Here is a 115,343-nt window from a genome sequence, read left to right on the forward strand (position 1 = left end):
AAAGCAATGTCCGTTGCTATAAAGGCGGGCATTGCATGAAAAGGGGATAGTGTGGTGGCACCACTTGACTGGGATAAGCTACGCATTTTTCATGCCGCTGCTGAGGCCGGCTCGTTTACCCACGCGGCGCAGACATTGCATTTGTCGCAATCTGCGATCTCGCGTCAGGTCAGCGCGCTTGAGCAGGATGTCGGTGTGGCGCTGTTCTATCGTCATGCGCGTGGCCTTATTCTGACTGAACAGGGCGAAGTTTTGTATCGCACAGCACATGATGTGCTGATGAAGCTGGAAAATGTCCGCTCCAAACTCAATGAAAACCGTGAAAAGCCTTCCGGTCGCCTGCGTGTGACGACAACGGTCGGGCTTGGTTCCGGCTGGCTGATCGAGCGGATGGAAGAATTTGCCGATCTCTATCCTGATGTGCAGGTGCAGCTCATTCTCGATGATGAAGAGCTTGATCTGACCATGCGTCATGCGGATTGTGCTTTGCGTTTGCGCCAGCCGCAGCAGCCTGATCTGATCCAGCGCCGCATGTTTACCGTGCATATGCATGTTTATGCATCTGAAGGCTATATTGCCAAATATGGCAAGCTCAATGCTATTGAAGAGCTGGATGAGCATCGCATTGTAACCTTTGGTGAATCTGCGCCGTCCTATCTGATGGGGCTGAACTGGCTGGAAACAGCAGGCCGCACTGATGGTGGTGCGCGCATTCCGACCTTGCAGGTCAATAATCTGCTTTCCATTCGCCGCGCGGTTCTCAGCGGTGTCGGGATCGGGGTTCTGCCGGATTACATGGTCGATAAAACATCAGGGCTGGTGCGTCTGCTGCCGGCTTTGGGAGAGATTCCTTCCTTCGATACATTCTTCTGTTATCCGGAAGCGTTGAAAAATGCGGCCAAGCTGCATGTTTTCCGTGATTTCATTTTCTCCAAAGCGAGAAACTGGTCCTTCTGAAACAGACCAATTGACGTTAAAAAGAGCCGGTTTTACCGGCTTTTTTGTTGTTTAACGCCCATCTGTGCAGAAAAACCGGTTTCAAGATGCTGAGCTATCTGAAAATGCATGGCTGCTTTGCAATATCGGGCGTTGTGAAATCAGGCTTAAAGGAGCATATACAACTCATCTTAGTGATGCGTCTCCTCCTCCCATTGCGCATCCTAAGTGTTCCCCTCTGAAGGCTTGTCCATATGACGCCTTCAAAATTCCAAGCCGGGCTTATGTCCGGCTTTTTTTTGTCCAAATTTCAGGGCGACAAAAACCATCCCTTTTTTCATATTCCATGTGACCCTGCTTATGCAGGCAGAGTTTTGTGCGCAATAAAAAAGCCCCGAACGATATGTTCGGGGCTTCAGACACTTTATGCGTTTCGTATTAGCGCAGGGAAGCGCAGAAACGCTGAATGCGGATGCAGGCTTCTTCCAGCAACTCTTCGGAAGTCGCATAGGAAATACGGAAGTTTGGTCCGAGACCAAAGGCTGAACCGTGAACAACGGCTACGCCTTCAGCTTCCAGCAATTCAGATACGAAATCTTCGTCGGTTTCGATAACCTTGCCCGAAGGTGCGGTTTTGCCGATCAGACCTGCACAGGACGGATAGACGTAGAATGCGCCTTCCGGTGTCGGGCAGGTGATGCCGCTGGCCTGATTGAGCATGGAAACAACGAGATCGCGGCGGCCCTGAAAGATTGCCTTGTTCTTTTCGATGAAATCCTGCGGGCCGTTGAGAGCTTCAACCGCTGCCCATTGTGCGATGGAGGAGGCACCGGAGGTCTGCTGCCCCTGAACCATATCCATAGCTTTAATCAGCTGCAGCGGGCCTGCTGCATAACCAATGCGCCAGCCGGTCATGGCATAGGCTTTGGAAACGCCGTTCATGGTCAGTGTGCGGTCATAGAGCTTTGGCTCAACCTGCGCAGGGGTCATGAATTTGAATTCGCCGTAAACGAGATGCTCATACATATCGTCGGTCAGGATCCAGACCTGCGGATGACGCAGCAGCACATCGGTCAGCGCTTTGATTTCGCTTTCAGAATAAGCAGCACCTGTCGGGTTGGAAGGCATGTTGAGGATCAGCCATTTGGTTTTTGGCGTGATCGCAGCTTCCAGATCGGCAGCCTGCAGCTTGAACTGGTTGTCCATTGTGGTTTCAACAGTCACCGGTGTTGCACCGCACAGGGCAACGATTTCCGGATAGCTTACCCAGTAAGGCGCAGGGATGATAACTTCATCACCCGGATTGAGGGTTGCCATCAATGCATTGAACAGGATCTGCTTGCCGCCGGTACCGACAATGGTCTGTTCCCAGGTGTAATCCAGGCCGTTTTCACGCTTGAACTTCGCAGCAATTGCCTTGCGCAGTTCAGGAATACCGGAAACAGGGGTGTATTTGGTTTCGCCGCGGGTGATTGCGTCGATGGCTGCCTGCTTAATATTATCAGGGGTATCAAAATCCGGCTCACCTGCACCAAGGCTGATAACATCTTTGCCCTTAGCTTTCAGCTCACGTGCTTTCTGGCTGACAGCGATTGTGGCAGATGGTTTTACGCGGGACAGTGCGTCGGCGAGGAATGCCATGATCATTACTCCTGAATGGAACTGGCGATCCGGCTGAATAGCCGGAGGATAAAAGAAAACCTAAAACACAGCGCAATCTCCTCAACCGCGTGTGTTTAAGCGTTGCTGCCGGTGCGTGAGCAGCCGCTATAGCGACGTTGTTGAGCCCTTCGCGAGCGCAGATTGATCTGGTCGCATATGATATCCGGAGAGTTTACAGTTTTGAGGCTGTTTATGCCGGTGGGGAGCAACGCTGATATAGAGCCGGACTGTTCAGTCAGAGGCTACAGCTTTATGTCGCAATCACAGGCAAAGTGCAAGGAAAGCTTTTGCATCGCAGCGTAATTGCGGCGTTTTATATTTGGGATGTGCAGAAAAAAGAAAAGGCGGGAAAACCCGCCTTTTATTCGATCCCAGATTGTCAGTCAGTGTGACCTCAACGCCCTGTATCTCAACCCTGAGCCGCATGAAATGCAGCTCTTAACCTTATCGCAAATTACATTGCAACGAGGTTGTCGGCAGATGAACGACCAGAGCGGCGGTCCTGCACGATTTCATAGGTGACTTTCTGGCCTTCATCGAGCTGAGCCAGGCCAGCGCGCTGTACAGCGGAGATATGAACGAACACGTCTGTGCCGCCCTGATCAGGCTGAATAAAACCGAAACCCTTGGTCGTGTTGAACCACTTAACTGTTCCCGTAGCCATGGGAAATTCCTTCAAGTTCATAGTAAATTCAGGTTCGCCTTGCGACGTTCCCGGTGGATCGAAGTTGTTGATGGAAGATCATGAGAAGCAAGGCGTTGCCGTGCGGGCCGCAAAATCACTCGACCGAAAATTCGATGAACTCAACATATGCGACATTTTTGACCAATACAAGGCGGCTTCTCAGGAAATCGCACATGGACGGAGAATAAATCTCCGGGAAACCTTTACAACGCGTGAGAATATTTCTGCAAATTGCCACTCTCCGAAAAGTATCTCTGTAGAGTTCAATGCAGGGGAGCGATGTATCCGGAGCAGGAATTACAGTGCTGAAAACACAAAAGGCAGCCTTATAAGGCTGCCTTTTGCTTGATCGTTTATGTGCTTATCAGGCTTTCTTGAAGTAATCCTGCAATGGACGAACTTCCAGTGATCCGGCCTTGAGCGCGGCAATCGCTTCAGAAACCGCCTCTGCACCAGCCAGTGTGGTGTAATATGGCAGTTTGTGCATCAGGGTCGCACGGCGGATCGACTTGCTGTCGGAAACCGCGCTGACGCTGTCTGTGGTGTTGAAGACAATATGCACCTGACGGTTGCGGATGGCGTCTTCAATATGCGGACGGCCTTCCAGAACCTTGTTGACCTTGGTGGCTTCGATGCCCTGTTCAGCCAGATAGCGCTGTGTGCCACCGGTTGCCAGAACTTTAAAGCCGAGGTCTGCCAGACGCTTAACAGGCGCTACGATGCGTGCTTTGTCTTCATCGCGGACGGAGACAAATACTGTACCGTCGCGTGGCAGATCAACGCCTGCGCCGAGCTGTGATTTTGCAAAGGCCAGTGCATAGTCATAGTCGAGACCCATGACTTCACCGGTCGAACGCATTTCAGGTCCGAGCAGGGTGTCTACACCCGGGAAGCGGGCGAACGGGAACACGGCTTCCTTCACGGCGATGTGGCGCTGTGCTTTCACATCAGGCTTGCCGCCATAGGCAGCCAGTGCCTGTTCGAGGCTTTCACCGGCCATAATGCGTGCTGCAACCTTGGCAATCGGTGTGCCGTTGGTTTTAGCCACGAAAGGCACGGTACGCGATGCACGCGGATTGACCTCAAGCACATAGACCACATTGTCTTTGATCGCATATTGCACGTTCATCAGACCGCCGACATTGAGCGCCTTGGCCATGGCAATGGTCTGGCGTTCAAGTTCAGCAACGATTTCATCGCTCAAAGTGTGAACCGGCAGGGAGCAGGCTGAGTCACCGGAGTGAATACCGGCTTCTTCGATATGTTCCATGATACCGGCAACATAAGCGTCTTTGCCGTCGCAGAGACAGTCCACATCCACTTCGATAGCATCGGTCAGATAGGTATCAAACAGCAGCGGGTTTTTGCCCAGCAGTGTGTTGATCTGGCCGGTTTTATCATTCGGATATTTGGCTTTAATATCTTCGGTCACCAGTTCAGGCACGGTTTCCAGCAGATATTTTTGCAGCATACGCTCATCATGAATGATCTGCATGGCGCGGCCACCCAGAACATAAGACGGGCGAACCACCAGCGGGAAGCCGAGGTCAGCAGCGATTAGGCGAGCCTGTTCAACGGAATAGGCAATGCCGTTTTTCGGCTGGTTGAGGCCGAGCTTGATCAGCAGCTTCTGGAAGCGGTCACGGTCTTCCGCCAGATCGATCGCATCCGGTGAGGTGCCGAGGATTGGAATATTGGCTTTTTCCAGTGCATTGGCGAGTTTCAGCGGGGTCTGACCGCCGAACTGTACGATTACGCCGTGCAGAGTGCCTTTTTCCTGCTCTTTACGCAGAATTTCGATCACATCTTCATCGGTCAGCGGTTCGAAATACAGACGGTCTGACGTGTCATAATCCGTGGAAACCGTTTCCGGATTACAGTTGATCATGATCGCTTCATAACCGGCATCGCTCAGCGCGAAAGCGGCATGGCAGCAGCAATAGTCAAACTCGATGCCCTGACCGATACGGTTAGGACCGCCGCCGAGGATCACAACCTTTTTGCGCTCGGATACATCCGCTTCACAGGCTTCAACACCTGCAAACGGCGTTTCATAGGTTGAATACATATAAGCGGTTGGCGAAGAGAATTCCGCAGCGCAGGTATCAATGCGCTTGAAAATCGGATGCACGCTCAGTTCTGCACGATGTTTGGCAACATCCTTGGCATCTTTGCGGATCAGGCTTGCAAGGCGGCTGTCTGAGAAGCCCATGGCTTTCAGATAGCGCATATTTTCCGCATCCTGCGGCAGACCGTGTTCACGGACACGATCTTCAGTCGCAACGATCTCGGCCATCTGTTCAAGGAACCAAGGATCGATCTTGCAGGCTGCATGAATTTCATCAAGCGGCATGCCGAGGCGCATGGCCTGTGCAACCATACGCAGACGATCCGGTGTCGGTGTGCCGATAGCTGCGCGGATTGCGCCTTTTTCATCGCCGTCTTCAATATTCGGGATTGCGATTTCATCAAGACCGGTCAGGCCTGTTTCCAGACCACGCAGAGCTTTCTGCAGGCTTTCCTGGAAGGTACGGCCGATAGCCATCACTTCACCGACCGATTTCATCGCGGTGGTCAGAACATTGTTGGCGCCCGGGAATTTCTCGAAAGCGAAACGCGGGATTTTAGTGACAACATAGTCAATGCTTGGTTCAAACGAAGCCGGTGTTGCACCGCCGGTAATATCGTTTTCCAGCTCATCCATGGTGTAGCCGACAGCCAGCTTGGCAGCCACTTTAGCAATCGGGAAGCCGGTTGCTTTGGATGCCAGTGCTGACGAGCGGGACACACGTGGGTTCATTTCAATAACGATCAGGCGACCGTTTTCAGGATTAACCGCGAACTGTACGTTTGAGCCGCCGGTTTCAACGCCGATTTCACGCAGCACTGCGATCGAGGCATCGCGCATGATCTGATATTCTTTATCAGTCAGCGTCAGGGCAGGGGCAACAGTGATACTGTCGCCGGTATGAACGCCCATCGGGTCGATATTTTCGATCGAGCAGATGATGATGCAGTTGTCCGCTTTGTCGCGCACAACTTCCATTTCATATTCTTTCCAGCCGAGCACGGATTCTTCAATCAGTACTTCGGTGGTTGGCGATGCATCGAGACCGCCTTCTACGATTTCAAAAAATTCCGAGCGGTTATAGGCAATACCGCCGCCGGTGCCGCCGAGTGTAAAGCTCGGGCGGATAATGGCAGGCAGACCAACATGATCGAGCGCCTGTGCTGCCAGACCCATAGCATGGGTCATGTAGCGCTGCTTGCGGTCGGTTTCGCCGAGCTGCCATTCGGTTTCCAGCTTGTCGAGTGCTTTGTCGAGATCGTCGCCGGAGAGCTTGGCTTTCAGCTTTTCGCGTTTGATCTTATGGGCTTTGCGGTCTTCGTCTTTAACGTCCGTGGCATTGGCCAGCATGGACTTTGGTGTTTCGAGGCCAATTTTAGCCATGGCTTCGCGGAACAATGCGCGGTCTTCGGCTTTATCAATGGCTTTGGCATCAGCGCCGATCATTTCCACATTGTAGCGGTCAAGCACGCCCATGCGCTTCAGCGACAGCGCGGTGTTTAGCGCTGTCTGGCCGCCCATGGTTGGCAGCAGCGCATCAGGGCGCTCTTTGGCGATGATCTTGGCAACCACTTCCGGTGTGATCGGCTCAATATATGTAGCATCCGCCAGATCAGGGTCTGTCATGATCGTGGCCGGATTGGAATTCACCAGAATGATCCGGTACCCTTCTTCTTTCAGGGCTTTACAGGCCTGTGTGCCTGAATAGTCAAATTCACATGCCTGACCGATAACAATTGGTCCCGCTCCGATAATCAGAATCGATTTGATGTCTGTGCGTTTTGGCATGGTCTCATCCTGTGTTTAGCGCTTATTCGGCTCTGCGACAAAAGCCCGAACGGTATGACCGTCGGGTTCAGAGGCTATATGATGCGTCTGGGCTAAGCGTGTCTTATAGGTAATCAATTTGCGGAAAGTAACCCCTTAAATACGTTATTTGGGAGAAAATATGCGTTTATAACAATTCTTATTGAAATTTGACCGGTTGTCAGCCTGTTTTGAAATGTCCTGTGTTTTATCTTTGCTAAATAGACCGCGGGCAGAGTAGCGGGCAGAGCATTTCCGTTTTATTATAGCTGCCAAAGAATTATGTAAAATAAGGAGAGCGCTGATGCGCTGGCAAGGTCGCGAAGAGAGTGACAATGTTGAGGATCGTCGTGGGAATGGCGGAGGTGGTCTGAGAGGCGGTGGCGGACTCGGAGGGCCAGGTTTCCGTGTTGTGCGCGGCGGCGGTCTTTCCGGCATTCTTATTCTGGGTGTGATGGCACTTGTTTTATGGATGGCCGGTATTAATCCGCTGCCTATCCTGTTCGGTGACGGCTCCATCCAGAGCACGCAGACGTCCGGCGGTTCTTCCAATATTGGTGCTTCCACGCCGCGTGCCGATGATGAAGCGGCCAGTTTCAGTCGTGTTGTCCTGAAAGAAACAGAAGAAGTCTGGAGCGGTATTTTCCAGTCTGCCGGTCAGACCTATAAAAAGCCGGTTCTGGTGCTGTTTGACGGTCAGGTAAGATCCGCCTGCGGTTTTGCTTCTGCTGCCTCGGGACCTTTCTACTGTCCGGGCGACCAGAAAGTTTATATCGATCTGAGTTTCTACCGTGAACTGGACAAGCGTTTCGGCGCTTCCGGTGATTTTGCACATGCCTATGTGCTGTCGCATGAAGTTGGTCATCATGTGCAGAACCTGCTCGGTATTCTGCCGAAATTTAACCAGATGCGTCAAAGCATGAGTGAAGCGCAGTCCAATGCCATGTCCGTGCGCGTGGAATTGCAGGCCGATTGCTTTGCCGGTGTCTGGGGTAAATTCACCGAGCAGAAAGGCCTGCTGGAGCAGGGTGATCTCGAAGAAGCTCTGAACGCCGCCCATCAGATCGGTGACGATACTTTGCAGAAGCGTTCGCAGGGCTATGTCGTGCCGGAAAGCTTCAACCACGGTACCTCTGAACAGCGTGCCAAATGGTTCAAGCGCGGCTTCGATACGGGACGGGTTGATGCTTGTGATACTTTCAACAACCCCATTTAATATATTCGGGTGCTGACGGTCTGCAAATAGCGTCTTCCTGTGCTTCCGGTACTCACGTACACACGGCACCGCACGTCCAATAGGACGTGCAAAGGTTGCCGTGATCTTTAAGGCTGCATAATCTTATCTTTCATCAGCCGATGAAAGGATTATGCAGGGTACGCTCCGTTCCGGTTCTCAAAAAACACCATTTTCGCCACGTCATCATCCCGAATATGACCTCGAGCTTGATAGTAAAATAATAAAAAAGGCCGGTGAAAATCACCGGCCTTTTATTTTGTCTATGAGTATTTATCTCAGGCCGCTTCGCGCCCTTTTAAGCTCAGGCCGCTTCGCGTTCCGGCAGAGGTTCCTGACCTTTGCGTGCGCGGATCAGGTTGATAAAGCGGCGGAACAGGTAGAACGAGTCTTCAGGACCCGGAGAAGCTTCCGGATGGTGCTGTACCGAGAAGACCGGCTTGCCGATAATCCGCAATCCGCAATTTGTACCGTCAAACAGCGAGATGTGAGTTTCTTCCACGCCTGAAGGCAGGCTGTCCGCATCCACTGCAAAGCCGTGGTTCATCGATACGATTTCAACTTTACCGGTTGTGTGATCTTTTACCGGATGGTTGCCGCCGTGATGACCCTGATGCATCTTAACTGTCTTGCCGCCTGTTGCCAGTGCCAGCATCTGGTGGCCGAGGCAGATACCAAACAGCGGAATGTCAGTTTCAATCAGTTTTTTAATGGTTGGTACTGCATATTCACCGGTGGCCGCCGGATCGCCAGGGCCGTTGGACAGGAATACGCCGTCCGGATTGTGCGCCAGAATATCTTCAGCGCTTGCTGTCGCCGGAACAACCGTTACCTTGCCGCCGAGATCTGCAAACAGACGTAGAATGTTACGTTTGATACCATAGTCAACCGCAACGACATGGAACTGTTCTTCTGTCTGACTGCCATAGCCTTCATTCCAGACCCATGATTTTTCTGTCCATACGGAAGACTGACCGGAAGTAACATCTTTGGCGAGGTCGAGGTCTACGAGACCAGCCCATGCTGCCGCGCGTTTTTTCAGAGCCGGAATGTCGAAATTGCCGCTCGGATCGTGAGCGATCACGGCATTGGCTGCGCCTTTTTCACGGATCAGGGCGGTCAGTGCGCGTGTATCAACATTGCTGAGGCCGATAATGCCGTGCTGCTTCAGCCACTTGTCGAAATCCTGAGTGGCGCGGTAGTTTGAAGGGGCAGTAATATCAGCCTTGATAATTGTGCCGACTGCGCCGGAGCGGCTGGCCGGATTTAGGCGCTCGCTGTCTTCTTCATTGGTGCCGACATTGCCGATATGCGGGAATGTGAAAGTTACGATCTGGCCTGCATAGGACGGATCGGTCAGAACTTCCTGATAACCGGTGAGGGAGGTGTTGAAGCAGACTTCCGCTTCAATCGCGCCGACTGCGCCGACACCTTTGCCTTCGATCACTGTGCCATCCGCCAAAACAAGAACAGCTGTTGGCTTGGAAGTCGTCCAGGGTGCGGTTTTGGGTGTGGTTTCGGTCATTGAGGCACTCCTGATCAAAATTGCGCGCTGTGCTGTGGGGCATGTCGCGTCCGGAACCGGCTTTGTGGTCGGCCATCTGAACGGCAACTATGTGTTATATGTGCAGATGCAACCCGGTATGATAAACACCAGATGTGCAAAAACGCGCCGGATACAATGAGCTCCGTCGCGAGAATGAAAAAAATCTTCTGCTAAGATTAATAATGTAAAGAAATCTTGCCCTGCGGTCAATTGCTGTGACGGATATTTTCGCGGGAAAAGCGGCGACCAGTACGCGGTCAGTACTTTGGGCTTATCAAGACAGCCAGAAAAAGCCGGTTTCTGCTTGCATAATGCGGAGGCATAATGAGGTTGCGCGAAGAAAATAAGCTGATGGTTTTGCCAAGACTGCAAATTGCGCTATAAGGCCTTTGATTTGCTTATTCCGGCCAGCTTTATTGCATTCAGGAGCGTATCGCCTTTATTCTGTTTTGTGCGCATACTCTGATTTCTGTAAAATTTGCATCATGCGCGTGTTTATAAAAAGACAACTGACCGCGCCTTGCTCTGACCGGATTTTATAAATTTAACAGGCCGGATACGAATATATAATGCTGTCCTGCCAAGGAGATAAGAAATGCTGCGTCAGGAAATTTCGCAAGCTCTGACAACGGCTATGAAAGCCCATGAAAAAATGCGTGCTTCAACGCTGCGCCTGATTATGGCTGCTCTGAAGGATCGCGACATTGCCAATCGCGGCGCAGGCAAAGACCCTGTATCGGATGATGAGATTCTGGCAATTCTTGCCAAGATGATCAAGCAGCGTGAAGAATCCGCCAAAATGTACGAAGAAGGCAATCGTATTGAACTGGCTGAAAATGAACGCGCTGAAATCGAGATCATCAGAGAATTTCTGCCTCAGCAGCTGAGCGATGAAGAAATTCGCGCCAACAGCGCCGCTGCCATTGCCGAAGTCGGTGCGGAAGGCCTGCGCGATATGGGTAAGGTAATGGCGGTTCTTAAAGAACGTTATACCGGCCAGATGGATTTCGCCAAGGCCAGCGGTGTGCTGAAAGAACTGCTCGGTAGCTGATCCTGAATAATTAAGAATAAAGAAAAAGCCCGCGATTAACGCGGGCTTTTTTGTTTCAGCTTTCCGTTACTGTTTTCAGGCGGGTGCCGCCGAGCATGCCTTTTTCTTCCAGTACCGGATAGGCCATTGAAGCCAGCAGAGAGTTGATCTGCTTGAGATCGCGGATCGTATCCAGATGGATCGAACTGGTCTCGACACTGCGCACAGTTCCTTCACGCAGGCGCTGGAAATGCATTTCGCTGGTGCGTTTCTCCATATCGCGCAGATGGTCTTTTTCATGCACGAGCTGGCGCGCCGTATAGCTGTCGCGTGACACCAATACGTTGAAGGCCAGATGCGCATTGGAAACGACCATAGCGTGGAATTCGGTCAGTTCGTCCCAGCCTTCTTCTGTGAACTCCAGCTTACGATCCATCTTCTTCTGCACATGGGCAAGCATATTGCGCACAATAATATCGCCGACCTGTTCCAGTTTAACGCAGGCACCGAGTAGTTCCTGCGTGCGCAGAGCTTCATCTTCGCTCAGGTTTTTGGTCGCCAGTTTCGCCAGATAAAGCTTGATGGCAGCATGACGTGCATCCAGACGATCATCCAGTTTTGCCAGTTCATTAATGCCGACCTGATCCGGCTTTTCATAAAGATCCATAATCCGTCGCAGCATCACGTCAACGGTTTCACAGGTGCGTACAACTTCACGCGTTGCATTGCCGAGGGCAAGCGGCGGGGAGTTGATGACACTCATATCCAGCGCGCTGATTTCCTGTGTGAAAACAGTTTCTGCCGGTGCTTCCGGTTTGGCTTTAAGATTGACCAGTGCTTCTGTAGCGCGCAGCACAAGTCCTGACAGCGGAATGCCTGCAATCAGAATAATCGTATTGAACAGGATATGCGCATTCACAACCTGACTGACAGGATCGGAGCCGAGAAACTCGACCGGCGGCTTAAAGGACAGAAACAGGATCAGGATAACGAGAGAGCCTGCGCCGCGCATCAGCAGATTGCCGAGCGGTACCACGCGGGTTTCCGGCGGGGCATTGCGTGTGAGCAGGGGGGCAATGATAGAAGAGCCAAGATTGACGCCAAGCACCATCACCACCGCCAGATCCGGCTGAATGAGGCCGCGTGAGGCGAAAGACGTGAGCAAGATGATTGCGGCAATTGATGAATGGAACAGCCATGTCATCAGCGCTGCAAGCAGATAGGTGGTAACCGGATCGCTCGCCAGATAATTGACAATCACCGGCAGCAGCTGACTGTCGCGCAATGGCGTTGTCGCTTCACCTGTGAGTTCAAGCGAGAGAATAAGCAGACCGATACCGACCAGAATCTTACCATTCTGCCGCCAGAACAAACGCTCGGAAGACATGGAAATGAATGTGCCTGCCACAAGCGCCAAAGGCACCAGCAAAGTCAGGTCATAGCTCAGGATTTTAACCACAAGGGCAGAGCCGAGCTCGCCGCCGCGCACGGCCATAAGGCCTGCCACACCGCTGACAAAGCCTGCGCCGACAAAAGAGCCGACCAGCAAAGTGACGGCCGTGGAGCTTTGTAGGGATACAGCCAGCAAAACACCGAAGCTGACCGCCAGAAGCGGTTTTTGCATATATTTGCGCAGTCGTCGGCGTAACCGGTCGCCATAGGCGCTTTCAACGCCTGCCCGAACCATACGGGTTGCCCATAAGAGCAACGCGACTGCTCCTGCAAGATGCAGGAGGACGACTGAACCATTCAAATGCGTATTCCTTTTTTATTACCGGATGATTAGCTCATCCTTTGTGGTTCCCCGGATTGTCTCCGGATGCTCCGTTCCTGTTCGCGCATGCACAACATTGCTGCAGTGATTTCGCGGAATGTTCAGGACGGATAAAAATGCAGTGCGAAAATCATGCACTGGCTAATCAATCTAGGCACATTATGCTTAATTTGGAAGAGGGATTTTACCTCTAACAGATGGTATTTAAAGTTTTTATGACAAATTTATGACAGTTAGCCGACTAAATCAAAATCCTGCATTTTCAGGTGCTGAAGGATAATATTGCTGTCCCGTTGTATAAGATGATAAGCGATAATTATGACAACTGTGCTACCCGCTTATAGGAGAGGCTGCACTTGCACAGGAGCGGGTATGTGAGTATCGGGGAAAGATGCGTTGTTGAGGCGTGTTTTTCTGTATTCCGTGCTATTAAGGTGAGGGGACAAGTCTGATGTCCCCCGAAGCCAGTATTGTTCTGGCAAGAGAACTGAGAGAGAATTTAAAGGCGCATGCGTTTCCCCCCGTCCTTCCTTGATGAAATCCGCGACCGCGTTCCGATATCGTCTGTGATCGGGACACGCGTGAGTTTTGATCGCAAGAAAACCAATGCGTCCAAGGGGGATTTCTGGGCGTGCTGTCCTTTTCATGGCGAAAAAAGCCCGAGCTTTCACTGTGAGGATCGCAAAGGCCGCTATCATTGTTTCGGCTGTGGTGTGACGGGCGATCATTTCCGTTTTCTGACCGAGCTTGAAGGCCTGAACTTTCCCGAGGCTGTCGCACGGATCGCCGATATGGCCGGTGTGCCGATGCCGGTTATGGATGCCGAGCAGCAGAGACGCGAAGAAAAGCGCGGCACGCTCTATGATGTGATGGAACTGGCCGCAGCATTTTTTGAAGATCAGTTACAGGCATCCGTTGGTGCCAAAGCCCGCTCTTATTTGCGTGATCGTGGCTTAAATGCGCAGACGCAGGCTGAATTCCGTATCGGTTATGCGCCGGAAGGGCGTAATATTCTCAAGGAATATCTGGCCTCTAAAGGTGCAACCCGTGAGCAGATCGAAGCCTGCGGCATGGTTGTGCATGGTGAAGGCATTGCGGTGTCTTATGACCGTTTCCGCGACCGCATTATGTTTCCGATTACCGACAGCCGCAATCGCGTGATCGCTTTTGGCGGACGTGCAATGTCACCGGATGCACCTGCGAAATATCTCAATTCACCGGAAACCGAACTGTTTCATAAAGGTCGCGTGCTCTACAATATGGTACGCGCGCGCCGTGCCTGTCAGGCGCAAAATGGCGAAGAAGCCAAACCGGTCATTGCCGTTGAAGGTTATATGGATGTGATCGCACTGGCGCAGGCCGGTTTCAACGAGGTTGTGGCACCGCTTGGCACGGCACTGACCGAGGAGCAGATGGCTTTGCTCTGGCGGATCAGCCCCGAGCCGGTTTTGTGCTTTGACGGCGATCAGGCAGGTCTTCGTGCTGCCTATCGTGCGGTGGATACCGGTTTGCCGAATTTGCAACCGGGCAAATCGCTGGCTTTTGCTCTGTTGCCTGAGGGCAAGGATCCTGACGATCTGGTCAAGGAGCAGGGTGCTTCCGCATTTCGTGTCGTGTTGCAGGATGCCAAGCCGCTGGCGGAAATGCTGTGGATGCGGGAAACTGCGGGCGGGAATTTTGAAACGCCGGAGCGCCGTGCTGAACTTGATGCACGGATGCGCACCCATGTGGCGCGTATCAAGGACGAGAGCGTCAAACATTATTACAGCCAGCATATGCGTGAGAAATCGCAAAGCTTCTTCGGCCCTAAATGGGGGCGGCAGAATGCCGGTAAGCAGGCAGGTGGCTTCGGCGGTAAGGGTAATTTCCAGCCGCAGCGCGGCAAAGGTAGCGGTTTCGGTGGTGGCTTTGGCAATGCGGCCTCAACCAAGGCTTCTGACAGTCTGACCCGTTCCGCGATTGTGAAGGGCGGTTCATCCGCACCAAGTCTGCGCGAGGCGACGATCGTTCTGACGCTGATTAATCATCCGGCGCTGATTGATGAGAATTTTGAGGTTGTAGCTACACTGGAACTGACCCATGCGGGGCTGACGGCGCTTCATGCCGCGGTTCTGGATGTGATGGCCAGCCATCTTGCCGAAGACGGTAAGATGATGCGTAAAATCCTCAATGAAAACGGTTTTTCTGAATTGCTGGATGAGCTGGAACTGGTGGTACGCCGTGCGCGTCTGTGGCCTGCAACGCTGCTGGCAGCCGAAGATGATGCCCGCGAAGCCCTCAAACAGGCGATGCACTTGCATCTGCGCGCACGGACACTACATAAGGAACTAAGAGCCGTAGAAGAAGCTCTTTCCACTGAAGCGTCAGCCGAGGTTTTTGCGCGTTTGATTGATATTCAGAGCGAAATTCGCAAGGCTGATGCAACCGAAGCGCTTATTGAAGGTTTCGGTCAGTCTTCAGGACGCCCGCCCGGCGGTTTCTGAGGATAAGCAGATACGTGAATAAGGTCGCCAAACAGAGATAATTTGAACAAAAACTGCTCAGAACTGCATTGTTCGGTGCTTAACCGGCGTCACTCTGTCGCGAATCTGCATAAATGATTCGCTTTTTCCATGCGAATCATATGAGTCGCATTCTTTAATTGTATCGGTGAGAGTTTGTCCGTCGCTGAAAGGCGATAATACACAGCATCTGAACAATGTCATTACCGGATTTTATGACCGGTATGAGGTCAATACGGGGCTGAGAAGGCTCTGTAAATATGAAATTTGCAAACCGTTGTTTTAATTGCCGCAGCCGGTAATCAGCACGGTTAATCCGGTTTTAACGCGAAAGCGCTATTGCCGATACTATCGATAGTCATGGGGCATAACGCGAATCGTTTGTTTTGTTGTTCATTCTGCCCGATGGACAAAACAAACCGATCGTCTGGAGATAAATATATGGCAACGAAGGCAAAGGAAAACGAAGAAGCTGAAGTCGAGCGCGATGGCGCGACCGATGGGCCGCTTCTCGACCTTTCGGACGACGCTGTCAAGAAGATGATTAAGCTCGCCAAGAAGCGTGGCTATGTCACGATGGACGAGCTGAATGCCGTGCTGCCTTCTGAGGAAGTCACATCCGAGCAGATCGAAGATACAATGTCGATGTTGTCCGATATGGGCATCAATGTTGTTGAAGATGACGAGCAGGATGCCGACGCAGAAGAGCGCGACGATGACAGCGAAGAAAGCGGCGGTGATCTGGTAGAAGCCGGCGGTACCGCGCTGGCGACAACGACCACCAAAAAAGAGCCGACAGACCGTACCGATGATCCGGTGCGTATGTATCTGCGCGAAATGGGTTCGGTTGAACTCCTGTCGCGTGAAGGTGAAATCGCGATTGCCAAGCGTATTGAAGCTGGCCGCGAAACCATGATTGCAGGGCTTTGCGAAAGCCCGCTGACATTCCAGGCTCTGATTATTTGGCGTGAAGCGCTGAACGACCAGCAGATTTTGCTGCGCGAAATCATTGATCTTGAAACCACTTATGCGGGTCCTGAAGCTAAACAGGCACCGGTGATCGAGCGTGTGGAAGAACAGCCTGCGCGCGGTGATGACAAGGGTGGCCGTCGTTCACGCGATGACGATGATATCACCAATGTCGGCGGTGAAATTCAGGAAGAATATGACGAGGATGAAGACGATGAGGCCAATCTGTCGCTTGCTGCGATGGAAGCCGAATTGCGTCCTCAGGTCATGGAAACCCTCGATCTGATCGCTGATACCTATAAGAAACTGCGCAAATTGCAGGATCAGCAGGTGGAAGGCCGTCTGGCTGCTGCCGGTGAATTGTCGACCTCTCAGGAGCGCCGCTACAAGGAACTGAAAGATCAGCTGATTAAGGCCGTTAAGTCGCTGTCGCTGAACCAGAACCGTATTGAATCGCTGGTTGAGCAGCTCTACGACATTAACAAGCGTCTCGTTCAGAACGAAGGTAAGCTCCTGCGTCTTGCGGAATCTTTCGGCGTGCGCCGTGAAGAATTCCTCAAAGAATATCAGGGCAATGAACTTGACCCGAACTGGACTGACCGACTTGCAACCCTGACAGCCCGCGGCTGGAAGGATTTTGTTGCCAAGGAAAAACGCGGCATTGATAATCTGCGTTCGGAAATTCAGAATCTGGCCACTGAAACCGCGATTTCGATCGGTGAATTCCGCCGCATCGTTAATCAGGTGCAGAAGGGCGAGCGCGAAGCAACCATTGCCAAGAAGGAAATGGTTGAAGCAAACCTGCGTCTCGTGATTTCCATCGCCAAGAAATATACCAACCGTGGTTTGCAGTTCCTTGATCTTATTCAGGAAGGCAATATCGGCCTGATGAAGGCGGTTGATAAGTTCGAATATCGCCGTGGTTATAAGTTCTCGACCTATGCGACATGGTGGATCAGGCAGGCGATTACCCGTTCTATCGCGGATCAGGCACGTACCATCCGTATTCCGGTGCATATGATCGAAACGATCAACAAGATCGTTCGTACCTCGCGCCAGATGCTGCATGAAATCGGCCGTGAACCGACACCGGAAGAACTGGCTGAAAAGCTGGCTATGCCTTTGGAAAAAGTGCGTAAGGTGTTGAAAATCGCCAAGGAGCCTATCTCCCTTGAAACGCCGGTTGGTGATGAAGAAGATTCACATCTGGGCGACTTCATTGAAGATAAGAATGCGCTGCTGCCGATTGATGCGGCCATTCAGGCAAACCTGCGTGATACCACGACCCGCGTTCTGGCATCGCTGACCCCACGTGAAGAACGTGTTCTGCGTATGCGTTTCGGTATCGGTATGAACACCGACCACACGCTGGAAGAAGTCGGTCAGCAGTTCTCGGTTACCCGTGAGCGCATCCGTCAGATCGAGGCGAAAGCACTGCGTAAGCTCAAGCATCCGAGCCGTTCGCGCAAGCTGCGCTCGTTCCTGGATAGCTAATAAGCATAAGAAAGTGCCGTCATCCCTGTGGTGGCGGCATTTTTTAGAGCGTGTCGTGTTTAATACTAGCCGCTGGGCTCACTCTAAATTCTTTTAACTGTCGCATTGTCGCGGACGTTAAATGATCCCATTTAACTGCGAAATGCTCTAGGGGATAGAATGTCTTTTCTTAAACGCCTTTTTGGGTTTGGTGGTTCTGAAGCTGCAGACAGCAAGGCTCAGGCTGAGCCGGTCAGCAGTGAGCATAAAGGTTTTGTCATTCTGGCAACGCCGTTTGCCGAAGCCGGACAGTTTCAGACCTGCGGCCTGATCCGTAAGGAAATCGCTGGCGAGATGAAAGAACATAAATTCATCCGCGCGGATCGTTTCGCAACCATGGATGATGCGGTAAATATTACCCTCATCAAAGCCCGTCAGATTATTGATGAGCAGGGCGACAATTTATTTCGTTAAACCGAGGCGAAATTGACGAGACATAAGGCCCGGTTTACCGGGCCTTTTATTTTGAAATTGATTTATCCGGCCGCAGTAAATTTGCTAAAATGCTGCAGGAAGGTGAGGGCGTTATGAAGAAACCATTCTGGCAAACCAAAACATTGCGTGAGCTGAACAAGCAGGAGTGGGAAAGCCTTTGTGATGGCTGCGGCCAGTGCTGCCTGCATAAATTGCAGGATGACGATACAGACGAGATTTACGGCACCAGTGTTGCCTGTACTTTGCTGGACGGCACAAGCTGTCAGTGCTCGGATTATCCGAACCGCAGAAAAACCGTGCCGGATTGCGTATTTCTGACACCGGAAATCATTGAGACCGTGCGCTGGTTGCCGGAAACCTGTGGTTATCGTCGTGTGTCTGAGGGCAGGGATCTGGAGTGGTGGCATCCGCTTGTTTCCGGCTCCAAAGAAACAGTGCATGAGGCCGGTATTTCCGTGCGTGGCAAGATCACTGCTTATGATCATGATCTGCCGGATGAAGAGGCATATCTGAAACATATGACCGGTCACATTGCCTGATAAAAAGTGATCAGATGAACTGCAAATGAATGATTGATTGCTGCTGCATTCAGAAATAGCCTGCTAAATATTGGATATCGCAACAAGCAAAGAATTATCCAAGGAGGACAATATGTCGGGTTTCTCAATGAAGGCAGCAATTGTTTCCGGCCTGATTGGTCTTGCCGGTGTTTTCTCGGCGGGTGCATCGGCACAGGCCGCATCGCCTGCAGTATCGCTCACCGTCAGTGGTGTGGCGACAACCGGTGCGCCGGTGGTGCAGGTGAACCATCGTCATGGCCATTATAACCGTCCGCAATATCGTCCGAACCGCTATGCCTGCACACCGCGCAATGCGGTCTCCAAAGCATCGCGTATGGGCATTCGCGGGATGCGTGTGCATAGCAACCGCTCAACGATCCGCGTCTCCGGTTATCGCCATGGCCGTCCGGTGAGCGTGCTCTTCGGTAAAGCGCGTGGTTGCCCGATCTTGCGCTAATCCGGCATTGACCGGTTGAATTGATTTCCTGTCAGGCTGTGAATCGAACAGATTCGCAGCCTGATTTTTTATGCGGATGAGAAGACAGCTTTTGGCGCTAAAATTACGGAAATATCTTGTTTTACAGAATGATATGATGCGTCGTCGTCAATATCCGGTATGTCTTTAAACACTGATTGATAATGTTTTGGCTGATAAGCGAGTTAGTCTTGCGATCATGTTTCGATTCAGGTAGATCGGGATTGCGTGGGCCTGTAGCTCAATTGGTCAGAGCCGGCGGCTCATAACCGCTTGGTTGGGGGTTCGAGTCCCTCCGGGCCCACCATCCTCACTTGGATTTGTTAGCGTTATTATATGCGCATCATTGCCAGCGCAAAGCTGGTGATTGTTGCTGCAGCTAAAATCCAGTTGGTCACTGTGATTGTGAGTTCCTGCTTCTGGAGCAATCTTAAAACAATCCAGACCACAGCCCATGTTACGGCAGTGCCGATAAATATGGTTCCGGTGAAGCTGATTAGTATTTCAGAGATATCTGTTCCCGAAACAACCTTCCCGAGAGCTTTGCTGCTTCCGTGCAGCAAAGCCAATATTATAAGAGTTGCAGCCGAGTTCATAACTGGTTTCATGGAGACGGCTTTTGCTTAAAGCGCGTCGTCCTCGTTTTCATCATCATCGTCGGATTCAACAACATCCCATAGAAAGGCGCGTAAGCGTTCCTCAATGCTTTTTCGTGAAGCGCCGGATGCTTCCATGTCGCGCTTAATTTTGAAGAAACGGTCTTTGTCGGTAGGGGAAAGATATTTTGTTGCGGATTCTAGGTTTGATAATTCACTGGCCATAAATGTCGGATGCTTCTTAAATGGTGAAAAGGACGGGAGTGCGTAGTTTAACATCTTGGTGTTTAAAAACAGTAAGATATTATCTCTGCTCTGTGCTGATCGTTTTTGATGTGGTGGGTAGCTATGACTTATGACGAATATAATGCCTTTTGCAGCAGCTTGCCGGCAACAACTTATGTTGTTCAATGGGGTGGTTCACATGTCTGGAAAGTCGGCGGCAAGGTTTTTGTCATTGGCGGCTGGCATAATGACCAGCCGAGTTTCAGTTTCAAAGTCAGCCATATTGCATTTGAAATGCTGCAAGAGCAGCCGGGATTGCGCCCTGCGCCATATCTTGCCTCACGCGGCATGAAGTGGATACAGCATTATGCGGAGCCGGGTCTCAGTGACGATGAGCTGAAGGATTATATCCTGCAATCTTACCATCTTGTTGCGCAGGGACTGTCAAAGAAAAAGCAAAAAGAACTCGGCTTACTGATATAGGCTTTGTGTTCGGAAAATTTGCGCTGATCTTACCGCAGAGACCTTTTCATAATCAGGGGCTCATTGGATCTTGGCGCGGTGTAATTCATGACCACCCGTATTGTTCTGGATTTAACATCGGTTTTATTGGCGCAATCCAGAAGTGCCTGTTGTGCACTGAGAGCAAAGACTTTGCCCGCTTCCCGCACAGGGCGATATTCGACAGTGATGATCTCCAATAACTCACCATCCGCATTATAAGTGACTTCAAAAATGGCTGATGCTTTTTGATAGTCAATTTTCTCCGGCAATTTCCAGCATTTACCTGCCATTTCGGCAATCACTTCGCCGATAGGGGCGGCATGAAGTGAAGACGGAAACAGGCTGCAAGCCAGAAGAATTGCGAAACAGGACTTATTCATATCTCTCCCTATACATCATAGTGCTGATGTATAGATAAGCATAAACCATGCCGAGGGGTAGGTGCGGGGGATTATAATATGGGTATGGTGATAAAGAATACGGGCTGACCACTGGCAGGGAATTGCAAGACCTTTTGTGACGGTGTCTTTGCTGCCGGTTTGAGTTGGCTGCTCAGAAATAAAAAAAGCCCCGCAATGCGGGGCTTTCTTTTTAGTTCGCCAGTATGGATTAGAACTTGTAGTTCACACCAACGCGTACTGTGTGGAACGGAGCCTTAACTTCACCGAAGCGAACGCCGTTAACATCATCCAGTTTCAGCTTGCCGAGGTCGGTGTAGAGGTATTCGGTCTTCAGAGTTACGTTGTTTGTAACAGCGTATTCTGCACCGGCACCTACAGTGTAACCAACTTTAGTGTCGGACTGGGAGAAGCTTGTTGCGCCATCAAAAGCAGAAGCTTTGATTTTACCGTAAGCAACACCACCTGTTGCGTAAACCATGAAGCGGTCAACCGGTGTGTAACCGAGACGAACGCGGGTTGTGCCGAACCAGTTGATTTTGGCTTCTGCACCGTATGTGGTCGCGCCGTAAGTTACTTCAGCATCGGATTTCAGGTTGCCGCCCTGGAAGTCAGTTTCGATACCAACGATGGTCTGGTCGAACTGCCAGTTGTAACCGGCCTGAATACCGCCGAGGAAGCCGCTTGCATTGTCTTTAGCGGATACTGCGAAGTTGTCGTAACCGTTGAACTTGTTCTTGCCGCCTGCATAACCGGCGTTAAGACCGATATAGCCGCCTGTCCAGGAGAAAGTGTCAGCTACAACAGCAGGGGCTGGTTCGTTGTAAACGATAGCATCAGCTGCGAAAGCGCTTGTGGAGGAGAGAAGCAGAGCAGCTGCCAGAGTTGTATATTTCATGTGATGAACTCCTTTTAGATTTCGTTAGAAACATAAAATATACCCTCGGAAATGTCTGTCACAAATATGCAACAGCAAGTTCTTATCGACTTGAAGTAAATGTGATCGCATTGACACTTTTCCGCCATAATGTAAATGTGCGCGCCGCTCACGAAAACGTGTGATTTGTCACGTAAATATTATGCGGCCTGACCTGCGCTGTGGCCCGATGCCCATGCCCATTGGAAGTTAAATCCGCCAAGCCAGCCGGTTACATCCACACATTCTCCAATGAAATAAAGACCTTGTACCTTTTTGGATTCCATGGTCTTTGAGTCGAGCTCATCAGTGCTGATACCGCCGAGTGTAACTTCCGCCGTGCGATATCCTTCGGAACCTGCCGGTTTGATATGCCAATCCTGAATTGCGGCAACAAGATTTGTTAAGATCTTGTCGGACAAATCAGCCAGAGGCTTGTTCAATTGTGTCTTTTCCGTGAAAAACTGGGCTAAACGGCGGGGCAGCTTTTCTGCAAGGGCAGTCTGGACAGATTGTTTGCCATTCGTTTTTCGTGCATTTTTTAACAATCTGAGGAAGTCAAAGTCCGGTTCAATGGTCAAAACGACCTCATCGCCCTCGCGCCAATAGGATGAAATCTGTAGAATCGCAGGGCCGCTCATACCGCGATGGGTGAAAAGCAGTGCTTCGCGGAATCGGGTTTTGCCATGTTTAAGTTCGGCATCGACGGCTATCCCTGAAAGCGGGCTGAGTTGTTCCAGCAGATTAGGCTCCAGCGTCAAAGGCACAAGGCCGGGGCGGGGTTCAATCAGGCTGTGACCAAACTGACCGGCAATCTGATAGGCAAAGCCAGTGGCTCCCATTTTGGGAATGGATTTGCCGCCCGTGGCAATGATCAGCGATTGCGCTTCGATTTTGCCATAGCTTGTTGTGATCAAAAAACCGTCTGTGGTTTTGCTGATGTCCGAAACTGTGGTGTTGAGGTCAAGCCGCACATTGGCCTGCTGCATTTCCGTGCGCAGCATATTGATAATGTCTTTGGCGCTATGGTCACAGAACAGCTGCCCCAATGTTTTTTCATGCCAGCTGATGCCGTAGCTATCGACCATGGCGATGAAATCCTGCGGCGTGAAGCGTGCCAGCGCGGATTTGCAAAAATGCGGATTGGCGGACAGATAGTTTTTTGCCGTTGCATGAATATTGGTGAAGTTGCAGCGGCCTCCGCCGGAAATACGGATTTTGTCACCAGGGGATTTCGCATGGTCAATCAGTACGACCGAGCGTCCGCGCTGACCGGCACGGATTGCACACATCATTCCGGCTGCGCCTGCACCGATAATTACAACGTCTTTTTTCTCAATCACGGTGAGGCTTTCTGTTCCGGAAAACGGGTAGGAGGATAAAGGCGTCTATATAAAGCAAAAAAGGCAGCCGTCGAGCGCTGCCTTGTTGATTGCAGGGAGAATGCAGTTTTAACGGAACGCTACGCCCGCATTGCGCATCTGGCTCATCATGGTTTGCAGCGAACCGCCAATATCAATGGCACGGCTTAAATCCGGCAATACGGTGACTTTGAAACCTTGTGCTGCCGCATCCAGTGCTGAATAGGCCACACAGAAATCAGTGGCCAGACCTGCGAGTGTTACATGTTTAATGCCGCGCTCGCGCAAATAGCCGCCAAGACCAGTCGGGGTCATGTGGTCATTTTCGAAGAAAGCGGAATAGCTGTCGATAGCTTTACGATAGCCTTTGCGGATCACCAGCTCGGCTTTTGTCCATTGCAGGTCTTTATGAAACTCCGCGCCATGGGTTCCCTGTACGCAATGATCCGGCCACAAAGTCTGTTTGCCATAGGACATTGTTACCATTTCATAAGGCTCGCGGCCTTCATGGGTCGAAGCGAAGCTGGAATGACCTGCGGGATGCCAGTCCTGTGTCAGGATGACATGGTCAAAGTGCTCAATCTCCTGATTGATGCCTGCAACGATACTGTCCCCGCCGGCTACAGCCAGCGCGCCTCCGGGGCAAAAATCATTCTGAATATCAATCACAATAAAGGCGGAGTTTTTCTGATCGTGTTGTGGCATCCCATTCTCCCGCTGCGTCACGTCCGAGAGCGATCAGTGACGAAAGCACGCGGAAAGGTCAAGAGGATCAGGCTTCGATTTCCACCCGACCCAAAGGATGCGAGCAGCACGCAAGAATATAACCTTCTTCAATTTCATCATCGCGGATACCGCCATTATGATTCATGACGGTTTCGCCGCTGAGGCATTTGACTTTACACGTACCACAGACACCAAACTCGCAGGCGCTTGGTATTTTCAATCCGCCGTTACGCGCTGCCAGCAACACAGTATCGGTCGGGCTGCACTGCACTTCCATGCCGGATAATGTGAAAATAACGCTCGGCGCTTCTGTCTCTGCATCACCGGCTGCGGCTTCAAGCGCGGCAGGTACCGGTATAGCGGGTGCTTCCGAGGCCGGTTGAAAACTTTCCTGATGATAATTATCCATGTTGAAACCGTTGGCTTCAAGCATGTCACGTACAGCGCGCATAAACGGCTCAGGGCCACAGCAGAAAACTGTGCGGTCTTTGAAATCCGGCGCAGAAATATCGATAATACTATGGCTGATACGGCCATGAACGCCGCTCCAGACATTGCGGGCGATGGAGCGCTCGACAACCAGCTGCAGACGCAGATTATCCATGCGGCTGGCAAGCAGTTCCAGCTCTTTGCGGAAAATGATTTCATCCGGTGAGCGGGCGCAATTGAGAAAAACCACATCGCTGGCCGGTTGCGTATCATAAAGAAAACGCGTCATCGACATCATCGGCGTGATGCCGGAACCGGCAGAGATGAACAGGTATTTTTTGCCCGGATGCGAAACGAGCGAGAAGTCACCGGCAGGGCCGAAAGCTTTGAGCTGCATGCCCGGACGCATATTATCCAGCATCCAGCGGGTGCCGATACTGCCTGCCTGTGCCTTAATGGTGATCGACACAGAATAGGGGCGCGACGGCGTGGAAGACAGCGTATAGGTACGCATGACCGGTTCCGGTGCCGCCGGTATCTCAATCGTGATGAACTGACCCGGCATATAGCGGAACCAGTTATTATTCTCCGGCGTGCGGAACGAGAAAGTCATCACGTCCGGCGCTTCTTCAATCGCCGCATCACATTCCAGAACCTGAAGCCTGTCGTTCCACGGCAGCATTTCATCAAGATATTTCATTCGTGCTGCTCTTCACCTGAAGGGGGCTTGAGGTGGGTTCATAGTGAACCTGCCTGTCATGATATTGTCCGGAGCGCTGTGTTGCGCTCCGGGATATTGCGTTGAGTATCAGGCCACGCGGCTGAGTTTTGCAACTTCACCTTGCAGACGCGGGGTGATGAAATTGGCGTACCATTCAATGAATTGCATGACGCCGCCTTCATGCTCCACGGAATAAGGCCCCGGCTGATAGGCCGGTGAGCGGATGCCGCGGGCATTTTCTTCCACAATCCGGCGATCCTGATCATTGGTCTCGATCCAGACATGGGTCAGCTCATCGAGATTGTAATCAACGCCTTCAACCGCATCTTTATTGACCATCCATTTGGTGGTGACCATGGTTTCCTCGGCGCTGATCGGCAGCACGCGGAAAGAAATTGCATGATCGATCATCACATGGTTCCATGTGGACGGATAGTTGAACAGCAGCATCGCGCCGATTTTGGAAGCCCTGACTTCAGAGCTCAGGCTTTTCGCCACAGCGGGCTTGCCGGACATTGTATAGCTGTCGGCATCGCGCAACAGCGGAATGCGGGCAATACGATACTGGCCGTTCTCAGACATATTGAATTTGGCAGGCAGGCCGGTATCCTCGCAGCGCTTCCAGAGCTGGTTGGTCTCCTCATCCTCCATCATGCCCTGTACGCCGGTGGCGCTTGGAGCTTCAGGATAGGTGCGGCACAGTTCCGGATGGTTGGCGGCGCAATGGTAGCATTCGCGGTTGTTTTCCCAGACCAGCTTCCAGTTGCCTTTTTCAATGATCGTGCTTTCAAAGGCGATCTTGGCATCTTTAATCTGGTGCGGAGCCAGATAAGGCTCAACCGTTGCGCGGAAAGCGTTGAAATCCGGTGCTTCATCCGCGACACAGATATAAATGTAACCGGCGACCGTTTCGCAATGCACGGTTTTCAGGCCGAAATCTGCCGGTTTGAAATCCGGCCCGACCTGACGGGCAAATAATAACTTACCATCCAGATCATAAGTCCACTGATGATATGGGCAGACGAGACGGGCAGCGGTGCCTTTTTCTGCCGTGCAGATACGCGAGCCGCGATGGCGGCAGGTATTGTGAAAAGCGCGGATGCCGCCCTGACTGTCACGCACGACAATCACCGGATAATCACCGATCTGCACAGTGATATAGCTGCCTGCTTTCGGCAGTTCACAATCATGGCCGACAAAAACCCATTCACGGTACCAGATATGTTCAAGATCGAGCTTGTAAAAGTCGGGATCTGTGTAGAATTTCTGTCCGAGACTGAAATTCGGGTCGCGCCCCAACAAGTCACTCAGCATCTGATTGCGGACGTCCATAATATGCCTCGCATAGCGTTGTTCATCGGGGGTGCCGGACTTTAAAATATGTCGCTGCCGGAGTGGCTTATGTGCGACATGAAAAAGCCTGATCCCGTATGGGTATTAAGATTGACGACAAGAGTTAAGTCTCAGAATATTTCTCAAAAAATCTGCTCTGATTATCCGTATTCAACCATTGAAATATGGCGGACGCGCATACGAAAACGACATGGGCTTCGCGTAAAGACGACACGCCAAACCGCCGCATCCGGAAATTTATCGGCGGCAATATTTTGTAACCGAAAAGGGACTGGTCAGACGGGGCAGGCCGTGCTTTTCTGTTGCGCAGACAAGACCCGTATCAAACGGATGACCGCTGGAGGAGATATTTATGAAACGCTCGGAAATTAATGAAATTATCCGTGAAAGTGACCGCTTTATCCGGTCTTTCGGTTTTGTCATGCCGCCTTTTGCCTATTGGTCGCCGGAGGAAATGCGCACCCGTGTGAGTGATGACAGTGCAGCAATCCGCAATGCGCGTCTCGGCTGGGATATTACTGATTACGGGCAGGGGCGTTTCGATGAAATGGGACTGTTCCTGTTTACCGTGCGCAACGGACAGGCCGAAGATCTGCAAAAAGGCACCGGTATGCTTTATGCGGAAAAGATCATGATCTCGCGCGAGAACCAGCTGTCGCCGATGCATCGCCATGTGGTGAAAGCTGAGGATATTATCAATCGCGGCGGTGCCAAACTGGTGCTGGAAATGTTCAATTCCAATCCGGATGGCTCGATTGACGATAAAAGCGACGTGGTTGTTGCCTGTGACGGGCGCATCAAGCGGCTGTCTGCCGGAGGTTTACTGAAGCTTGATCCGGGTGAGAGCGTGACCCTGATGCCCGGTAACTGGCATGCTTTCTGGGGCGAGGGCGGAGATGTGCTGATCGGCGAGGTTTCAACCGTCAATGATGATCTGACGGATAACATCTTCCGTGAACCGATCGGCCGGTTCTCTGATGTGGAAGATGATGTCCAGCCACTGCATTTGTTGGTGTCTGATTATGACAAGTGGCTGGCTTAAAGTTCTGTTAGGCGATTGCCTTTAATGCCCATGCTGTAAAGTCCTGCATGAAACGCGCACGATCTGTTTCATGCAGGCTTTCATGACGCATATCCGGATAAATCTGTGTGGTGATATTGCTGAAACCGGAAGCTTTCAGTCTTTTCTCCAGTGCAAGCAGGGATTTGCCACCTTCTGTTGAAGGGTCCTGTCCGCCACCCTGTAAATAAAGCGGCATATGCAACGGTATCGCTTGTTGTGGTGCAGGATTGTTGCAGCGACGCATAAAGCGGAAAACATCGATCCACATACTGACTGACGGATCATAGCCGCAGAGCGGATCATTATTATAAAGCGCAACCTCCGCTGTATCATGGGACAGCCAGTCAAATTGTGTCTGATAATTTTTCACCTGCTTTGCCCATGTGCGGAAAGTCATGGCTGGCAGGAAATGGCTCGGTACATCGGAACCGAGAAACATGCGCTCGGCTTTGAGTAAAGTGAAAGCCAGTGTTTGATTCAGCACATTGGCAAAATTGGAATTGCAGATGGCTGCCGCATCGGGCGTGCAGAATTTTCCGCATAAAGCAGCGAGTGTTACCAATCCCCCCATGGAATGGCCGAATATTATGAGCGGCAGTTGCCCATGTCTTGCGCGGATTGTCTTTTCAACAAAGCCGAGATCCTGCAGCACTTTTTCATCGCCATCTTTGGCTGCGAACTGGCCGAGCGGTGCATCCGGTGCGCTGGTCAATCCGTGTCCGCGATGGTCATGGGCATAGACGTTAAAGCCGTGCTCCGCGAGATAATCCGCAAAGTCATGATAGCGGGCAGCATGTTCAGCAAGGCCGTGGCTGATCTGTATATTGCCGATTGCCGTTTTCTTCGCCGGTTGAAAACGCAATGCCAGTTTTGCACCGCCCGGACTTAACAGGATTTCAGGATTATCAAACGGCATTGTGAAACCTTGTTTCAGGAGTGCGGAGACTATACTTGTAATAATAATAGCTATTCAGTGTCTGATCCAAAAGTCGCCCACTTGGCTGCAAATGGTGATTTTTTATTCAGCCCCTCAGAGGTTAAACAGGGGAAGATGCTTATCGCGCCTGCTTCGCCTCTGTTCTGGCATTGCCCCTGCGCAATATTTAGCCTAAATAGCGCATCAAAGCGAATTCCCACACATTACGGGCTCAAATTCTCGGAGAACAGCCACCCAATGGCACGTCAATTTATTTATCATATGTCGGGTTTGAATAAAAACTACGGCACAAAGAAGATTCTCGAAAATCTGCACCTGTCATTTTATCCTGATGCGAAAATCGGTATTCTCGGCCCTAACGGCGCCGGTAAATCGACAATCCTCAAGATTATGGCTGGTCTCGATAAAGAGTTTACCGGTGAAGCATGGCTCGCCGATGGTGCGACCTGTGGTTATCTGGCTCAGGAACCGCATCTCGATCCTGAAAAGACTGTTTTCGGCAATGTGATGGAAGGTGTGGCTGACAAGCAGGCCATTCTTGACCGTTATAATGAGCTGATGATGAATTATTCTGATGAAACCGCCGACGAAGGTGCGGCACTTCAGGATATTATTGACAGCCAGAATCTCTGGGATCTGGAAAGTCAGGTTGAAATGGCGATGGAAGCTCTGCGCTGCCCGCCTGCCGACGCTGATGTAACCACCCTGTCCGGTGGTGAGCGTCGCCGCGTTGCTCTTTGCAAGCTGCTGCTCTCCAAGCCAGATCTGCTGCTGCTTGACGAACCGACCAACCATTTGGACGCTGAAACCACTGCATGGCTTGAAAAGCACCTGCGTGAATATAAGGGCGCTGTGCTGCTCATCACGCATGATCGCTACTTCCTCGACAATGTGACCGGCTGGATTCTCGAACTCGACCGCGGTCGTGGTATTCCTTACGAAGGCAACTATTCTGCCTATCTGGAAGCCAAGGCCAAGCGCATGATTCAGGAAGGCCGTGAAGACGATTCCCGTCAGAAGGCACTTGAGCGTGAACGCCAGTGGATTGCTGCAAGCCCTAAGGCACGTCAGTCTAAGTCGAAAGCCCGTATTAAGGCCTATGACAAGCTGGTTGAAGCGGCTGAAAATCAGCGTCCGGGCGATGCACAGATTCTCATTCCTGCGGGTGAGCGTCTTGGTCAGGTGGTTATCGAAGTTGAAAACCTGTCCAAATCCTTCGGCGATCGTTTGCTGATCGACAATCTGACATTCAAACTGCCTCCGGGCGGTATCGTTGGTGTTATCGGGCCAAACGGTGCCGGTAAGTCGACCCTGTTCAAAATGATTACCGGTCAGGAACAGCCGGATACCGGTAGCGTGCGTATCGGTGATACTGTTAAGCTCGGTTATGTTGACCAGAGCCGCGATCACCTCGACCCGAACAAGAATGTCTGGGAAGAAATTTCCGGCGGCAATGACATCATCAAGCTCGGCAAGTTTGAAATGAACTCCCGCGCTTATTGCGGTGCGTTCAACTTCAAGGGCGGCGATCAGCAGGCTAAAGTCGGCAATCTTTCCGGTGGTCAGCGTAACCGCGTGCATCTTGCCAAGATGCTGCAGACGGGCGGCAATGTGCTGCTGCTCGACGAACCGACCAACGATCTGGATACAGAAACGCTGGCGGCACTTGAAGATGCGCTGGAAAAATACGCTGGTTGCGCTGTTATCATCTCGCACGATCGTATGTTCCTCGATCGTCTGGCCACGCATATTCTGGCTTTTGAAGGCGACAGCCATGTGGAGTGGTTCGAAGGTAACTTCGAAGATTACGAAGCTGACAAGGTACGTCGTCTCGGACCTGAAAGCGTCAATCCTAAGCGGGTGACCTATAAGCCGCTGACACGCTAAAATTTCTGGTTCAAAAGCCGCATGCAGGGCTGAAAATGGCGCTGCCTGCAGTTTTTTACTACAGATTTGAAGTTATAGAAACGCTCTCCGAAAGGAGGGCGTTTTTGTTTGTAAAGTGCTTGGCAAAATGCACCGGTGCTATAGATTGTCTATTATAGATAAGGCACAGGAGCATCACGATGAAAGACTGGTCGGCACAGCAATATCTGAAATTTGAGGATGAGCGCACAAGACCGGTTAATGATCTCATCGCCCGTATTCCGCTGAAAGATCCTGCGGTCATTGTTGATATTGGGTGCGGGCCCGGCAATTCTACCGAGGCCTTGAAAAAGCGCTGGCCGCAGGGGCAACTATCCGGTTTTGATGCGTCGCCGGATATGATTGAAAAGGCGCAGGCGCGTTTGCCTGATGTGCCGTTTTATTTGAGCGATGTAACGCAGTGGCAGCCGGATGCGGATGTTGATCTGCTGTTTTCAAATGCGGTGTTCCAGTGGATACCGGAGCATATCCAGCATTTGCAGCGTCTGTTGAAGGGGCTGAAATCAGGTGCCGCACTGGCTGTGCAAATGCCGGATAACTGGAATGAACCGTCCCATCGCATGATGCGGCAAGTGGCAAAAGACAGTCGCTGGATTGAACGTCTCAATAAAGCGCCCCGTCCGCCAATGCCGAGCGTGAATGCTTATTATGATGCTCTGATACCGCTCGCATCCCATATTGATATCTGGCACACGATTTATAATCACCCGCTTGATGGTCATGCGGCAATTACTGAATGGGTGAAGAGCACCGGCCTGCGTCCGTTTTTAAATCCGCTCAATGAAGAAGAGCAGCGCGATTATCTGGAGGAATATACGGAACGCTTGGCAGAGCATTATCCACTGACAGTGGATGGTAAAGTGCTGCTGCACTTCCCGCGCGTATTTATGGTTGTTGTGCGCGGTGAAGATTGAAACTGTGATGACAGATTTGTTTGATAACATTCATGGCAAACGCATAGCGGCACGCAAGGTTACAGGTCGTGTCCGTGGACTTTATATTGCTTCAGGGCAGGATTTTGTCACGCAAGCAGTAGATAAATTGCACTGTGATCATGGTGGTATTATCGGTGATTATCATTACGGAATGACGCGTAGAGCCGGTGGCCGCGAGCCGTGGTATGAGCGGGGTACATTAATCCGTAATGACCGTCAGCTCTCTCTGATTTCGCTTGAAGAACTGGAAAAGATTGCTGCGGCAATGGGGCTGGATGCGATCAGGCCGGAATGGATAGGGGCCAATATTGTGGTGGAGGGTATCGCAGACTTCACATTACTGCCTGCCGGTACGGTGCTGTTTTTTGACAGTGGTCTGACACTGAAGCTGAACGGGCTGAATGCACCGTGCAAAATCGCCGGAACATCAATTGCGCAGCATATTGGTGCGCAGAATGAGGCGATGGTGGCGCTTAATTTTGTAAAAGCAGCAAAATATCTGCGAGGTCAAACCGGCTGGGTGGAACGGGAAGGTGCAGCTGAGGTTTCAGATAAGATCACCGTACGGATGCCGGAACAGTTGTGCTACGCGCCGGATTGAAGCGCGTAGCTTATAACATTATCGTTGAGAATGGATTTTTTAGGCAGATGGAATTGCAGCCGTAGCTACTTTTTCAAATTTCCATTCCAAAAAGTACTGTACTCCTGAGTCATCAGGGGTAGCTGTTGGGTAGTAACAAATTGTGTGATTTACCTCATCATATGCAAGGTAATGTTTGGTATCAATCGTTCCGTTACCTGCTGCATTTGGGGTTTTTACAATCTTATAAATATAGCAAGCTCCAAAAGCGTTCAGAGCAAAAACATTGAATTTATCAACACTGTTCGGGGATAAGAACGTCGAGCTTCCTACAATGGTTCCGTTAGCATTTGTTGCGTCACCTGTCTGCTGGCCTGTTGTGTTTAAGAAGCCGCCAGACCAAGGATTATAAAGCGGGAATTCAGGAATATTTACTCTTTCATTAAAGGTGACAGTGTTCCAATCCGGGAAACTGTCAACCACAAAATACTGTCCCTTATCTGTGGCGTCAGGATAAAACGGGGATACTGCTTCGGCTTGATATTCCATTAAAAGCAGATTGTTGCCGTCGCCAATATAATCGATAGCAAGCTGGTATTTGCTGATTGCTCTATCGTCGTTCAGAAATATATTTAAATATTGTGACATTTAAAAAGCCTTTTATTTAAAAAAATAAGAATTAAGAAACAATCGTGACTATCCATTTGTCATCGACATTAAGTCCGTCGTGAAGTATTTCTGCGTCTGTAATTAATACTCGGTTTGAATTGGTTTTATCCATAACAAGTTTTTTTGTAAGCATTGTTTTATCTGTTATGCGGTAGTCATCGATAAAAATTTCGTATTGTGACCCTACAAGTTTGAAAATAAATCTTGGCGATATATCCGAGGTTGTAAAATTAAAGGCGCCAGCAACCGATCCAGTTTTTCCTTGGTTAGGGGATTTCATCGGTATGATTTGTTCGCTATCGCCAAAGAAAAGATTTTTGTTTGGGTTGTACATGAGTACTGGTTGACTTAATTCTGCTGTTAGATGCTTTGGATCTGTCTTTGAAACCCAGTATGTTTCTGCTTTTTTATTGTTTCCTGATTTATCTATTCCCTGTATTGTGTAATTAATAAAACTGTTTTTTAAGGTGCTTTTGTTAGGAATGATATAGTTTTGATTTAATGATGACTGTATTTGAAATGTATAAGGCATTTAAAAATCCTTTTAGTGATTTAAATTACATTTTTAATCTCCCACATATTTATTTTATTGGTCACTGTAATTACTGTCAGGCAGTAATTTTAATGCTTGCCATTCTCTGAGTTTTTCTGAAATCTGATCCTGAATCCAATAAAGCGCGCTGTCTTTATCCAGTCCTTCATCGCGTAATTTGTCGTAGTCGGTGTAGGTGTGGCGGATATAGGCGAGCAGTGTCAGGCGCACGGCATTTTGTGCAGTGAGGCTGCGCATATGCGGTGCGGCAGCTGCTTCGCGGATTTGCTCCGCATCAAAATAAGGCGTATGTGGCGCCAATAAGCGGAGCGCCAGTTCAATCTCTTTGCGGCGTTTTGCGGATGCGGCCATGGAAGCTTCCTGTGATGTGCTTTGCCGTGATTGTGCTTAAATCAAATATGGTATTTTAACATTTTTATCAGTCGATTTTAGTTGCAATAATCGCATAGATCACATAAACATATCTTTATGTGTTTTAAATGCGGAGTGCGGTATGACTGGCAAGCCTTTGGCTCTTGAAGAAATGGTGGAAGTGCTGAAGGCTGCGGCAGAGCCAAGCCGGTTGCGTATTCTGACGCTGCTTGCCGGTGGTGATCTGACGGTCTCTGATCTGACATCTATTCTCAACCAGTCTCAGCCGCGTGTATCCCGCCATCTCAAATTGCTGAGTGAAGCCGGTTTAATCAGCCGCTATCAGGAAGGGTCATGGGCCTATTTCCGCCTGTCGGAAACCCCGATCCATCAGGGGCTTTCCCGTGCACTGATCGGTTGGCAGGACAATCAGGATCCGCTGCTGCTGCGCGATCAGGAGCGTCTTGCGCAGGTGAAAGCCGAGCGCCATGAGCGGGCAACTGCCTATTTCAGTGCCAATGCAGAAAGCTGGGATCAGATCCGCTCGCTGCATATTGATGAAACAATGGTTGAAGATGCGCTGCGTGGTATTGTCGGCGAACAGGCTTTCCAGTCTATGCTGGATATCGGCACCGGTACCGGCCGCTTGCTGGAAATGTTCAGCCCGCTTTATGTGCGCGGTGTGGGCATTGATATCAATCGCGATATGCTCACAGTTGCGCGCACCAATCTGGATCAGGCCGGTGTTGCCCATGCGCAGGTGCGTCAGGGCGATATTTATGCGCTGCCGGTTGACCGCGATGGTTATGATCTGGTGACAATCCATCAGGTGCTGCACTTCCTTGACGAGCCGCAATCGGCCATTCGTGAGGCTGCGCGTGCGCTGCGCCCGCAGGGGCGTTTGCTGGTGGTGGATTTTGCGCCGCATGATCTGGAATTCCTGCGTGACGAACATGCCCATTTGCGGCTTGGTTTCAGCGATGAGCAAATGACCGGCTGGATGAGAGCCGCAGGGCTTGAGCCGGAGAAGATTGAAGCGCTTGAGCCGCAGGGCGGGCAGGCTTCCGGTCTTGTGATTAAACTGTGGCTTGCGCGTGATCCGCGAATGCTGATCGCCGATGCTGCCTGAGATGTACTTTGAGGCGCATTTAGAGGCACACCGGCATTATTGAGTAGCATTCTAATGTTTAGCTTTGCGCCATTCAGGTGCGGGCAGGCGCAGTTTTGATTTTCTTCATGGTGACGTGACCATGAATATTTGCCCCATGGTGCAAACTATGACGGCAAGAATAACGGAGATTTCCGATGTCTAGTTTTGGCCAGCAGCGCCGTTCCGAGAGCGCGCATCCGATCCGTGTATCCTTCGAGTTTTTCCCGCCGAAAACCGAAGAGATGGAAGATCGTCTTTGGGAGACAGTGACGCGTCTGGCACCGCTTAATCCGGCTTTTGTTTCGGTGACCTATGGTGCGGGCGGTTCGACCCGTGAGCGCACCAATAAAACCATTGCCCGTATCATCAAAGAAACATCCATTACACCTGCCGCGCATCTGACCTGCGTGGATGCAACCAAGGAAGAGGTCAATTCGATTGTCCGTTCCTTTGCATCTTTGGGCGTGACGCGCTTTGTGGCACTGCGTGGTGATCCTGCAAGCGGCATCGGTGAAGTCTATCAGCCGACGCCGGGCGGTTATCAGAATGGTGCCGATCTCGTGGCCGGTCTTAAATCTATTGCCAATTTTGATATCAGCGTTTCTGCCTATCCGGAGAAGCATCCGGAAAGTCCGGATTTTGCTACCGATATTGAGATGCTGCGACGCAAAGTCGATAATGGTGCAACCCGCGCGATTACGCAGTTCTTCTTCGATAATGATCTTTATGAGCGTTATGTGGAGCGTGTGCGCCGCGCAGGCATTTATATTCCGATTATTCCGGGTGTTTTGCCGATCCATAATTTCAAACAGGTGTCGAATTTCTCCAAACGTGCAGGAACACGCATACCGGCATGGCTGGCAGATCGTTTTGACGGGCTGGAGAATGATCCGCAGACACATATGCTGGTGTCAGCGGCGCTTGCAGCCGAACAGGTGAATGATCTGATCGAGCGCGGTGTAAATGATTTTCATTTCTACACGATGAACCGCTCGGATCTGGCTTTTGCGATTTGCCATTTACTTGGGGTGAGGGCGCCGGTAGCGGCTTGAAATATATGGGATGAAACGAAAAAGCCCTGCGGAAAAATGTTTCCGCAGGGCTTTTCGTTTTTAAAAATGACAGGACTTGATTTATCTACTTTTGCGGAATGCCAAATATGCCGGTGGTATCTGTAAAAGTGATGCCTGCAAAATGTCTCTAATTAAGACCGTAATCTGTATATTTTCTGATTATGAAACCGAAATGCAGATATCAGGTCAGCATCTGAAATTCAGATGGTGAATATGCGAGGTCAGGGAAATACACCGACAATCATTGCTGCGACAAAAACAAAAGCTGCGCAAAATACCAAGGCATTGATTGAACGCGTTAAACCCATATGGATTGCCTCCTGAGCAGGTTGTAAGTTCAGTTTTCAAATGCCGTATGAACAACATTCAAAGGCCGGAAAGTCACTCCTGACAGAACCCGATCTGAGGGAATATGCCGGAGCCGCTTCTCTTAACTCTAAACCGGAAATGCCGCTTCCAGTCTCTTTAACCACCCATGCAAGAGGCATGGTCTCACGATCAAATTGACTGTTTTTTAACTGTGTCAGCACATTTCCCGTTTGTGTCATTTTATCGACATAAACGGCCAAAGAAAAGTCTAATTTCATGGGAGGGCGCTGGGCGGAGCGGCGAAGGAAGCTTTCGCAATCAATGCAGAATTTTAAACTTGTAAAAAATACAATATGTTAGGTAGGTGTCAAAAGTTTTGATGCCGCCGTAAAATTTTTTACAGACGGCATCAAAATCCCACTAAATTTATAGCTTTTCGAGCAATTCACGTGTCGGCCATGAATCGGCAGGCATGCCCAAACGCAGCTGTTCAGTGCGCACGGCATCTCTGGTCATGGTGCCGAAAACACCATCGATTCGACCCATGTCATAGCCGCGTACAACGAGCTTGTTCTGCAGTTCTTTCAGCTCTTCTGTTGAAAGACCGGCTTCCGGTGTGCCGAGCAGGAAAGGCTCGCCGCCAGCCAGACGCGCTGCGAAATAAGCGGCAGTCGTGGCATAGACGATGGATTTGTTCCATTCGACGAAAATATCAAAATTGCGGTAGGAGAGGAATGCCGGTCCTTTGCGTCCCATAGGGATGAGCAGGGAGGCGTCACCGTCATCAGCGCCGAGCGCATTGCCATTGACAGACTTTACACCCCAGCCGCTCCATTTCGAATGGGGCAGGCGATAGGTGCGGATGGAATTCTCCCATGGCAGATCCTGTGTCAGCTGCACGGTTTCCAGCCAAGGTTCGCCGCGCTGCCAGCCGAGTTCAGACAGCATACGGGCTGCGGTCATCACCGCATCAGCCACGCTATTGCGCAAATCTACCTTGCCGTCATTGTCGCCATCGACGCCGCGTTCCAGATAATCTTTCGGCAGCAATTGCATCTGGCCGATTTCGCCTGCCCATGCGCCCATGGTACCGGCATCAACAACGCCTTTATCCATCAGTTTCAGCAATGCGATCAGCTGCGGACGGAAAAGCTCCGGACGGCGGCAATCATGAGCCAGCGTAACGAGCGAGTTCAGCGTGTCAAAATCGCCCTGAATAGCACCGAAGTCTGTTTCCAGTCCCCAGAATGCAGCAATCACCGGCCCCGGAACGCCATAGGTGTCTTCGGCCTTTTTGAAGACATCCGCATATTTCACGAGATTTTCGCGGCCTTTTTTCAGGCGCTGTTCGGAAATCAGGCGTTTGGAGAATTCGGCAAAGGTCAGGTTGAAAACGGTCTGCGTGCGGTCACGCTTCAATGTGCGTTCATCAAGCTGGGCTTTATGCAGTTCTGCAAGTGCCTTGTCTGAGATGCCGGCGGCTTTGGCTTCAGTCACCACGCCTTCAAGCCAGACATTATAATCACCGCCGCAGGCCGGTTTTTCAATCGCGACAGCGGCCGGTGCGGATGGTGCTGCCGAGGGAGCCGCAGGCTGTGTTGCTGTAGCAAAAGCAAAGCTTGCAGTAGAGAGAAGTGTAGCGGCAGTCAGAAGTGGTTTAAAAACTGATCTGAAGGCAGACAGGGAAGCAGGGCGTGACATAACTCAGTTCTTTCTGCAGCAGGCCTCGGTAAGGTCTTGCTGTTTTGGTTGATCGGGCCGGTTTTGACCAGAGCGTTCAAGTTTTCTGAATTATGTCCTGCATAAACATTTTGTGAAAAAGAAGATGGTAAAGTCAGATTCACGCAGTAAAGGCGATTTTATCTGACTTTGTTGCTTTCCAGCCACTTTCTCCATTGGGCATGATTGCCCGCGAATACGTTAATATCAGCGTCACCCTTGATGCCGGGAATTGTACCTGTGCCGGTATATTGCCAGAAGACCCACGGGTGAGGGCCGTATTTTTCATCCGGATGACCGGCCGTAGAGCGCAGCCAGAACGGATAATCGCTGAAACTGCGCAGGTCATTGTCATCGAAGAAATCAACCGTTGTATAGATGACCGGCTTCTTGCCGTAATGACGCTCGATCATGGTCAGGAATGTGCGCATTTCCTTGCGTACAACAGCCGGATCAGGGCGAAGTTTACAGGATGGTGACAGCGGGTTCCATTCCATATCCAGAACAGGCGGCAAGGCGTTCGGGTCTTTCGGTACATTGCGGATATACCAGCGTGCCTGATCGGCTGCACTGCGGCAGAAATAATAGAAATGATAGGCGCTGCGCGGAATACCGGCTGCGCGTGAACCTGCCCAATGTTCCGCAAAGCGGTCATCAACGCGGTCGCCGCCTTCTGTCGCTTTAATAAAGACAAAAGAAATGCCGCTGTTGCGCACCTGCTGCCAGTCAACTTTGTCCTGATATTTGGAGACATCCGTACCATGGACCGGATAATGCCACGGGGTTTTACCGGTATAGTCATGGGGCTTGCGATCATAGAAGCGCGGCGCCTTGGCGCTGGAAGAAGGAAGAGCAATCCCTGTGCCGGAGACAGAACCTGCCGACGGTTTCACATCTGAAAAATCATAATCCACAGATGTACATGCACTCAGCACAAGGCTGAGAACGGCAAGTGCTGCTGGCTTCATCGGGTATCATCTCACAACAATCACAGGGAAATCATGAATGCTTTCTTACTGCAAAAGGTTAAATTTTTCCTTTAGAGGAATAAGGATAATTCCTGCCACCAGCGGGATGCCGGCGTGCGCATCTTGTCTCAGCCGGTCAATGTCTTGTGCCAAACTATTTGATTTATAAATATTTTTTGATTAGTTGGGTCATAACTTATACAGGTTTGACGGGGATACTGTCAGAATTGCCGGAATAAAAAGCGGAACAATTAAATATTTCCGGCATTAACGAGAGATTGTAAGCCGCCTTGCTGAAGGCGGTTGAGGAGGTCAAATGTATCGTCTGCTGGCTTTTATCCTTGCTGTCGGTGTGCTGACCGGTCTGGTCTTTTCCGGCGGATTTTTGACGCATGACAAGACTGCAGAAAAACAACCTGACAGTGTCGCAGCCGTTATTGCTCATTCGGAGCAGGAATTGCAGTCAAAGGCCGATCAGGAACTGGCTGAAATTGACGCCAAGGCTGCCCAGAACAGTGTTGCAGGCCCTGCTGTGCTTTTGCCTGAGCTGAAGAAACCACTCACAGAAGAAGATGTGAGAGTTGCGGTGCAAAAAGCAGGTGAAGATGCAGAGAAAACCGCTCTGAGTGTCGGTCAGACTGCAGATCAGGCTGCGGCAGCTAAGAAAACTGCAGAAGACTTCGTGCGTGTGCGCATGGAAAGTCAGATGCGTGCGGAACAGTCATCTGCAAAATCCATGTAAAATTATAAGAGCATTCCGGCTTTCGTTTGCATTGCCGGAAATGCTTTCTCTTTCTGTGCAATGTCCTTAGCGTCCCGGTACTGGCTGTCAGCAATGTCAGCTGAATTTCATTCAACTCTTTGCGCTTGATGGTTTTCATCAGAGTTGTTTTGAATTACATAAGCTTATGTCGATTTGGTCCAGTATCGCTGATTTTTTAACGCAGACGGCTTACAGTGCGTTTTCCGGAGTGATTGAAGCCGTCCGTACCTATTTTGAGGGCGATGCGGAAACGCGCCGCCGTGTTGCTTTTTCCATTGCCATGATCGCGCTGTCTGCCAAAATGGCAAAAGCTGACGGCATTGTCTCGCAGCATGAAGTGCGGGCTTTTCAGGATATTTTTGAAGTACCGGAAAAAGAGGCGGATCACGTCTCAAGACTGTATAATCTTGCCAAGCAGGATGTGGCCGGTTTTGAGAGCTATGCCCGTCAGATTGCTTCGCTGTGCCGCTCCTCCCAGCAGAACGGGGCGGAAGAGCCTTGCGGTGCGCTTTCCGATGTTCTCGATGGTTTGTTCTATATCGCCAAAGCCGATGGCTATGTGCATGATAAGGAAATGCAGTTCCTGCGGCGTGTGGCGGAAATTTTCGGTATTGAAGAAGACGAGTTTTTGCTGATCGCCGGAAGGCACGTCAATCTCGGCCCTTCCGATCCCTATGCTGTTCTGGGTTTGACGCGCGGCGTAGGATTTACCGAGGCCAAGCAGCATTACCGCAAACTTGTGCGTCAGAACCATCCGGATCTGGTGATTGCCCGCGGTATGCCCTATGAATTTCAGAAAATAGCCAATCACCGTCTGGCTGCAATCAATGCGGCCTGGGCGACACTTGAGAAACAATTGGGTCAGCATGACTATGCAGGATAATTCAACACCGGAAGCCGGTTTGGCACAGAATAATCAGGCCGCCCCGCGCGCCTTGCTGAGCAAAGCTGACTATGAGGGCGCTGTTATTGATGCATCTGCAAATTTCGGCCCGCGCAAAGACGGTAAAGAACCGCGTTTTCTGATCCTGCATTATACGGGGCTTGCGACTGCGCAGGAGGCTCTGGATATTCTCAAATGTCCTGAACGTGAAGTATCGGCACATTATCTCGTGCATGAAGATGGTCAGGTTGTGCAGATGGTCGCGGAAAGCGAACGCGCATGGCATGCAGGCCAGAGCTGCTGGAAAGGGGAGCGGGATATCAATTCTGCTTCTATCGGTATCGAGATCGTCAATCCGGGTGTGCTGGAGAATTTTCCGCCTTTTCCTGATGCGCAGATTTCATCGGTGATCTCTCTCTGCCGCTCGATTTGCGAACGCTATAATATTGCGCCGGAGAATGTGCTTGCCCATTCGGATATTGCTCCGGAACGCAAGATTGATCCGGGCGAGAATTTTCCGTGGGAGACCCTGTTTAAAGCAGGCATCGGTCATTGGGTTGAACCGGCACCGATCCGCGGCGGGCGGTTTTTTGCCATGGGCGATCAGGGGCAACCGGTTGAGGCTTTGCAGTCCATGCTGGCAATGTATGGCTATGATATCACCATCAATGGTGAGTTTAACGAGCGGACCAAAGTAGTGCTGAGCGCATTTCAGCGCCATTTTCGCCCAATTCAGATTGATGGTGTGGCGGATATCTCGACAATTGAGACACTGCACAGGCTTATTTCGACGAATTTGCGTGAAACCGTAACCAGCTGATTTTTAAAAAGACCTTCTTGTTGGCCGCAAGAAATAATCCGCTAATGTTACAGGTTTTTGCAATCTGTGACTTGCCCCGACAATCTTCGGCTGCATTTCCCCGTCAGATACAACCTCAATTTCCTTGAGCAAGTCTGGTGATGGGGCGGACTGTTTCCCAGAAGGAAGGGCGTTGAAAGCTGGTTTTGCATGTCTTGCAAAACCTTTCGACGGATTATGCAACAGTTCCAACGGTTAAGGTTTATGATTAAAAAAATTGGATTTTTATGCGCTCTCAGCGGGGCGGTGGTTTCGTTCGGTCTGACACCAGCCATGAGTGCACCGGTACTTGAAAAAACAAATCTTGTAGACATCCTGAAAGCGAAAAAAGAAGCTTCAGAAAAGACTGCAACAAAGAAGAATGACGCGACTAAAAACAAGGCTGATACCAGCCGTACTGCCTATCAGAAACAGGCTTCCGGTACTGCCAAAATGCCGGTTATTGAGCGTCGTTCCGCTCGCACCCGTATCGATCTGAATAATCAGATCAGTGGCAAAGCAGAAACCAAGCAGGCGCAGACAGACAAGTCAGGCAAGCCTTATTCCGGCATCATTGCCCGTTATGCATCTTCCTATGGCGTGCCGCTGGCACTGGCTCATGCGGTTGTGCGCAATGAAAGCAATTATCAGGCACATGTTCGCGGCAGCGCCGGTGAAATCGGCCTGATGCAGATCAAGCTCGGTACAGCACGCGGTCTGGGTTATACCGGTTCGGCAAAAGGCCTTTATGATCCGGCAACCAATGTGCAATATGGCATGAAATATCTTGCGCAGGCTCAGAAGCTCGGCGGCGGCACAACCTGCGGCACAATTCTGAAATATAATGCCGGTCACGGTGCCAAGCGTATGAACCCGACATCTGCAAAATATTGCAGCAAAGTTAAAGACTTCATGCGTTCATTCTAAGAGCACAATTGCGACCGTTAACTGAGGTCAGTTAACTGCAATTGCTCTATGCCTGTTTATATTCAGGCTCTGGCGGGACAATTTGTACGCCATAACCTAAATCTAAACAGCCCTTACACAGCAGGGCTGAGATTTTTTACAAAAGCTGGGTTTCCGTCGTCGGAGCCCAGCTTTTTTATTGCGTTTTATGACAGATCAAGCCTATAGACGCATGTCAGCCGGTCGGGCAGCCGCGCTTGTTCAATACCGAAAGGTGGCAAGTGAGGAAAGTCCGGGCTCCATGGAAACACGATGCCGGGTAACGCCCGGCGAGGGTGACCTCAGGGAAAGTGCAACAGAGAGCAGACCGCCTGCCATCGCCCGTAAGGGTATCGGGCAGGTAAGGGTGAAAGGGTGGGGTAAGAGCCCACCGCGCTGCCGGTAACGGGAGTGGCACGGTAAACCCCATCGGGAGCAAGACCGAATAGGGACGGCGTATCAGGCTTCGGTCTGGTAATCAGTTTCCGGATAGCCGTCCGGGTGGGTTGCAAGAGGCGGGTGGCGACATCCGTCCCAGATGAATGGCTGCCGCGTCGGGCTGGAAACAGCCCGGCCATACAGAACCCGGCTTACAGACCGGCTGACAATTCTGTTTAAATTATTTCGGCAAAAGATGCTGCACAAAGCGTCATTTTAACCGCTGATAAATCATAACTGTGCCCATATAATAACCCTTCCTTAATATTAATATTGGATAAATTTATTCACGGCGTATTGCGTGTCCGGCCGGCTGCGCAGTCGCAAAAATCGATAATATGGCAACGTTCGGAGCGGTTTTTGCGCCTGCGTTGACGCCTACCTTACCCCGGTGGTATTTCTTAATGCAGTTTGTTGCGTCCAGACTTTGTTCAGTTTCCAGACATTTTGTGCTGCATACGGCATTGGCCGGTATGCAAAATGCTGAAATCTGCAGCCGCGGTTTAACCGCTGGCGGGCAAGGATCTGCCGTTCTCACGCTGGGTCCGCTGAAGAAAGCAAAACAATGACAGGACCGAAGGAAATTATGGTTCCGGAAGCGCAGGCAGACAAACTGACACAGCACGCTGATACTCCGGCGGGCGCATCAGAGCATGAAGACTATTCCCGTCATATTCCCGTGATGCTGGAAGAGGTTGTCAGTGCTTTGCAGCCTGAAGCCGGTAAACTTTATGTGGACGGCACTTTCGGTGCCGGCGGCTACACAAAACGAATTCTCAAAACCGGTGCCGAAGTTCTGGCCATTGACCGCGACCCGAAAGCAATTGCTGCCGGACAGGCGGTGGTTGCAGAATATCAGGGACGTTTGCGTCTGGTGCAGGCACGCTTCTCCCAGATGGAAGATGTGCTGAGCGATGTGCAGCCTGATGGTGTTGTACTGGATATCGGCGTTTCCTCTATGCAGATTGACGAGGCTGACCGCGGTTTTTCTTTCCAGAAAGACGGGCCGCTGGATATGCGCATGTCCTCACAGGGGCTGAGCGCTGCTGACGTGGTTAACCAATATAAAATGGGAGATCTGGCACGCATCTTTAATTTTCTCGGTGAGGAACGTCATGCCGGACGCATTGCGCGCATGATCGAAAAGCGCCGCGAGAGTGAACCTTTCAGCCGTACCCGTGATCTTGCCAATGCGATTGAAATGCTGGTCGGGCGTCATCCGAAAGACCGTATTCATCCGGCGACCCGCGTTTTTCAGGCGCTGCGTATTTATGTGAATGACGAGCTGGGTGAACTGGCGCGTGCATTGATTGCTGCAGAACGTTCGCTGAAGCCGGGTGGTCGTCTGGTTGTTGTGACATTCCACTCGCTGGAAGACCGTATTGTGAAGCGTTTCTTTGCAGACCGTGCGGGCGGCGGCGGCGGCTCGCGCCATTTGCCGGAAGCGCATATGCGTCAGGGCAGCTTCGCGCCTGCAGTCAAAGGCGCGGTGGGTGCCAGCGAGGAAGAGGCGGAGCGCAATCCGCGCGCACGTTCGGCCAAGCTGCGTGCCGGTATCCGCACAGAATATCCGCCGCTTAAAGCGGATTACAGTATTTTCGGCCTGCCAACCCTGCCTGTTCTGCCAGAAACTGATAATGCGAAGAGGAAATCATCATGATGCGAACTATAGATATTATATTGATCGCAGTCATGCTGGTAGCGGCAACCGTGACCTATAAAATCAAACATGATGCTGAAAAGCAGGTGGTTGAGATCAAGAAAATTCAGCGCCAGATCGCCTTTGAAAAAGACACGATCAATCTGCTGAAAGCCGACTGGAGCCTGATGACCCAGCCGAACCGTTTGCAGCGTTTGTCTGATATTTATCAGTCACAGCTGAAACTGCAGCCGGTTGATGTGACGCAGATCGGTCTGTTCGATGATATTCCGATGAAGCAGGCTGACGATATTGAAAAGCTGATCGGCGGCAGTGCCGATCTGATTGCATCTGTTGATACGATGAGCACAGGCAGCGTTGCGCAAACTGCACCGGCCGGTGCAATTTCAAATGCGGCACCGATGCGTGTTGTGGTTCCGGGAGTGCGGCCATGAGCGGAAAAAGCAGCTGGTTCCGGCGTAAAAATAAAAAGTCCTCATCAGATGATGCTCCGGTTCTGGGGCAGGCACCTGAATTTGACAGTGCCGCGCTCGAGAGTGAGCGCGGCATTGCCACGTCTCCGCTCAATGACAGTGTTGCCTTTGCCGGAAACCGCAAAAAACACGGAAACCGAGCGCGTAATCGTCTGATTATGGCGATTTCCTGCTTTGTCGGTATTTATGCGGTGATTGGCGGCCGTCTCGTTTATTACGGTATGCAGGGTGGCGATAATGAAGGTTATCGCGCCGGTGCGGCCAGCACGCTTGCAGCACGGCCGGATATTCTTGACCGCAATGGCGAAGTTCTGGCGACGGATATCAAAACCGCTTCGCTCTATGCCGAGCCGAAAAAAATTGCCGATCCGGACGAAACTCTGGAATTGCTGGCAACGGTTCTGCCAAATCTTGACTGGGAAAGCACCTATCGCCGGCTGAAAAGCGGTGCGGGTTTTGTGTGGATTCAGCGCGGTCTGACACCGCGTCAGCAGAGCCAGATCATGGCGCTGGGTGTGCCGGGTATCGGCTTTCGCACAGAGAAATCCCGTTTCTATCCGGGCGGGCCTACAGCATCGCATATTGTCGGTCTGGTCAATATCGACAATCAGGGCATTGCCGGTATGGAAAAATATATCGACAGTCAGGGCTTAAGCGATCTGCGTATGGCAGGCCTTGCCCTGCCGGACAATCTCGAGCCGTTCCGCCTGTCGATTGATCTGCGCGTGCAGCATATTATGCGCGACGAACTGGTGCGCGCTGTTGAAAAATATCGTGCGATTGCTGCCGGAGCCGTGGTGCTGAATGCCAAGACCGGTGAAGTGGTTGCTATGGCTTCGGTGCCGGATTTTGATCCGAATAATCCGTATAATGCGCTGGAGAAAGACCGTCTGAACCGGATGTCTGCCGGTACTTATGAAATGGGCTCGACAATTAAGAGCTTTACCACAGCGATGGCTCTGGATTCCGGTAAGTTTAATCTGGAAAGCAAGTTTGATGCGACCCGCCCGATTACGATCGGTCGTCAGACCATCCGCGACTTCCACGGTAAAGCCCGCTGGCTGACACTGGCGGAAGTGTTTATTTATTCCTCCAATATCGGTTCGGGTAAAGAAGTTGATGCGATTGGTATTGAAGGCCATCGCGAGTTTCTGAAGCGCGTCGGTCTGCTGGATCGAATGCAGACCGAATTGCCGGAAGTTGCGCGTCCTGTTGAACCGCGCGTGTGGAAGAAGGTACACTCCATTACCATTTCCTATGGTCACGGTATGATGACCACGCCTTTGCAGACGGCCGTTGCTGCTGCGGCGCTGGTCAATGGCGGCAAGCTCATTCCGCCGACATTCCTGCCACGCACACAAGACGAAGCCAATGCTGTTGCCACACAGGTTCTGAAGCCTAAAACCAGCGATGATATGCGTTATCTCTATCGTCTCAATTCCGAGATCGGTTCCGGTCGTCGTGCTGAGGTAAAGGGCTATCGCGTTGGCGGTAAAACCGGTACAGCGGAAAAGGTTATTAACGGCCGTTATTCCAAAGATGTCCGTTTTAATGCGTTTCTTGCTGCATTCCCGATGGATGACCCGACCTATGTGGTTCTGACCATTATTGATGAGCCAAAACCGGAGGAAGGCAAACTTTCTGCGACCGCCGGACTCAATGCTGCCCCAATGGTTGCAAATATCATCCGCCGGTCAGCATCATTCCTGGGTGTGTCGCCTGATTTTGCGCAGGATAATGCACCAATTCTGGCAGCTTATGAAAATGACTGATCTGAGCAGGGGATCAATGTGACGTAATAATGCCTTGAGCACTTATTATGTCACATGAAATGAATTCAAAATCGGGATCTGAATGGCATGAAACTTCAAGATATCGCAGCCTATGTAAATGATATGACGGACTCAGTCGCGCAGACTGAGATTTCCGGATTGAGTTCCGATTCCCGTAAGGTACAGAAGGGCAGCTTGTTTGCGGCTCTGAAAGGCGTGAAAAATGATGGCTCAGCCTATGCGGCTGATGCTGTCAAACGCGGTGCAGTTGCAATTCTGGCCGATGAAGACATGAATGCCGAGGGCATCACTGTGCCGGTGCTGCGCAGCAAAGACCCGCGCCATGCGCTGGCAATGGCTGCTGCAACATTTTACGGCAAACAACCGCAGATTATGACTGCTGTTACCGGCACCAGCGGCAAAACCTCCGTTGCTTCCTTTACCCAGCAGATTTGGGCCTATGCAGGTTTTGCGGCAGCAAGCATTGGTACGACCGGCGTTTTCTCCCCGACACGGAATGAATATGGTTCACTGACAACACCGGATCCGGTGGAGCTGCAAAAACTTCTCGCAGAACTAGCGGATGAAGGTGTGACCCATGCCTGTATGGAGGCCTCATCGCACGGACTGGATCAGCGCCGTCTGGACGGCGTGAAGCTGACAGCCGCAGCTTTCACCAATCTCGGCCGCGATCATATGGATTATCATCCGACGGTTGAAGATTATCTTGGCGCAAAAATGCGCCTGTTTGATACGCTGCTGCCAAAAGGTGCTCCGGCGATTATTTTTGCCGATGATGTCTTTTCACCGCAGGCGATTGCAGCCGCTGTTGCGGCCGGTTCTGATGTGAAAACCGTTGGTCGTAAAGGCGATTTCATTACGCTGAAACGTGTGGAGCACGAGCGCCATCGTCAGCATGTTGAGCTGAGCCATGCCGGTAAGATTTACGAATTTGCTTTACCGCTGGCGGGTGATTTTCAGGTGGCGAATGCACTGGTTGCAGCCGGTCTGGCAATTGTTTCCGGTGTGCCTGCGGATGCGGCTTTTCGTGCATTGGAGCGTCTGAAAGGTGCGCCGGGTCGTCTGGATCTGGTCGGTTCGACTGAAGACGGCGTGCCTGTTTATGTGGACTATGCCCATAAGCCGGACGCGCTGGAAAATGTGCTGACTTCAGTTCGCCCGTTTACCACCGGTCGTGTGATTGTGGTGTTTGGCTGTGGCGGTGACCGCGACAAGGGCAAGCGCCCGATCATGGGGGAAATTGCCACCCGTCTGGCCGATGTGGTGATTGTCACTGATGATAATCCGCGTTCGGAAGTACCGGCGGTGATCCGCTCTGAAATTTTGGCTGCGGCACCGGATGCACTGGAAATCGGTGACCGTCATGAAGCTATCCGCCATGCTGTGCTGCTCGCACAGGCCGGCGATACAGTTATTATTGCGGGCAAGGGGCATGAAGAAGGGCAAACCATCAATGATGTGACGCTGCCATTCTCCGATCATGCAGAAGTTGCCCGCTCGCTTGAGGCGCGTTTTAAATGAGTGATTTGCTTTGGAAATCATCTGACATGGTAAAAGCGATGGAAGGGCGGCCGGTCGGTCACCTTCCTGAAGGTATTACCGGTATTTCGATCGATTCCCGCACGCTGCGAAAGGGTGAAGCCTTTTTCGCGATTAAAGGTGATGTGTTTGACGGGCATGATTTTGCAACCGCTGCTATGGCTGCCGGAGCAGGTCTGCTGGTTGTGACCGAAGCGCGTTTACCTGCTCTGGGTAAATTACAGGTGCCGATGATTGTGGTGGATGATGTGCTGGCCGCACTGACCCGCCTTGGCATTGCTTCCCGCGCACGCTCCAAAGCGCAGATCATTGCTGTTACCGGTTCTGTGGGTAAAACCACCACCAAAGAAGCTCTGCGCCATGTTCTGTCTGATTGCGGAAAGGTTCATGCTTCCGCCGCTTCTTTCAATAATCATTGGGGTGTGCCGCTGACTTTGGCACGTATGCCGGAAGATACCGATTATGGTGTTTTTGAAATCGGCATGAACCATCATGATGAAATTCGCCCGCTGGTAAAAATGGTTCAGCCGCATGTGGCTGTCATTACGCTGATTGCGCCTGCACATCTGGGGCATTTTGCTAATCTCGAAGAAATTGCCGTTGCCAAAGCGGAGATTTTTGAAGGCGTGCTGCCCGGTGGTTATGCATTGCTGAACCGCGATGACAAACGCTTCAAACAGCTGGAAACGCTGGCAACTGCTGCCGGTATTGAGCACATCACCACATTCGGTGAAAATGCCCGTTCAACCTACAAGCTGCGTGATCTGGTGATGAAGACGGATTGTTCCTGTATCACGGTTTCTCTCGGCGGTCAGGAAGCGGCTGTGAAGATCAGCGCTCCCGGCCGGCATATCGTACAGAATATGCTGGCGGTGATGGGCGCTGCACATCTGGTTGGCGCGGATATGACGAAAGTTGTGCTGGCGCTGGCAAGTCTGCAGGCTGAAGCCGGACGCGGTGCGCAATATCGTCTGCGCCATGGTGACGGCACATTCACACTGATTGATGAAAGCTATAATGCCAATCCGGCATCCATGCGCGCTGCACTGTCACTGCTTGAGTCCACTGAGCCGCAAGGCGAGGGGATCGAGAAGGGACGGCGCATTGCAGTGCTTGGCGATATGCTGGAACTGGGCAAGCAATCTTCCAAGCTGCATGGTGATCTGGCACGCCCGATTGTGGATGCGCATGTGAATATGCTTTTCATCGGCGGTGCGCATATGAGTGCCCTGAAATCCGCAATGCCTGCAGAAATTCAGGTTGAGTATCGGGAAAGCGTTGACGAACTGCTTCCACTTGTAGTCAAAGCAGTGCGTCCCGGAGATGTGGTGATGATTAAATCATCAAAGTCGATCGGCTTTGTGAAAATCGTCAATGCGTTGCTGAAAAAATATGCCGTCTCTGAGGCCGCAGAATAAACAGGCCGGTTTTATGCGCAAAGTATAAAACCGGATTTTCCATATACAGTCATAGCTGGCTGCTAAAGAATAACAGGAACTAAGCACTGCATTTCTTGTGTAATGCGATGTGTTAAAGTGCCGATACCGACCTGAAGGGCATTCACCCGATGCTGATGTTATTAGCCAATGCTGCGGATCATCTGTCGTTTTTCAACGTATTCCGCTATATTACTTTCCGCACCGGCGGTGCACTGATTACATCAGCTTTGCTGGTCTTCTTACTTGGGCCACGCATTATTGACAGTCTGCGCGTGCGGCAGGGGCGCGGTCAGCCGATCCGTGCTGACGGCCCGCAGACTCACTTCAAAAAAGCCGGTACGCCGACCATGGGCGGGTTGATGATCCTGTTCGGAACATTGGCTTCGGTCATGCTCTGGGGCAATCTCAAAAGCGTTTATGTCTGGGTTGTGTTGCTGGTAACAATCAGCTTCGGTGCTATCGGTTTCTACGATGACTATCTGAAGGTGACAAAACAGTCGGATAAAGGTTTTTCCGGCAAGGCGCGTCTCGGGCTTGAGTTCATCATTGCTGCAATTGCTGCCTATGTCATCATGCGCACCGGTCAGGAGCCGTTTTCGTCTTCGCTGACATTCCCGTTCCTGAAAGGCATGTTGCTGGATCTGAGCTGGTTCTTCATTCCTTTTGCCGCTTTTGTCATGGTTGGTTCCGGTAATGCGGTCAACTTTACCGATGGTCTTGATGGTTTGGCGATTGTACCGGTGATGGTTGCCGCGGCTTCTTTCGGATTTATTGCTTATCTGTCGGGTAACGCGATTTTTGCGGATTACCTGCAAATCCATTTTGTGCCGGGCACCGGTGAGCTGGCTGTTATTCTCGGCGCGGTTATTGGTGCCGGTCTGGGTTTCCTCTGGTTCAACGCTCCGCCTGCCGCGATCTTTATGGGTGATACCGGTTCGCTTGCGCTGGGCGGTATGCTGGGTGCGGTTGCGGTTGCGACCAAGCACGAAATCGTGCTGGCAATCATCGGCGGCCTGTTCGTTATGGAAGCACTGTCGGTGATTATTCAGGTTGGCTGGTTCAAACTGACCGGCAAGCGTGTGTTCCTGATGGCACCTATCCATCACCATTTCGAGAAAAAAGGCTGGACTGAGAGTCAGGTGGTTATCCGCTTCTGGATCATTGCGATTATTCTGGCGATGATCGGTCTTTCAACGCTGAAACTGCGTTAAATAAATTGTAAAACACACGTAATCCGAATGGTTTTGTTAACCATTCGGATTAAATTATATATTGAATATTATTGTCGACTGGCGGCCTGATTATGATCCCGACACTGACCCTCAAAGATAAAGCCGTTGCACTGTTTGGCCTTGGCGGTTCCGGTATTGCAACAGCTAAGGCTATGATCGCCGGTGGCGTGAAGGTTGTGGCATGGGATGACAATCCGGACAGTGTTGCCCGTGCGGTAGCGGAAGGCATTCTCACACAGAATTTGCGCGAAGCAGACTGGTCGGGCTTCAGTGCATTTATCCTCTCTCCCGGCGTGCCGCTGACCCATCCGCAGCCACATTGGAGCGCGGAACTGGCACATCAGGTGCAGGTGCCGGTTATCGGTGATGTCGAGCTGTTCTGCCGTGAGCGCAATGCAGCGCTGGCTGCAGGCGATGATGTGCCATTTGTCGCCATTACCGGCACCAATGGCAAATCTACCACGACTGCGTTGATTGCCCATATTATCAAAGCCTCAGGCCGTGATATGCAACTCGGCGGCAATATCGGTACTGCTGTATTGTCGCTTGAAGTACCGGCAGATGGCCGTAATTATGTGGTTGAGTGTTCGTCTTATCAGATTGATTTGGCACCTTCACTCAATCCGACAGCGGGTATTTTACTGAACCTGACGCCCGATCACCTCGACCGTCACGGCACGATGGAAAATTATGCCGCCATTAAAGAACGTCTGGTTGCAGGCAGTGATACGGCGATTGTCGCCATTGATGATGCTTATTGTGTTGCCATTGCTGACAGGTTGGAAAAAGCTGGCAAAAAGCTGATCCGTTTTTCCAAAGATCAGGTTTTGCAGGACGGTTATTATGCGCAGGGCGCACAGATTTATCGCGCACAGAATGGCAAGACCGAATTGCTGTTGTCGCTGGAGGGCATCGGTTCTCTGCGCGGTGCGCATAATGCACAAAATGCTTTGGCCGCAATCATCGCCTGCCTGACTGTCGGTCTGAGCCTTGATGAAATCCGTGCCGGTCTGCGCAGTTTTCCGGGGCTTGCTCATCGTATGGAGCAGGTCGGCCATCAAGGCAAAACCCTGTTTATCAATGATTCAAAGGCAACCAATGCGGAAGCAACTGCGCCTGCGCTGTCGTCTTTCCCGCAACTTTACTGGATTGCGGGCGGCCTGCCGAAGAGCGGTGGCATTGAAAGTCTGCGCATCTTCTTCCCGCGCATTACCAAAGCCTATCTGATCGGTGAAGCGGCGGCACAATTCGCGGCTACGCTTGGCAATGATGTGCCGTTTGAAATCAGCCATACGCTGGATGCCGCGATTGATCATGCAGCCTTGGATGCGGCACAGGATGCGGCTGATGAGCCGGTTGTGCTGTTGTCTCCGGCCTGTGCCAGTTTTGACCAGTTTCCGAATTTTGAAAAACGCGGCGCAGCATTCCGCGATAAAGTTATGACGCTGCAGGGATTTGCACCGATCGGGAGGGCAGACTGATGGTTAGCCGCGTAGATAGAGGCCCTGTCGCCAATTGGTGGTGGACGATTGACCGTTATTTTCTGGCTGCCTGTCTGGCACTGATGGGGCTTGGCATTTTGCTGTCCTATGCCGCCAGTCCTGCGGTGGCAGAACGTATTGGTCTGGACAGTTTTCACTTTGTTGAACGCCAGATCTTTTTCATGATCCCTGCGTTGATCGCTATGATCGGTACGTCATTTCTCAGCCCGCGTCTGGTGCGCCGTTTTGCATTGGCTCTGCTTGGGATTTCGCTGTTGCTGATGGTTGTAGCTCTGTTTTTCGGGATTGAAGTCAAAGGTGCGCGGCGCTGGGTATCGCTGGCCGGAGTTTCCATCCAGCCATCCGAGTTTATGAAACCGGCCTTTATCGTGATTTGTGCATGGTTGTTCTCGGAGCGGGAACGTAACACTGATATGCCGGGTACATTACTGGCAATATTGCTATCTGGTGTGGTTATTGCTTTGTTGATGGCGCAGCCGGATTTTGGTCAAACAATGCTGACAGCCGGTAGCTGGGGCGCTATGTTCTTTCTGGCGGGCATGTCGTGGATGTGGATTGTCGTCTTTGGCGGCGGTGCGGTTGTGCTTGGTTTGGGTGCCTATACATTGCTGCCGCACGTGGCGGGGCGTATTGACCGCTTTATGACCGGTGAAGGTGACACGTTTCAGGTTGATACCGGCCGCGAAGCGATTATCAGCGGCGGCTGGTTCGGGCAGGGGCCGGGTGAAGGGACGATCAAACGTATTATCCCAGACAGCCATACGGACTTTATTTTCTCGGTGGCTGCGGAAGAATACGGCATTATCCTGTGTATTCTGATTATGCTGCTATTCGCCTTTATCGTTATTCGCGGGCTTGTTGTTGCCATGAGAGAGCGTGATGCTTTCTCGCGTCTGGCCATTTCCGGTATTGTGATTTTGTTCGGCTTCCAGTCGATCATCAATATGGCTGTGAACCTGCATCTGATGCCTGCCAAGGGGATGACCTTGCCGTTTATTTCCTATGGCGGTTCATCGCTGGTTGCGATTGCAATTACGATGGGTTTCCTGCTGGCGCTGACACGTCAAAATCCTGAGCGCCGTATGTCTGCCTCGCTGAAAGGCGCAGGCGAACGTATTCCTGTGCTTTAAATTATAAGACGAATTGCGCAGTTCCGGCGATGATTGTTCGGGACTGCTTGTTTAAAAAATACAGAACGGATGATGATGACAAAAGGTGTTATCGTTTTGGCAGCGGGTGGTACCGGCGGGCATTTATTTCCTGCTGAAGCGCTCGCGCATGAGCTGGCAAATGACGGTTATGATGTACATCTGGTAACGGATAAACGTGCGCAGCGTTTTGTTTCCGGTTTTGATGAAAACCATGTCCATGTCGTGCGTTCCGCAACCATTGCCGGTAAAAATCCGATTGCACTGGCGAAGACATTTTACAGCCTGTGGCAGGGCAATCTCGATTGCCGCAAGCTTTTCCGCCGTCTGAACCCAAAACTGGTTGTTGGTTTCGGTGGCTATCCGACCCTGCCGCCGCTCTATGCGGCATCGCGCATGAATATTCCGACCATTATCCATGAGCAGAATGCGGTGATGGGACGTGCCAATAAAGGCCTGTCCGCCCGCGTGACAGCGATCGCCGGTGGTTTCTTGTCTGCGGATAGCGGTGTGCATGCAGCTAAAACCGTGCAGACTGGTAATCCGGTGCGCCCGAGTGTTATGGCGCAGACCAATGTTGCTTATAAGCCTTCTGCAGAGCCGGATGTTTTCCGCTTGCTGGTGTTTGGCGGCAGTCAGGGCGCGCAATATTTTTCTACCGTGGTGCCTGCCGCGATTGCTCTGCTTGAGATTGACGAGCGTGAAAGACTGTTTGTCACTCAGCAGGCACGCCCTGAAGATGAAGTGATTTGCCGTAAAGCTTATGAGAAGCTGGGCGTTAAAGCGCAGGTCGCGCCATTTTTTGGCAATCTGCCGGAGATGATGGCGCAGGCGCATTTCGTTCTCTCCCGCTCAGGCGCTTCTACCGTTTCTGAAATTGCAGCGATTGGCCGTCCGAGCCTGCTGGTGCCGTTTCCGTTCGCGCTCGATCACGATCAGGCTGCCAATGCTGAGGCGCTGGCAAAGGCCGGTGGCGGCGAGGTTATCCGTCAGGCAGAACTGAAACCGGAAAAACTGGCAAAAATCCTGATTGCAGCGCTGAATGAGCCGCAACGGCTGGCAGATATGGCAGCACGGGCAAAAAGTTCCGGCCGTCCTGATGCAACACGGTTGCTTGCTGATCTTGTCGAGGCTATTGCAGCAGGATTGTCTGTTTCTGATTATAAGCAAGGAAAACGCGTATGAAAATGCCTCTGAATATTGGTCTGGTTCATTTTATCGGGATCGGCGGCATTGGCATGAGCGGCATTGCGGAAGTGCTGCATAATCTGGGCTATAAAGTTCAGGGCTCAGATCAGGCTGACAGCGCCAATGTGCAGCGTCTGCGTGACAAGGGCATTGAGGTTTTTGTCGGTCATAAAGCTGAAAATATCGGCAAGGCTGATGTGGTTGTTGTCTCTACTGCTATCCGTCCGAATAATCCGGAACTGGTAGAAGCGCGGGAAAATCTGCTGCCGATCGTGCGCCGTGCGGAAATGCTGGCCGAGTTGATGCGTTTCCGTCAGGCAATTGCCATCGGCGGTACCCATGGCAAAACCACCACGACCTCGATGGTTGCAACGCTTCTGGAAGCCGGCCATCTGGACCCGACTGTTATCAATGGCGGCATCATCAATGCCTATGGCACCAATGCCCGTATGGGTGAGGGTGAGTGGATGGTGGTTGAGGCCGACGAGAGCGACGGTACTTTCCTCAAATTACCTGCTGATATTGCGGTTATTACCAATATTGATCCTGAGCATCTCGACCATTACGGCTCGTTCGATAATGTACGCGCGGCTTTCCGTCAGTTTGTTGAGAATGTGCCATTCTATGGTTTCGGCGTTATGTGCCTTGACCATCCGGAAGTGCAGGCACTTGTCAGCCGTATCGAAGACCGCCGCGTGATCACCTATGGTGAGAATCCGCAGGCCGATGTGCGTTTCTCCAATCACCGTATGGATGGTGCCGTTTCGGTGTTTGATGTCGTAATCCGCGATCGCAAGGGCGAAGTCGTTGAGATCAAAGATCTGCGTCTGCCGATGCCGGGTCGTCATAATGTGTCCAATGCGACTGCGGCTATTGCTGTGGCGCATGAGCTTGGTCTGACTGCCGATGATATCCGCAAAGGTCTGTCGGGCTTTGGTGGTGTGAAGCGTCGCTTCACCCATACCGGTTCGTGGAACGGCGTTGAAATCTTTGACGATTACGGCCACCATCCGGTGGAAATCAAAGCTGTGCTGAGAGCTGCCCGCGAAGCCGCGCCGAAGCGCGTGATTGCGATTGCCCAGCCGCATCGCTTTACGCGTCTGGCGAGCCTGTTCGACGATTTCTCCACCTGCTTCAATGATGCGGATACAGTGATGATTGCGCCGGTTTATACCGCTGGTGAAGATCCGATTGAGGGCGTGACATCGGAAGCCTTGGTCAGCAAGATCAAAACTGCCGGTCACCGCGATGCACGCTATCTGGAAGACCCTGCGCATTTGCCTGAAGCTATTAAAGCACTGGCACAGGAAGGCGATTTTGTCGTGTTCCTCGGTGCCGGTAATATCACGCAATGGGCATATGCATTGCCTAAGCAATTAGGTGGTACAAGCGCAGCCTGAGTGTCCGATCCAAAAGTCGCCCGACTTGGCTGCAAATGGCAATTTTCTCCGCTTCCGTACTCACGTACAATATGTACGCTCCGTTCGGATGCTCTAAAATCACCATTTTCGCTTGCGTCTGCCGCTTTTTGATTCAGACACTGAAATGTAGCGGACTTAAAAAAATACCGGTACGGGTCAGGGATAATGCCTTGATCCTGCCGCCTTTCTCCTGACCTTATCCGAATTGTTGCGATGCTTATAATCCGGAAAATTTGAAGTCCGGATCGATTTAAGAGAGATGGTTGAAAATGGCTGTAAAGCTTGATGGTGAAGCGCTGTTAAAGCAGCTTGAAAAACCTTTGTCCGGTATTCGCGGACGTCTGACGCCAAATTCCGGCATGGATAAGATCACATGGTTTCGTGCCGGTGGCCCTGCTGAAGTTCTGTTTCAGCCTGCAGATGAAGATGATCTGGCAGAATTCCTGAAAAATGTGCCGGAAGAAATTCCGGTGATGACTGTCGGGATCGGCTCGAACCTGCTGGTGCGTGAAGGCGGCATTCCCGGCTTTGTGGTGCGTTTGTCTGCCAAAGGCTTTGGCGAGGTCGAGCGTGTATCCGATACGCGTCTGCGTGCCGGTACGGCAACACCTGACAAGCGTGTGGCTGCGGCTGCGCTTGAAGCTGAAATTGCCGGTTTCCATTTCTATCACGGTATTCCGGGCGGTATCGGCGGTGCATTGCGCATGAATGCCGGTGCCAATGGTGTTGAAACCTGTGAGCGTGTTGTCGAAGTGCGCGCGCTCGACCGTAAAGGTCATCTGCATATTCTGAGTAATGCGGATATGGGCTATGCCTATCGCCATTGTTCCGCGCCGAAAGATCTGATTTTCACCAGTGCGCTATTTGAAGGACCGCGCGGCGAAGCGGCTGCAATCCGCGCTGCCATGGATGAAGTGCAGAGCCATCGTGAGACTGTGCAGCCGATCCGCGAGAAGACCGGTGGCTCAACCTTCAAAAATCCTGAAGGCACATCTTCGTGGAAAGAGATCGATAAAGCCGGTTGCCGTGGTTTCACTGTCGGCGGTGCGCATATGTCGAATATGCACTGCAATTTCATGATTAATGGCGATAATGCCACCGGTTATGATCTGGAGCTGCTGGGCGAGACTGTGCGCAATAAAGTGCGTGCGAATTCCGGTATCAATCTCCATTGGGAAATCCGCCGTCTCGGCCAGTTCCTCGAAGGGCGCGAAGTCACCGAATTTCTCGATTAATCTTTTGCGCTTTTGCATTGGTCGTTCTGTTTTAGGGAAGGCCGCTGAAGTTCTGTAAAGTCACCGCTGTTTTCTCTGATTTGGGAGGGCAGCGGTGATTTGTTTTTGAGGGGGCGTTTTACGCGGTTTTGCGGGTGATTTGCCCCTGTCAAGAGTCCTGTCTTTGCATTTTGCTAAAATAAATTTCCGCACAAACTAATTATCAAAAAACCATAATAAATCAGTAGTTTCACCCGAATCTGATTCGGATCTTGCAGTCGTAATTTTTTGTAAGGGCTTGCCATAGAATCAACTCTCTGATTCTTATAGTGAACAAGCGTTAGTGATTTGGGTCGGCAAGTTAATTTTGCCTTGGGGTTCTGCGGAAATCTTCCGCCGGAACGCTGTATGATTGTCTGAATTTTGGTTCAGTTTTTTGATTATGCGGCGTGCCAGGGAATATTTTTAATGTGTTTTGCGTGTCTGTTCGACATGCGGCTCAGCTCCGGCGGGCTCAGAGTTTTTTGTTTTATGTGTATCAGCGTTGCTGGCAGAGGGGACATGGTTAAAATGACAGGTAAACATGTTGCTGTCTTGATGGGCGGGTTTTCATCGGAGCGTCCGGTCAGTCTTTCCTCGGGTGCTGCCTGCGCCAAAGCGCTTGAAGAGCAGGGCTATCGTGTGACGCGTGTTGATGTCGGCCGCGATGTGGCTGCTGTGCTTGCTGAATTGAAGCCTGATGTTGCGTTTAACGCATTGCACGGTCCTTTTGGTGAAGACGGTGCCATTCAGGGTATTCTCGAATATCTGCAAATTCCTTACACGCATTCCGGTGTGCTGGCCTCGGCGCTGGCAATGGATAAAGGTCGCGCCAAGCTTGTTGCCGGTGCTGCCGGTGTGGCTATTGCACCATCGCGCGTGATGAATCGTTTTGATATCGGTAATCAGCATCCGATGCAGCCGCCTTATGTGGTGAAGCCGGTGCGTGAAGGTTCCAGCTTCGGCGTGGTGATCGTGCGCGAAGGGCAGAGTGCTCCGCCGCAGATTCTCGGCTCGGATGAATGGAAATACGGCGATGAGGTTATGGTCGAGCGCTATGTCGCCGGACGTGAATTAACCTGCGCTGTGATGGGCGATCGTGCCCTTGGTGTGTGTGAGATCATTCCGCTGGCACATTCCTTCTACGATTATGACTCAAAATATGCAGATGGTGGCTCGCGGCATGAATGTCCTGCGAAAATTTCACCAAATATTTACCAAAAAATACAAATAATGGCACTTCAGGCACATCAGGCAATCGGGTGTCGCGGCGTGAGTCGTTCCGATTTCCGTTTTGATGAGAACGGCTCCGGTGACGGTGAGCTGATCTGGCTTGAAGTGAATACGCAGCCGGGCATGACGCCGACCTCTCTGGTGCCGGATATTGCCAAGGCTGAAGGGTATTCATTCGGTGAGTTGTTGAGCTGGATGGTGGAGGATGCCTCGTGCATGCGATAAAGGCGAGATCTGACAGAAGTAATCGTGATGCGATGATGTCCCGTACATCACTTTCGCACGGTGGTGCTTTTGTTCTTCCGCGTTTTCTGCGCAAGCCTTTCCGTATTGCCTCGCGCCTGTTCGGCGGCGGGGTAAATGTTCCGCGTTATGCGGGCACTTTCGGCATGATCGGTTTTCTGAGTGCGACCGGTATTTACGGTATGGTCATCGGTAACCATACGCATGAGGTTGTGAAAGCAACGGCATCAACTTTCGGTTTTGCAATCGAGAAGGTGAGCGTTGCCGGTAATAATGAAACCTCTGAAATTGATATTCTTGAAAAGCTAGGACTGGACGGAGAGACATCTCTGATCGGTTTCAATGCGGATGAGGCACGTCAGGCGATTGAAACATTGCCTTGGGTCGCCGGTGTTGAAATCCGCAAAGTCTATCCGGGTTCTGTTGTGGTTTCTCTGCAGGAGCGTAAGGCATTTGCAGTCTGGCAGTCCGGCCGTGATTTGCTGCTGGTGGATGAAGAAGGCAAGCCGATCGTTCCGCTGAACGGTTCCCGTTATGCTTCGCTGCCGCTGGTGGTGGGCGAAGGTGCGCAGAAGCGCGGCAAGGCTTTTATTGAAACAGTTGCAGCCTATCCTGATCTGGCCGCCAAAGTGCGTGCCTATGCGCGGGTTTCTGACCGCCGCTGGGATTTGCTGTTTGATAATGGTGTGCGGGTTTTGTTGCCTGAGCAGGATGTAAAACGCGCTCTGGCAGAGGTTGAAACCCTGCAGCGGACTAAAAATATTCTTGGTCGGGATATTCTCAGCCTCGACATGCGTCTGGATGACCGTGTGACTGTACAGCTCACACCGACCGGCATGGAAAGCCGTGAGAAAATGCTGAAAGACCGTGAAAAAGCTGCCAAAGCGGCAGCGGGTAGGCGCGTATGAGTATCTGGTCTGCAAAAAACACTTCCGGTTCTTCCTCTTCAGGTCGCCGCACGCGGCTTCTGACAGTGCTTGATGTCGGATCGAGCAAGGTTTCCTGTGTGATTGCGCGTCTGCGCCCGCGGGATGAAAGTGCGTTTCTGCCGGGTCGTACGCATCGTATGGATGTGCTGGGTATCGGCTATCAGAAATCCCGCGGCGTTAAGTCCGGTGTGGTGATTGATCTGGATGCGGCCGAGCAGTCGATCCGTCTGGCTGTTGATGCGGCTGAACGTATGGCCGGTCTGACCGTTGAATCGCTGATCGTCAATATTTCTTCCGGTCGCCTGAAAAGCGAAACCTTCAATGCGAGCATTGATCTCGGCGGCCATGAAGTAGAGAAAACCGATATTCGCCGTGTGCTTGCTGCCGGTGCCAAACAGGCGCTGCAGGCTGAGCGTCATCTGGTTCACTCGCTGCCGATTGGTTACACGCTCGACAGTGAACGCGGTATCCGCGATCCGATGGGGATGCTGGGCGATTCACTCGGCGTTGATATGCATGTACTGACCGCAGACAGCGCACCTTTGCGCAATCTCGAATTGTGCATCAATCGCTGCCATCTCTCTGTTGAAGCGATTGTCGCCACCCCTTATGCGAGCGGTCTGGCGGCTCTGGTGGATGATGAAGCGGAAATGGGCGCGGCCTGTATTGATATGGGCGGCGGCACCACAACGATTTCCGTATTCTCGGAAGGCAAATTTATTCATGCTGACGCCATTGCCATTGGCGGTATGCATGTAACAATGGATGTGGCACGCGGGTTCTCCACCCGTATGGAAGATGCTGAACGTCTCAAGGTTATGTATGGCTCGGCGCTGCCAAGCGCTGCCGATGACCGCGATCTGATCAGCGTTCCGCCGATCGGCGATGACGATCGTGATGTGCCGAACCAGTATCCGCGTTCAGTTCTCACCCGTATCATTCGTGCCCGTGTTGAAGAAACACTGGAGTTGGTTCGTGACCGGCTGAATGCTTCGGGGCTGGGCCATATTGTCGGTAAGCGTGTTGTGTTGACAGGTGGCGCAAGCCAGCTGACCGGTATGCCGGAAGTTGCCCGCCGTATTCTGGCGCGCAATGTCCGTATCGGGCGGCCGTTAGGAATTGCGGGATTGCCGGAAGCTGCAAAAGGTTCGGCATTCTCGGCAACAGTAGGCCTGCTGATTTATCCGCAGGTAGCAGGCATTGAAGAACGGTCTGTTCGTGCTGCCTCCGGTGGTCGTCTTATCGGCTCCGGCGGACGTATTTCACGGGTCGGCCAATGGCTGAAAACAAGTTTTTAGTAAGAAGGTGCTGCAGCTTTCCTGAGGAGTAAAATTGAAGGAAAGCAGTTTTGAAACAAGGGTTTGAGATTTTTCATTTCTGACCCGATTACACTCTGGGCTTTTTGCCAAATCATGGTAAATGACCGGATAATTTCAAAATGATAACGCGGTTCCTTCCGGGGTATGCGTACAAAAAATAAATCAGAATACGGCACCGCGGCGGCGAAGCGGTGAAAGGCAAAAGGAACGAAACTGATGACAATCAATCTGCAAAAGCCGGATATCACCGAGCTGAAGCCGCGCATCACCGTTTTCGGTGTGGGCGGGGGTGGCGGTAACGCTGTCAACAACATGATTAACGCCGGTTTGCGTGGCGTAAATTTTGTTGTGGCCAATACCGACGCCCAGGCTCTGACTATGTCCAAGTCTGAACGTATTATTCAGCTCGGTGCAGCTGTGACCGAAGGTCTGGGTGCAGGTTCGCAGCCGGAAGTCGGCCGCGCAGCCGCTGAAGAGTGCATTGATGAAATCATCGATCACCTGAACGGCACACATATGTGCTTTGTAACCGCCGGTATGGGCGGTGGTACAGGTACCGGTGCCGCGCCGGTTGTTGCCCGTGCAGCGCGCGAAAAAGGTATTCTGACCGTTGGTGTTGTCACCAAACCTTTCCACTTCGAAGGCCAGCGCCGCATGAAAACGGCTGATATGGGTATCGAAGAACTGCAGAAGAATGTCGATACTCTGATCGTCATTCCGAACCAGAACCTGTTCCGTATTGCCAATGACAAAACCACTTTTGCCGACGCTTTTGCGATGGCCGATCAGGTGCTGTATTCCGGTGTTGCCTGCATCACCGACCTGATGGTTAAAGAAGGTCTTATCAATCTTGACTTTGCTGACGTTCGCTCGGTTATGCGCGAAATGGGCAAGGCCATGATGGGCACCGGTGAAGCCTCCGGCGATGGTCGTGCGATTGCCGCTGCTGAAGCCGCTATTGCTAACCCGCTGCTGGATGAAACCTCCATGCGCGGTGCGCGCGGCCTGCTGATCTCGATCACAGGTGGCCGTGACATGACACTGTTTGAAGTTGACGAAGCTGCTACCCGTATCCGTGAAGAAGTCGATCAGGATGCTATGATCATTCTCGGCGCGACCTTCGATGAAGGTCTCGAAGGTGTGATCCGTGTTTCTGTCGTTGCTACCGGAATCGATAAGCAGATCGGAGACGCGGCGCCTGCGCCGCTGGAATTTCGCCAGCCAGCGAAACCAGTAGCTAAACCAGCTCCGCAGCCAGCCGCTCAGGCTCCTGTTCAGCAGCCTGTTGCTCAGGCTAAACCTGTTGAACACGCCGCTCCGGCTCAGCAGTCCCTGCATCTGGGTGAAGGTGAGCAGCGCTCCTATGCGCCGCCAGCCGCTACCAATGATGCTGCTTTCCAGCCGCAGAGCCGTATTTTTCAGGCACCTGCACCAGACATGATGGAAATGCGTCAACAGCCAGCCGCTCCGCGCCCGCAGATGCAGGCTCCGGTTCAGCCGCAGATGCAGCAGCCAGCGCATAATCTGGCACCTCAGCCGCAGTTCCAGCCGCAGCAGCACATGGATCCGGCTCTGGCTCCGCAGCAGCCGCGTCAGGCTCCGCGTATGCCAAGCGTATCGGACTTTCCTCCGGCTGTTCAGGCGGAAATGAATGCCCGTCGCGCACCGGCTCCGCAGCCGGCACAGCAGGCACATGAAGAACGCGGCCCGCTTGGTCTGCTGCGTCGTCTGACTGCCAGCCTGTCCCGTCGTGATGACGAACAGCCGACTGCCCGTCTGGAACCGGCTCAGAAACGTGAAATGCCAGCCGCTCCGATGCAGGCTCGTGCCCCTGAACAGCGTCGTCCGCTGTCGCAGGATGCCTCGATCTATGCACCGCGCAACGGTCAGCTTGACAGTCAGGGTCGTGCACAGCCGCGCATGGCTTCTGAAGATGATCAGCTTGAAATTCCGGCGTTCCTTCGCCGTCAGGCCAACTGATCTGATAAAATACCTTTTGCTTAAATTTCACCGCGTTCTCATCAGGGACGCGGTGTTTTTTTGTTTTAAGGCTGGTGTTTTATCGGGAAACAAGATTGAGCCTTGAGGCTGTGCGTCCTATATGAAACTGGCAGATAAGACAGGAAACAGGATTGTTATGAAAACTATGCAGCAAACAATAGCCGGTTCATTCCCGCTCTCGGGATTTGGTGTGCATGGCGGCAAACCTGTTACGCTGGATATCAGTCCGGCGCCTGTGAACCACGGTATTGTTTTTATTCGTCACAATAGTGAGGGGCGGCGTGAGAGTATTCCTGCATTGTCTGCCTCGCTTGGTTCGACAACGCTGAATACGTCTATCGGTTCGGCTGATTTCGGTGTCAGCACGATTGAACATTTGATGGCAGCGATTGCAGCGCTTGGCATTGATAATCTGACTATTGCAATTGACGGCCCTGAAGTGCCGATCCTCGGTGGCGGTTCGGCTGAATTTATCAGTGCATTCCGCAAGGCCGGATTAGTGAAGCAGGATGCCCCGCGTCAGTATCTGACTATTTTGAAACCCGTGCGTGTGGAAGACGGACAAAATTGGGCAGAGTTTACACCGCATAACGGTACCCGCTATGAGGTGGAAATTGATTTTCCGGTAGCCTCTATCGGCCGTCAGTCTTTCAGCTTTGATCTTGATGCGGATGTTTTTGAGCGTGAAATTGCTAAAGCACGCACCTTCGGCTTCATGCGTGATGTAGAAAAACTGCGCTCAATGGGGCTGGCGCTTGGCTCGTCGCTGGAAAATTCTATTGCTATCGGCGATGAGGGCGAGGTGCTTAATCCTGACGGATTGTATTATCCGGACGAATTCGTGCGTCATAAATTGCTGGATTCTGTCGGTGATCTGGCATTGGCAGGTTATCCGTTTTGTGGCCTGTTCCGCTCCTATCGCGGCGGTCATAAGCTGAATGCGCTTCTGGTGAAGACATTGCTGGAAAAACCGGATCACTATCGGCTGGAAAGCTGAGTTTTTGTTATCTGAAGAACACAGCACACAACTATAAATGATAATCAGGACAAATTACTCAATGATTCTTTGAGAGTCTGTTCTGTCAGCCTTAATTGAGCCGCGAACACATGCAGTGTGATGGCGGTTTGTAAGAGAATTTGCTGTTTTATGACTGTACGGGTTGAAAAAGTCGTGTCTGGCAGGCATTGCAGTCTCGAAGCAGTGCGAATAAACTTGTATTAACATTGCCGATTGTTCTCAGCTATGGTTTATGAACCCTCTGACACAGGAATGATTTGCCCATGATTTGTGTTGCCGAAACACCGGAGACAGCATGACGATTTCTAAATTCCCAGATACTGCAGCCAATGTTACTGGTGCTGAGGGTTCTCAAATTCGTAAAATGACCAAGCTGGCTATGGCGACCAGTGCTGTCGTGCTGACAATGGCGCTTGCAGGTTGTGCCTCCGGTGACAAAGATGTTGACCTGTCCAAATATGTCGAGAGCATTGATCCGGCTGACAAGCTTTATAATGAAGGTCTTGCCAATCTCGAAGCCGGACGTCTGGACGAAGCGTCGAAGAAATTCGCCGCTGTTGACCGTCAGCATCCTTACACAGAATATGCGCGTAAATCGCTGGTGATGTCCGCATTCACCAATTACCGCAAAGGTAATTATGAAGAAGCCATTTCAATGGCCAAGCGCTACAACACGCTTTATCCGACTTCGGACGAATCCGCTTATGCCTATTACATCATCGGCCTGAGCTATTTCCGTCAGATTCCGGATGTTACGCGCGATCAGGCGGCAAGCCGCCGTGCGATTGCTGCGATGCAGGAAGTTGTCGATCGTTTCCCGAAATCGGAATATGTTGAAGACGCCAAGACCAAGATCCGCTTTGCCCGCGACCAGCTCGCCGGTAAGGATATGCAGGTTGGCCGTTACTATCTTGAGCGCAAGGAATATCTCGGCGCGATCAAGCGTTTCCGCAATGTGGTTGAGGAATATTCCAACACCCGTCAGGTGGAAGAAGCGCTGGCTCGTCTGACCGAGGCTTATTTTGCACTGGGTCTGACCTCTGAAGCGCAGACTGCTGCTGCGGTTCTGGGTAAGAACTTCCCGGACAGCCCTTGGTATAAAGATTCCTATAAGCTCTTGCAGGGTGGTGGTCTTGAGCCGCGTGAAAACACCGGTTCGTGGCTTTCCAAAGCATCTTCGCTCATCACTGGCGGCGCTTAATGAAAAAAGAGCAAGTTGTGATTACAAGATAATTTCAGCCTGCTCTGCTTTATTGTTTCCCCGCATTTATACGATGCCCAATGTGGCCATTTGACTGTAAAATGCTATAAAAGGCAGCCATGCTAGCGCAACTGTCGATCCGCGATATTGTCCTGATTGAGAAACTCGATATCGAGTTTCAAAAAGGTCTGTCTGTCCTCACCGGTGAAACCGGTGCGGGTAAATCTATTTTGCTCGACAGTTTGTCTCTGGCGCTTGGTGCCAGAGGCGATGCTTCCCTTGTGCGCCATGGAGCGGAGCAGGGGCAGGTGACGGCGGTGTTTGATGTCGGCATCAATCATCCCGCCCGTAATTTCCTCAAAGATAATGAAATCAATGATGACGGCGACATTATTCTGCGACGCGTGCAGAATAGTGACGGCCGTTCGCGTGTTTTCATCAATGATCAGGCGGCAAGCGTTGGCTTGCTGCGTGAACTTGGTCGTCATTTGGTGGAGATTCATGGTCAGCATGATGACCGTGCGCTGATCGACACAGATTTGCACCGCACATTGCTGGATGCTTTTGGCGGGCTGGACGGGCAGACTTTGCAGCTGCGTCGCTTGTACAAGCAATGGCGCGACAGTGAGAGTGCTCTGGTCAAGCATCGCGCTAAAGTGGAAGCCGCAGCGCGTGAGGCGGATTATTTGCGCGCCTCGGCTGAAGAGCTTGATAAGCTCAATCCGCAAGAAGACGAAGAAGATGAGCTGGCTGAAAAGCGCTCCATCATGATGAAGTCCGAGAAGATTGCGACAGATGTGAGCGAAGCCAATGATCTGCTGTCCGGTCATGAATCGCCGGTGCCGACTTTGGCCGCATTGGTGCGCCGTCTTGAACGCAAAATGCCGGAAGCACCGCATCTGCTGGAGCCGGTGATTAAAGCGATTGACGAGGCGCTGGATCGCCTAGGTGATGCGCAGAGCGGTATTGATACGGCAATGCGCGAGATTGATTTTGATCCGCGTGTGCTGGAGACAGTGGAAGAGCGTTTGTTTGCACTGCGTGCAGCTTCGCGTAAATTCTCAGTGCCGGTGGCCAATCTGGCTGCATTGCGCGACAAGATGGATGCGGATTTGCAGGATCTTGATGCCGGAGCGGAAAAGCTGGAGCAGCTGGAGAAGCAGGCTCAGGAAAACCGTGCAATCTACGATGCGGCGGCGTCTGCATTGTCGGCAGAGCGCGCACAGGTTGCGCAGTCGCTGACGCAGGCTGTGATGCAGGAATTGCCGGCGCTGAAGCTGGAGCGTGCGGAATTTATCGTCAATATCGAAACCGATGCGGAAAACCGCAGTGCTGAAGGTATTGATGTTGTTGAATATTGGGTGCGTACCAACCCGGGAACACGCGCAGGGCCAATGATGAAAGTGGCCTCGGGCGGTGAATTGTCCCGTTTCCTGCTGGCGCTCAAAGTTGCTCTTGCTGATCGCGGCTCGGCACCAACACTGGTATTCGACGAAATTGATACGGGCGTGGGCGGTGCAGTGGCTGATGCGATCGGCCAGCGTCTCGCACGACTGTCCTCCAATGTGCAGGTACTGTCTGTCACCCATGCGCCGCAGGTGGCAGCACGTGCGACAACGCATTTCCTGATCGCCAAGGCGCAAGGGGAGAGCGAACAGATGCGCACCTCTATCCGCACCATGGAAGTGGCCGAGCGTCAGGAAGAAATAGCGCGTATGCTCGCCGGTGCCAGTGTGACTGATGAAGCCCGTGCTGCCGCAGAACGATTGCTGCGGGAAAACTCGTAGCATTCAAACTATTTTAAATATGGGGTGTTGAGGCTATTTTCATTAACGGCCTGTGTACGTTTTTTTGCTATTTTTAACTGAATTTTTAATGCTGTAAGTGAGTTTTTTGATATGGTTCATCGAGATAGTGAACATACTGATGAACATAGAAACGTGTCAGATGAGCTAAACTATAACCAAAAGGTTGGCTTGATCGCGAACGATTGGCTGTTGGTAAGGCCACGTGCTTATAAAAACAGCATAGTTGCGGCATTGAGAGAAATGCCGGAAGTTTTTATTGATGCGTTGTATGATGGTGTTCATGTTAAGTATAAAAATTTAGACAATGATACAAAAAAAAAGTTAATTCATAACTTTTATAAAAACACACCTGCTTTATTGAAAGACTATATCGAATTACTCGATAAAGAAATTGATGATGCGAAATATCATTATCATGTTTTAGATAAGCCAAAATATTCTGATTCATCCTTTGATGTTTTGGTTGAGTTTTCAAAATCTGTTGCTCGGTTCAATTCGAAGTTAGAAAAATATTTGGAACGAATTTTGAGCCCAGGTTATGCGGCTTCAGATAAGTTTTCCAAAATCACCCATAATGTGCCGATGCTGTCGCTGGATAATGCTTTCAGCGATGAGGATGTGGGTGAATTTGTCGGACGTATTTACCGTTTTCTAAAACTCTTTCCGGGCAGCCCGCTCGGTATAACCGCAGAGCCGAAGATTGATGGCTTGTCGCTCTCGTTGCGTTATGAACAAGGACGGCTGGTCAGTGCTGCGACACGCGGCGATGGCTCTGTAGGCGAGAATGTTACCAATAATGCGCGCACGATTGCCGATATTCCGCAGGTGCTGAAAGGCGATGCGCCGGATGTGCTGGAAGTGCGCGGTGAAGTCTATATGAGCCATGCCGATTTTGCGGCGCTTAATGAAAAACAGGAAAAAGACGGTAAACCGGTTTTTGCCAATCCGCGCAATGCGGCAGCAGGATCGCTGCGCCAGCTGGACAGCAAAATCACCGCCAGCCGTGTGTTGCGGTTTTTCGCCTATGCATGGGGTGAAGTGAGCGAAATGCCTGCCACTACGCAAATGGGTATGGTGGAAAAGTTCAAATCCTATGGTTTCACCATCAATCCGCTGATGCGCCGTTTTGAGAGTGTGCCGGGACTGGTTGCCCATTACCACGCGATTGAAGAACAGCGTGCCACCCTCGGTTATGACATTGATGGCGTTGTTTATAAAATTGACGATCTGGCTTTGCAGCAGCGTCTTGGCTTTATTTCGCGCAGCCCGCGCTGGGCAATTGCGCATAAATTTCCGGCAGAGCGTGCTTTCACCATTCTCAAAGGCATTGATATTCAGGTCGGCCGTACCGGTGCGCTGACGCCTGTTGCGCGTCTGGAGCCGATCACTGTCGGGGGCGTGGTGGTGACCAATGCCACGCTGCATAATGAGGATTATATTCGCGGGTTTGACCAGAAGGGCAATGCGTTGCGTGAAGGGCGCGATATCCGCGTTGGCGATACGGTGATTATTCAACGTGCCGGTGATGTGATCCCGCAGATCGTGGATATTGTCGCCGATAAACGCCCTGCGGAGAGTGTTGCCTATGAATTCCCGCGTCTGTGCCCTGTCTGTGGCAGCCATACGGTGCGTGAAGAAGGTGAAGCGGTGCGCCGTTGCACCGGCGGTCTGATCTGTGAGGCGCAGGCAGTTGAGCGTATCCGCCATTTCGTTTCGCGTAATGCTTTCGACATTGAAGGTTTGGGCGAAAAGCAGGTCGAATTCTTCTTCAATGCTGAGGATGAGAGTTTAAAAATCCGCACACCGGCAGATATTTTCACGCTGGAAAAACGACAGGCTGTATCGCTAAAGAAGCTGGAAAATATTGAAGGCTTCGGTGCGACATCGGTGAAAAAACTCTATGCCGCGATTAATGAGCGGCGTGAGATTGCGCTCAGCCGTTTTCTGTTCGGGCTTGGTATCCGCCATGTCGGTGAGGTCAATGCCAAGAAACTGGCACGCGCCTTTGGTTCTTATGCCAAGCTGGCAGAAGTGGCGTTGGCCGCTCTGGTGCCGCAGGAAAAGAGCGACAAGGGCAATGATGCATGGCGTGACCTGACGGATGTGGAAGGCATCGGCACAATTGTTGCTGAGGCGATTGTGGACTTCTATCAGGAGCCGCATAACACGGAAGTGCTGAATGCATTGCTGGCCGAAGTGACGCCGCTGGATGAAGTTCACGAAATCGTGAGCGGATCACCGGTTGCCGGTAAAACCATCGTTTTCACCGGATCGCTGGTGCGCATGTCGCGTGATGAAGCCAAGACCATGGCGGAGCGCTATGGCGCAAAAGCAGCGGGTTCGGTTTCAAAAAAGACAGATCTGGTGGTTGCAGGGCCCGGGGCAGGCTCAAAACTCACCAAAGCTGCGGAGCTGGGCATTGAGGTGATCGACGAAGATGCGTGGTTTACGCTTGTTGGTGCGGATTAAATATTACCTTTTATGACAGGGCAGGTGTGTCTGCCCTGCACTTGATTGGTTTTATGCATCAGCCTATTCATAACCAGTGTGGGAACGGAGAGCAGTTTTCTGCTTTAGTCCATTCCTCAAATGTAAACGCGGGCTTTAAGGCGCGTTTGAAAAATACTGGTAATGATGATGGATGGATGTAATCCAAAAATCCTGTCTGGTACCCAGACAGGTAAACTTGCACAATTCTGGGATGGTGCAAGACGCGGCGGGCCGGTTATGGCGGCGGTCGCGCCTTTTGGCATTTTGTTTGGTGTTGTTGCCGTTGATAACGGCCTGAATGTCAGTGAATCGGTATGGATGAGCGCGGCACTGTTTGCCGGTGCCAGCCAGTTGGTGGGCATGGAGCTGTTTGGAAAACATGTTGCACCATGGATGATCCTGCTGTCGATTTTCGCAGTGAATTTCCGCCATGTGTTGTATTCCGCAGGTACAGGACGGCTGATTAAGCATTTCACGCCGTTGCAGCAGATTGTGGCCTTCTTTTTCCTGACCGATGTTCAATATGCGGAAAGCGAAAAGCAGGCCGAGCAGAAAAAGCCGATTACCTTTGTCTGGTATATGGGGCTGGCTATTCCGCTTTATCTGTCTTGGGTGATTGAAGCCTATATTGGTGCGACTTTCGGGGGCATGATCGGCGACCCGAAAGCCATCGGTCTTGATATGCTGCTGCCAATTTACTTCCTCGGTCTGGTGATGGGCTTTCGCTCCCGTACAAACTGGTTCCCGATTGTTGCGGCGAGTTCCGTGACTTCCGTTGCTGCTTATTTCTGGATCGGCTCGCCGTGGCATGTCACCGTTGGTGCAATCGGCGGTATTGTTATGGCTGTTGTGATTGCCAAGCCGCTGTCTGGCCGTGAAACCGTGATTACGCTGGATGATGAACCGGTGAAAACTGTGAAGGACGTGCAGTAATGTCTTCAACTGTATGGATTATTTTCGGCGCAGCTGTGCTGACCTATATCACCCGTATCGGCGGACATCTCATTCTCTCGCAGTTTGAGCGTGTACATTACCGCGTTGAGGCCGGCCTCAATGCCGTGCCTGCGGCAGTGCTGACAACGCTTGTTGCTCCGGCTGCCTTCAATGCGGGGTGGAAAGAGTTTCTGACCATGGTGCTCTGCACATTGGCGGCATTCCGCATCGGTATTATTCCACTGTGTATTTTCGGCGGTGTGCTGATTGTGCTGCTGCGCCAATATATGCCGTTCTGAGATCGGTATGATATTGATAATAAAAAACCGGCGAAATCGCCGGTTTTTTTATGTCTGTATGGCAGGGCTTTACAGAGCTTCGGTCGCTGCAATCAGCCAGCTCTTTTCGGCTTCCGAGCAATGCGGCAGCAGCTTGTCGCGTGTCTGTGCATGATAATCGTTGAGCCATGCCAGCTCATCTGCATTGAGCAATGAAACATCAATGAGGCGACGATCAATCGGGCAGAAAGTCAGTGTTTCAAACTCATGCATTGCGATATCGCCGCCATCAATTGCTTGCGGCTCTTTGACGATAATCAGATTTTCAATACGGATACCGAACTCGCCCGGGCGGTAATAACCCGGCTCATTGGAGAGGATCATGCCGGTTTTGAGTTCCTGCGCACCGCGCTTGGAAATGCTCTGCGGCCCCTCATGCACAGCGAGATAAGAACCAACGCCGTGGCCGGTGCCATGTGCATAGTCATAGCCATGCTGCCAGAGAGCGGCACGGGCAAAGGCATCAATATCCTGACCACGTGTGCCGACAGGAAAACGCAGGCGGGATAGCGCAATAACACCTTTCAGCACCAGTGTGAAAGTCTTCTTCTCAAAAGCAGAGACTTCACCAATCGCCACAGTACGGGTGATATCCGTGGTGCCGTCACGATATTGCGCACCGGAATCAATCAGATACAGCTCGCCATCTTTGAGCTTGCGGTTCGTATCGGTATTGACGCGGTAATGGATGATTGCTCCGTCAGACCCTGCGCCGGAGATACTGTCAAAGGACAGATCTTCCAGAGGCTTCTGGAACATTTCGCCGACTGTGCGACGGCTTTCTTCCAGCTGCTGAGCGGCGCTGATTTCGTCTACGCTGCCGGCAGGCTGGCTGTCGAGCCATGAGAAGAACTTGACCATGGCCACGCCGTCACGCTCATGGGCGGCACGGGAGCCGTCCAGTTCGGCTTTGTTCTTCATGGCGCGGGGCAGGCGGGCAGGGTCGGTGCCTTCAATCACAGTGCCATTGGCCTGCGTGATAATCATGCGCAGCTTTTCCGCAGCCAGTGCAGGATCAAGCATGAAGCTTGCACCTTCACCTGCCAGCTGAGCCAGCGTGTTTTCCATCTGGTTTGGCGCAGTGATTTTGGTCAGCTGCGTCAGATAGGCTTCGGTTTCAATCGGCAGCTTGCGCTTATCGATAAACAGAATGTGCTGGCCGTCAGCCGCAATCAGTGCAAAGCTCAAAGGCAGCGGTGTATTGCTGACATCGCGGCCGCGAATATTAAACGCCCATGCGATGGAGGCGGGGTCTGTCAGAATAGTGGCTGAGGCACCGCTTTTCTCAACTGCTTCACTCAAGCTGTTCAGTTTGGCACGTGGCTCCTGACCGGCATATTGCAGCGGCTGAATAGTCACGGGTTCAAGCGGGGCGGCAGGCTGGTCAGTCCAGACCAGATCAACCAGATTGTCCTGCACCGGTACGAGCTGGCCGCCCTGTGCCTCGAGTGCTGCTTTCAGTGCGCGGGTTTCTGCAATTGTGTGCAGCCAAGGATCAAAACCGATGACCAGACCTTTGCCGTTTTTCTCCAGCCATGAGGCAGGCGGATTGTCGACCAGACTTTCAATGTCGAACACGGCCGGATCGGTTTGGGTGCGCACCTGCAATGTGTAGCGTCCGTCAACAAAGACATAGGCTTTATTCTTCAGGATCAGCGCTGCACCGGCAGAACCGGTGAAGCCTGTCAGCCAGCCAAGGCGCTGAGCACGCAGCGGTACATATTCGCCCTGATGCTCATCGGCGCGTGGCACAAGAAAACCGTCCAACTGAAGACGGTTCAGTTCCTCGCGCAATTTGGCTACACGCGGCGCACCGGTTGCCGGATTGCTGCTGACTTCAAAGTTCTGAAACATGAGATTCTGATCCTGAAAAAGGTTAGACCCTCATTATAATCAGAGCTTTGGCTTGAGGTGAAGAGCAACCCAGCTTTCTTTGTAAATAGTTTTGTGATGCTCAATGCCTGCCGCTTCATAAGCTGCAATCACACTGTCGCGCTGGGTTTCCAGAATGCCGGAGAGGATCAGCGAGCCATTATCTTTCACATGGGCGCGCATCTCGCTTGCCAGTTCAATCAGCGGATTGGCAAGAATATTGGCGACGATCAGATCAAATGGCGCACGTGCCTGCATTTCCGGATTGTCAAAGCCGGTGGCGGTGAGGGTGGAAACCCATTTATCCGCATCGTTCTTCTCCACATTTTCCTGCGCCACATCGACCGCAACAGGATCAATGTCGGTAGCCAGAACAGGAATATCGCGCAGTTTGGCAACGGCAATGGCCAGAACCGCACTGCCGGTGCCGAGATCCAGCACATTTTTCGGCTCTTCAAGCGCAACAATTTCTTCGATCATTTCAAGGCAGCTGGCGGTAGTGCCGTGATGGCCTGTACCAAAAGCAAGACCTGCATCGATTTCAATGCCGATATCGCCATCCTGCAGCTTGTCGCGGTCATGGGAGCCGTGAACAAAGAAGCGACCGGCGCGAACAGGCTTCAGACCTTCGAGAGAATGCAGAACCCAGTCAATATCCGGCAGTTCTTCCACGCCGATTTCTTCCGGTTTCAGACCCAGACAAGCGGCCATGCGCGGCAGGGCTTCATCGGCTCCGGCTTTGTCTTCGGTATAAAGCGAGATTTCATAAATCTGCTTGTCTTCATCAATTTCAGTATTGGCCAGCGGCAGACCGTCTTCTTCAAATACCGGTTCCAGCAGATCGAAAATCTGCTCAGCCTGATCTTTGTCCCGTGTGAGATATAAGCGGTACTGTGCCATGTGGGGTCTCTGAATTGGAGTTATAAAAAAGAATAGAGCAGTTTCCTTACTCAGGAAAACTGCTCTATCACGAAGCTTGGTCAGATGCGAATGCTATCCGCTATAATCAGCCTGCTGCCAGACGTTTCAGCTTGGAAATTGCTGTTTCTGACGGTTCGCCATAGGCGATGGTTGAGCGCAGACGGCCGTTCTTGTCGAGAAGCAGGATAGATGCAGTGTGATCCATCGTGTAATTTTCGCCGTCTTCATCAACTTTCTTGGCGTAGATATTGTAGGACTTCAGCATCGCAGCAATGTCCTTCGGATCGCCGGTAATACCGGTGATACGGTCGGAGACATTGGTAATGTATTTCTGAATATATTCCGGTGTGTCACGCTCAGGATCAACAGTGACCATATAGCCGCGAATAGCCGCGCCTTCAGGGCCGAGCTCTTTCAGCCAGCTGTCGAGATCGAAGAGGGTGGTCGGGCAGACAACCGGACAATGGGTATAGCCGAAAAACACGACTGAAGGATTGCCGCGCAGAGACTGATCGGTAATCTCACTGCCATTCATAGAGACAAGTTTGAACGCGCCGCCATAAGGGCTCTCTTCGCCGGAGGCCATTTGTTTGTCACGATAGGCCTGAAAGCCGACAATGCCGATTGTGAAGGCGGCAACAAACAGCACCAGAACGGGAAGATATTTACGCATAAATCAGATCCTCAGAAGCACCATGAAATACCATCCATGAGCATGGTCATGAATATGGTGTCGCTGTAATTCATCCAGCCTGCAAACAAAGCGCCAGCGGCCAGAGCGGTGATTAATACCACGCCGCTAATCCAAAGCAATTTTCTGCTTTCGTGTCCGTTGGCCTGTCTATCAGCTGTCGTCATAATAATGTTATAGCTGGCTTGTGGCAGTTTGGCAAAGGCTGTCTGTGTGATTTTCCCATCTTTTATGAAATTTCAGAAATTTTTGAAATTGAACTTATGCAGGAATAAAACGTGATGAGTGAGGATGTTTTGCAGTTTTCGCGTGATGTGCAGCCGAAAATTCATCCGAGCGCGCAGCTGAAATCCGTTAAACTCGGACAATATACCGAAATCGCTGAACGGGTGATCCTGCGTGATGTGCAGATCGGCAATTTTACCTATCTGGAGCGCAACGGCGAGGGGATTTATGCTGAGATCGGGCATTTCTGCTCCATTGCTTCCAATGTGCGGATCAATGCGCTGGAACATCCGATGCAGCGTCTGACCATGCATAAAATGACCTACCGGCCGAATGAATATTTTCGCAATATCGGCGTGGATATGGATTATCGTGCGCACCGTTCCTCAAGACGGGTGACGATCGGTAATGATGTCTGGATTGGTCATGGCGCGGTGATTTTGCCCGGTGTGAGCATTGGCACCGGTGCGGTGATCGGGGCTAACGCAGTGGTATCTAAAGATGTGCCACCCTATATGATTGTTGCCGGTGTACCTGCAAAAATTCTGCGACCGCGTTTTGATGAAAAGACCGTTGAGTGCCTGTTGCAGAGTGCATGGTGGGACTGGCCGGTGGAGATGATTTATAAAGCGCTGCCGGATATTCAGACCATGGAGATTAATGCTTTTCTCGATAAATGGCTGCCTTTGGCGGGGGATGCGTAAGTCACTCCATATTTGATTCAAATCTGAATGCAGGAGATGTTTATGAAGCAATTTCTGACCGTTACAGCTCTGGGTGCAATGCTGGCCTTGTCTCCTTTGACAAGCATAAGCGTGGTGCAGGCGGAGGAAATCGGCAAAGTTGGCGTGGACTGGCTCGGCAATGATATTGTGATTGATGCGGTCAGCGATCCGAAAGTGCAGGGTGTGACCTGTCATCTGGCATCTTTCTCTCGTGGTATGATCGACCGGCTGCAGAAAGGGAATTGGTTTGAAGACCCGTCCAATGCGTCGATTTCCTGTGAGCAGACAGGGCCGATTACCATCGGAGATATCAAGCTCGGCAAAGGCGGTGAGCGGGTATTTTCCGAGCGCACCAGCCTGATCTGGAAGAAGCTGGTGATTACCCGCATTTATGATCAGACCAATAATACACTGATTTATCTGGCACATGCTTCACAGGTGCAGGATGGTTCTGCCAAAACATCGCTCTCAACCGTGCCGCTTTATCGCGGGGATGTGATGTGGGAAAAAGGTAAGCCGCAATAAGCGCTTTTTTAAATGCCGGTTCTGAAGCGTAATTTTTACGTGTTAGAGCGACCTTTGTGCACCCAAGAGTGCGCACGGCGCTCTAACCTGCATTTTTTATGCCTGTATTTCCCTGTCACGATACGGGGAATTGTTTTTTCTTGACGACAGGAAAAATCAGGCATTTAGTTGCAAATGAGTTTCATTATCATTTGTGCGCGAAGATTTTTCATGAAGAAAAATGAATTTCCACTGGCAGAAAGTGCTGATAATTTCGGCGCATGGCGTCAGGAACCGGCAGCGAAATCGCTGGCTGAGGTCAATGGTTCCATTGCAGTTCCGCGTCATGGCGCGCGGTGGAGAAAATTTGCAGCCTTTGCAGGGCCGGGCTATCTGGTGGCAGTCGGCTATATGGACCCAGGTAATTGGGCGACGTCTATCGCCGGCGGTGCGCGCTTTGGCTATACGCTGCTGGTTGTGGCGCTGGTTTCCAACATCATGGCTATTCTGCTGCAATCGCTTTGCACGCGTCTGGCTGTGGCAACGGGGCGCGATCTGGCGCAGGCCTGCCGCGATGCTTATTCTCCGGCGATGGCATGGTTCTTATGGATCGGCGCGGAGATTGCTATTTGTGCCACCGACCTTGCCGAGGTGATCGGCACGGCGATTGCGCTTAATCTGTTGTTTGGTATGCCGCTGGAACTCGGCGTGTTGCTGACCGCGCTTGATGTTTTTGTCGTGCTATATATGCAGAGCAAGGGGTTCCGCTGGATTGAAGCCTATGTGCTGGTTTTGCTTTGCATTATTGCTTTGTGTTTTCTGGTGCAGATTGCGCTGGCTGATCCCGATTGGGGCGCTGTAATCCGTGGCTTTGCACCGACAACCGAGATCGTGACCAATCCGGAAATGCTGTATCTGTCGCTGGGGATTATTGGCGCAACGGTGATGCCGCATAATCTCTATTTGCATTCAGGCATTGTGCAAACGCGTAAATATGGCGGTAATTTAGAGGAAAAACGCGAGGCTATTACCTATTCCACATGGGATTCCACCATTGCGCTGATGCTGGCTCTTGCCGTCAATGCGTCTATTCTTATTCTGGCCGCAGCGACTTTTCACAAGGTTGGACGTACTGATGTGGTGGAGATTGAGCAGGCGGAAGCCCTGATCGCGCCTCTGCTCGGCAGCACGCTGGCACCAATCCTGTTTGGTGTTGCGCTGCTCTGTGCGGGATTGAACTCGACAGTAACGGCGACACTGGCGGGGCAGATCGTGATGGAAGGTTTTATCAATTTCCGCATTAGGCCATGGCTGCGACGGCTGATTACGCGCGGTATTGCTATTATACCGGCGATTATTGTGACGATGCTCTATGGCAATAAAGGCACTGCCAATCTGCTGATCCTCAGTCAGGTGGTGCTGAGTTTGCAGCTGCCATTCGCCATTGTACCGCTGATCTTGTTTACATCAGACCGTAAAAAGATGGGTGCTCTGCGCGCGCCTTTATGGCTGACAGGGGCGGCATGGATTGTGGCACTGATCGTGATCGTGCTGAACCTGAAACTGATCTATGATGTGGCGACCGGCGGATAATAAAAAAGCCGGAGTTTCCTCCGGCTTTTTTGTTTTAGGTTGTTTTAAGCAGCAACGCCTTGCGCTGTCAGATGTGACGGATCGATATCGTCGATATTCTTTTCGCTGTTATAGACAGCTTCATCAAGAATACCTTCGCGCTTGGCAACAACGGCCGGTACCAGTGCCTGACCGGCAACGTTAACAGCGGTGCGTCCCATATCGAGGATAGGGTCAATCGCCAGCAACAGGCCGACACCTTCCAGCGGCAGGCCGAGGGTGGAGAGTGTGAGGGTGAGCATCACTACCGCACCGGTGAGACCGGCAGTTGCAGCCGAACCCAGTACCGAGACAAATGCGATCAGCACATATTCCTGAAGGCCGAGCGGCAGGCCGAAATATTGCGCGATGAAGATCGCCGAAATCGCCGGATAGATTGCAGCACAACCGTCCATTTTAGTGGTGGCGCCAAGAGGCACAGCAAAAGCTGCATATTCACGCGGCACACCCAGATTACGCTCGGTCACGGCTTCAGTTACCGGCAGTGTGCCAACGGAAGAACGGGATACGAAAGCCAGCTGGATTGCAGGCCATGCACCGGCAAAGAAACGCGATGGTTTCAGGCCGTGGAAGATCAGGATAGCCGGATAGACCACGAACAGCACGATTGCCAGACCAATATAGACGGCTGCGGCATACCAGCTGAGCTGAACCAGTGTTTCCCAGCCATATTGGGCAACAGCGCGGCCAAGCAGGCCGATTGTGCCGAGCGGGGTGAGGCGGATAACCCACCACAGAATTTTGCGCACCACAACGAGCAAAGACTGGTTGAAGGCGAGGAAAGGCTTGGCAGCATCACCGGCTTTCAGCGCCGCAACGCCGAAAGTAATGGCGATAACAAGGATCTGCAGCACGTTGAAGTTCAGCGAAGTGGTGGCAGCATCTTTGCCAAGTTTGGTGCTGGCTTCAAGGCCGAGCATATTGGCAGGCACCAGACCTTTAAGGAAGTCGAGCCATGAGCCGGAAGAGGCAGGTGCTTTGGCGGCTTCTGCGGCAACACCGGAGCCGATACCCGGCTGAATAATCAGACCCAGCGCAATAGCGATCAGCACAGCGATAAAGGATGTGATGGCGAACCACAGCAGGGTCTGCCAGACCAGTTTGGCGGCATTGTTAAGCGCAGCCAGATTGGCGATAGAGGCCACAATCGCGGTGAAAACCAGTGGCGGCACAAGCGCACGCAGCATCTGCACAAAGATCGAGCCGATTGTTTGCAGGGTGACAGACAGCCAGTTGGCATTGCCGTTGATATCAGGCCCCATATTGCGGGCAACGAGACCGAGCAGCAGGCCGATAATCATCGCCGTCAATACCTGAAAACCGAAATTCAGATAGAGTGGCTTGGCCTGCGCAGAAGATTTTTTCACATGAGCGACGGACATGAATTTTTCTTTCAAAACAAGTGAAGCGAAGGGGCAAATTTGCTCCTTCGCTCGTTGGTTCGAAATTTAACGGAGATTCATGGCTCGGTTAAGCAATGTTATGCTGCGTTGCGTAGCGACTTGATGAAGTTATACTCTCATACATATCAATGTTAGAATATTATTTCTAAACTCAAGCGTCCGCAGATTTTTATACCCGTTTCACAAAGCTGTCGATGACGCGTTTTTGTCCGGCATGGTCAAAGTCGATGGTCAGCTTGTTGCCATCAATTGAGGCGACATTGCCGTTGCCGAATTTCATATGGAAAACACGGTCGCCGACCTTAAAGTCTGACGGCGTTGAGGAAACGGATTTTGCCACCAGCTCGCCGTCAATCACTTTGCCTTTGACCGAGCCGCGACCGGCACCGAAGCCGGAATCTGTTTCGCCATAACCGATGCGCTCAACATTAGCACCGGAGCGGGAGCCCCAATTGTTGCGCGTGGCATCGGAGCGGTTTTGCTGCGCCCGCTGCCAGCCCGGTGTGGAATAGGAATTGGCAAATGGATCACCGCGTCCCACGGCATCAAAGCGTGACTGACCATAACCGCCGCCATAGGAACTGTCGGATTCCGCAATATCCACATGCTCTTCCGGCAATTCTTCAAGAAAGCGGGACGGGATCGTGGTCTGCCACATGCCGTGAATACGGCGGTTGGACACAAACCAGATATGCAGATTTTTCTTGGCGCGGGTCAGGCCGACATAGGCCAGACGGCGTTCTTCTTCTAGCCCTGAGCGACCGCCTTCATCCAGCGCGCGCTGATGCGGAAAGAGGCCTTCTTCCCAGCCCGGTAAGAACACAGTTTGAAATTCAAGCCCTTTGGCCGAGTGAAGGGTCATGATGCTGACAGCATCCATGCCTTCATTCTGTTCCGTATCCATGACCAGAGCCACATGTTCGAGAAAGCCGCGCAGGCTTTCATATTCTTCCATGGAGCGGATGAGTTCTTTGAGGTTTTCCAGACGCCCCGGTGCTTCGGCAGAGCGGTCATTCTGCCACATCGCCGTATAACCGGATTCATCGAGAATGATCTCGGCCAGTTCCGTATGGGACTTGTTATCCAGTAATCCCTGCCAGCGCCGGAAGTTCTCAACCACTTCACGCAGTGCCGAGCGGGCTTTGGGTTTCAGCTCTTCCGTGGCAATCAGATCTTCTGCTGCCTGCAGCATCGGCATATTTTTTGCGCGTGCATAATCATGCACCAAACGCAGGCTGGCTTCACCAAGACCGCGTTTCGGCGTGTTGACGATACGCTCAAAGGCCAGATCATCGGCAGGCTGGGCAACAACGCGGAAATAAGCCATCGCATCGCGGATTTCCTGACGCTCATAGAAACGCGGGCCGCCGATAACGCGGTAATTCAAGCCGAGTGTTACGAAACGGTCTTCAAACTCGCGCATCTGGAACGAAGCGCGCACCAGAATAGCCATGTCATTGAGCAAATGGCCGCGACGCTGCGCCTGTTCGATCTCTTCGCCGACCGCACGGGCTTCTTCTTCGGAATCCCAAGCCGCATGCACATGCACTTTCTGGTCATCTTCACTCGCAGCCTGCGGCAGCAGTGTTTTGCCAAAGCGCCCTTCATTATGGGCGATCAGATAGGAAGCCGCACCGAGAATATGTGGTGTGGAACGGTAATTGCGCTCAAGACGAATAATCGTTGCGCCCGGAAAATCCTTATCAAAGCGCAGGATATTGTCGACTTCAGCCCCGCGCCAGCCATAGATCGACTGATCGTCATCGCCAACACAACAGATGTTAATCTGTTGTGTTGTTTTATTTGTGCTCACGCTGTCGCCGCTAGCGCGGCTGCGCTCCGCAGGGGCGGCTGAAAAGTCAGCCGACGACCAGTCGGTCGCGTTGGGAGTGCTATGTGGTTGTGTTGATGCTGATTGGGTGTTTGCGTTAGAGCTAGGCCTTTGCGCCAGCAGTCTCAGCCACATATATTGTGCGGTGTTGGTATCCTGATACTCATCCACCAGAATATAACGGAATTTTGCGTGATATTCGCGCAGGATGTCCGGATGTTTGCGGAAAATCCGGATCGGATGCAGCAGAAGATCACCGAAATCACAGGCATTCAGCGTTTTCAGCCGTTCCTGATAGGCATAATAAAGTTCACGTCCTTTGCCATTGGCAAGAGCACGGGCATCACCCTCCGAAATTTCAGACGGGCCATAGCCTTTATTCTTCCAGCCATCGATCATCATCGAGAAGGAGCGCGGCGTCCAACGCTTGTCATCCAGCCCTTCAGCCTGAATAAGCTGCTTGAGCAGGCGGATTACATCGTCCGTATCAAGAATAGTAAAGTCAGAGCGCAGTCCGGCCAGTTCCGCGTGACGGCGCAGCATCTTCACTCCGATGGAGTGGAATGTGCCAAGCCATGGCATACCTTCAACCGCACCGCCAAGAAGATGGCCGATACGCTCTTTCATCTCGCGTGCTGCTTTATTGGTAAAGGTCACGGCGAGGATCTGACTTGGGAATGCCAGACTCTGCTGAATAATATGCGCAATACGTGTGGTCAGAACACGGGTTTTGCCGGTGCCCGCACCGGCCAGAACCAGAACCGGCCCTTCAGTCGTTTCGACCGCCTGCCGCTGCTCAGGGTTTAGCCCTTGCAGATAATCTGGTTCACCGCGTTGCTGGTTGCGCGCCTGCATAGCCCGCGCGGCAATCCCGGCTTTTGGACCAGATTGCGGTTTAGGTGTAGCCGGTACATCCGGCTCCCCGAAGAAGGGAATATCGTCTGGAAAGTCTGACATAGTTCCGAATGTAATGATTCTTAAGCGAAACGCCATAGACCAGAACAAATAAAGTACCTGCAGAGCTTGCAGGCACTTTATTTGTTGCGTTTTTTAAAATTTACAGGCTGGAAAATACTATTCCATCTGCGTGATACGGCGATCCGTAAAATTGAGACGATGCGCGGCGAGCGCTTCCACCAGCGGGCGCATACCCGGCTCGCGCAGCAGAAGATCGTCCAGTTCTGTCATCTGGTTCATAGCAACAAGGCGCAGAATATCTTCGCGCACAGTGCCGTCCTCACGGCGCGGCAAATGGGCAACCGGCTGGATCAGCTCGACTTTATAACCTTTAAGTCGTGCACGCAGTGACTTTTCGTCCGCATTGAGTGTTTCAACAAAAGCATAAATCCCCACACCTTTTGCAGGCAGGGAATAGAGGCTCAGAGATACATCTTTCACGCGCGGATCGGATTTCAGCGCTGCAATAATTGCCGGACCTTCATTATCAATACGGTCACCGGTACCTTCACCGTCAGACCAGTTGAAAATGCCGCGCGTAACGAAATTATAGACTTTTTTGCCTGTTGCCAGCCAGATACGTGACGGCAGCGACCGGCGTGCCAGAATGCGCTTTTCCGTTGGTGTCATCAGATCAGGTGCGAAATTGCGCTTCTGTTTGATGAGGTGGCGGAAATCCTCATAGGCCATCAACCGGTAATAGGCGCCGCGACGGCGATGCACGGAAGCCAGCTGGAAGTCGATCACAGCGGCTTCACCTTCCGGCGTCATCAGCCAGTTTTGCGGCTTTTGCAGATCATTATGAGTAACGCCCATGCGGCGCATATCACGCAGAATACGGTGGGCAGATAAATACCATTCGCGATGGGACGGACGAGCCAGATGCAGTGGCGTGCCGTCTGTCCATGTGCGGAACAAGCCGTGTTTGTCTGTTGCAAGAAGCTGCGGTGTGCCTTTGATGCCGCGTACCTTTTTGAGGCCGCGGATTTCACGGCGCGCCAGCCACCATGCCAGCGGACTTGACCACCACGGAGCTGCGCTGACAACACGGCGGATGATACGGGTTTCCGGCTCGCCGACAAAATAGCCTGCACGGGTTTCCGAGAAAATATCCCGCTTGAAAACGGCTGTCTCATAGAAATCAGGAATGGTTTCCATAAGTTGGGAATTGGTCTCGGACGTTGAATAATTCATGATAATGTCACAGATATAAAGTCAATTCGGGTGTGAAGCGTAAGCGGCCGAAGATATGAAAACAAAATGATATTGGCTGTCATGTGACAGCTGTAGCGGTTAGATACCAGAGGATCAAGCCGTGTCCTTATCTTTGGGCACGAGTTTACGGCTCTATTCAGGTGCATACAGCCTTTGTCATGGTGAAATTACCTTGTTGTCGCAGGCTGCGAGCCGCTATGGTGCGCGCTGAAATGTGATTCATAAATGACAATGACTGCAAAGCAGTTTTGTTAGCAGATGGCTGTACTCAGCCGGAGTGAGACTTTGGGGCGTTTGTTCGTTGCTATTGGTGGTTTGCTGGTACTGGTGCTGACTTTGGCGCTGGTCGTACCGCCTTTTATCGACTGGACAGGCTATCGCGACCGTTTTGAACTGGAAGCCAGCCGGATTTTAGGCCGGCCGGTGCATGTGAACGGGACAGCCAAAGCACGGCTTTTTCCGTTTCCGTCCGTTACTTTTTCTGATGTGCGCGTTGAAGGGAAAAACGGTCAGAGTGCCCTGACCATGGATCAGTTTTCCATGGACGCGGAATTAATGCCCTTCTTGCGCGGTGAAATTCTGATCTTTGATATGCGGATGGAAAAACCGCATCTTTTTGCAGGGCTGGACAAACAGGGACATCTCAACTGGGTTTTACCGGAAAACAGTGATCTGGCCGGCTCCAGAATAAAGCTGGAAAAGCTGACTTTACGCGACGGGCAGATTACGCTGCAGGATGAAGTGCGCGGGCGTCGTCAGGAATTACAGTCCATCAATGCCACCCTGTCTGCGGACAGTTTGATGGGGCCGTGGCGTATCAACGGCACATTGCAGGCCGACGGGCAGGTTTTCAATGTTGATATCAATACTGCTGAGAAAAAGCGGGACAATCCGCTGCGTTTGCGCATCGGTCTGCGTCCTTCTGATCTGCCGCTGACGCTGGATACAGAAGGTGATGTAACGGTTGCTGACGGCAAGCCTGTTTATAAAGGGCAGTTTTCTTTTCTTACCTTGAGCGATGAAGAGCGGAAAAAACAGGGCGTTACCCTTGATAAGTTGCGGCTGACCGGAAAATTCGAAGCACAGAACAGCGGCTTCAATATTGAAGAATTCCGGATGGAGCAGGGCGATGCCGATGCTCCTTATGTGATTAACGGTAAGGCACAGCTTGATCTGGCTGAGAACCCGCATTTCATGATTAGTGCGGATGGCCAGCAGGTCTATCTTGACGGGATGAAGCCGGATGTCAGCCTCAAAGATGAGACTGTTGCACCGACGCAGCCGGTGATGTCCTTCCGTCAGAAAATTGATTTCTTGCAGACATTGCTGGAGCGTATTCCGGTGCCGGATATTCCGGGCAATATTGATCTGCGACTGCCAGCTATTGTGGCAAGCGGCACAACTATCCGCTCTGTGATTATCCGTGCTGAACCGGACAAGGATTCATGGAATATCAGTCAGTTACAGGCTGATCTTCCGGGGCGTACCCAGATTGAGGCCAAGGGCAAATTGCAGCTCGGGGCAAATTTCGGTTTTGACGGCAGTTTCCTGCTGGCTTCGCGCCAGCCTGCCGGATTTGCTTCATGGTTGTCCGGTGATAGCGGCAAAGCGCTGGCGGGGCAGGTTCCTGCCGCCGGATTTTCCGGCAAGATTAATCTGAATAAAGATGCCCAGCGTGTCGATGATCTGGAAATTGTGCTGGGCGAAACCGTTCTGCAGGGTAGTTTTGAACGCAGCGGCGGGGAAAGCCGCGCGGCATCTTCGGTCCTGAATATTCAGGGTAAAGCTCTGGATGCAGGTACAATGCAGTTGCTGAGCGGCATGTTCCTGCGTGAAGGTGATCTTTCGGCACTTGCCGGTGAAAACTTGACGGTCAATCTAAAGGCAGGCCCCGTTAAATTTGCAGGGCTGGAAGCGGAACAGCTGGATACTGCATTTCGTCTGAGCAATGGCAAGCTGGATTTTGACAAGCTGCTGGTCAGTGGTCTGGAAGGCGCAACCGTTTCTGCAACCGGATCATTGCGGCCGTTTGATAATTCGGTCAATGCGTCACTTGATGCGACAATTCTGGCCGATGATCTCAGCCCTGTCTTGCGTCAGCTCGATGCAGCTTTCCCGCGTGAGCCTCTTATTTCTGCGCTTTCCGCCAGAGCCAATGCCTATCCGGATTTGTTCTCCGGCACCAAGCTCGATCTGCTTGTGAATGCGGTTAACCTGTTCGGGGACGGAGCGCATGCGCAGAAAACTGACGATGCCGGAACCGAGAAAACAGAAGTAAAAGATACCAAATCGCGGGGCAGTCGTGTCAAGGCGGGGAGCAATCCGGTCGATGGTGCAAAATCCGATATTGCCGAATTTTCTTTCAGCCTGAATGGCCAGAGCGGCGCGCTGATCCTGTCTGTTGCCGGATCATCAAAAGGGACACTGGCCGGTTCCGAGCCGATGCAATTATCGCTGACAGCCAATGCCAAAGCCGCTTCAGGTGAAGCCGCCTTGGCACTGCTCGGCCTGCCTGTTGTGCCGCTGGGATTGATGGGAGAGGCGGAGATTAATCTGCAGGCGCAGGGCGCGCCGGTTGCCGGTATGAAAACCGCGCTGGAAATCAGCGGCGATGATGGCAATGCCCGTCTTGATGGTGTGATTACGCTGACCGGTGATGAGCTGACGGCCAGCGGTAAAGCCGTGCTGAAAAGCGATGATCTGGAACCGTTTCTGGCAACTGCCGGTTATGCTTTACCATTTGGTCGTGGTTTTGGCTCAGGTCTGCAGGTAGATATCGTCAGCGATTTCCAGTTCGGGAAAAATATTGTCCGGCTGCCGAATTTGCAGGGTAAACTGGATAATGAGACTGTAAACGCCAGACTGGACGGCTCGCTCAGCGATCAGTCGGTTGCACAATTGCGCGGTGAGATAAAGCTGGAGCGTTTTGATCTGGCTGCATTATTTGCGGCGATGAGCGGTCTGTCGGTTGCAGATATCACCGGCGCTGACGGCCGGAGCTGGTCTGAAACCGGCTTTGGTAACAGAACCAATCTTCCTTTGGGTATGGATTTGAAAGTGAGTGCCGCACAGGCCGCACTGACTGATGCAGCGACATTCAGTGATTTCTCTGCGCGTATCATCAAAAACGACCAGCAATTACAGCTCAGTGATATTGGCGGAGAGTGGGCCAATGGCAAACTATCCGGCAAACTGGAGCTGAATAATGCCAATGGAACCTTGCTCACCAACGGGGATTTGCGTCTTTCCGGCGGGGATATGCAGGTGCTCTATCAGCCGGAAAATATGCAGCCGCCAGTGAGCGGTGCTAGCGATATCAAGCTGGGCTTTACGGGCAGCGGCAAGTCGATGGCTGATCTGGTGCATTCTCTGGCCGGTGAGGGAGTGGTGACTGTCGAGCAGCCTGTTATTGCAGGATTTAATCTCACAGCTTTACCGGATTTGTTGCGACGCTCCGATGAATTGTCGGATACGGCTCTCTCTCAGGTTGAGCCGAAACAGGCCGAAGCCGAGCGCAGCATATTGTCAAAAAGCCTGACGCAGGACGGACAAATAAGCACTGCCCGGATTCAGGCTCCGTTATCGCTTGCCGGCGGGATTATCCGTGCGCCGTCTGTTAAGGCAGAGAATGAAAGAGCCATTGTGCAGGTGGATTTGCAGTTTGACCTGAACCGCTTTCTCTGGGGCGGCAGCGGGCGACTGGATCTGGTGTTGCCGCAGCATGAGCGGAATGATGTGACCCCGCAATTGCAGTTCACGGTTTCCGGTGGATGGCAGCAGCCGCAGGTGCAGTTTGATTATCAACCGATGGTACAGTTCTTGACCCAGCGCGGCTTGTTGCGGGAGCAACAGCGGGTAGAAGCGGCACAGGCTTTGATTATTGAAAAGCAGCGTCTGAAGCGCGAGGCTGATTATTATACTGCGAAAGCTGAAGCCCGCAAACGCGAACGTATTGAGGCAGAAGATGCCTTGCGCAGACGTGCGGAAGAAGCTGCGGGAGCAGGAACAGCGCTTCCGCAGGAAACGCCACGGCAGCAAAATATTGCGCCTGATTTCAAGCCAAGTCTTGATGAGTTTCTGCAAACTCTGCCCGAAACGCAGTTACAGTAAAATTACCGCCGGTTTGGGTTTTAGAGCATGTCGCAGCTATTAAGGTGCTTTGATGCTTAGCACCCAATCCAGCGCATAGAGGCGCAGGCTGGAAGACAGATTGCTGTTGCGGTCGCGTTCATCATCAATCATGGCAATGAGTGAAGCCAGCGACTGGCCGTTCTGCGCTGCGATCTGTACGATGATGTCATAAAATGCATCTTCCAGCGAAAAGCTGGTGGCATGGCCGTGCAATGTGATCGAATGTTTGCGCAACCGTGCTTTGCTGCGTGCTGCTGTGCTCAATGGCTGACGGGCAGTTTTATCGCTCATTCTTTTTCATCAACAGATGAGACGGAGCTGCGTGGTTCCAGCCTGTTCTGGTCAAGGAACCGGACTTGCTTATCGTTCTGATTTTTATCGAAAGATTTTTCCGCTTTGGTACGACCGAACAGGATGCGATTGGCATCCGCTTCAACTTCTTTCGTCGCGCGGGCTTTGCGTTTTTTGAACTGTTTGAGATTGATAATGTCACTCATGACTATGCCCTCTCAAAATAGAATATTCTCATGAATATATTCCGGCCGCTGCCGGCCGGAATATTACATCTGTTTATTTTTTGCGGAAAGCATCCAGCGATACAACATCGGCAGAAGGCTTGGGAGCCTCTTCCTTATCTGTAGTTTCGCTGCTGTCTTCCTTGGCCGTTGTCTTGCTGCGGTCAGCCTTTTTGGCAGGCTTTTTAGCAGGCTTGGCCGGTGCTTCTGTTTCATCTTCTTCCGCATCATCCTGCAGGCGCAGTTCCGATACGATTTCCAGATCATCCGTGTCATTGTCACCGGTCGGCAGCGCAACAGACACATCAAATTCCAGTTCGAAATTCACTGACGGATCGTAGAAACCGCGGATTGCGGAGAACGGAATGACCAGCTTTTCGGCGATCTCGCCAAAAGAAAGACCGACTTCAAAAAACTGCTCGGTAACCACCAGATCCCAATACTGGTGCTGCATAACAATTGTCATCTGTTCAGGATATTTTTCCTTCAAACGAGATGAAATGCGAACGCCCGGTGCCTCTGTCAGAAAGGTGATGAAGAAGTGGTGATTGCCGGGCAGACCGGCCTTGTTCACTTCCATGAGCACTTTGCGGATAACGCCGCGCAGCGCATCCTGAGCAAGAATATCGTAACGGATAAGATCCTGAACCATTAAATCCTTATCCCGCGGATTCGAGGAGTGTTGTCATATATGTTGTCTAAGTCAGCATTGCCGTATGATCAATTGATAATCAAGGATCAGGGCATTTCCGTTGAAATGAAATGCGCCGGTCATTCTGGCCGAGACAATATAATCTGATGGATTGATACAGCAGCTTTTATCGCTTGTGCGAGAAAAATGCTGCAACCCTGTCTCATTTATCAATATACCGCTGTAATGAAAGGTGAAAGAACTTTCTCAAATAATTGCCGTTCAGATCCGTGTGTTACAGGATAAATCGGCTGAAATTGACGGTTGACCATTTTCCGCTTCACTTCTATTTTTGCGCTCCCGTCAGTCCGGATGATGTGACAAATCCGAATGCGATGACAAGCGGCTGATTTATCTCGTGGATAATGATCTCTGCGCAGAGGCGGAGAAATAATCTGTCTTCATTTTTATTGCGCTTCTGAAAGTTAAACGCATGTCCGCTCGTTTGTACCGCACAGCTCTTGTGCTCGGTTTTATTTCGGCTATCGGGCCGTTCGCTATTGATATGTATTTGCCGGCACTGCCGACAATTGCCAAAGATTTACACGCCAATGATGCCGCCGTGCAGATGAGCCTGATGGTGTTCTTTCTGGCGACGGCTTTGATGCAGATGTTTTGCGGGCCGTTTTCGGATATTTATGGTCGTAAACTGCCGCTTTATCTGGGGCTTGCGCTCTTTGCTGCGGGCAGTGTCGGTTCGGCAATGGCGACCAATATCGAGATGCTGATTTTCTTCCGCTTTATTCAGGGGGTGGGGGCGAGTGCGGGTATGGTTGTGCCGCGCGCGATTGTCCGTGATCTCTATACCGGTGTGGATGCGGCACGGCTGATGTCGATGCTGATGCTGGTTTTTTCGATTTCACCAATTCTGGCACCCTTGACCGGCAGTTTCATCATTGAAGATTTTGGCTGGCGCGGCGTGTTCTGGGCTGTTCTGCTGGCGGCCATTCTCGGTCTTGCGCTGGTCTTTTTCGCACAGGAAGAGACGCGTCCCGTTGAACAGCGTATATCCGGCGGGGTAGGGCGTGCATTGCGCGGCTATGCTTTTCTGATCCGTGACAGAAAATTTATCGGCCTGACCTGTATCGGTGGCTTCTGTATGGCCACATTCTTTGTCTATATCGCCAATTCATCCTTCATCTTCATCGAGAAATACGGCCTGACCCCGCGTGAATATTCGCTGGTGTTCTCACTCAATGCGATTTCGTTTTTCGGTGTATCGCAGCTCAATGGCATGCTGGCGAGCCGTTACGGGTTGGGCAAAGTCGTTTCCTATGCGGTAACCGGCTATCTGGTGACGATGGTTATCATGGTTCTTGCAGCCATATTCCTCACACAGAGCCTGTGGATGATTATGACCTTCCTGTTCATCGGTAATGGTTTTCTCGGACTGGTATTGCCGGGCACCAGTGTTCTGGCACTGGATGATCATGGTGAGATTGCCGGAACGGCAGCAGCTTTGCTCGGTACATTGCAATTGCTGGTCGCAGCGGCTGCTATGGCGCTCAGCTCATTCATTATGACAGGGAATGTTCTGCCGATGCTGGTCGCCATTGCGCTTTGCGGTTTTTCCGGCTGGGTACTGACCTATCTGACCATCATGCGGCACGGGCTTAAAAAGCCGTCATCGCATGTGACGGAAATTCACTGAGTGACTAAAATAGGGCATCGGAAATTCCGGTGCCTTTTTCATACCATCTTGTAAAGGGGAGAAGTGGAGGCTTCTGTTGCCAGGTGCCTCCGAACCCCGCCTTAAGGGGCTAACCCTAAGGACTTAGGTTGGGTTTCCCGCACCGCCATTAGGCAGCGAGAGCATAACCCTGAGCTTTGTTGTCATTTGCAACTACTCAATTAGCCCGATAACGGTGGTACAATGCCGAGTGAAAGATCAACCTTTACGCCCTTGTCGATCCTGTTTCGCCCCCGCCACAATACAGCCGTTTCAGTTTAAGCTGTATTCTGGTGGAGGCGCCGGGTACCGCCCCCGGGTCCAATAGGTTTATTACGCAGTCCATTTATCACCATAGCCGGTCAAGCCGACAAGGTTTATATAGGTGGCTTCCGTGCGCTTGAAAAGAGGGGAAAGGGCTTTCCTGAGTTTTCAGCTGTGAAAAATATAAAACTCCGGCGATTTTGTCGGGCAATCATTTATTGAAAAAGACTGAAATAACAGTTTGGTGTGTTTTCTGAAAGAATAGAGGTTTTACGGCATTGACAGGTTTTGTCTGCTGGTCAATCTTTCCATAATACAGAGGTAAATAGACTGAATGTCGATTCAGCTATGAGATTGAGCAATTGTCTTATTTACTTTTTCTGGTTTAACGGCCGTAAAAGCGGTCAGATTGAAGGAGACTGGTTTCATGACTGATTATCTAGCCGACGTACGCCGTTACGATGCTGCTGCCGATGAGGCTGTTGTTGCTAAAATTGTAAAACATCTTGGTATTGCTCTGCGCAGCCGCGATGCATCACTGGTTGCTGCATCCGACCCTGAAGAACTGGCGCGTGTACGCACTAGCTGGATCGGCAAGAAGCTCGGCATTGAAGATGCTGAAAAAGCAAATGCGGTTATCGCCAGTGTGGCTGAAACCATGAAGGGTGATCACAGCAAGCAGCGTGTGACCTTCTATTACCTGACTGCAAAAGCACTCGGTAAGCTGGAAAGCCTCTGATAAGTTTAAAAAAAGCCCCGCATTCAGCGGGGCTTTTTTTATGGCTGCTGCGATCAAATAACTGTGCGTGCCCACGCTGTGCATTGCCGCAGATTGCGCGTGATATTTTCGCTGAAAAAGGCTAAAGATCATCTATGCGTACATATCTTGATCTTCTTCAGCACGTTCTCGACAATGGCACTGACCGCGGTGATCGCACCGGTACCGGCACACGTTCGGTTTTCGGTTATCAGATGCGTTTTGATCTCGCTCAGGGCTTTCCTGTTCTGACAACCAAAAAGCTGCATCTGCGCTCTATCATCCATGAATTGCTGTGGTTTTTGCGTGGCGACACCAATATCTCCTACCTTAAAGAGAATGGTGTGAGCATCTGGGATGAGTGGGCAGACGAGAATGGCGATCTCGGTCCTGTCTATGGTGCGCAATGGCGTTCATGGCCGAAACCGGATGGTACGCATATCGACCAGATTGCGAATCTTATGAGGGATTTGCAGAAGAATCCTAATTCAAGACGTTTGATTGTATCTGCATGGAATCCGGCGCTGGTTGATGAAATGGCGCTGCCGCCATGCCATTGCCTGTTCCAGTTCTATGTGGCCGACGGCAAATTATCGTGCCAGCTCTATCAGCGTTCAGCTGATATTTTCCTCGGCGTGCCGTTTAACATCGCATCCTATGCGCTGCTTACCATGATGATTGCGCAGGTTGCCGGTCTGAAACTGGGGGATTTTGTGCATACGCTTGGTGATGCGCATCTCTATCACAATCATTTTGATCAGGCGAAATTGCAGCTGACCCGCGAGCCGAAAGCGTTGCCGGTCATGGAAATCAATCCTGATATAAAAGACCTGTTTGCCTTCCGCTTTGAGGATTTCAAGCTGGTTGGCTATGAGGCCGAACCATCTATCAAAGCGCCGATTGCGGTGTGATGGCCATGATTATTTCTTTTGTAGTCGCAGTTTCAGAGAATGGTGTGATCGGGCGTGACAATGGCATGCCATGGCGTCTTTCCACGGATTTGCAGCGCTTTAAAAAACTCACATTGGGCAAGCCGGTGGTTATGGGGCGCAAAACATGGGAATCCCTTGGCCGTCCGCTGCCGAACCGCACCAATATTGTGATTACCCGTGATGCCGGTTACAGCGCGGAAGGTGCGCTGGTTGTGCCCTCAATTGATGAAGCGCTGATTGCCGGTGAAAAAGCAGCACGCGAATCCGGTACTGATGAGATCTGCATTATCGGCGGTGCGCAGATTTATGCGCAGGCAATGGACAAGGCCACGCGCCTGCATGTGACACATATTAAAGCCAGCATAGATGGTGATGCTTTTTTCGGCCCTGTTGATCCGCAAGTCTGGCAGATCACCAGCGGAGAAGACGTACCGGCGGGCGAGAAAGATAATTACCCGACCCGCTATGTGGTTTACGACCGGCGTTAAACGAAAAGACAGCTTGATAAAAAGCTGTTTTTTACCATGTCGATCAACTATTTTGCCAGAAAATTACAAAAGCGTGATGAATCTGCGTGTCCTGCGTTGAAAGACTGCTTTTGCGTACCTATAAACGGAACATACTGATTGATGAATAGAGGTGTTCCGCCTCTGACATCTGGCACGAGAGGTGAGGATGCCCTGGAGTAATCAAAATGGCGGCGGCCCATGGGGCGGCGGCGATAAGAATGGCGGATCCGGCAACGGCGGTTCCAATAATGGCGGCTCTAATCAGGGCGGACCATGGGGACAAGGCCCTAAAGGACCGCGCGGCGGGCCTGGCGGCTCGGGCGGAACGCCTCCGGATCTCGAAGATATTTTGCGCAAAGGTCAGGATCGCCTTAAAAAGGTGATGCCGGGCGGTGGCGGCGGTGGCGGCGGCCCTGCTTTGTATATTGTTGGTGCGCTTGCGCTCGCCGGTTTCTGGCTGTTCCAGTCCATGTATACCGTGCAGCCGGATGAGCTTGCGGTTGAAATGCGCTTCGGTGTGCCGAAAGAAACCATTTCCGAACCGGGTCTGCATTTCCATCTCTGGCCGATTGAAACTTATGAAAAAGTTTCGACCGGTGAACGTCAGATCAATATTGGCGGTCAGGGCACTCGTGGTGCCACACAGGGTCTGATGCTGACCGGTGACCAGAACATTGTTAATGTTCAGTTCTCCGTACTGTACCGTGTTTCCGATCCGCGTTCTTACCTGTTCAAGGTACAGGATCCTGACAATATGGTTCGTCAGGTTTCTGAAAGCGCGATCCGTGAAATCGTCGGCCGTCGTCCTGCACAGGATGTATTCCGTGACAACCGTGCGGCAATTGCCCAGTCGGTGCGTGATATTGTTCAGGATACGCTGAACGGCTATGGCGCCGGTATTCAGGTAACTGCTCTTTCCATCGAAGATGCTGCACCGCCGCGTGAAGTGGCTGATGCCTTTGATGAAGTGCAGCGTGCTGAGCAGGATGAAGACCGCTTTGTAGAAGAAGCCAACCAGTATTCCAACCAGAAGCTGGGTCAGGCACGCGGTGAGGCTGCGCAGGTTCGTGAAGATGCTGCCGGTTATAAAACCCGTATGGTTCAGGAAGCGGAAGGTGAAAGCCAGCGCTTTAACTCTGTCCTGAATATTTACAAAGAATCTCCTGATGTTACCCGCGACCGTCTCTTCATTGAGACTATGGAGCAGGTGCTGAAAGACAGCAATAAAGTGATTATCGAAGGCGGCAATAATGTCATGCCATATTTGCCTTTGACTGAACTGATGCGTCAGCAGGGCAAAGCAGGAGGCAACCAGTAATGAATCAGAATCGTTTGCCTTTTATTGTTGGTGCGATCGCTGTTGTCGCATTTCTGGTTTATTCCTCGGTTTTCGTGGTGAATGAACGCCAGCAGGCTATTGTCTTACGTTTCGGTCAGATCGTTGACGTGAAAACAGAGCCTGGTCTCTACTTCAAACTGCCATTTGCCTTCGCTGAAGCAGACAATGTGCAGATCATTGATGACCGCATGCTGCGCTTTGATCTGGACGATATCCGCGTTCAGGTTTCCGGCGGTAAATTCTATGATGTGGATGCGTTCCTCGTTTACCGCATTACCAATGCCCGTAAATTCCGTGAGACTGTTTCGGCAAATACAATGCTTGCTGAACAGCGTCTGCGTACCCGTCTCGATGCGGCTCTGCGTCAGGTCTATGGTCTGCGCGGCTTTGAATCGGCTCTGTCGGAAGAACGCGGCAGCATGATGCGTGAAGTACGCGACCAGCTGCGTCCGGATGCGGAATCCCTTGGTCTGACCATTGAGGATGTGCGTATCCGCCGTACTGACTTGACCGCTGAAGTTTCCCAGCAGACCTTCGACCGTATGAAGGCCGAGCGTCTTGCTGAAGCTGAGCGTCTGCGTGCCCGTGGTCGTGAAGCAGCCCAGCGTATCAAGGCTGTTGCTGACCGTCAGGTTGTGGAAATCGTTTCCGAAGCCAACCGTGATTCTGAAGTGCTGCGCGGTGAGGGTGAAGGTGAACGTGGTCGTATCTTCGCGGAAGCTGCAAAACAGGATCCTGACTTCTATGCATTCTACCGTTCGATGAATGCTTATCGTCAGTCCTTGCAGGCTGAAGGCACAACCATGGTTCTGTCGCCGGATTCCCAGTTCTTCCGCTTCTTTAAGGATGCCGCCGGTAAACTGCCGCAGCAGCCTGCGAATGCCGGTCAGAGCGTACAGTAAGGACCGGATGCCGCTGTGAGTGACCTGATTACAGCCATAGGATTGCTCCTCGTTTTAGAGGGGCTTCTCTATGGCGGCTTCCCGCACTTTGCCAGACGTATGGCTAAAGACGTGTCAGAAGCTCCGGAAAATTATCTGCGAATAGCAGGTATTGTTGCACTGGCGCTTGGCGTCGGGGTGATATGGCTGGTCAGAGGCGGATCTGCCGGATAAAATTACAAAGAGGCGTATGATATTTCATACGCCTCTTTTTTTCAGAATTTGCAGCATTAAATCATAGCGACTGCTTGGGCTTCAAACTTCTGATAATGTGCTTCAGAGCGCCGCGTGCCCGATCGGGCGCACAAAGGTTGCTCTAACACTTTAAAAGCAGAGCATAATGGGTTTAAACCTGAGCGTATTGCATTCAGGCAGCTCATAGAGGCGCTTCGGATTGCAGGTGAGTGTATGTTGCGGATATTAAATGAAGACATTTAACTGCGACATGCTCTGGCCGTATTTTGCTTGCAATCCGTTGTAAGTATCAGAGTTAGAACGACCTTTGTGCGCCCGATCGGGTGCACGGCGATCTAAATAACAAAACAGGCGGAGTTTCAGATGGTTCGCAATCAGAATAAAAGCACGGTTTCATTTCCCCTGCGCACCGCACTTGCCGCCTTGTCTGTGAGCACGGTACTGCTGGGCGCCATGACAGCTCAGGCGCAGCAGCAGACCGCTGCAAACCCGCCGCAGGCACCACAGCCTGCCATTACCGGCAAGCTGGCGCCGCTCGGACTGGCTGCCGGAACTGCCACTGCGGGACCTGCTTCTATTGCCGATCTGGCGCAGGGCTTGCTGGATTCTGTTGTCAATATTTCCACATCCCAGACCGTGAAAGATGAAAACGGAGAGGAAAAGGCCGAGCCTGCGCCGCAATTGCCGGAAGGCTCGCCGTTTCAGGAGTTTTTTGACGATTTCTTCTCTGAAGAAAATCAGAAAGACGGTGGCAGTGCTGCCCGCAAGATGCAGTCGCTCGGCTCCGGTTTTGTGATCGATGCGGAGAAGGGGCTGGTTGTCACCAACAATCACGTCATTGCAGATGCTGATGAAATCGAGGTGAATTTCACCGATGGTAAAAAGCTGAAAGCAGAACTGCTCGGCACGGATACCAAAACCGATATTGCGCTGCTGAAGGTTGATCCGACGAAGCATAAGCTAACAGCAGTCGGATTTGGCGATTCAGAAAAATCGCGGATCGGTGACTGGGTGATGGCAATCGGTAATCCGTTCGGCCTTGGCGGTACTGTGACCCTCGGTATTATTTCTGCCCGCAACCGCGATATTCAGGCGGGACCTTATGATAATTTCATTCAGACCGATGCGGCGATTAACCGTGGTAATTCCGGCGGCCCGCTGTTTGATATGAACGGCAAGGTCATCGGCATTAATACCGCGATTATTTCACCGACCGGTGGCTCTATCGGTATCGGTTTTGCTATTCCGTCCGAACTGGCTGTTTCTGTGATCCAGCAGCTGGAAGAATTTGGTGAAACCCGCCGTGGCTGGCTTGGTGTGCGCATTCAGCCGGTAACAGATGATGTAGCTGAGAGCTTTGGCATGAGTGAGCCTAAGGGTGCGCTGGTTGCCGGACTGATTGCCAATAGCGGTGTTGAGAATAAAGAACTGATGCCGGGCGACATTATTCTGAAATTTGACGGCAAGGATGTGGAAAGTGCCCGCGACCTGCCGCGCGTGGTGGCTGAAAGTCCGGTGGGCAAAGAGGTCAGCGTTCTGGTGCTGCGTAAAGGCAAAGAGCAGACTGTTAAAATCAAACTCGGCCGTCTTGAGGATTATGAGAATAAGGATAAAGCTGCAGCCGCCAAGGACAGCACTAAAGCCAAAGAAGCTGAGACAGTAAAAGTTCTCGGCATGACACTTGGCAAGCTGGATGACGCGCAGCGCAAGCAGTATGAAATTTCCGCCGATGTGGAAGGTGTGGTGATTAGTGCTGTTGAAGGCAAATCAGCCGCTGAAGAAAAGCGGGTTAATGCGGGCGATGTGATTGTTGAATTCGCGCAGGAAGTTGTGAAAGCGCCTGCCGATATTCAAAAGAAAATCGAAAAACTGCGTCAGCAGGGACGTAAAAATGCATTGCTGATGCTGGCCGCGCCAAGCGGTGAGCTGCGCTTTGTAACCCTGCGTATTGATTGATCGCAGGACTTAAATCGTAGCAAAAAGGCCGGAGGATGTGCGCATCCTCCGGCCTTTTTATTTGTAAAAACTTGAATCAGATGAACGGATTAGACGCCGGACTTACCATGCTGATTCAACCATTGCTCTTTGTTGATCGTGTAGAGCACATGACGTTTTAGTTGCGGATGTGTATCCGGCACTTTCGGATGGTCGAAATCGCGTTCCGGCTTGTTGACCATGCCAATGCGCTTCATCACAGCTGTGGAGCGGTGATTATTATGCACGGCAAAGGACACAACCTCATCCTGCCCGCGCTCATCAAAAGCATAGGCAAGAGAAGCAAGCGCTGCCTCGGTGACATAACCTTTACCCCAATAGCGTTGTGCTAAGCGCCAGCCGATTTCCAGCACACCCTTTGGTACAAATGGAGGGATATCAGTTTTCATCAATCCGGTGAAACCGACGACATCACCGCTTGCTTTTTCCTGCACGGCGTAAAAGCCAAAATTGTCTTCCCTGACCATGGCCACGACGCGATCCATCAGCGCATCGGATTCTTCACGGCTGCGCAGGGCAGGGAAGAATTCCATCACCACCGGATCGGAATTGATCTCGTGAAAAAATGCACGGTCATCTTCCTGCCAGTTGCGCAGGATCAGGCGGGGCGTTTCAATAATAGCGGTCATATTACAAAATCCGTTTTTCGATAGCCCTGAATATAGAGCAGGGCAGTCAGATCGCCATGGTCAATGCGGATGCGCGCCTGTGCTGCAACAGCAGGCTTGGCATGGAGCGCTACGCCGCTGCCAGCATGTTGGATCATCGGCAGATCATTGGCACCATCGCCCACTGCCATCGCTTCCTGCTCGGTAATGCCAAGTTTAGCGCAGATATCATCAAGGCTGATCTTCTTGGCATCGGCGCCGAGGATCGGTTCTTCAACAAGACCGGTCAGATGCGTGCCGTCATCGAGCAGGATATTGGCGCGGTTTTCATCAAAGCCGAGCTGTGCAGCGATTTTGGAAGTGAAGCTGGTAAAACCGCCGGAAACCAGTGCTGTATAGGCACCGTGTTTCTTCATCGTCGCGATCAGCTCACGTCCGCCTGGTGTCAGGGTAATGCGATTGGCAATCACCTGATCGATAATGCTGACCGGCAGGCCTTTGAGCAGAGCAACGCGCTCACGCAAGGCTGGTTCAAACGCGATTTCACCATTCATTGCGCGGGCGGTGATGCCGGCAATATGTTCGCGCAGGCCGACTTCTTCTGCCAGTTCGTCAATGCACTCCTGCTGGATCATCGTGGAATCCATATCCGCGATCAGCAGCTTTTTGCGGCGGGTATCCTGTTCCTGAATGACAATATCCACAGGGGCACCGTCCAGAGCGGCTCTGATTTTTGCCGTTGTTTCTGCGATATCTGTGCCGGTTTTCAGCGGCAGATCACAGGCAATACCATCTGCCAGCCAGTAAAGGGCTTGCGTATCAGCCGCCTCGCAGGCTTTATGCCCCAATTCAGGTGTCAGAACCGGATTGGCAGGATTGCAGATCAGTGTGGCAACAAGTGAGGCTGGCTGGGACATAATACCGGTTCCGCTTTGTGCGTTTGGAGAATGATGAGTGGTAGAGCAGAGAGACAGGCAAAAGACAATTCTGATCGCGGGGCCGACTGCCAGCGGTAAATCAGCATTGGCACTGCGTCTCGCACGGGATTGCGGCGGCTATATCATAAATAGTGATTCCATGCAGGTTTATGATGTGCTGGATCAGCTGACAGCGCGCCCGCAAGCTGATGATCTGCAAATTGTTCCGCATTATCTTTACGGCCATGTTTCGCCATTGCAACTTTATTCCACCGGCCGCTGGCTTCAGGAAGTGGAAGCCCTGCTGGCAAAGCCTGAATTGCAGGGGCGTGTCGCAGTCTTTACCGGCGGTACCGGATTGTATTTTAAAGCGTTGCTCGGCGGCCTCTCGGATATGCCGCAGGTGAAAGACGAAGTGCGCGATTACTGGCGCAACCGCATGGCGCAAGATGGTGCGCCGCTTCTGCATGAGGAATTGCAAAAGCGCGATCCGGCAATGGCGGAACGGCTGAAGGCGGGAGACAGTCAGCGCATTGTCCGTGCGCTGGAGGTTGTCGACAGCACCGGACGCTCTCTCATTGAATGGCAAAACAGTACAGGCAGGGCGTTGATTGATCCCGACAGCGCAGAGAAATTGGTGTTGATGCCGGACAGGGCATGGCTGCGTCAGCGTATTGCTCAGCGCTTTGATCTGATGATGCAGGGCAATGCAGTTGCGGAAGTAGAGGCCTTGCTGGCTTTGCAGCCGGATGCGGCTCTGCCGGTGATGAAAGCCATTGGTGTGCGCGAGATCGAAAGCTGGCTCAAGGGTGAGATAACGCGCGAACAGGCGGTGGAACTGTCAGTGATTGCCACGCGCCAATATGCCAAGCGGCAGATGACATGGTTCCGTAACCAGTTTGGTGATGACTGGCGGCGGCTGGAACGGGCAGAAGATTACTTCGCCTGAGCAGGCTTTGTTGTTAACGCAGGTGAAACACTTAAGATTTAATCTCCCACCTAAATCTGTTGTTGTGATACAACGGGTCAACGGGGGGATCATGCGTTATCTGCGGGCTGAACTGTTTTTCATCATCATGATTGTGCTGCTCTGCGGCGCAGGCCTGATGCTGTTTATGCAGTATCGGCTGATGCATGATCTTGGTGAGCCGTATAAATCCGGTTCCCTGTCCGATACGCCTTTGGGCATTGCCTTGCTGTTGCTGGTGGCTGCGGGGGCAGCCGGTGGCCTGATGCTGTTGCCGCAAATCCGTATGCAGGTCAAAAACAAAGGCCAGCTGAAAATCATCACATGGATGATTGCGCGCAACTCCAAAGATTTGGATCAGATCAGCTTCAATGATCCTTTGACGGGGCTGCAAAGCCGTCCTTATTTCGATGCCGCTCTGCACGAATATTTGCTGCAATTCGGCAAGATCAATCATCCTGTTACCGTTTTGCTGATTGGTATTGAGAAACTGCAATTGCTGTGCGAGCAGCGTGGCCGTGATACTGCTGACCGCTTGCTGATGGAAGCGGCTTTATGTATCCGCAACTGCACCCGCTATCATGATGTTCTGGCGCATATGGGCGATGGAGAGTTTGCATTGATCGTGCCGGATCTGCAGGAAGGGGATGCTTCGAGGATGGCTGCGAGAATCTGCAAAGAGCTGGAAGCCTGCGAATTGCGGATGGGGCATGACAGCCATATTATTCATGCGGTGTCTGCGGTTGCCGAATGGAATGGTAAGGATAAAGCACCGGCTCTTTATAAAAAGGCGCGTGTTGCTTTGCAGAAGATGACCGGCCGCTGATTTTTCTTTAGAGCGCCGTGTACCAGACTTGGCACACAAAGGTCGCTCTAACATTTTAAAATTTGAGCATAATTTTACCTTAAACTGATCCAAGTTTAAGGAATTATGCTCTAATATTTTTCAATGGCTTGCGGGTCTTGTTTGTCTGTTAGATTCATGAGGGACGCAGGCTTGGTATCAAGCGGTGCTTTTCTGCCCGAACCGGCAAAGAAAATAACAAGATTACGTTTTTTGCCATTGACGTGAAAAAAACAGCTGTTTAATCTCCCCTTATGGCTAAGAAAATTATTCTCGTGGTGGGTAAGCGTATGGGCAGGATGGTGTAACCATCCGGCGAAAGCTCCCATGCGCGAAACACAGGCTCCCTCAGGGGGCCTTTTTTATTATCTTCACACAACGAATATAGCTAAACAGTACGGGACTTCCGGTGGATATCAGGGAGTAATCACCGGAACAGCAGACGGGACATCGAAAGACAATGAGTACAGATACAAGTGGCACCACAGCCGCAGCGCAGAACGAAACCGGCAAACGGGAAATGACCGGTGCGGAAATGGTTGTGCAGGCACTGATCGATCAGGGCGTTGAGCATATTTTCGGCTATCCGGGCGGTGCGGTACTTCCGATCTATGACGAGTTGTTTCAGCAGGAAAAAGTCGAGCATATTCTTGTGCGTCACGAGCAGGGCGCAGGCCATGCGGCTGAAGGCTATGCCCGCTCAACCGGCAGAGTCGGTGTTATGCTGGTGACCTCCGGTCCGGGTGCCACCAATGCGGTAACACCTTTGCAAGATGCGCTGATGGATTCCATTCCGCTGGTTTGCATTACCGGTCAGGTTCCGACCAGTCTCATTGGTACAGATGCGTTTCAGGAAGCTGATACTGTCGGCATTACCCGCCCTTGCACCAAGCATAACTGGCTGGTTAAGGATGTGAATGATCTGGCACGCGTTCTGCATGAGGCATTCCATGTGGCGCGTACCGGTCGTCCGGGTCCTGTTGTTATCGATATTCCGAAGAACATCCAGTTCGCCACCGGCATGTATACGCCACCGGCAACCAGCCCGCGCACCAGCTATAATCCGGTTTTGAACGGTGATCAGAGTGCTATCCGCACTGCTGTTGAACTGCTGGCCAATGCGAAGAAGCCGGTTATCTATTCCGGCGGCGGTGTTATCAATTCCGGTCTTGAAGCCTCGAAACTGCTGCGTGAACTGGTTGAGATTACAGATTTCCCGATCACATCGACCCTGATGGGTCTGGGTGCTTATCCGGCTTCGGGCAAGAACTGGCTGGGTATGCTCGGCATGCATGGTACATTCGAAGCCAATATGACCATGCATGAATGTGATGTTATGCTGTGTATCGGTGCGCGTTTTGATGACCGTATCACCGGTCGTCTTGATGCTTTCTCGCCGAATTCCAAGAAGATTCACATTGATATCGACCCGTCGTCGATTAACAAGACTGTTCGCGTTGATGTGCCGATTATCGGTGATGTTGCCCATGTTCTGGAAGATATGGTGCGTCAGTACCGTGCCTCTGCCCAGCGTCCTGACAACAAGGATATGAGCGCATGGTGGCAGCAGATCAATAAATGGCGTGCGCGCAATTCTCTGGCCTATAAGCACAGCCGCGATGTGATTATGCCGCAATATGCGCTGGAACGTCTGCAGGAACTGACTAAAGATCGCAAAACCTATATCACCACAGAAGTTGGACAGCACCAGATGTGGGCTGCTCAGTTCATGAAATTCGAGGAGCCGCATCACTGGATGACGTCCGGCGGTCTGGGCACCATGGGCTATGGTCTGCCTGCGGCTTTGGGTGTGCAGATTGCTCATCCGGATGCGCTGGTGATTGATATTGCCGGTGATGCTTCGGTACAGATGTGTATTCAGGAAATGTCAGCGGCCATTCAGCATAATGCGCCGATCAAGATTTTCATTCTGAATAACCAGTATATGGGCATGGTGCGCCAGTGGCAGCAGCTGTTGCATGGTAACCGTCTGTCGCATTCTTATACAGAAGCGATGCCGGACTTTGTTAAACTGGCTGAAGCCTATGGCGGCACAGGTATCCGTTGCTCCAAGCCGGATGAGCTGGATGATGCAATCATCAAAATGATTGAAACAGACGGTCCGGTGATTTTTGACTGTCACGTTGCCAATCTGGCGAACTGCTTCCCGATGATCCCTTCAGGCAAGGCGCATAATGAGATGCTGTTGCCGGATGAAGCGACGGATGAAGCTGTTGCCAATGCTATCGACGCTAAAGACCGTCACCTCGTCTAATACCGGAACAAGGATATTCATTATGAACGCACAAAATGCAGCTTCCGGTTCAGCTTACTTTCTGACCGAAGAAACCCAGCTAGTCGAAACACATACACTATCGGTACTGGTTGATAACGAGCCGGGTGTTCTTGCCCGTGTTATCGGCCTGTTTTCCGGCCGTGGCTACAATATTGAGAGCCTGACGGTTTCTGAAACCGAGCACGAAAAGCATCTGTCGCGTATTACGATTGTGACACGCGGCACTGCCAATGTTCTGGATCAGATCCGTCACTCGCTGGAACGTATCGTTCCGGTGCATCGCGTGGTTGATCTGACCTATCATGCTCAGCAGCTTGGTCATGAACGTCCGGTTGAACGTGAACTGGCGCTGATTAAAGTGGTTGGCAAAGGTGATGACCGTGCAGAAATGCTGCGTCTGGCTGATGCTTTCAAAGCCAAGGTTGTGGATGCAACGGTCGAGCATTTCATTTTTGAAATTACCGGTAAGGGCGCGAAGATCGATCAATTTATCGCGATTATGAAGCCGCTCGGTCTGATTGAGGTTTGCCGCACCGGCGTAGCTGCTATGATCCGTGGCGCTGAAGGAATGTAGTTCTTTCTGATAAGTGATTGAAAGCAGCACCGCTGTTCTCTGTCTGAGGCAGCGGTGTTGTTTTTTGCAACGAGAGCGTTTTCAAGATGTTGCTTTCTTATGATGTTTTTATGGCCTTGGTGGTGTTTGCCTTTGTGACATCCATCACACCGGGGCCGAATAATCTGATGTTGCTGGCTTCCGGTGTAAATTTCGGTTTCCGCCGTACCATTCCGCATATGCTGGGTATTGGCATCGGCTTTCTGTCGCTTCTGCTTGGCGTCGGCTATGGTCTGGGTGCTGTGCTTGAAACCGCGCCGGCGCTGTATGTGGGGCTGAAATTCGCCGGTGGTGCCTATATGCTCTATCTGGCCTATAAAATCGCCACATCGACGTCTGTCGGTCGTGTCGATGATGAGAGTGCACAGCCGATGAGTTTCATGCAGGCTTGGCTGTTTCAATGGGTGAACCCAAAAGCATGGGTGATGGCCGTAACAGCAATGGCAAGTTATACTGTGCATGATGCCTATTCGCTTTCCGTGCTGCTGATCGGTGTTGTGTTTGCTATGATTAATGTGCCGAGCGTGTCGTCATGGGCGGCTTTCGGCAGTCTGCTGCGCCAATGGCTGGAAGATCCGGTACGGCTTAAATGGTTCAATCTGACGATGGCAGCTCTGCTGGTGGTCAGCCTGTGGCCGATGCTGAAGTGATAAACCTTGCTCTTTCGGGACGAATCCGGTCAATGGAAGGCATGATGGCAGAGGCATAATGGAATTTTCACCGGAACAGGACAACGCGCTGCAGGCTGTGGCGCAATGGTTGGCTAAAGGCCGTTCACCGATTTTTCGCCTTTTTGGCTATGCGGGAACGGGTAAGACGACGCTTGCGCGCTATTTCGCCGAGCATGTGGATGGTGAGGTGCAGTTTGCGGCCTTTACCGGTAAGGCTGCACAGGTCTTGCGCTCTAAAGGCGCAAGCAATGCCCGCACGCTGCATTCGCTGATCTATCGTCCGAAAGGTGAGGAAGCGATTGAGGATGAAACAACCGGCAAGACCTCGATCTCGCCGACCTTTTCGCTCAACCGTCAAAGCCCTGTTGCCAAAGCTGCGCTGATCGTTGTCGATGAATGTTCGATGGTCGATGAGCAACTTGGCCGCGATCTGATGACATTCGGCACACCTATTTTGGTGCTCGGTGATCCTGGTCAGTTGCCGCCGATCAGTGGTGGCGGCTTCTTTACCGAACATGAGCCGGATTATCTGCTGACAGAAATTCACCGTCAGGCTCAGGATAATCCGATTATCCGTTTGGCACTGGATGTGCGTGAAGGCCGTGAAATCCCTTATGGCGATTACGGTGCTGCGCGCGTTATCAGCAAGGCGGAAGTTAATCAGGAACTGGTTCTGGATGCCGATCAGGTGCTTGTCGGTACCAATCGCACCCGTAAGCGTTATAATCAGCGGCTGCGTGAACTCAAAGGTTTTACGGCAGAATATCCGCAATCCGGTGACAAGCTGGTTTGTCTGCGCAATGATCCGGCCAAAGGTTTGCTCAACGGTTCGCTCTGGAAGGTGATGACATCCTCCAAGGAAACCGTGAAGCCCGGCATTAATTTGCTGATTGCACCGGAGGATGAAGAGCCGGGTCGCGGCGTGGCCAAGATCAAGCTGCTGAAAGCGCAATTTGAAGATCCTGATGCGGAAATTCCTTGGCAGACTAAAAAGCGTTTTGATGATTTTGACTATGGCTATGCGCTGACCACCCATAAAGCGCAGGGTTCGCAGTGGAATAATGTGGTGTTGTTTGATGAGAGTTATGCTTTCCGCGATACGCGTGAACGCTGGCTCTATACGGCAATTACCCGCGCGGCGGAAAAACTAACAATCGTTCGCTAATAAATATAGCAGGGAGCTCGGATTATGGTTGCAACTCTGTCGGTTAATCTTAATGCGGTGGCAATGTTGCGTAACCGCCGTGATCTGCCTTGGCCGAGTGTGACCGGTCTGGGACGTATTGCGCTTGATGCCGGTGCTTCCGGCCTGACCGTGCATCCGCGCCCCGATCAGCGTCATATCCGCTTTTCTGATCTGGCAGACATCCGCGCATTGATTGATGATGAGTTCCCTCAGGCTGAATTCAATATTGAAGGCTATCCGTCTGAAGAGTTTCTGGCTCTGGTGGAACAACACGAGCCGGAACAGGTGACACTGGTGCCGGATGATCCGGCGCAGAATACCTCGGATCACGGCTGGGATTTTGCCAAACATAAGGTGATGCTGAGCGAAGTGACCAAGCGGCTGAAAGCACGCGGTATGCGTGTTTCAATGTTTGCTGATCCGACGCCGGATGGTCTTGAGATTGCGAAAGAGACCGGTGCCGACCGCGTGGAATTTTTCACCGGCCCTTATGGCGGTGCTTATGCTGTTCCTAAAACGCAGGCGCATGAACTGGCATTGCTGGAAAAGGCCGCGTTGAAAGCTGCGGAACTCGGGTTAGGCATTAATGCGGGGCATGATCTGACGGTTGCCAATCTGCCTCCACTGGTCAAAGTCATGCCGACACTGAGCGAAGTTTCCATCGGTCATGGCCTGACAGCAGATGCACTGGAATATGGTATGCGCCAGTCGGTGCAGCGTTTTATCAAAGCACTCGGCTAAAATGCTTTTTGTGTTTTGATTCAGTTTTCTCTTGTAATATTTTGATTTTATTTAATTTCTGCCCTGATGAGCTATCCGTATTTGTGATGCCTCATCAGGGCAGTTATGCATTGATGCACATTGTTTTTGTGCAAAATTGAGCATTTATATACGGCCTTTCCGGCAGTTTTCTTTATGGCCGGAACATGGTTATACTGAGCACCGGATCAGCCTGTTTTCTTGTCTTCATATCCGGCTATCTGTGCTCATTCTGCATCAAAAGGTATTTAAAAGGTATTTTATGAATCAGGCGCAGCGTGAAGATATTGCCAATCAGGATGCGCCGGTCAGCGCAGATGAGGAAACTCTTGATCCTCATAATCATACGGGAAATCTGAAGCTTTTAATGATGGGCGCGCTTGGCGTCGTCTATGGCGATATCGGCACCAGTCCGATTTATGCATTTCGTGAAGCACTGCACGCTTCTATCACCGACGGCAATTTGCTGCGCACTGAAATTCTTGGCGTGATCTCTCTGATCGTCTGGTCGCTGGCGCTGATTGTGACCGTGAAATATGTGTTGTTTGTGCTGCGTGCGGACAATAACGGCGAAGGTGGTATTCTCTCGCTGATGGCGCTGGTGCGCTCCAGTTTTGCCAATCGTCCGGATATTATTCTCGGCATCGGTATTGTCGGTGCGTCGCTGTTCTTCGGTGATGCGGTGATTACACCGGCAATTTCTGTGCTCTCCGCAGTGGAGGGGCTGGAAATTGTTGCGCCGGATATGACGCCCTATGTCGTGCCGATTACGATCACTATTCTGGTTGTGCTGTTTTTTGTCCAGAAGCACGGCACAGGACGTATGGCGAGTATTTTCGGGCCGGTGATGCTGGTCTGGTTTCTGGCGCTTGGCCTCACAGGCTTTATCCATATTTTTGATGATCCGGGCATTCTGGCGGGGCTTAATCCTTATTACGCCTTTGCATTTCTTGGCGGTAATCCGGCTACGTCCTTTGCCACGATCGGTGCGATCTTTCTGGCGGTTACCGGTGCCGAGGCGCTTTATGCCGATCTCGGTCATTTCGGCCGCAAGCCGATTGTGCGGGCATGGCTGTGGGTCGTGTTTCCGAGCCTGATCCTGAATTATTTCGGGCAGGGTGCTTTCATTCTGACGCATAGTGCTGCGGGCGGTGAGGAAGTGCGCAATCCGTTTTTCCAGATGATGCCGCATTGGGCGCTGCTGCCGATGGTGCTGCTGGCAACTGTTGCTACGGTTATTGCCAGTCAGGCGGTTCTGACCGGTACTTATTCGCTGGCGCGGCAGGCTGTGCAGCTGAATATTCTGCCAAGGCTTGAAGTGCTGCATACATCGGAAACATTACACGGCCAGATTTATATGCCGCGCATTAATATGCTGCTTGGTATTGCCGTTGTTCTGCTGGTGGTAACCTTCCAGAAATCGACAAATCTGGCGGCAGCCTATGGTATCGCGGTTACCGGTAATATGCTGGTGACAACGACCCTGCTGTTCTTTGTTATGCGTCGTCTCTGGAAATGGAGCCTGCCGGTTGTGGTGCTGACGATTGCCGGTTTCGCCATTGTTGATCTGATGTTCTTCAGTGCTAATCTGGTCAAAGTGCATCAGGGCGGCTGGGCGTCAATTGTTGTGGCCGCGCTGGTGCTGCTGGTGATGTGGACATGGGTGCGCGGCAGCCGTCATCTGTTCCAGAAAACCCGTAAAACAGAAGTGCCGCTGGATATTATTGTCAGCCAGATGGCGCGTAAGGAGCCGGTTATCGTGCCCGGCACGGCGGTGTTCCTGACCGGTGATCCGTCCAGTGTGCCGACCGCGCTGATGCATAGTCTCAAACATTATAAGGTTCTGCACGAGAACAATGTGATCCTGACCGTTGTGACAGCACCGCGCCCTTGGGTGGATGAGGATGACCGTGCTCGCGTCTCGCAATATAGCGACCGGTTTATGCAGGTGACACTGACTTTCGGTTATATGCAGTCGCCGAATATTCCGCGTGCGCTGGGGATCTGCCGCAAGCTTGGCTGGAAATATGACATTATGACCACGTCATTCTTCCTGTCGCGACGCGTCTTGCGTATTTCTCCGCGTTCACCAATGCCGCTTTGGCAGGCGAAATTGTTTATTACGCTTGCCCGCAGCGCATCTGATGCCACGGAATATTTCCAGATTCCGACCGGTCGTGTGGTTGAAATCGGTACACAGGTTAATCTCTGAGTGTCTGGCCAAAAAGACACCGGACATGGTTGCAAATGGCAATATTGGCCTCGGGCATGAACCGGCCTTTGCGGTGTTTAGAATGCTGTATTATTTCCTCTGTCTGTAGCGGGCAGGGGAAATAGCCTATAAAATTTGTTTCGGCATAAAATCCCTCTTGCATTGTTGGTAAACTGGCGGCATAGTCCGAACCGTAACGTACGGTACGCATGATGAGAATCTCGTCAGGCTGCTGTTGAGACAAGAATTAAGGAGCGTGGAAGCGTGCAGTTGCAGCAACCTGAGAATGTCGTGAGCAATGTCGGAACCGGCACAGAGCTGACAGATCGTCAGAAAGATGTGCTGAATGCCGCGCTGGAACTCCTCGTTGAGGGTGGTGACAGTCTTACGATGGCGGGTGTTGCACGACGTGCAAGCTGCTCCAAGGAAACGCTGTATAAATGGTTCACCGACCGTGACGGTCTGCTGACTGCAACCGTGCAATGGCAGGCGTCGAAAGTGCGTGTTGTGCCGGTGGCGCGGGAAGGGCTGGATGAAGAATCGCTCTTTACCAGTCTGGAGCATTTTGCCCGCGACTGGTTGCTGGTTCTGTCCGGAAGCACATCCATCGCACTGAACCGCTTAGCGGTCAGCCATGCGGGTTCCGGTAAGTCGGATCTCGGTGAGATCGTTCTGAATAATGGTCCGATCGCTATGGCGCGTCGTCTCAAGCCGGTACTTGAGACCGGCCGCGATGCAGGCCTGCTGGACTTTGATGATATTGATGAGGCTTTTGCCTCGTTCTTCGGCCTTGTGGTGCGCGACATGCAGATTCGTCTGCTGCTCGGCGACCGTCATGAGGTCAGTGATGCAGAAATTATCCGCGATGCCAGAACGGCAACACGGCAGTTTTTTGCACTTTACGGAAATAAAGCCGGCGCCTGATTTTGCCGGTGTGGAATAGTGCCGGTTTTGAGGAAAAACGGCACAGACTAATAGCATAGAAGGAAGGGAATATCCTATGCGCGTTTATTATGACAGTGATGCAGACGTAAATCTGATTAAAGGCAAAAATGTTGTTATCGTTGGTTACGGTAGCCAGGGTCGCGCCCATGCGCTGAACCTGAAAGATTCCGGTGCCAAGCATGTCCGCATCGCGCTGCGTATGGATTCTGCCACTGTTAAAAAAGCTGAAGCTGACGGTTTTGAAGTTCTCAGCGTTGCAGATGCTGCTAAATGGGCAGACCTGATGATGATGGCAACCCCTGACGAATTGCAGGCTGACATCTATAAAGAACACATCCACGACAATCTGCGTGACGGCGCTGCCATTGCTTTTGCTCATGGTCTGAACGTTCATTTCGGTCTGATCGAAACCAAAAAGACTGTTGACGTTGTAATGATCGCGCCAAAAGGCCCGGGTCATACCGTGCGCGGCGAATATCAGAAGGGCGGCGGCGTACCTTGCCTGATCGCTATTCATCAGGATGCTTCCGGCAATGCCCATGATCTGGCTCTGTCTTACGCTTCGGGCGTTGGCGGCGGTCGTTCCGGCGTTATCGAAACCACATTCAAGGAAGAGTGCGAAACCGATCTGTTCGGTGAGCAGGCAGTTCTCTGCGGCGGTCTGGTTGAACTGATCCGCGCCGGCTTTGAAACGCTGGTTGAAGGCGGTTACGCACCTGAAATGGCATATTTCGAGTGCTTGCACGAAGTGAAGCTGATCGTTGACCTGATCTATGAAGGCGGTATCGCCAACATGAACTACTCGATCTCCAACACTGCTGAATGGGGCGAATATGTAACCGGTCCGCGCATCATCACTGCAGAAACCAAAGCTGAAATGAAGCGCGTTCTGCACGACATTCAGACCGGTAAATTCACATCCGACTGGATGCAGGAATACCGTGCCGGTGCTGCACGCTTCAAGGGTATCCGTCGTATGAACGACGATCACCAGATTGAAGAAGTTGGTGCCAAGCTGCGCGGCATGATGCCTTGGATTTCCAAGAACAAGCTGGTTGACAAGGCTCGTAACTAATCCGGCATTGCTTAATCACTGAATATCAGGCCCGCACAAAGTTTTGTTTGTGCGGGCCTGATTATTTATGGCAGTACTGCTGACGGGAGGAATGAAATATGAGTGAAGTTACTATCCGGCAGCTGGTGCCTGATGATTTTGCAATCATGCGCGAGATCAGGTTGGAGGCATTGCAGTTGCATCCGGAGGCTTACAGTTCGGCCTATGAGGACTGGGTGAAATTCTCTGAAGCTGACTGGCGTGCAAAGTTAAGCACACCGGTTTTTGCAGCTTTTGACGGCGAGAGGCCGGTGGGACTCATCGGCCTGTGGCCGCAGGCTGGTGCGCGAACGGCTCACCGCGCCATTGTTGTGATGGTTTATGTGAAAAGCGAGATGCGCGGGCAGGGCATTGCGCAGAAATTAATGCAGGTTGTTGAAGCCTATGCGCGAGACAATGGCTTTACCCAGCTTGAGCTGAGTGTGCTGGCTGAGAATAAAACGGCATGGCAGCTTTACCTGCGCGAAGGATATACAGAATTCGGCCGCAGACCGAACTGGATTTCTCTCAACGGAGAAATGTTTGATGAGGTGATGATGCTGCGGTCAGTTGCTGAAAATGCATGATTGTTAGTTTTGTGCGGGTTATTTTATTCGAATGTAACGAAATTATCCGTCAAATCGCAATAAAATGAATAAAGGTCAGCATTGCTGACATATTTTGCTTGTTTTGTTGTGAAATACGCATAAGGTGATAACCAAAGGCACACAGCTTTTAGTTAAGTTTTATGGTCTATTTCACGGCATCTCTTTTGACTTTATGAGGAACCCCCATGCTGGATTGGGAAAAAATATTCGCAACACGTTCATCGCGTATGAAAGCGTCGGAAATTCGTGAATTGTTGAAACTGCTTGAGCGTCCGGATATTATTTCTTTCGCGGGCGGTATTCCTGATCCGAAACTGTTTCCGGCAGAAGAATTCAAAGAAGCCTATGCCGATATTTTCGCCACGGGTAAATCCGATGCCGCGCTGCAATATTCGGTAAGTGAAGGCTATAAGCCGCTGCGCGAATGGCTGCAGGGTGAAATGGCAAAAATCGGCGTGCCTTGCACTGCCGAAAATATCTTCATCACTTCCGGTTCGCAGCAGGCGCTGGATTATCTTGGCAAGCTGTTCCTGTCGCCGAATGATACGGCGCTGGTTGTGCGTCCGACCTATCTTGGTGCACTGCAGGCTTTCAATGCCTATGAGCCGACCTATGATACATTGCAGCCAAACGGCAACCGCACTCCGGCTTCCTATGAAGAAGCTGCAGAGAAGGCTGGCGGTAAGGTAAAATTTGCTTATTTTTCGGCAGATTTCAGCAATCCGACCGGTGAAACCATTGATCGTGAAGGCCGCGAAAAGCTGATTGATCTGGGCGATGAAATGGATATCGCGCTGATCGAAGATGCTGCCTACCAGTATCTGCGTTTTGACGGCACGCCGATCCCGCCGGTTCTGGCGCTGGAAATTGAGCGCAAAGGCTCGATTGAAAATACCCGCACGATCTATTCCGGCAGCTTCTCCAAGACGCTGGCACCGGGTTTGCGTGTTGGTTATGTCGTTGCTAATGCGACAGTCATCCGCAAACTGGTACTGATGAAACAGGCTGCTGATCTGCATTCCTCAACCATCAATCAGCTGGCTGTGCATCATGTTGCTGCCAATGGTTTTGATGCGCAGATTGCAAAAATCCGTTCTGTCTATTCGCACCGCCGCAATAAAATGCTGGAAGCGCTGGATAAATATATGCCGAAATCGGCCACATGGACAAAGCCTGAGGGCGGTATGTTCGTCTGGGTCAATCTGCCGGATTATATGAACGGCGCTGATCTTCTGGCCGCTGCGATTGAGACAGAGAAAGTGGCTTTTGTTCCGGGTAAAGCATTCCATGCGGATGGCACCGGTGCCAATACGCTGCGTCTCGCCTATTCCTGTGCCAATGACGAGATGATTGATGAGGGCATCAAGCGCCTTGGCAATCTGATCCGTGCCCATGAGAAAAATTGAGAATAAGCAATCTCACTGAATGAAAAAAAGCCGGAGCCCGCTGCTCCGGCTTTTTTATATCTTCTCGGCCGAAGTTTCAGTTGAAGTATATCACCGTTAAATGGATGTATTTAATTGCGATATGCTTTGGTGCTTAACCTGCTGAATTTACGGCTTTCTTTGCAAAAAGATGCTTGGCTTCGTCCGGCAATCCTGTAGCCTGACCTTGTTATAATTTTATAAATCTGAGTCCTTATACAGCGACAGGATTCAGGCGGAGAGATTGAGGGGAAACTCATGACTATAATTAAAAAATACACGCTGGCTCTGGCCTGTGCGTCGGTGCTTGGTCTGACAGCGGTTGCTGCACAGGCGGCAACGCCGGCGGATACGCTGGTTGTGGCAATGGCCATTGATGATGTGATTTCTCTCGATCCGGCAGAAATTTTCGAGATCACCACATCGGAAATTCTGACCAACACCTATGAGCGTCTGGTGACCACAGATCCGAAAGATCCGACCAAGATCATTCCGCAGATTGCGGAAAGCTGGGTGGTCTCGGAAGATGGCAAGACCATTACTTTCAAGGTTAAGCAGGGGCAGAAATTTGCTTCCGGCAATCCGCTGACGGCGCAGGATGTTGTTTATTCCCTGCACCGCGCGATCAAGCTTGATCTCAGCCCTGCATTCATCATCAGCCAGTTTGGTCTGAACAAAGACAATGTGGAAAAGCTGGTGACTGCGCCGGATGATTATACGGTCGTGTTCTCCACGGAAGAAACTTTCGCGCCGAGCTTCGTGCTCAATGGGCTGTCTTCCAGTGTGGCTTCTGTTGTTGACAGCAAGCTGGTTGAAGAACATGCGGTTAAAACCGAAAAAACGGAAGCCAAGCCGTTTGATACAGATTTCGGCTATGATTGGCTGAAGCGTAATTATGCAGGTTCCGGCGTTTACAGCCTGAAAGAGTGGCGCTCGAATGAAGTGATCCTGCTGGAGCGCAATGAAAATTACAGCGGTCCAAAACCGGCTGTAAAACGCGCTATTTATCGTCATGTGAAGGAGAGCGTGTCGCAGCGTCTGCTGTTGCAGGCCGGTGATATTGATGTCGCCCGTAACCTTGAGCCGGGTGATATTGCAGAATTTGCCAAGAACAGCGATTTCAATATTCTCAGTGCTCCGAAGGGGCGCACCTATTATCTGACAGCCAACCAGAATGTGCCGAACCTTGCCAAGCTGGAAGTGCGTCAGGCGATGAAATATCTCGTTGATTATGACGCTATTGAAAATACGCTGATTAAGGGTATCGGCCGCACGCATCAGTCCTTCCTGCCGCTTGGTATGTTCGGCGCGATTGATGACAAGCCGTTCAAACTGGATGTTGATAAAGCGAAGCAGCTTCTGGCCGATGCCGGTCTGCAAGACGGTTTCAGTGTGACGCTCGATGTGCGTAATACACAGCCAGGCGTTGGTATTGCTGAAAGCATTCAGCAGACTTTTGCCAAAGCCGGTATCAAGGTTGAGCTGTTGCAGGGTGACGGCAAGCTGACGACAACAAAAGTACGTGCGCGCAAGCATCAGCTTTCGCTGGGTATCTGGGGCCCTGATTATTGGGATCCGCATACCAATGCATCGACCTTCTCCTATAATCCGGATAATGGCGATGAAGTGTCGATGAAAACGACAGCATGGCGCAGTTCATGGGACATTCCAGAAATGTCCAAGGAAACCATGGATGCGGCAAAAGAAACAGACACTGCAAAACGCGAGCAGATGTATCACAAAATCCAGAAGGATTTTCAGGAGACAAGCCCGTTCGTGATGCTTTATCAGCAGATTGAAACGGCTGTTGCTGCCAAAAATGTCAAGAACTTCAATATGGTGGCTGATGCCAACTACATTACCGAAGTCAGCAAAGACTAAACTTCAGCGCCTGCTGTAAATCATTTATGCCCCTTCCGCGATCAATGGCTGAAGGGGCATAATTATTTGAGAAGTCAATTTCAGAACGGCGAATTGCAGGTGGTGCGGCTGCCGGCAAAAGGCTGATATGTATTATCGGACGCACGATATGAGCGGTACTGATTGCTGCACCACTGCATATGATTGATATTATCGCCCGCATTGGCTGATTTTGCCGAGCCGATGCGTTTTGTAGCGCCGCGCTGCACCAGCGGATCGCCGTTTTTATAATGCAGCACGCCGTCTTCTGTATAATAGGCACCGCTTTCTTTGCAGAGTGTGGAGCCGTAACAGTTCCGGCTGGCAGGGTCTGCGCGGTTGCCGCCGGTAATGCCCCCGACAATCAGAAGGCCGGTCGGGTTCAGAGAGGGGATGCCGCCGCTGATCTGGTTGCCGCCTGCATAGGCCGATGCGCCGGAGAGCAGGGCAATGCCCATTGTGAATGCGGTTTTCAGAATGAATCTGGACATAGGGATATCCGTTCGTGAATTTATATAGCTTAAGGCTAATATAGTATAAAAGTGCTGCCAATTTAAGAGGCAGGCTTTCCGAAGAAAATCAGTTGCAGGCAATATCACTGATTGCAATTCAACATATGGTGTTTAGGTTGAGTTATCGCATGCTGCGGAAAAGTGGGTGCCGGTTTATCCTGTAAGCCGGATGTGAACGCAATGATGAGTAGCTTAATGTCTGAGACGGTTTCTGCGCAATCAACACCGGTTATGGATAATGTTCAGCCAGAAGGGCCGGTATTATTCACCTTAGCGACATTCAATATTGAAAACCTGATGCGCCGGTTTGATTTTACCGGTTATCGCAATGAGTTGCGTCAGGATCGCTCATTGCAGCTCTTTGCGATTGATAATGAAACACAATACCGACAGCTCGAACAGGCTCGGATGGTGGCGCATACGGATGATACGCGGCAATTATCTGCTCTGTCGATTGCGCAGACACGGGCGGATATTCTCTGCCTGCAGGAAGTTGATGATCTCGCTGCGCTGAATGCTTTTGAATATGGCTACCTGTTCAAGATGGTGGGGCAGGGCTACAAACATAAATATCTGATCGATGGTAATGACAGTCGCGGTATTGATGTCAGCGTGATGATGCGTGACGTAACGCGCAGCGGCCACACGATTGAGCTGGTGAAGCTGGAGAGCAATGCGCATCTGACCTATCAGGATCTTGGTATTTATGATCCTGTACTGTCCTCCGTGGGGATTGAAGCCCATGAGCGGGTGTTTAAACGCGATTGTCTGATGCTGGATCTGCGTATTGGCGGCAAGCCGCTGACGGTCTTTGTTACGCATTTCAAATCCATGGGCGGTGTACGCTATGGTCAGGATCCCAAGCTGACAACACTGCCGGTACGACTGGCCGAGGCGCAGGCGGTTCGTATGATTATCGAGAAAAAATTCGGCCGTGACGGTGCTGCGGATGCTTCATGGGTGATCTGCGGTGATTTCAATGATTATTACGAGAAGCTCGCGATAAGCGGCGACCAGTGGGACGGCTATGATTTTACGCCGGTTCAGGAGCCGGATAATTGCCTGAATGTGTTTCTGAATGACGGTTTTGCGGTCAATCTGGTAGAGCGGCGGCCGGAGCTCGATCGCTGGACTTTGTATCACACACGTGGCCCGCAGGAGCGCCACCTGT

99 protein-coding genes, 1 tRNA gene, 2 other RNA genes and 3 pseudogenes (1 of these 105 cut by a window edge) are annotated in these 115,343 nt (G+C 51.7%); 70 read left to right on the plus strand and 35 right to left on the minus strand.

Annotation, left to right across the window (positions count from 1 at the left end; all coding sequences use genetic code 11):
- The first annotated feature begins 51 nt into the window (after window positions 1–51).
- A complete protein-coding gene (locus JNC80_RS05295) occupies window positions 52–957 on the plus strand; it encodes a LysR family transcriptional regulator (RefSeq protein ID WP_022711710.1) in 906 nt (301 codons plus the stop codon).
- A gap of 417 nt (window positions 958–1,374) precedes the next feature.
- Here JNC80_RS05295 and JNC80_RS05300 read toward each other — a convergent pair whose 3' ends face one another.
- Window positions 1,375–2,577 (minus strand): pyridoxal phosphate-dependent aminotransferase, encoded by a 1,203-nt coding sequence (locus tag JNC80_RS05300; RefSeq protein ID WP_116087809.1) that lies wholly within the window; start codon window positions 2,575–2,577, stop codon window positions 1,375–1,377.
- A gap of 475 nt (window positions 2,578–3,052) precedes the next feature.
- Window positions 3,053–3,262 carry a cold-shock protein gene (locus tag JNC80_RS05305; RefSeq protein ID WP_022711712.1) on the minus strand — a complete coding sequence of 70 codons (210 nt, stop codon included), beginning with the start codon at window positions 3,260–3,262 and terminating at the stop codon, window positions 3,053–3,055.
- A gap of 70 nt (window positions 3,263–3,332) precedes the next feature.
- Between JNC80_RS05305 and JNC80_RS05310 the strand changes: the two genes are divergently transcribed.
- Window positions 3,333–3,632: a hypothetical protein gene (locus JNC80_RS05310; RefSeq protein ID WP_376709712.1), complete on the plus strand. Its 300-nt coding sequence runs from the start codon at window positions 3,333–3,335 to the stop codon at window positions 3,630–3,632.
- A 15-nt stretch (window positions 3,633–3,647) separates the two neighbouring features.
- Here the strand turns inward: JNC80_RS05310 and carB are convergent, their stop codons facing one another.
- Complete coding sequence (carB, locus tag JNC80_RS05315; RefSeq protein WP_376709713.1) at window positions 3,648–7,139, minus strand: carbamoyl-phosphate synthase large subunit; 3,492 nt, start codon at window positions 7,137–7,139, stop codon at window positions 3,648–3,650.
- A gap of 322 nt (window positions 7,140–7,461) precedes the next feature.
- Here carB and ypfJ point away from each other — a divergent pair, with 322 nt between their 5' ends.
- Window positions 7,462–8,373, plus strand: coding sequence for a KPN_02809 family neutral zinc metallopeptidase (gene ypfJ / locus JNC80_RS05320; protein ID WP_116087806.1), 912 nt, complete (start codon window positions 7,462–7,464; stop codon window positions 8,371–8,373).
- 322 nt (window positions 8,374–8,695) lie between these two features.
- Here ypfJ and carA read toward each other — a convergent pair whose 3' ends face one another.
- The gene (gene carA, locus JNC80_RS05325; protein WP_376709714.1) at window positions 8,696–9,916 is read right to left on the minus strand and encodes a glutamine-hydrolyzing carbamoyl-phosphate synthase small subunit; all 1,221 of its coding nucleotides are present in this window, start codon (window positions 9,914–9,916) and stop codon (window positions 8,696–8,698) included.
- 616 nt (window positions 9,917–10,532) lie between these two features.
- Between carA and JNC80_RS05330 the strand changes: the two genes are divergently transcribed.
- Complete coding sequence (locus JNC80_RS05330) at window positions 10,533–10,988, plus strand: GatB/YqeY domain-containing protein (protein WP_022710976.1); 456 nt, start codon at window positions 10,533–10,535, stop codon at window positions 10,986–10,988.
- A gap of 55 nt (window positions 10,989–11,043) precedes the next feature.
- Here the strand turns inward: JNC80_RS05330 and JNC80_RS05335 are convergent, their stop codons facing one another.
- Window positions 11,044–12,720, minus strand: coding sequence for a Na/Pi cotransporter family protein (locus JNC80_RS05335; RefSeq protein ID WP_075656065.1), 1,677 nt, complete (start codon window positions 12,718–12,720; stop codon window positions 11,044–11,046).
- A gap of 530 nt (window positions 12,721–13,250) precedes the next feature.
- Here JNC80_RS05335 and dnaG point away from each other — a divergent pair.
- The 7 genes from dnaG (at window position 13,251) to JNC80_RS05370 (ending at window position 19,841) form a co-directional block, all read left to right on the plus strand.
- Window positions 13,251–15,224, plus strand: coding sequence for a DNA primase (gene dnaG, locus JNC80_RS05340; RefSeq protein ID WP_022710978.1), 1,974 nt, complete (start codon window positions 13,251–13,253; stop codon window positions 15,222–15,224).
- 459 nt (window positions 15,225–15,683) lie between these two features.
- Window positions 15,684–17,705 carry an RNA polymerase sigma factor RpoD gene (gene rpoD, locus JNC80_RS05345; RefSeq protein WP_022710979.1) on the plus strand — a complete coding sequence of 674 codons (2,022 nt, stop codon included), beginning with the start codon at window positions 15,684–15,686 and terminating at the stop codon, window positions 17,703–17,705.
- A gap of 159 nt (window positions 17,706–17,864) precedes the next feature.
- Window positions 17,865–18,158, plus strand: coding sequence for an HlyU family transcriptional regulator (locus JNC80_RS05350; protein ID WP_376709715.1), 294 nt, complete (start codon window positions 17,865–17,867; stop codon window positions 18,156–18,158).
- A 113-nt stretch (window positions 18,159–18,271) separates the two neighbouring features.
- Entirely contained in the window at window positions 18,272–18,718 is a 447-nt protein-coding gene (locus tag JNC80_RS05355; protein WP_051139026.1) for a YcgN family cysteine cluster protein, read from the plus strand.
- A 112-nt stretch (window positions 18,719–18,830) separates the two neighbouring features.
- Window positions 18,831–19,196, plus strand: coding sequence for a hypothetical protein (locus JNC80_RS05360; protein WP_028233645.1), 366 nt, complete (start codon window positions 18,831–18,833; stop codon window positions 19,194–19,196).
- A gap of 248 nt (window positions 19,197–19,444) precedes the next feature.
- Window positions 19,445–19,521: transfer RNA gene (locus JNC80_RS05365), tRNA-Ile, on the plus strand.
- Between the two features lie 29 nt (window positions 19,522–19,550).
- Window positions 19,551–19,841 (plus strand): hypothetical protein, encoded by a 291-nt coding sequence (locus JNC80_RS05370; RefSeq protein WP_376709716.1) that lies wholly within the window; start codon window positions 19,551–19,553, stop codon window positions 19,839–19,841.
- On the opposite strand, the gene JNC80_RS05375 is transcribed toward JNC80_RS05370, so the two are convergent.
- Window positions 19,838–20,035, minus strand: a complete 198-nt coding sequence (locus JNC80_RS05375; protein WP_221720525.1) for a hypothetical protein — start codon at window positions 20,033–20,035, stop codon at window positions 19,838–19,840. The genes JNC80_RS05370 and JNC80_RS05375 overlap by 4 nt on opposite strands.
- A gap of 123 nt (window positions 20,036–20,158) precedes the next feature.
- On the opposite strand from JNC80_RS05375, the gene JNC80_RS05380 reads away from it, so the two are divergent.
- Window positions 20,159–20,518, plus strand: a complete 360-nt coding sequence (locus JNC80_RS05380) for an MmcQ/YjbR family DNA-binding protein (protein ID WP_151159826.1) — start codon at window positions 20,159–20,161, stop codon at window positions 20,516–20,518.
- Between the two features lie 29 nt (window positions 20,519–20,547).
- Here the strand turns inward: JNC80_RS05380 and JNC80_RS05385 are convergent, their stop codons facing one another.
- From JNC80_RS05385 to JNC80_RS05410, 6 genes are all read right to left on the minus strand, one after another.
- Entirely contained in the window at window positions 20,548–20,919 is a 372-nt protein-coding gene (locus tag JNC80_RS05385) for a hypothetical protein (RefSeq protein ID WP_306401153.1), read from the minus strand.
- Between the two features lie 229 nt (window positions 20,920–21,148).
- Window positions 21,149–21,835 carry an outer membrane protein gene (locus tag JNC80_RS05390; protein WP_376709717.1) on the minus strand — a complete coding sequence of 229 codons (687 nt, stop codon included), beginning with the start codon at window positions 21,833–21,835 and terminating at the stop codon, window positions 21,149–21,151.
- 179 nt (window positions 21,836–22,014) lie between these two features.
- Window positions 22,015–23,196, minus strand: coding sequence for a BaiN/RdsA family NAD(P)/FAD-dependent oxidoreductase (locus JNC80_RS05395; protein ID WP_376709718.1), 1,182 nt, complete (start codon window positions 23,194–23,196; stop codon window positions 22,015–22,017).
- Between the two features lie 108 nt (window positions 23,197–23,304).
- Complete coding sequence (gene pncA / locus JNC80_RS05400) at window positions 23,305–23,919, minus strand: bifunctional nicotinamidase/pyrazinamidase (protein WP_022710989.1); 615 nt, start codon at window positions 23,917–23,919, stop codon at window positions 23,305–23,307.
- 67 nt (window positions 23,920–23,986) lie between these two features.
- On the minus strand, window positions 23,987–25,069 hold the full coding sequence (locus JNC80_RS05405) for an FAD-binding oxidoreductase (protein ID WP_075656095.1): 1,083 nt from the start codon (window positions 25,067–25,069) through the stop codon (window positions 23,987–23,989).
- A gap of 108 nt (window positions 25,070–25,177) precedes the next feature.
- Window positions 25,178–26,422, minus strand: a complete 1,245-nt coding sequence (locus tag JNC80_RS05410; protein WP_075656097.1) for an aromatic ring-hydroxylating oxygenase subunit alpha — start codon at window positions 26,420–26,422, stop codon at window positions 25,178–25,180.
- A 373-nt stretch (window positions 26,423–26,795) separates the two neighbouring features.
- Between JNC80_RS05410 and JNC80_RS05415 the strand changes: the two genes are divergently transcribed.
- Window positions 26,796–27,485 carry a D-lyxose/D-mannose family sugar isomerase gene (locus tag JNC80_RS05415; protein WP_220160007.1) on the plus strand — a complete coding sequence of 230 codons (690 nt, stop codon included), beginning with the start codon at window positions 26,796–26,798 and terminating at the stop codon, window positions 27,483–27,485.
- A 7-nt stretch (window positions 27,486–27,492) separates the two neighbouring features.
- Here the strand turns inward: JNC80_RS05415 and JNC80_RS05420 are convergent, their stop codons facing one another.
- Window positions 27,493–28,422 (minus strand): alpha/beta fold hydrolase, encoded by a 930-nt coding sequence (locus tag JNC80_RS05420; protein ID WP_376709720.1) that lies wholly within the window; start codon window positions 28,420–28,422, stop codon window positions 27,493–27,495.
- Between the two features lie 258 nt (window positions 28,423–28,680).
- Here JNC80_RS05420 and ettA point away from each other — a divergent pair, with 258 nt between their 5' ends.
- The 3 genes from ettA to JNC80_RS05435 all read left to right on the plus strand — a co-directional run bounded on the left by ettA (window position 28,681) and on the right by JNC80_RS05435 (window position 31,905).
- On the plus strand, window positions 28,681–30,330 hold the full coding sequence (ettA, locus tag JNC80_RS05425; protein ID WP_022710994.1) for an energy-dependent translational throttle protein EttA: 1,650 nt from the start codon (window positions 28,681–28,683) through the stop codon (window positions 30,328–30,330).
- A 179-nt stretch (window positions 30,331–30,509) separates the two neighbouring features.
- On the plus strand, window positions 30,510–31,283 hold the full coding sequence (gene tam / locus JNC80_RS05430) for a trans-aconitate 2-methyltransferase (protein ID WP_376709721.1): 774 nt from the start codon (window positions 30,510–30,512) through the stop codon (window positions 31,281–31,283).
- Window positions 31,284–31,290: 7 nt separating this feature from the next.
- Entirely contained in the window at window positions 31,291–31,905 is a 615-nt protein-coding gene (locus tag JNC80_RS05435) for an MOSC domain-containing protein (protein ID WP_376709722.1), read from the plus strand.
- 39 nt (window positions 31,906–31,944) lie between these two features.
- On the opposite strand, the gene JNC80_RS05440 is transcribed toward JNC80_RS05435, so the two are convergent.
- From JNC80_RS05440 to JNC80_RS05450, 3 genes are read right to left on the minus strand one after another with little or no spacing between them, the layout of a single operon-like run.
- Window positions 31,945–32,532: a hypothetical protein gene (locus JNC80_RS05440; protein WP_376709723.1), complete on the minus strand. Its 588-nt coding sequence runs from the start codon at window positions 32,530–32,532 to the stop codon at window positions 31,945–31,947.
- A gap of 31 nt (window positions 32,533–32,563) precedes the next feature.
- Complete coding sequence (locus JNC80_RS05445; RefSeq protein WP_376709724.1) at window positions 32,564–33,085, minus strand: hypothetical protein; 522 nt, start codon at window positions 33,083–33,085, stop codon at window positions 32,564–32,566.
- Window positions 33,086–33,139: 54 nt separating this feature from the next.
- The gene (locus JNC80_RS05450) at window positions 33,140–33,457 is read right to left on the minus strand and encodes a DUF2293 domain-containing protein (protein WP_376709726.1); all 318 of its coding nucleotides are present in this window, start codon (window positions 33,455–33,457) and stop codon (window positions 33,140–33,142) included.
- A 142-nt stretch (window positions 33,458–33,599) separates the two neighbouring features.
- On the opposite strand from JNC80_RS05450, the gene JNC80_RS05455 reads away from it, so the two are divergent.
- Both JNC80_RS05455 and metF read left to right on the plus strand, forming a co-directional pair.
- On the plus strand, window positions 33,600–34,586 hold the full coding sequence (locus JNC80_RS05455; RefSeq protein ID WP_022711000.1) for an ArsR/SmtB family transcription factor: 987 nt from the start codon (window positions 33,600–33,602) through the stop codon (window positions 34,584–34,586).
- A 176-nt stretch (window positions 34,587–34,762) separates the two neighbouring features.
- A complete protein-coding gene (metF, locus tag JNC80_RS05460) occupies window positions 34,763–35,659 on the plus strand; it encodes a methylenetetrahydrofolate reductase [NAD(P)H] (protein WP_376709727.1) in 897 nt (298 codons plus the stop codon).
- 365 nt (window positions 35,660–36,024) lie between these two features.
- Here the strand turns inward: metF and JNC80_RS05465 are convergent, their stop codons facing one another.
- The 3 genes from JNC80_RS05465 to JNC80_RS05475 all read right to left on the minus strand — a co-directional run bounded on the left by JNC80_RS05465 (window position 36,025) and on the right by JNC80_RS05475 (window position 38,676).
- A complete protein-coding gene (locus JNC80_RS05465) occupies window positions 36,025–36,267 on the minus strand; it encodes a hypothetical protein (protein WP_139316405.1) in 243 nt (80 codons plus the stop codon).
- 148 nt (window positions 36,268–36,415) lie between these two features.
- Window positions 36,416–37,690, minus strand: coding sequence for a lytic murein transglycosylase (locus JNC80_RS05470; protein ID WP_220159998.1), 1,275 nt, complete (start codon window positions 37,688–37,690; stop codon window positions 36,416–36,418).
- A 158-nt stretch (window positions 37,691–37,848) separates the two neighbouring features.
- Entirely contained in the window at window positions 37,849–38,676 is an 828-nt protein-coding gene (locus JNC80_RS05475; protein ID WP_022711005.1) for a glycoside hydrolase family 25 protein, read from the minus strand.
- 316 nt (window positions 38,677–38,992) lie between these two features.
- Between JNC80_RS05475 and JNC80_RS05480 the strand changes: the two genes are divergently transcribed.
- The 26 genes from JNC80_RS05480 to JNC80_RS05605 all read left to right on the plus strand — a co-directional run bounded on the left by JNC80_RS05480 (window position 38,993) and on the right by JNC80_RS05605 (window position 70,665).
- Entirely contained in the window at window positions 38,993–39,418 is a 426-nt protein-coding gene (locus JNC80_RS05480) for a hypothetical protein (protein WP_376709728.1), read from the plus strand.
- A gap of 166 nt (window positions 39,419–39,584) precedes the next feature.
- Complete coding sequence (locus tag JNC80_RS05485; RefSeq protein ID WP_022711008.1) at window positions 39,585–40,322, plus strand: J domain-containing protein; 738 nt, start codon at window positions 39,585–39,587, stop codon at window positions 40,320–40,322.
- On the plus strand, window positions 40,312–41,142 hold the full coding sequence (locus JNC80_RS05490) for an N-acetylmuramoyl-L-alanine amidase (RefSeq protein WP_022711009.1): 831 nt from the start codon (window positions 40,312–40,314) through the stop codon (window positions 41,140–41,142). Before JNC80_RS05485 ends, JNC80_RS05490 begins: the two co-directional genes overlap by 11 nt.
- A gap of 243 nt (window positions 41,143–41,385) precedes the next feature.
- Window positions 41,386–42,087: a lytic transglycosylase domain-containing protein gene (locus tag JNC80_RS05495; RefSeq protein ID WP_376709729.1), complete on the plus strand. Its 702-nt coding sequence runs from the start codon at window positions 41,386–41,388 to the stop codon at window positions 42,085–42,087.
- A 214-nt stretch (window positions 42,088–42,301) separates the two neighbouring features.
- An RNA gene (gene rnpB, locus JNC80_RS05500) (RNase P RNA component class A) lies at window positions 42,302–42,714 on the plus strand.
- A gap of 394 nt (window positions 42,715–43,108) precedes the next feature.
- A complete protein-coding gene (gene rsmH, locus JNC80_RS05505; RefSeq protein ID WP_376709730.1) occupies window positions 43,109–44,203 on the plus strand; it encodes a 16S rRNA (cytosine(1402)-N(4))-methyltransferase RsmH in 1,095 nt (364 codons plus the stop codon).
- Entirely contained in the window at window positions 44,200–44,637 is a 438-nt protein-coding gene (gene ftsL / locus JNC80_RS05510) for a cell division protein FtsL (RefSeq protein WP_075656119.1), read from the plus strand. The genes rsmH and ftsL overlap by 4 nt, the downstream gene beginning before the upstream one ends.
- Window positions 44,634–46,448 (plus strand): peptidoglycan D,D-transpeptidase FtsI family protein, encoded by a 1,815-nt coding sequence (locus JNC80_RS05515; RefSeq protein ID WP_376709731.1) that lies wholly within the window; start codon window positions 44,634–44,636, stop codon window positions 46,446–46,448. Before ftsL ends, JNC80_RS05515 begins: the two co-directional genes overlap by 4 nt.
- 87 nt (window positions 46,449–46,535) lie before the next feature.
- A complete protein-coding gene (locus JNC80_RS05520; RefSeq protein WP_376709733.1) occupies window positions 46,536–47,990 on the plus strand; it encodes a UDP-N-acetylmuramoyl-L-alanyl-D-glutamate--2,6-diaminopimelate ligase in 1,455 nt (484 codons plus the stop codon).
- Complete coding sequence (locus JNC80_RS05525; protein ID WP_376709734.1) at window positions 47,987–49,426, plus strand: UDP-N-acetylmuramoylalanyl-D-glutamyl-2,6-diaminopimelate--D-alanyl-D-alanine ligase; 1,440 nt, start codon at window positions 47,987–47,989, stop codon at window positions 49,424–49,426. The genes JNC80_RS05520 and JNC80_RS05525 overlap by 4 nt, the downstream gene beginning before the upstream one ends.
- 149 nt (window positions 49,427–49,575) lie before the next feature.
- Window positions 49,576–50,658, plus strand: coding sequence for a phospho-N-acetylmuramoyl-pentapeptide-transferase (mraY, locus tag JNC80_RS05530; protein ID WP_022711362.1), 1,083 nt, complete (start codon window positions 49,576–49,578; stop codon window positions 50,656–50,658).
- 92 nt (window positions 50,659–50,750) lie between these two features.
- Window positions 50,751–52,160: a UDP-N-acetylmuramoyl-L-alanine--D-glutamate ligase gene (gene murD, locus JNC80_RS05535; protein WP_376709891.1), complete on the plus strand. Its 1,410-nt coding sequence runs from the start codon at window positions 50,751–50,753 to the stop codon at window positions 52,158–52,160.
- On the plus strand, window positions 52,160–53,311 hold the full coding sequence (gene ftsW / locus JNC80_RS05540) for a putative lipid II flippase FtsW (RefSeq protein WP_376709735.1): 1,152 nt from the start codon (window positions 52,160–52,162) through the stop codon (window positions 53,309–53,311). The genes murD and ftsW overlap by 1 nt, the downstream gene beginning before the upstream one ends.
- Before the next feature lie 75 nt (window positions 53,312–53,386).
- On the plus strand, window positions 53,387–54,514 hold the full coding sequence (murG, locus tag JNC80_RS05545) for an undecaprenyldiphospho-muramoylpentapeptide beta-N-acetylglucosaminyltransferase (RefSeq protein ID WP_376709736.1): 1,128 nt from the start codon (window positions 53,387–53,389) through the stop codon (window positions 54,512–54,514).
- Window positions 54,511–55,917, plus strand: coding sequence for a UDP-N-acetylmuramate--L-alanine ligase (gene murC, locus JNC80_RS05550; protein WP_151159847.1), 1,407 nt, complete (start codon window positions 54,511–54,513; stop codon window positions 55,915–55,917). Before murG ends, murC begins: the two co-directional genes overlap by 4 nt.
- Window positions 55,918–56,207: 290 nt before the next feature.
- Window positions 56,208–57,173 carry a UDP-N-acetylmuramate dehydrogenase gene (gene murB, locus JNC80_RS05555; RefSeq protein ID WP_376709737.1) on the plus strand — a complete coding sequence of 322 codons (966 nt, stop codon included), beginning with the start codon at window positions 56,208–56,210 and terminating at the stop codon, window positions 57,171–57,173.
- A gap of 549 nt (window positions 57,174–57,722) precedes the next feature.
- A complete protein-coding gene (locus tag JNC80_RS05560) occupies window positions 57,723–58,649 on the plus strand; it encodes a D-alanine--D-alanine ligase (RefSeq protein ID WP_075656396.1) in 927 nt (308 codons plus the stop codon).
- Entirely contained in the window at window positions 58,637–59,575 is a 939-nt protein-coding gene (locus JNC80_RS05565; protein WP_370627075.1) for a cell division protein FtsQ/DivIB, read from the plus strand. Before JNC80_RS05560 ends, JNC80_RS05565 begins: the two co-directional genes overlap by 13 nt.
- A complete protein-coding gene (gene ftsA, locus JNC80_RS05570) occupies window positions 59,572–60,894 on the plus strand; it encodes a cell division protein FtsA (RefSeq protein WP_022711371.1) in 1,323 nt (440 codons plus the stop codon). Before JNC80_RS05565 ends, ftsA begins: the two co-directional genes overlap by 4 nt.
- Before the next feature lie 237 nt (window positions 60,895–61,131).
- Window positions 61,132–62,895, plus strand: a complete 1,764-nt coding sequence (gene ftsZ, locus JNC80_RS05575) for a cell division protein FtsZ (RefSeq protein ID WP_075656143.1) — start codon at window positions 61,132–61,134, stop codon at window positions 62,893–62,895.
- 157 nt (window positions 62,896–63,052) lie between these two features.
- The gene (lpxC, locus tag JNC80_RS05580; RefSeq protein WP_376709739.1) at window positions 63,053–63,913 is read left to right on the plus strand and encodes a UDP-3-O-acyl-N-acetylglucosamine deacetylase; all 861 of its coding nucleotides are present in this window, start codon (window positions 63,053–63,055) and stop codon (window positions 63,911–63,913) included.
- 385 nt (window positions 63,914–64,298) lie between these two features.
- Complete coding sequence (locus JNC80_RS05585) at window positions 64,299–65,135, plus strand: outer membrane protein assembly factor BamD (protein ID WP_051139041.1); 837 nt, start codon at window positions 64,299–64,301, stop codon at window positions 65,133–65,135.
- A 119-nt stretch (window positions 65,136–65,254) separates the two neighbouring features.
- Window positions 65,255–66,922 (plus strand): DNA repair protein RecN, encoded by a 1,668-nt coding sequence (gene recN / locus JNC80_RS05590; protein ID WP_376709740.1) that lies wholly within the window; start codon window positions 65,255–65,257, stop codon window positions 66,920–66,922.
- Window positions 66,923–67,267: 345 nt separating this feature from the next.
- Window positions 67,268–69,412, plus strand: coding sequence for an NAD-dependent DNA ligase LigA (ligA, locus tag JNC80_RS05595; protein ID WP_376709892.1), 2,145 nt, complete (start codon window positions 67,268–67,270; stop codon window positions 69,410–69,412).
- Between the two features lie 168 nt (window positions 69,413–69,580).
- Entirely contained in the window at window positions 69,581–70,366 is a 786-nt protein-coding gene (locus JNC80_RS05600; RefSeq protein WP_116087951.1) for an AzlC family ABC transporter permease, read from the plus strand.
- Window positions 70,366–70,665 carry a branched-chain amino acid transport AzlD family protein gene (locus JNC80_RS05605; protein ID WP_022711379.1) on the plus strand — a complete coding sequence of 100 codons (300 nt, stop codon included), beginning with the start codon at window positions 70,366–70,368 and terminating at the stop codon, window positions 70,663–70,665. Before JNC80_RS05600 ends, JNC80_RS05605 begins: the two co-directional genes overlap by 1 nt.
- 69 nt (window positions 70,666–70,734) lie before the next feature.
- Here the strand turns inward: JNC80_RS05605 and JNC80_RS05610 are convergent, their stop codons facing one another.
- The 4 genes from JNC80_RS05610 to JNC80_RS05625 form a co-directional block, all read right to left on the minus strand.
- Window positions 70,735–72,558, minus strand: coding sequence for an aminopeptidase P family protein (locus tag JNC80_RS05610; RefSeq protein WP_376709741.1), 1,824 nt, complete (start codon window positions 72,556–72,558; stop codon window positions 70,735–70,737).
- Window positions 72,559–72,597: 39 nt separating this feature from the next.
- On the minus strand, window positions 72,598–73,476 hold the full coding sequence (locus JNC80_RS05615; RefSeq protein WP_376709742.1) for a 50S ribosomal protein L11 methyltransferase: 879 nt from the start codon (window positions 73,474–73,476) through the stop codon (window positions 72,598–72,600).
- A gap of 106 nt (window positions 73,477–73,582) precedes the next feature.
- Entirely contained in the window at window positions 73,583–74,170 is a 588-nt protein-coding gene (locus JNC80_RS05620; RefSeq protein WP_022711382.1) for an SCO family protein, read from the minus strand.
- An 11-nt stretch (window positions 74,171–74,181) separates the two neighbouring features.
- Entirely contained in the window at window positions 74,182–74,355 is a 174-nt protein-coding gene (locus tag JNC80_RS05625) for a hypothetical protein (RefSeq protein WP_376709743.1), read from the minus strand.
- 114 nt (window positions 74,356–74,469) lie between these two features.
- Here JNC80_RS05625 and JNC80_RS05630 point away from each other — a divergent pair, with 114 nt between their 5' ends.
- The 3 genes and pseudogenes from JNC80_RS05630 to JNC80_RS05640 all read left to right on the plus strand — a co-directional run bounded on the left by JNC80_RS05630 (window position 74,470) and on the right by JNC80_RS05640 (window position 77,235).
- Window positions 74,470–75,117, plus strand: a complete 648-nt coding sequence (locus tag JNC80_RS05630) for a DapH/DapD/GlmU-related protein (RefSeq protein ID WP_376709744.1) — start codon at window positions 74,470–74,472, stop codon at window positions 75,115–75,117.
- A 114-nt stretch (window positions 75,118–75,231) separates the two neighbouring features.
- A pseudogene (locus JNC80_RS05635) lies at window positions 75,232–75,663 on the plus strand (CreA family protein); the annotation flags it as partial.
- A 210-nt stretch (window positions 75,664–75,873) separates the two neighbouring features.
- Entirely contained in the window at window positions 75,874–77,235 is a 1,362-nt protein-coding gene (locus JNC80_RS05640; protein ID WP_376709745.1) for an Nramp family divalent metal transporter, read from the plus strand.
- A gap of 44 nt (window positions 77,236–77,279) precedes the next feature.
- Here the strand turns inward: JNC80_RS05640 and JNC80_RS05645 are convergent, their stop codons facing one another.
- From JNC80_RS05645 to JNC80_RS05660, 4 genes and pseudogenes are all read right to left on the minus strand, one after another.
- Complete coding sequence (locus JNC80_RS05645) at window positions 77,280–78,656, minus strand: dicarboxylate/amino acid:cation symporter (RefSeq protein WP_376709746.1); 1,377 nt, start codon at window positions 78,654–78,656, stop codon at window positions 77,280–77,282.
- Window positions 78,657–78,846: 190 nt separating this feature from the next.
- A pseudogene (locus JNC80_RS05650) lies at window positions 78,847–80,460 on the minus strand (3'-5' exonuclease); the annotation flags it as partial.
- Between the two features lie 146 nt (window positions 80,461–80,606).
- A pseudogene (locus JNC80_RS05655) lies at window positions 80,607–81,465 on the minus strand (ATP-dependent helicase); the annotation flags it as partial.
- A gap of 117 nt (window positions 81,466–81,582) precedes the next feature.
- Window positions 81,583–82,659: a serine/threonine protein kinase gene (locus tag JNC80_RS05660; protein ID WP_376709747.1), complete on the minus strand. Its 1,077-nt coding sequence runs from the start codon at window positions 82,657–82,659 to the stop codon at window positions 81,583–81,585.
- Between the two features lie 306 nt (window positions 82,660–82,965).
- Between JNC80_RS05660 and JNC80_RS05665 the strand changes: the two genes are divergently transcribed.
- On the plus strand, window positions 82,966–86,790 hold the full coding sequence (locus JNC80_RS05665; RefSeq protein WP_376709748.1) for an AsmA family protein: 3,825 nt from the start codon (window positions 82,966–82,968) through the stop codon (window positions 86,788–86,790).
- A gap of 39 nt (window positions 86,791–86,829) precedes the next feature.
- On the opposite strand, the gene JNC80_RS05670 is transcribed toward JNC80_RS05665, so the two are convergent.
- The 3 genes from JNC80_RS05670 to JNC80_RS05680 form a co-directional block, all read right to left on the minus strand.
- Entirely contained in the window at window positions 86,830–87,102 is a 273-nt protein-coding gene (locus JNC80_RS05670) for a ribbon-helix-helix domain-containing protein (protein WP_075656163.1), read from the minus strand.
- Window positions 87,099–87,308 carry a DUF4169 family protein gene (locus JNC80_RS05675; RefSeq protein WP_022711391.1) on the minus strand — a complete coding sequence of 70 codons (210 nt, stop codon included), beginning with the start codon at window positions 87,306–87,308 and terminating at the stop codon, window positions 87,099–87,101. Before JNC80_RS05675 ends, JNC80_RS05670 begins: the two co-directional genes overlap by 4 nt.
- Window positions 87,309–87,381: 73 nt before the next feature.
- The gene (locus JNC80_RS05680) at window positions 87,382–87,978 is read right to left on the minus strand and encodes an SspB family protein (protein WP_022711392.1); all 597 of its coding nucleotides are present in this window, start codon (window positions 87,976–87,978) and stop codon (window positions 87,382–87,384) included.
- Between the two features lie 472 nt (window positions 87,979–88,450).
- On the opposite strand from JNC80_RS05680, the gene JNC80_RS05685 reads away from it, so the two are divergent.
- Window positions 88,451–89,668 carry a multidrug effflux MFS transporter gene (locus JNC80_RS05685; protein WP_376709749.1) on the plus strand — a complete coding sequence of 406 codons (1,218 nt, stop codon included), beginning with the start codon at window positions 88,451–88,453 and terminating at the stop codon, window positions 89,666–89,668.
- 62 nt (window positions 89,669–89,730) lie between these two features.
- On the opposite strand, the gene ssrA is transcribed toward JNC80_RS05685, so the two are convergent.
- Window positions 89,731–90,097, minus strand: a transfer-messenger RNA (tmRNA) gene (gene ssrA, locus JNC80_RS05690).
- Between the two features lie 280 nt (window positions 90,098–90,377).
- Here ssrA and JNC80_RS05695 point away from each other — a divergent pair.
- The 7 genes from JNC80_RS05695 to JNC80_RS05725 all read left to right on the plus strand — a co-directional run bounded on the left by JNC80_RS05695 (window position 90,378) and on the right by JNC80_RS05725 (window position 96,579).
- Window positions 90,378–90,689 carry a DUF2853 family protein gene (locus JNC80_RS05695; RefSeq protein ID WP_022711394.1) on the plus strand — a complete coding sequence of 104 codons (312 nt, stop codon included), beginning with the start codon at window positions 90,378–90,380 and terminating at the stop codon, window positions 90,687–90,689.
- Window positions 90,690–90,823: 134 nt separating this feature from the next.
- Entirely contained in the window at window positions 90,824–91,618 is a 795-nt protein-coding gene (locus JNC80_RS05700; RefSeq protein ID WP_221720560.1) for a thymidylate synthase, read from the plus strand.
- The gene (locus JNC80_RS05705) at window positions 91,615–92,127 is read left to right on the plus strand and encodes a dihydrofolate reductase (protein ID WP_376709750.1); all 513 of its coding nucleotides are present in this window, start codon (window positions 91,615–91,617) and stop codon (window positions 92,125–92,127) included. Before JNC80_RS05700 ends, JNC80_RS05705 begins: the two co-directional genes overlap by 4 nt.
- A 187-nt stretch (window positions 92,128–92,314) precedes the next feature.
- Window positions 92,315–93,466, plus strand: a complete 1,152-nt coding sequence (gene hflK / locus JNC80_RS05710; protein WP_075656173.1) for an FtsH protease activity modulator HflK — start codon at window positions 92,315–92,317, stop codon at window positions 93,464–93,466.
- On the plus strand, window positions 93,466–94,389 hold the full coding sequence (gene hflC, locus JNC80_RS05715) for a protease modulator HflC (RefSeq protein WP_022711398.1): 924 nt from the start codon (window positions 93,466–93,468) through the stop codon (window positions 94,387–94,389). The genes hflK and hflC overlap by 1 nt, the downstream gene beginning before the upstream one ends.
- A gap of 15 nt (window positions 94,390–94,404) precedes the next feature.
- Window positions 94,405–94,602, plus strand: coding sequence for a DUF2065 domain-containing protein (locus JNC80_RS05720; protein ID WP_022711399.1), 198 nt, complete (start codon window positions 94,405–94,407; stop codon window positions 94,600–94,602).
- A gap of 474 nt (window positions 94,603–95,076) precedes the next feature.
- Window positions 95,077–96,579: a Do family serine endopeptidase gene (locus tag JNC80_RS05725; protein ID WP_221720577.1), complete on the plus strand. Its 1,503-nt coding sequence runs from the start codon at window positions 95,077–95,079 to the stop codon at window positions 96,577–96,579.
- An 89-nt stretch (window positions 96,580–96,668) separates the two neighbouring features.
- Here JNC80_RS05725 and JNC80_RS05730 read toward each other — a convergent pair whose 3' ends face one another.
- Together JNC80_RS05730 and serB are read right to left on the minus strand one after the other, a co-directional pair.
- Window positions 96,669–97,247, minus strand: a complete 579-nt coding sequence (locus tag JNC80_RS05730; protein ID WP_376709751.1) for a GNAT family N-acetyltransferase — start codon at window positions 97,245–97,247, stop codon at window positions 96,669–96,671.
- On the minus strand, window positions 97,244–98,143 hold the full coding sequence (serB, locus tag JNC80_RS05735; protein WP_376709752.1) for a phosphoserine phosphatase SerB: 900 nt from the start codon (window positions 98,141–98,143) through the stop codon (window positions 97,244–97,246). The genes JNC80_RS05730 and serB overlap by 4 nt, the downstream gene beginning before the upstream one ends.
- A 37-nt stretch (window positions 98,144–98,180) precedes the next feature.
- On the opposite strand from serB, the gene miaA reads away from it, so the two are divergent.
- Entirely contained in the window at window positions 98,181–99,092 is a 912-nt protein-coding gene (miaA, locus tag JNC80_RS05740; RefSeq protein ID WP_376709753.1) for a tRNA (adenosine(37)-N6)-dimethylallyltransferase MiaA, read from the plus strand.
- Between the two features lie 91 nt (window positions 99,093–99,183).
- A complete protein-coding gene (locus JNC80_RS05745; protein WP_075656181.1) occupies window positions 99,184–99,936 on the plus strand; it encodes a GGDEF domain-containing protein in 753 nt (250 codons plus the stop codon).
- A 110-nt stretch (window positions 99,937–100,046) separates the two neighbouring features.
- Here JNC80_RS05745 and JNC80_RS05750 read toward each other — a convergent pair whose 3' ends face one another.
- Window positions 100,047–100,283, minus strand: coding sequence for a hypothetical protein (locus JNC80_RS05750; RefSeq protein ID WP_151159895.1), 237 nt, complete (start codon window positions 100,281–100,283; stop codon window positions 100,047–100,049).
- Window positions 100,284–100,414: 131 nt separating this feature from the next.
- Between JNC80_RS05750 and JNC80_RS05755 the strand changes: the two genes are divergently transcribed.
- From JNC80_RS05755 to JNC80_RS05805, 11 genes are all read left to right on the plus strand, one after another.
- Window positions 100,415–102,229, plus strand: coding sequence for an acetolactate synthase 3 large subunit (locus JNC80_RS05755; protein ID WP_376709754.1), 1,815 nt, complete (start codon window positions 100,415–100,417; stop codon window positions 102,227–102,229).
- A gap of 22 nt (window positions 102,230–102,251) precedes the next feature.
- On the plus strand, window positions 102,252–102,824 hold the full coding sequence (ilvN, locus tag JNC80_RS05760; protein WP_022711404.1) for an acetolactate synthase small subunit: 573 nt from the start codon (window positions 102,252–102,254) through the stop codon (window positions 102,822–102,824).
- A gap of 86 nt (window positions 102,825–102,910) precedes the next feature.
- Window positions 102,911–103,513, plus strand: coding sequence for a LysE family translocator (locus tag JNC80_RS05765; protein WP_376709755.1), 603 nt, complete (start codon window positions 102,911–102,913; stop codon window positions 103,511–103,513).
- A 58-nt stretch (window positions 103,514–103,571) separates the two neighbouring features.
- Window positions 103,572–104,699: an ATP-dependent DNA helicase gene (locus tag JNC80_RS05770; protein WP_022711406.1), complete on the plus strand. Its 1,128-nt coding sequence runs from the start codon at window positions 103,572–103,574 to the stop codon at window positions 104,697–104,699.
- A gap of 24 nt (window positions 104,700–104,723) precedes the next feature.
- On the plus strand, window positions 104,724–105,461 hold the full coding sequence (locus tag JNC80_RS05775) for a pyridoxine 5'-phosphate synthase (RefSeq protein ID WP_376709756.1): 738 nt from the start codon (window positions 104,724–104,726) through the stop codon (window positions 105,459–105,461).
- A 385-nt stretch (window positions 105,462–105,846) separates the two neighbouring features.
- Window positions 105,847–107,691: a potassium transporter Kup gene (locus JNC80_RS05780; RefSeq protein ID WP_225688486.1), complete on the plus strand. Its 1,845-nt coding sequence runs from the start codon at window positions 105,847–105,849 to the stop codon at window positions 107,689–107,691.
- 291 nt (window positions 107,692–107,982) lie between these two features.
- A complete protein-coding gene (locus JNC80_RS05785; RefSeq protein WP_376709893.1) occupies window positions 107,983–108,615 on the plus strand; it encodes a TetR/AcrR family transcriptional regulator in 633 nt (210 codons plus the stop codon).
- Window positions 108,616–108,691: 76 nt separating this feature from the next.
- Window positions 108,692–109,711 carry a ketol-acid reductoisomerase gene (ilvC, locus tag JNC80_RS05790; protein ID WP_022711410.1) on the plus strand — a complete coding sequence of 340 codons (1,020 nt, stop codon included), beginning with the start codon at window positions 108,692–108,694 and terminating at the stop codon, window positions 109,709–109,711.
- A 98-nt stretch (window positions 109,712–109,809) separates the two neighbouring features.
- Complete coding sequence (locus JNC80_RS05795; RefSeq protein ID WP_376709757.1) at window positions 109,810–110,316, plus strand: GNAT family N-acetyltransferase; 507 nt, start codon at window positions 109,810–109,812, stop codon at window positions 110,314–110,316.
- Window positions 110,317–110,522: 206 nt separating this feature from the next.
- Window positions 110,523–111,743, plus strand: coding sequence for an aminotransferase-like domain-containing protein (locus JNC80_RS05800; RefSeq protein WP_121991425.1), 1,221 nt, complete (start codon window positions 110,523–110,525; stop codon window positions 111,741–111,743).
- Between the two features lie 276 nt (window positions 111,744–112,019).
- Complete coding sequence (locus JNC80_RS05805; protein ID WP_376709758.1) at window positions 112,020–113,642, plus strand: ABC transporter substrate-binding protein; 1,623 nt, start codon at window positions 112,020–112,022, stop codon at window positions 113,640–113,642.
- An 80-nt stretch (window positions 113,643–113,722) separates the two neighbouring features.
- Here the strand turns inward: JNC80_RS05805 and JNC80_RS05810 are convergent, their stop codons facing one another.
- The gene (locus tag JNC80_RS05810) at window positions 113,723–114,151 is read right to left on the minus strand and encodes a BA14K family protein (RefSeq protein WP_075656197.1); all 429 of its coding nucleotides are present in this window, start codon (window positions 114,149–114,151) and stop codon (window positions 113,723–113,725) included.
- A 252-nt stretch (window positions 114,152–114,403) separates the two neighbouring features.
- Between JNC80_RS05810 and JNC80_RS05815 the strand changes: the two genes are divergently transcribed.
- Window positions 114,404–115,343: the 5' portion of an endonuclease/exonuclease/phosphatase family protein gene (locus JNC80_RS05815; RefSeq protein ID WP_445482806.1), read on the plus strand. The gene runs 197 nt beyond the window's last position; the window shows 940 of its 1,137 coding nt (coding positions 1–940); it begins with the start codon at window positions 114,404–114,406; its stop codon lies beyond the right edge, outside the window.

The sequence above is a fragment of the Pseudochrobactrum lubricantis genome, assembly GCF_041929865.1.
In the GTDB taxonomy this organism is placed as follows: domain Bacteria; phylum Pseudomonadota; class Alphaproteobacteria; order Rhizobiales; family Rhizobiaceae; genus Pseudochrobactrum; species Pseudochrobactrum saccharolyticum.

Coding starts and splice junctions, on each gene's coding strand:
- JNC80_RS05780 (WP_225688486.1), top strand. CDS start 105,847: ATGATGGGCGCGCTTGGCGTCGTCTATGGCGATATCGGCACCAGTCCG.
- ypfJ (WP_116087806.1), top strand. CDS start 7,462: ATGCGCTGGCAAGGTCGCGAAGAGAGTGACAATGTTGAGGATCGTCGT.
- JNC80_RS05330 (WP_022710976.1), top strand. CDS start 10,533: ATGCTGCGTCAGGAAATTTCGCAAGCTCTGACAACGGCTATGAAAGCC.
- JNC80_RS05470 (WP_220159998.1), bottom strand. CDS start 37,690: ATGTCACGCCCTGCTTCCCTGTCTGCCTTCAGATCAGTTTTTAAACCA.
- murB (WP_376709737.1), top strand. CDS start 56,208: ATGGCTGTAAAGCTTGATGGTGAAGCGCTGTTAAAGCAGCTTGAAAAA.
- JNC80_RS05515 (WP_376709731.1), top strand. CDS start 44,634: ATGAGCGGAAAAAGCAGCTGGTTCCGGCGTAAAAATAAAAAGTCCTCA.
- rpoD (WP_022710979.1), top strand. CDS start 15,684: ATGGCAACGAAGGCAAAGGAAAACGAAGAAGCTGAAGTCGAGCGCGAT.
- murG (WP_376709736.1), top strand. CDS start 53,387: ATGACAAAAGGTGTTATCGTTTTGGCAGCGGGTGGTACCGGCGGGCAT.
- JNC80_RS05630 (WP_376709744.1), top strand. CDS start 74,470: ATGAGTGAGGATGTTTTGCAGTTTTCGCGTGATGTGCAGCCGAAAATT.
- ilvN (WP_022711404.1), top strand. CDS start 102,252: ATGAACGCACAAAATGCAGCTTCCGGTTCAGCTTACTTTCTGACCGAA.
- JNC80_RS05770 (WP_022711406.1), top strand. CDS start 103,572: ATGGAATTTTCACCGGAACAGGACAACGCGCTGCAGGCTGTGGCGCAA.
- JNC80_RS05475 (WP_022711005.1), bottom strand. CDS start 38,676: ATGAAGCCAGCAGCACTTGCCGTTCTCAGCCTTGTGCTGAGTGCATGT.
- murD (WP_376709891.1), top strand. CDS start 50,751: ATGATCCCGACACTGACCCTCAAAGATAAAGCCGTTGCACTGTTTGGC.
- hflC (WP_022711398.1), top strand. CDS start 93,466: ATGAATCAGAATCGTTTGCCTTTTATTGTTGGTGCGATCGCTGTTGTC.
- carB (WP_376709713.1), bottom strand. CDS start 7,139: ATGCCAAAACGCACAGACATCAAATCGATTCTGATTATCGGAGCGGGA.
- ftsZ (WP_075656143.1), top strand. CDS start 61,132: ATGACAATCAATCTGCAAAAGCCGGATATCACCGAGCTGAAGCCGCGC.
- JNC80_RS05420 (WP_376709720.1), bottom strand. CDS start 28,422: ATGCCGTTTGATAATCCTGAAATCCTGTTAAGTCCGGGCGGTGCAAAA.
- JNC80_RS05755 (WP_376709754.1), top strand. CDS start 100,415: ATGAGTACAGATACAAGTGGCACCACAGCCGCAGCGCAGAACGAAACC.
- JNC80_RS05750 (WP_151159895.1), bottom strand. CDS start 100,283: ATGGGAGCTTTCGCCGGATGGTTACACCATCCTGCCCATACGCTTACC.
- tam (WP_376709721.1), top strand. CDS start 30,510: ATGAAAGACTGGTCGGCACAGCAATATCTGAAATTTGAGGATGAGCGC.
- JNC80_RS05490 (WP_022711009.1), top strand. CDS start 40,312: ATGCAGGATAATTCAACACCGGAAGCCGGTTTGGCACAGAATAATCAG.
- JNC80_RS05435 (WP_376709722.1), top strand. CDS start 31,291: ATGACAGATTTGTTTGATAACATTCATGGCAAACGCATAGCGGCACGC.
- JNC80_RS05560 (WP_075656396.1), top strand. CDS start 57,723: ATGACAGGTAAACATGTTGCTGTCTTGATGGGCGGGTTTTCATCGGAG.
- metF (WP_376709727.1), top strand. CDS start 34,763: ATGTCTAGTTTTGGCCAGCAGCGCCGTTCCGAGAGCGCGCATCCGATC.
- JNC80_RS05625 (WP_376709743.1), bottom strand. CDS start 74,355: ATGACGACAGCTGATAGACAGGCCAACGGACACGAAAGCAGAAAATTG.
- ettA (WP_022710994.1), top strand. CDS start 28,681: ATGGCACGTCAATTTATTTATCATATGTCGGGTTTGAATAAAAACTAC.
- JNC80_RS05440 (WP_376709723.1), bottom strand. CDS start 32,532: ATGTCACAATATTTAAATATATTTCTGAACGACGATAGAGCAATCAGC.
- ftsW (WP_376709735.1), top strand. CDS start 52,160: ATGGTTAGCCGCGTAGATAGAGGCCCTGTCGCCAATTGGTGGTGGACG.
- ilvC (WP_022711410.1), top strand. CDS start 108,692: ATGCGCGTTTATTATGACAGTGATGCAGACGTAAATCTGATTAAAGGC.
- mraY (WP_022711362.1), top strand. CDS start 49,576: ATGCTGATGTTATTAGCCAATGCTGCGGATCATCTGTCGTTTTTCAAC.
- rsmH (WP_376709730.1), top strand. CDS start 43,109: ATGACAGGACCGAAGGAAATTATGGTTCCGGAAGCGCAGGCAGACAAA.
- JNC80_RS05775 (WP_376709756.1), top strand. CDS start 104,724: ATGGTTGCAACTCTGTCGGTTAATCTTAATGCGGTGGCAATGTTGCGT.
- ftsA (WP_022711371.1), top strand. CDS start 59,572: ATGAGTATCTGGTCTGCAAAAAACACTTCCGGTTCTTCCTCTTCAGGT.
- JNC80_RS05765 (WP_376709755.1), top strand. CDS start 102,911: ATGTTGCTTTCTTATGATGTTTTTATGGCCTTGGTGGTGTTTGCCTTT.
- recN (WP_376709740.1), top strand. CDS start 65,255: ATGCTAGCGCAACTGTCGATCCGCGATATTGTCCTGATTGAGAAACTC.
- JNC80_RS05455 (WP_022711000.1), top strand. CDS start 33,600: ATGACTGGCAAGCCTTTGGCTCTTGAAGAAATGGTGGAAGTGCTGAAG.
- JNC80_RS05370 (WP_376709716.1), top strand. CDS start 19,551: ATGCGCATCATTGCCAGCGCAAAGCTGGTGATTGTTGCTGCAGCTAAA.
- JNC80_RS05485 (WP_022711008.1), top strand. CDS start 39,585: ATGTCGATTTGGTCCAGTATCGCTGATTTTTTAACGCAGACGGCTTAC.
- hflK (WP_075656173.1), top strand. CDS start 92,315: ATGCCCTGGAGTAATCAAAATGGCGGCGGCCCATGGGGCGGCGGCGAT.
- JNC80_RS05415 (WP_220160007.1), top strand. CDS start 26,796: ATGAAACGCTCGGAAATTAATGAAATTATCCGTGAAAGTGACCGCTTT.
- JNC80_RS05375 (WP_221720525.1), bottom strand. CDS start 20,035: ATGGCCAGTGAATTATCAAACCTAGAATCCGCAACAAAATATCTTTCC.
- JNC80_RS05450 (WP_376709726.1), bottom strand. CDS start 33,457: ATGGCCGCATCCGCAAAACGCCGCAAAGAGATTGAACTGGCGCTCCGC.
- JNC80_RS05805 (WP_376709758.1), top strand. CDS start 112,020: ATGACTATAATTAAAAAATACACGCTGGCTCTGGCCTGTGCGTCGGTG.
- murC (WP_151159847.1), top strand. CDS start 54,511: ATGAAAATGCCTCTGAATATTGGTCTGGTTCATTTTATCGGGATCGGC.
- JNC80_RS05660 (WP_376709747.1), bottom strand. CDS start 82,659: ATGAATTATTCAACGTCCGAGACCAATTCCCAACTTATGGAAACCATT.
- JNC80_RS05390 (WP_376709717.1), bottom strand. CDS start 21,835: ATGAAATATACAACTCTGGCAGCTGCTCTGCTTCTCTCCTCCACAAGC.
- JNC80_RS05480 (WP_376709728.1), top strand. CDS start 38,993: ATGTATCGTCTGCTGGCTTTTATCCTTGCTGTCGGTGTGCTGACCGGT.
- JNC80_RS05300 (WP_116087809.1), bottom strand. CDS start 2,577: ATGGCATTCCTCGCCGACGCACTGTCCCGCGTAAAACCATCTGCCACA.
- JNC80_RS05695 (WP_022711394.1), top strand. CDS start 90,378: ATGACTGATTATCTAGCCGACGTACGCCGTTACGATGCTGCTGCCGAT.
- JNC80_RS05745 (WP_075656181.1), top strand. CDS start 99,184: ATGCGTTATCTGCGGGCTGAACTGTTTTTCATCATCATGATTGTGCTG.
- JNC80_RS05410 (WP_075656097.1), bottom strand. CDS start 26,422: ATGGACGTCCGCAATCAGATGCTGAGTGACTTGTTGGGGCGCGACCCG.
- JNC80_RS05675 (WP_022711391.1), bottom strand. CDS start 87,308: ATGAGTGACATTATCAATCTCAAACAGTTCAAAAAACGCAAAGCCCGC.
- dnaG (WP_022710978.1), top strand. CDS start 13,251: ATGCGTTTCCCCCCGTCCTTCCTTGATGAAATCCGCGACCGCGTTCCG.
- serB (WP_376709752.1), bottom strand. CDS start 98,143: ATGTCCCAGCCAGCCTCACTTGTTGCCACACTGATCTGCAATCCTGCC.
- JNC80_RS05605 (WP_022711379.1), top strand. CDS start 70,366: ATGTCTTCAACTGTATGGATTATTTTCGGCGCAGCTGTGCTGACCTAT.
- JNC80_RS05795 (WP_376709757.1), top strand. CDS start 109,810: ATGAGTGAAGTTACTATCCGGCAGCTGGTGCCTGATGATTTTGCAATC.
- JNC80_RS05305 (WP_022711712.1), bottom strand. CDS start 3,262: ATGGCTACGGGAACAGTTAAGTGGTTCAACACGACCAAGGGTTTCGGT.
- JNC80_RS05360 (WP_028233645.1), top strand. CDS start 18,831: ATGTCGGGTTTCTCAATGAAGGCAGCAATTGTTTCCGGCCTGATTGGT.
- JNC80_RS05685 (WP_376709749.1), top strand. CDS start 88,451: ATGTCCGCTCGTTTGTACCGCACAGCTCTTGTGCTCGGTTTTATTTCG.
- JNC80_RS05495 (WP_376709729.1), top strand. CDS start 41,386: ATGATTAAAAAAATTGGATTTTTATGCGCTCTCAGCGGGGCGGTGGTT.
- JNC80_RS05610 (WP_376709741.1), bottom strand. CDS start 72,558: ATGTTTCAGAACTTTGAAGTCAGCAGCAATCCGGCAACCGGTGCGCCG.
- JNC80_RS05730 (WP_376709751.1), bottom strand. CDS start 97,247: ATGACCGCTATTATTGAAACGCCCCGCCTGATCCTGCGCAACTGGCAG.
- JNC80_RS05525 (WP_376709734.1), top strand. CDS start 47,987: ATGAGTGATTTGCTTTGGAAATCATCTGACATGGTAAAAGCGATGGAA.
- JNC80_RS05465 (WP_139316405.1), bottom strand. CDS start 36,267: ATGAAATTAGACTTTTCTTTGGCCGTTTATGTCGATAAAATGACACAA.
- JNC80_RS05810 (WP_075656197.1), bottom strand. CDS start 114,151: ATGTCCAGATTCATTCTGAAAACCGCATTCACAATGGGCATTGCCCTG.
- carA (WP_376709714.1), bottom strand. CDS start 9,916: ATGACCGAAACCACACCCAAAACCGCACCCTGGACGACTTCCAAGCCA.
- JNC80_RS05725 (WP_221720577.1), top strand. CDS start 95,077: ATGACAGCTCAGGCGCAGCAGCAGACCGCTGCAAACCCGCCGCAGGCA.
- JNC80_RS05405 (WP_075656095.1), bottom strand. CDS start 25,069: ATGAAATATCTTGATGAAATGCTGCCGTGGAACGACAGGCTTCAGGTT.
- JNC80_RS05600 (WP_116087951.1), top strand. CDS start 69,581: ATGGATGGATGTAATCCAAAAATCCTGTCTGGTACCCAGACAGGTAAA.
- JNC80_RS05520 (WP_376709733.1), top strand. CDS start 46,536: ATGAAACTTCAAGATATCGCAGCCTATGTAAATGATATGACGGACTCA.
- pncA (WP_022710989.1), bottom strand. CDS start 23,919: ATGCCACAACACGATCAGAAAAACTCCGCCTTTATTGTGATTGATATT.
- ftsL (WP_075656119.1), top strand. CDS start 44,200: ATGATGCGAACTATAGATATTATATTGATCGCAGTCATGCTGGTAGCG.
- JNC80_RS05350 (WP_376709715.1), top strand. CDS start 17,865: ATGTCTTTTCTTAAACGCCTTTTTGGGTTTGGTGGTTCTGAAGCTGCA.
- JNC80_RS05615 (WP_376709742.1), bottom strand. CDS start 73,476: ATGGCACAGTACCGCTTATATCTCACACGGGACAAAGATCAGGCTGAG.
- JNC80_RS05670 (WP_075656163.1), bottom strand. CDS start 87,102: ATGAGCGATAAAACTGCCCGTCAGCCATTGAGCACAGCAGCACGCAGC.
- JNC80_RS05680 (WP_022711392.1), bottom strand. CDS start 87,978: ATGGTTCAGGATCTTATCCGTTACGATATTCTTGCTCAGGATGCGCTG.
- JNC80_RS05645 (WP_376709746.1), bottom strand. CDS start 78,656: ATGTCCGTCGCTCATGTGAAAAAATCTTCTGCGCAGGCCAAGCCACTC.
- JNC80_RS05585 (WP_051139041.1), top strand. CDS start 64,299: ATGACCAAGCTGGCTATGGCGACCAGTGCTGTCGTGCTGACAATGGCG.
- JNC80_RS05640 (WP_376709745.1), top strand. CDS start 75,874: ATGAAGAAAAATGAATTTCCACTGGCAGAAAGTGCTGATAATTTCGGC.
- lpxC (WP_376709739.1), top strand. CDS start 63,053: ATGAAAACTATGCAGCAAACAATAGCCGGTTCATTCCCGCTCTCGGGA.
- JNC80_RS05620 (WP_022711382.1), bottom strand. CDS start 74,170: ATGCGTAAATATCTTCCCGTTCTGGTGCTGTTTGTTGCCGCCTTCACA.
- JNC80_RS05385 (WP_306401153.1), bottom strand. CDS start 20,919: ATGAATAAGTCCTGTTTCGCAATTCTTCTGGCTTGCAGCCTGTTTCCG.
- JNC80_RS05800 (WP_121991425.1), top strand. CDS start 110,523: ATGCTGGATTGGGAAAAAATATTCGCAACACGTTCATCGCGTATGAAA.
- JNC80_RS05445 (WP_376709724.1), bottom strand. CDS start 33,085: ATGCCTTATACATTTCAAATACAGTCATCATTAAATCAAAACTATATC.
- JNC80_RS05380 (WP_151159826.1), top strand. CDS start 20,159: ATGACTTATGACGAATATAATGCCTTTTGCAGCAGCTTGCCGGCAACA.
- JNC80_RS05355 (WP_051139026.1), top strand. CDS start 18,272: ATGAAGAAACCATTCTGGCAAACCAAAACATTGCGTGAGCTGAACAAG.
- JNC80_RS05310 (WP_376709712.1), top strand. CDS start 3,333: ATGGAAGATCATGAGAAGCAAGGCGTTGCCGTGCGGGCCGCAAAATCA.
- JNC80_RS05700 (WP_221720560.1), top strand. CDS start 90,824: ATGCGTACATATCTTGATCTTCTTCAGCACGTTCTCGACAATGGCACT.